This window comes from Pseudomonas sp. SMV71 (genome assembly GCF_052042015.1).
Taxonomy (GTDB): domain Bacteria; phylum Pseudomonadota; class Gammaproteobacteria; order Pseudomonadales; family Pseudomonadaceae; genus Aquipseudomonas.
Genome location: NZ_JBKGGU010000002.1, coordinates 228,899 through 344,241 on the forward strand (window position 1 = coordinate 228,899; position 115,343 = coordinate 344,241).

General features: G+C 62.3%; 67 protein-coding genes (2 of these 67 running past the window's edge). 21 read left to right on the plus strand and 46 right to left on the minus strand.

Annotation, left to right across the window (positions count from 1 at the left end; genetic code table 11):
* The 3 genes in view from ACLEJQ_RS02895 to cydB are tightly spaced (at most 25 nt apart) and all read left to right on the plus strand, a layout consistent with a single transcriptional unit that may run on beyond the window.
* A protein-coding gene (locus ACLEJQ_RS02895) for an FdhF/YdeP family oxidoreductase (protein WP_440791995.1) crosses the window boundary here: on the plus strand, positions 1-21 show its final stretch. 2,334 nt of this gene lie to the left of the window's left edge; only the last 21 of its 2,355 coding nucleotides appear in the window; its start codon lies off the left edge, out of view; the stop codon is at positions 19-21.
* 25 nt (positions 22-46) lie between these two features.
* Positions 47-1,423: a cytochrome ubiquinol oxidase subunit I gene (locus ACLEJQ_RS02900; protein WP_440791997.1), complete on the plus strand. Its 1,377-nt coding sequence runs from the start codon at positions 47-49 to the stop codon at positions 1,421-1,423.
* A gap of 9 nt (positions 1,424-1,432) precedes the next feature.
* Positions 1,433-2,446 (plus strand): cytochrome d ubiquinol oxidase subunit II, encoded by a 1,014-nt coding sequence (gene cydB, locus ACLEJQ_RS02905; RefSeq protein ID WP_440791999.1) that lies wholly within the window; start codon positions 1,433-1,435, stop codon positions 2,444-2,446.
* Between the two features lie 216 nt (positions 2,447-2,662).
* Here the strand turns inward: cydB and ACLEJQ_RS02910 are convergent, their stop codons facing one another.
* From ACLEJQ_RS02910 to ACLEJQ_RS02940, 7 genes are all read right to left on the minus strand, one after another.
* The gene (locus ACLEJQ_RS02910) at positions 2,663-5,860 is read right to left on the minus strand and encodes a M10 family metallopeptidase C-terminal domain-containing protein (RefSeq protein ID WP_440792001.1); all 3,198 of its coding nucleotides are present in this window, start codon (positions 5,858-5,860) and stop codon (positions 2,663-2,665) included.
* A 122-nt stretch (positions 5,861-5,982) separates the two neighbouring features.
* Positions 5,983-7,290, minus strand: coding sequence for a TolC family protein (locus tag ACLEJQ_RS02915; protein WP_440792003.1), 1,308 nt, complete (start codon positions 7,288-7,290; stop codon positions 5,983-5,985).
* A 1-nt stretch (position 7,291) separates the two neighbouring features.
* A complete protein-coding gene (locus ACLEJQ_RS02920) occupies positions 7,292-8,611 on the minus strand; it encodes an HlyD family type I secretion periplasmic adaptor subunit (RefSeq protein ID WP_440792005.1) in 1,320 nt (439 codons plus the stop codon).
* Between the two features lie 19 nt (positions 8,612-8,630).
* On the minus strand, positions 8,631-10,346 hold the full coding sequence (locus tag ACLEJQ_RS02925; protein ID WP_440792007.1) for a type I secretion system permease/ATPase: 1,716 nt from the start codon (positions 10,344-10,346) through the stop codon (positions 8,631-8,633).
* Positions 10,347-10,630: 284 nt separating this feature from the next.
* Positions 10,631-11,917, minus strand: a complete 1,287-nt coding sequence (gene fabF / locus ACLEJQ_RS02930) for a beta-ketoacyl-ACP synthase II (RefSeq protein WP_440792009.1) — start codon at positions 11,915-11,917, stop codon at positions 10,631-10,633.
* A gap of 53 nt (positions 11,918-11,970) precedes the next feature.
* Positions 11,971-15,051, minus strand: coding sequence for an efflux RND transporter permease subunit (locus ACLEJQ_RS02935; protein ID WP_440792011.1), 3,081 nt, complete (start codon positions 15,049-15,051; stop codon positions 11,971-11,973).
* Positions 15,048-16,157 (minus strand): efflux RND transporter periplasmic adaptor subunit, encoded by a 1,110-nt coding sequence (locus tag ACLEJQ_RS02940; protein WP_440792013.1) that lies wholly within the window; start codon positions 16,155-16,157, stop codon positions 15,048-15,050. Before ACLEJQ_RS02940 ends, ACLEJQ_RS02935 begins: the two co-directional genes overlap by 4 nt.
* A 216-nt stretch (positions 16,158-16,373) precedes the next feature.
* Here ACLEJQ_RS02940 and ACLEJQ_RS02945 point away from each other — a divergent pair, with 216 nt between their 5' ends.
* A complete protein-coding gene (locus ACLEJQ_RS02945) occupies positions 16,374-17,831 on the plus strand; it encodes an efflux transporter outer membrane subunit (protein ID WP_440792015.1) in 1,458 nt (485 codons plus the stop codon).
* A 196-nt stretch (positions 17,832-18,027) separates the two neighbouring features.
* Here ACLEJQ_RS02945 and ACLEJQ_RS02950 read toward each other — a convergent pair whose 3' ends face one another.
* Positions 18,028-18,648 (minus strand): TetR/AcrR family transcriptional regulator, encoded by a 621-nt coding sequence (locus tag ACLEJQ_RS02950; RefSeq protein WP_440792017.1) that lies wholly within the window; start codon positions 18,646-18,648, stop codon positions 18,028-18,030.
* A 538-nt stretch (positions 18,649-19,186) separates the two neighbouring features.
* On the opposite strand from ACLEJQ_RS02950, the gene ACLEJQ_RS02955 reads away from it, so the two are divergent.
* From ACLEJQ_RS02955 to ACLEJQ_RS02965, 3 genes are all read left to right on the plus strand, one after another.
* Entirely contained in the window at positions 19,187-28,741 is a 9,555-nt protein-coding gene (locus ACLEJQ_RS02955; RefSeq protein WP_440792019.1) for an amino acid adenylation domain-containing protein, read from the plus strand.
* A complete protein-coding gene (locus tag ACLEJQ_RS02960; protein ID WP_440792021.1) occupies positions 28,738-46,536 on the plus strand; it encodes a non-ribosomal peptide synthase/polyketide synthase in 17,799 nt (5,932 codons plus the stop codon). The genes ACLEJQ_RS02955 and ACLEJQ_RS02960 overlap by 4 nt, the downstream gene beginning before the upstream one ends.
* Before the next feature lie 142 nt (positions 46,537-46,678).
* Positions 46,679-47,974 carry an MFS transporter gene (locus tag ACLEJQ_RS02965; protein ID WP_440792023.1) on the plus strand — a complete coding sequence of 432 codons (1,296 nt, stop codon included), beginning with the start codon at positions 46,679-46,681 and terminating at the stop codon, positions 47,972-47,974.
* A gap of 170 nt (positions 47,975-48,144) precedes the next feature.
* On the opposite strand, the gene ACLEJQ_RS02970 is transcribed toward ACLEJQ_RS02965, so the two are convergent.
* From ACLEJQ_RS02970 to ACLEJQ_RS02985, 4 genes are all read right to left on the minus strand, one after another.
* Positions 48,145-49,767 (minus strand): acyl-CoA synthetase, encoded by a 1,623-nt coding sequence (locus ACLEJQ_RS02970; RefSeq protein ID WP_440792025.1) that lies wholly within the window; start codon positions 49,765-49,767, stop codon positions 48,145-48,147.
* Positions 49,768-49,899: 132 nt separating this feature from the next.
* Positions 49,900-51,456: an aminomethyl-transferring glycine dehydrogenase subunit GcvPB gene (gene gcvPB / locus ACLEJQ_RS02975; protein ID WP_440792026.1), complete on the minus strand. Its 1,557-nt coding sequence runs from the start codon at positions 51,454-51,456 to the stop codon at positions 49,900-49,902.
* Positions 51,453-52,856 (minus strand): aminomethyl-transferring glycine dehydrogenase subunit GcvPA, encoded by a 1,404-nt coding sequence (gene gcvPA / locus ACLEJQ_RS02980; protein WP_440792028.1) that lies wholly within the window; start codon positions 52,854-52,856, stop codon positions 51,453-51,455. Before gcvPA ends, gcvPB begins: the two co-directional genes overlap by 4 nt.
* 33 nt (positions 52,857-52,889) lie before the next feature.
* A complete protein-coding gene (locus tag ACLEJQ_RS02985; protein WP_440792030.1) occupies positions 52,890-54,053 on the minus strand; it encodes an ATP-NAD kinase family protein in 1,164 nt (387 codons plus the stop codon).
* Positions 54,054-54,209: 156 nt separating this feature from the next.
* Here ACLEJQ_RS02985 and ACLEJQ_RS02990 point away from each other — a divergent pair, with 156 nt between their 5' ends.
* Positions 54,210-54,806: a TetR/AcrR family transcriptional regulator gene (locus ACLEJQ_RS02990; RefSeq protein WP_440792032.1), complete on the plus strand. Its 597-nt coding sequence runs from the start codon at positions 54,210-54,212 to the stop codon at positions 54,804-54,806.
* A gap of 1 nt (position 54,807) precedes the next feature.
* On the opposite strand, the gene ACLEJQ_RS02995 is transcribed toward ACLEJQ_RS02990, so the two are convergent.
* From ACLEJQ_RS02995 to ACLEJQ_RS03020, 6 genes are all read right to left on the minus strand, one after another.
* Positions 54,808-55,233, minus strand: coding sequence for a DUF1810 domain-containing protein (locus ACLEJQ_RS02995; protein WP_440792034.1), 426 nt, complete (start codon positions 55,231-55,233; stop codon positions 54,808-54,810).
* 70 nt (positions 55,234-55,303) lie between these two features.
* Positions 55,304-55,996, minus strand: a complete 693-nt coding sequence (locus ACLEJQ_RS03000; RefSeq protein WP_440792036.1) for a type 1 glutamine amidotransferase domain-containing protein — start codon at positions 55,994-55,996, stop codon at positions 55,304-55,306.
* A 100-nt stretch (positions 55,997-56,096) separates the two neighbouring features.
* Positions 56,097-57,350, minus strand: coding sequence for an OprD family porin (locus ACLEJQ_RS03005; protein ID WP_440792037.1), 1,254 nt, complete (start codon positions 57,348-57,350; stop codon positions 56,097-56,099).
* Between the two features lie 90 nt (positions 57,351-57,440).
* The gene (locus ACLEJQ_RS03010; RefSeq protein WP_440792039.1) at positions 57,441-58,745 is read right to left on the minus strand and encodes a CitMHS family transporter; all 1,305 of its coding nucleotides are present in this window, start codon (positions 58,743-58,745) and stop codon (positions 57,441-57,443) included.
* Between the two features lie 139 nt (positions 58,746-58,884).
* On the minus strand, positions 58,885-60,210 hold the full coding sequence (gene dctA, locus ACLEJQ_RS03015) for a C4-dicarboxylate transporter DctA (protein WP_440792041.1): 1,326 nt from the start codon (positions 60,208-60,210) through the stop codon (positions 58,885-58,887).
* A gap of 40 nt (positions 60,211-60,250) precedes the next feature.
* Positions 60,251-61,333 carry a 4-oxalomesaconate tautomerase gene (locus ACLEJQ_RS03020; RefSeq protein ID WP_440792043.1) on the minus strand — a complete coding sequence of 361 codons (1,083 nt, stop codon included), beginning with the start codon at positions 61,331-61,333 and terminating at the stop codon, positions 60,251-60,253.
* Positions 61,334-61,501: 168 nt separating this feature from the next.
* Between ACLEJQ_RS03020 and ACLEJQ_RS03025 the strand changes: the two genes are divergently transcribed.
* Positions 61,502-62,392, plus strand: coding sequence for a LysR family transcriptional regulator (locus ACLEJQ_RS03025; protein ID WP_024777250.1), 891 nt, complete (start codon positions 61,502-61,504; stop codon positions 62,390-62,392).
* Between the two features lie 188 nt (positions 62,393-62,580).
* Here ACLEJQ_RS03025 and ACLEJQ_RS03030 read toward each other — a convergent pair whose 3' ends face one another.
* The 4 genes from ACLEJQ_RS03030 to cynR all read right to left on the minus strand — a co-directional run bounded on the left by ACLEJQ_RS03030 (position 62,581) and on the right by cynR (position 66,349).
* Positions 62,581-63,123, minus strand: a complete 543-nt coding sequence (locus tag ACLEJQ_RS03030) for an adenylate kinase (RefSeq protein ID WP_440792127.1) — start codon at positions 63,121-63,123, stop codon at positions 62,581-62,583.
* Between the two features lie 214 nt (positions 63,124-63,337).
* Positions 63,338-64,570, minus strand: coding sequence for an NADH:flavin oxidoreductase/NADH oxidase family protein (locus ACLEJQ_RS03035; protein WP_440792045.1), 1,233 nt, complete (start codon positions 64,568-64,570; stop codon positions 63,338-63,340).
* Between the two features lie 126 nt (positions 64,571-64,696).
* Positions 64,697-65,185 carry a MerR family transcriptional regulator gene (locus ACLEJQ_RS03040; RefSeq protein ID WP_440792047.1) on the minus strand — a complete coding sequence of 163 codons (489 nt, stop codon included), beginning with the start codon at positions 65,183-65,185 and terminating at the stop codon, positions 64,697-64,699.
* 276 nt (positions 65,186-65,461) lie between these two features.
* On the minus strand, positions 65,462-66,349 hold the full coding sequence (gene cynR / locus ACLEJQ_RS03045; RefSeq protein ID WP_440792049.1) for a transcriptional regulator CynR: 888 nt from the start codon (positions 66,347-66,349) through the stop codon (positions 65,462-65,464).
* Positions 66,350-66,457: 108 nt separating this feature from the next.
* Here cynR and ACLEJQ_RS03050 point away from each other — a divergent pair, with 108 nt between their 5' ends.
* The 3 genes from ACLEJQ_RS03050 to ACLEJQ_RS03060 all read left to right on the plus strand — a co-directional run bounded on the left by ACLEJQ_RS03050 (position 66,458) and on the right by ACLEJQ_RS03060 (position 67,995).
* Entirely contained in the window at positions 66,458-67,117 is a 660-nt protein-coding gene (locus ACLEJQ_RS03050) for a carbonic anhydrase (RefSeq protein WP_440792051.1), read from the plus strand.
* Positions 67,118-67,157: 40 nt separating this feature from the next.
* The gene (gene cynS / locus ACLEJQ_RS03055) at positions 67,158-67,628 is read left to right on the plus strand and encodes a cyanase (RefSeq protein WP_440792052.1); all 471 of its coding nucleotides are present in this window, start codon (positions 67,158-67,160) and stop codon (positions 67,626-67,628) included.
* A gap of 112 nt (positions 67,629-67,740) precedes the next feature.
* Positions 67,741-67,995, plus strand: a complete 255-nt coding sequence (locus ACLEJQ_RS03060; protein WP_440792054.1) for a DUF2790 domain-containing protein — start codon at positions 67,741-67,743, stop codon at positions 67,993-67,995.
* A gap of 706 nt (positions 67,996-68,701) precedes the next feature.
* Here the strand turns inward: ACLEJQ_RS03060 and ACLEJQ_RS03065 are convergent.
* The gene (locus tag ACLEJQ_RS03065; RefSeq protein ID WP_024777265.1) at positions 68,702-69,178 is read right to left on the minus strand and encodes a nuclear transport factor 2 family protein; all 477 of its coding nucleotides are present in this window, start codon (positions 69,176-69,178) and stop codon (positions 68,702-68,704) included.
* A gap of 636 nt (positions 69,179-69,814) precedes the next feature.
* On the opposite strand from ACLEJQ_RS03065, the gene ACLEJQ_RS03070 reads away from it, so the two are divergent.
* A complete protein-coding gene (locus ACLEJQ_RS03070) occupies positions 69,815-71,758 on the plus strand; it encodes a sigma-54-dependent Fis family transcriptional regulator (protein WP_440792056.1) in 1,944 nt (647 codons plus the stop codon).
* Positions 71,759-71,833: 75 nt separating this feature from the next.
* On the opposite strand, the gene aldA is transcribed toward ACLEJQ_RS03070, so the two are convergent.
* The 8 genes from aldA to pssA form a co-directional block, all read right to left on the minus strand.
* The gene (aldA, locus tag ACLEJQ_RS03075; RefSeq protein ID WP_440792058.1) at positions 71,834-73,270 is read right to left on the minus strand and encodes an aldehyde dehydrogenase; all 1,437 of its coding nucleotides are present in this window, start codon (positions 73,268-73,270) and stop codon (positions 71,834-71,836) included.
* Positions 73,271-73,336: 66 nt separating this feature from the next.
* Positions 73,337-75,514, minus strand: a complete 2,178-nt coding sequence (locus tag ACLEJQ_RS03080) for a PQQ-dependent dehydrogenase, methanol/ethanol family (protein WP_440792060.1) — start codon at positions 75,512-75,514, stop codon at positions 73,337-73,339.
* A 796-nt stretch (positions 75,515-76,310) separates the two neighbouring features.
* Positions 76,311-77,876 carry an ArnT family glycosyltransferase gene (locus ACLEJQ_RS03085; protein WP_440792062.1) on the minus strand — a complete coding sequence of 522 codons (1,566 nt, stop codon included), beginning with the start codon at positions 77,874-77,876 and terminating at the stop codon, positions 76,311-76,313.
* Positions 77,839-78,132: a lipid-A-disaccharide synthase N-terminal domain-containing protein gene (locus tag ACLEJQ_RS03090; RefSeq protein WP_440792063.1), complete on the minus strand. Its 294-nt coding sequence runs from the start codon at positions 78,130-78,132 to the stop codon at positions 77,839-77,841. Before ACLEJQ_RS03090 ends, ACLEJQ_RS03085 begins: the two co-directional genes overlap by 38 nt.
* A 1-nt stretch (position 78,133) precedes the next feature.
* Positions 78,134-78,877, minus strand: a complete 744-nt coding sequence (locus tag ACLEJQ_RS03095) for a glycosyltransferase family 2 protein (protein WP_440792065.1) — start codon at positions 78,875-78,877, stop codon at positions 78,134-78,136.
* 34 nt (positions 78,878-78,911) lie between these two features.
* Positions 78,912-79,883: an NAD-dependent epimerase gene (locus tag ACLEJQ_RS03100; protein WP_440792067.1), complete on the minus strand. Its 972-nt coding sequence runs from the start codon at positions 79,881-79,883 to the stop codon at positions 78,912-78,914.
* Positions 79,884-80,095: 212 nt separating this feature from the next.
* Positions 80,096-81,112 carry an AraC family transcriptional regulator gene (locus tag ACLEJQ_RS03105; RefSeq protein WP_440792129.1) on the minus strand — a complete coding sequence of 339 codons (1,017 nt, stop codon included), beginning with the start codon at positions 81,110-81,112 and terminating at the stop codon, positions 80,096-80,098.
* A gap of 11 nt (positions 81,113-81,123) precedes the next feature.
* Positions 81,124-82,467, minus strand: coding sequence for a CDP-diacylglycerol--serine O-phosphatidyltransferase (gene pssA / locus ACLEJQ_RS03110; RefSeq protein ID WP_440792069.1), 1,344 nt, complete (start codon positions 82,465-82,467; stop codon positions 81,124-81,126).
* A gap of 220 nt (positions 82,468-82,687) precedes the next feature.
* Here pssA and ACLEJQ_RS03115 point away from each other — a divergent pair, with 220 nt between their 5' ends.
* A complete protein-coding gene (locus ACLEJQ_RS03115; RefSeq protein ID WP_440792070.1) occupies positions 82,688-83,257 on the plus strand; it encodes a TetR/AcrR family transcriptional regulator in 570 nt (189 codons plus the stop codon).
* A 169-nt stretch (positions 83,258-83,426) separates the two neighbouring features.
* Here ACLEJQ_RS03115 and ACLEJQ_RS03120 read toward each other — a convergent pair whose 3' ends face one another.
* The gene (locus ACLEJQ_RS03120; protein ID WP_440792072.1) at positions 83,427-84,497 is read right to left on the minus strand and encodes a M42 family peptidase; all 1,071 of its coding nucleotides are present in this window, start codon (positions 84,495-84,497) and stop codon (positions 83,427-83,429) included.
* Between the two features lie 223 nt (positions 84,498-84,720).
* Here ACLEJQ_RS03120 and ACLEJQ_RS03125 point away from each other — a divergent pair, with 223 nt between their 5' ends.
* A complete protein-coding gene (locus ACLEJQ_RS03125) occupies positions 84,721-85,122 on the plus strand; it encodes a hypothetical protein (protein ID WP_440792074.1) in 402 nt (133 codons plus the stop codon).
* Between the two features lie 35 nt (positions 85,123-85,157).
* Here the strand turns inward: ACLEJQ_RS03125 and ACLEJQ_RS03130 are convergent, their stop codons facing one another.
* The 7 genes from ACLEJQ_RS03130 to ACLEJQ_RS03160 all read right to left on the minus strand — a co-directional run bounded on the left by ACLEJQ_RS03130 (position 85,158) and on the right by ACLEJQ_RS03160 (position 94,960).
* On the minus strand, positions 85,158-87,581 hold the full coding sequence (locus ACLEJQ_RS03130) for a TonB-dependent siderophore receptor (RefSeq protein WP_440792075.1): 2,424 nt from the start codon (positions 87,579-87,581) through the stop codon (positions 85,158-85,160).
* 67 nt (positions 87,582-87,648) lie between these two features.
* Positions 87,649-88,596, minus strand: coding sequence for a FecR family protein (locus tag ACLEJQ_RS03135; protein ID WP_440792077.1), 948 nt, complete (start codon positions 88,594-88,596; stop codon positions 87,649-87,651).
* Positions 88,593-89,102, minus strand: a complete 510-nt coding sequence (locus ACLEJQ_RS03140) for a sigma-70 family RNA polymerase sigma factor (protein WP_440792079.1) — start codon at positions 89,100-89,102, stop codon at positions 88,593-88,595. The genes ACLEJQ_RS03135 and ACLEJQ_RS03140 overlap by 4 nt, the downstream gene beginning before the upstream one ends.
* A 193-nt stretch (positions 89,103-89,295) precedes the next feature.
* Positions 89,296-89,736: a CBS domain-containing protein gene (locus ACLEJQ_RS03145; RefSeq protein ID WP_440792081.1), complete on the minus strand. Its 441-nt coding sequence runs from the start codon at positions 89,734-89,736 to the stop codon at positions 89,296-89,298.
* A gap of 177 nt (positions 89,737-89,913) precedes the next feature.
* Positions 89,914-90,300, minus strand: a complete 387-nt coding sequence (gene nirD, locus ACLEJQ_RS03150; protein WP_440792083.1) for a nitrite reductase small subunit NirD — start codon at positions 90,298-90,300, stop codon at positions 89,914-89,916.
* Entirely contained in the window at positions 90,300-92,861 is a 2,562-nt protein-coding gene (nirB, locus tag ACLEJQ_RS03155) for a nitrite reductase large subunit NirB (protein WP_440792084.1), read from the minus strand. Before nirB ends, nirD begins: the two co-directional genes overlap by 1 nt.
* A gap of 536 nt (positions 92,862-93,397) precedes the next feature.
* The gene (locus ACLEJQ_RS03160) at positions 93,398-94,960 is read right to left on the minus strand and encodes a L,D-transpeptidase family protein (protein WP_440792085.1); all 1,563 of its coding nucleotides are present in this window, start codon (positions 94,958-94,960) and stop codon (positions 93,398-93,400) included.
* A 162-nt stretch (positions 94,961-95,122) separates the two neighbouring features.
* Here ACLEJQ_RS03160 and ACLEJQ_RS03165 point away from each other — a divergent pair, with 162 nt between their 5' ends.
* Together ACLEJQ_RS03165 and ACLEJQ_RS03170 are read left to right on the plus strand one after the other, a co-directional pair.
* The gene (locus ACLEJQ_RS03165; RefSeq protein ID WP_440792131.1) at positions 95,123-95,800 is read left to right on the plus strand and encodes a murein L,D-transpeptidase catalytic domain family protein; all 678 of its coding nucleotides are present in this window, start codon (positions 95,123-95,125) and stop codon (positions 95,798-95,800) included.
* A gap of 161 nt (positions 95,801-95,961) precedes the next feature.
* Entirely contained in the window at positions 95,962-96,918 is a 957-nt protein-coding gene (locus ACLEJQ_RS03170) for a class I SAM-dependent methyltransferase (RefSeq protein WP_440792087.1), read from the plus strand.
* Here the strand turns inward: ACLEJQ_RS03170 and ACLEJQ_RS03175 are convergent.
* The 5 genes from ACLEJQ_RS03175 to ACLEJQ_RS03195 all read right to left on the minus strand — a co-directional run bounded on the left by ACLEJQ_RS03175 (position 96,887) and on the right by ACLEJQ_RS03195 (position 105,470).
* A complete protein-coding gene (locus tag ACLEJQ_RS03175; protein ID WP_440792089.1) occupies positions 96,887-102,004 on the minus strand; it encodes a dermonecrotic toxin domain-containing protein in 5,118 nt (1,705 codons plus the stop codon). The two genes, ACLEJQ_RS03170 and ACLEJQ_RS03175, sit on opposite strands and share 32 nt — an antisense overlap.
* A 138-nt stretch (positions 102,005-102,142) precedes the next feature.
* A complete protein-coding gene (locus ACLEJQ_RS03180) occupies positions 102,143-102,745 on the minus strand; it encodes a LysE family translocator (protein ID WP_440792091.1) in 603 nt (200 codons plus the stop codon).
* A 54-nt stretch (positions 102,746-102,799) separates the two neighbouring features.
* Positions 102,800-103,636 carry an AraC family ligand binding domain-containing protein gene (locus ACLEJQ_RS03185; RefSeq protein WP_440792093.1) on the minus strand — a complete coding sequence of 279 codons (837 nt, stop codon included), beginning with the start codon at positions 103,634-103,636 and terminating at the stop codon, positions 102,800-102,802.
* Positions 103,637-103,845: 209 nt separating this feature from the next.
* Positions 103,846-104,271: a GlcG/HbpS family heme-binding protein gene (locus ACLEJQ_RS03190; RefSeq protein ID WP_440792095.1), complete on the minus strand. Its 426-nt coding sequence runs from the start codon at positions 104,269-104,271 to the stop codon at positions 103,846-103,848.
* 167 nt (positions 104,272-104,438) lie between these two features.
* Entirely contained in the window at positions 104,439-105,470 is a 1,032-nt protein-coding gene (locus ACLEJQ_RS03195) for an Ldh family oxidoreductase (protein ID WP_440792097.1), read from the minus strand.
* A gap of 196 nt (positions 105,471-105,666) precedes the next feature.
* Here ACLEJQ_RS03195 and ACLEJQ_RS03200 point away from each other — a divergent pair, with 196 nt between their 5' ends.
* A complete protein-coding gene (locus tag ACLEJQ_RS03200; RefSeq protein WP_440792099.1) occupies positions 105,667-110,517 on the plus strand; it encodes a dermonecrotic toxin domain-containing protein in 4,851 nt (1,616 codons plus the stop codon).
* Between the two features lie 211 nt (positions 110,518-110,728).
* A complete protein-coding gene (locus ACLEJQ_RS03205; protein WP_440792101.1) occupies positions 110,729-111,733 on the plus strand; it encodes a FecR family protein in 1,005 nt (334 codons plus the stop codon).
* 52 nt (positions 111,734-111,785) lie between these two features.
* Here the strand turns inward: ACLEJQ_RS03205 and pvdQ are convergent, their stop codons facing one another.
* On the minus strand, positions 111,786-114,140 hold the full coding sequence (gene pvdQ, locus ACLEJQ_RS03210; RefSeq protein WP_440792102.1) for a bifunctional acylase PvdQ: 2,355 nt from the start codon (positions 114,138-114,140) through the stop codon (positions 111,786-111,788).
* Positions 114,141-114,381: 241 nt separating this feature from the next.
* Here pvdQ and ACLEJQ_RS03215 point away from each other — a divergent pair, with 241 nt between their 5' ends.
* Positions 114,382-114,762, plus strand: coding sequence for a fe2+ zn2+ uptake regulation protein (locus ACLEJQ_RS03215; RefSeq protein ID WP_440792104.1), 381 nt, complete (start codon positions 114,382-114,384; stop codon positions 114,760-114,762).
* Positions 114,763-114,771: 9 nt separating this feature from the next.
* On the opposite strand, the gene ACLEJQ_RS03220 is transcribed toward ACLEJQ_RS03215, so the two are convergent.
* A complete protein-coding gene (locus tag ACLEJQ_RS03220; protein ID WP_245145494.1) occupies positions 114,772-114,960 on the minus strand; it encodes a hypothetical protein in 189 nt (62 codons plus the stop codon).
* Between the two features lie 276 nt (positions 114,961-115,236).
* Between ACLEJQ_RS03220 and ACLEJQ_RS03225 the strand changes: the two genes are divergently transcribed.
* A protein-coding gene (locus ACLEJQ_RS03225) for a methyl-accepting chemotaxis protein (RefSeq protein WP_440792107.1) crosses the window boundary here: on the plus strand, positions 115,237-115,343 show its beginning. 1,888 nt of this gene lie beyond the right edge of the window; 107 of the gene's 1,995 nt are visible here — the first part of the coding sequence; it begins with the start codon at positions 115,237-115,239; the stop codon falls past the right edge of the window.

Below are 115,343 nucleotides of genomic sequence, written 5' to 3' on the forward strand. Positions count from 1 at the left end.
GAAAAGGACCAGGTCGTGTAGAGGGTTACCGAGCAGAGGAACCGATATGGACAGTGTCGAGTGGGGACTGATGGCGGCGCGAATCCAGTTCGCGGTGACCATCAGCTTCCATATTGTGCTGGCGGCATTCAGCATCGGTCTGGCGAATTTTCTTCTGGTCCTGGAAGCCCTCTGGCTTTGGCGCCGAGAGCAGATGTACCTGGATATCTACCAGTACTGGCTGAAGATATTCGCACTCAATGTAGCCATCGGTACGGCCTCAGGGCTCATGCTTGAATATCAGTTCGGCCTCAACTGGTCGCGCCTCTCCACCCAGGCGGGAGAAATCCTCGGCCCCCTGATGTTTTACGAAGTGATGGCCGCGTTTTTTCTTGAGGCGGGTTTTCTCGGCATTATGGTGTTCGGCATGAAGAAGGTGGGACCAGGCCTGCACTTCTTCGCCACCTGCGCGGTGGCCGTCGGCTCCATCATCAGCGCATTCTGGATCCTGTCGGCCAACTCCTGGATGCACACACCCCGTGGCTTCGGCATCGGGGCCGATGGCCGATTTGTCGCGCAGGACTGGTGGGCAATCATATTCAACCCCTCTTTTCCCTATCGTTTCACTCATATGATGCTGGCGACCTTCCTGGCCACCGCCTTGATGATCGCGGGGGCGAGTGCGTGGCAACTGCTACGTGACTCGACCAATCTGCGTGCCCGCGTGCAGTTTTCGATGGCGCTGTGGGCAGTCGCAGTGTTGGCGCCGGTGCAAATTGTCGTAGGCGACTTGCACGGCGAAAACACCTTGAAATTCCAGCCGCAAAAAGTCGCCGCGATGGAAGGTGCGTGGACGCGTCCTGCTCCCGGCACCGGCGAGCCCCTACGTCTGTTTGCATTTCCAGACATGGCCCTGCAACGAAATCATTTCGAATTGGCGATACCACGCATCGCCTCGCTGTATCTGCGTCACGACCTGAACAGCACGATCAAGCCGCTGACTGAATTTGCGTCTCAGGACATCCCCCCTGTTGCGACCGTGTTCTGGGCCTTTCGGGTAATGGTGGGCCTGGCGTTGCTGATGCTGGTGCTGGGAATCACCAGCCTGGTGTTGCGCTATCGCAAACGCTTATACAGCTCGCGCTGGATGCAGCGTTGCTGCTTGCTGATGGCCCCGTCCGGGTTCGTGGCCATGATCAGTGGCTGGGTGGTCACCGAAGTCGGCCGACAGCCCTTCACGGTCTACGGCTCGCTGCGCACGGCGGACAGCGCGTCAGCCGTCTCCAGTGACCAGGTCATAGCTTCCACCGTTACGATTCTGTTCTTTTATCTGGTGGTGTTCGGCATCGGGTTGTGGGTATTGCTGCGCATTTTGCATCACCCTGCCAAGGCAGGAGAGCAAGGACCGCAACCGACGCTTGCTGACGAAATCGGCAAGTCATGAGGGACGCCTATGCTGGACGGTGACGTGATCATTGTGCTTTCAGCTGCGGCGCTCGCATTCTCGGTGCTCAGCTACGTCTTGCTCGACGGTACCGACTTGGGAGTGGGTATCCTGTTGGGACTGACGCCGTGCGCAAAACGACGGCGTGCCATGGCAGTGTCCATCTTGCCCATCTGGGATGCGAACGAAACGTGGCTAGTTCTGGGCGGCGGAGGACTGCTGGCATTGTTCCCGCTGGCGTATGCGGTTTTATTACCTGCTTTGTACGTGCCGTTTATTGCGATGTTCCTGGCACTGATCGTCCGCGCGATGGCATTGGAATTTCGCGACTACACCGATAACCCTGTCATCAAGCGGGGCATCGACGCGCTGCACCTATGCGGATCGTTGATCGCTGGGGGATGCCAAGGCGCGGCTTTGGGAACGCTGGTGCAAGGCATCCCCAACCAGGACGGGCAATTCAGCGGAACAGGCTGGGAGTGGGTCAGCCCTTTCGCCATGTACTGCGCGGGCGTGCTGGTCGTCGGTTATGCGTGGCTGGGCGCGTGTTGGCTGTATTGGAGAACCGAATCAGCGTTGCAACAAACGTCGCGCAGGCAGGCACAACGGCTGTCTGTCGCCACGCTCGTGCTGATGACGATATTGCTCATCTGGACGTCCACGCTGAACCCAGACTACGCACAGCGACTTTCCAACCCTGTCGTGATGTACTCAACAGCCGGGGCGGGGCTCACGGTGTTTCTTGCTTTTTGGGCCAGCTTTCGAAGCCGCTACGACTTATTGCCGCTGATCTGCGCGCTCAGCTTGTTTGTACTCGGGTTCGCACTGATGGTAATTACGATCTTCCCACTGATCGTCCCGCCCAACCTTACTCTCCAGGCTGCTGCCGCCAGCGCGACCAGCCAGACCTTTATGCTGATCGGTTTTGCCCTGCTGATGCCGGTGACTTTCTTCTATAACACCTTTGGCTTTCGTGTTTTTAGCGGGAAGATTCATTCGGCTAAGGTTCAATTGCCTGAATAGGACGCATCGGATGGGCGAGAGCGCGACACGCTCGTGGAGAACATGATGGCGGGTGCCATCGATCGATTACTGGGTCCCAAGACGCACCATTAGGGTCGCTGTCTTTTGCAGCCGAACGTCAAGGCTTTGCCGGCAGCGCCAGCACTGCTAAACGCCTAAAGACCAAAACGCCGCTCAATGAGCGGCGCCTGGTTTACCCGTCTCAAGGTCGCCTTATCAGACAATCAGATCGCCGGCATTCAGGCTATTGACACCCACCAATTGGATTTCGAAATCCGCTCCCAGGTCGTCGTTGACGTTGCCGTAGAGTACGTGATCGACAAAACGCAGTTGGCCTGCCCCGGTGAATTCATTCGAATCGATGAAACTGAATCTGTCGATCAATGGCGTCTGGGCATCGGCGTCCAGTATCAGATGGATTTTATCGCCCTGAAGGCTGCTGAAATCGGAAATGGTATCGCTGGCGCTGCCCTTGCCCAACTCGTTCAACGCAGTGAACAGGAACCGGTCGGCGCCTAAGCCCCCTATGAGCAAGTCAGTGCCGATGCCGCCCAGCAGGACATCATTGCCTGCACCGCCGTCGAGCCTGTCGTTTCCTGCTCCGGCATCCAGCACGTTATTGCCGATGTTACCGGTCAGCACGTTATTCAATGTATTACCAACGCCGTTGATAGCATCACCATCGGTCAGGATGAGATTTTCCAGATTGGCGCCCAGCACCCACGTCACCGACGAGCGCACCGTATCGATTTCAGTGGCCAGAGTGCTGGTTTCGCTGACCCTGTCCGTCAAGTCGTTCACCACGTAGACATCGTTGCCGGTGCCGCCAATCAGGATATCGCTACCCCCGACACCGTTCAGTACGTCGCTCCCCACCCCACCGCTCAGCACGTTATTGCCGGCGTTGCCGATCAACACGTTGTTCAAATCGTTGCCGGTGCCGTTGATGTTTCCTGTGCCGGCCAGCGTGAGGTTTTCCAAGTTGGCGCCCAGGCTCCAGCTGACAGAGGAAAGCACGCTATCGATCTCACTGGACTGAGCAGTGGTCTCGGTGATGATGTCCGAGACATTGTCGACCACGTAGGTGTCATTGCCGGTGCCGCCGACCAACGTATCGATGCCGCTACCGCCGTCGAGCACGTTGTTGCCAGCGTTACCAACCAAGACGTTGTTCAAAGCGTTGCCGGTGCCGTTGATGAGGCCTGTTCCCAGGAGCGTCAGATTCTCCAGATTGGCGCCCAGGCTCCAGCTCACCGAAGCCTGGACCGTATCGATTTCACTGGCCACAGTGGTGGTTTCGCTGATGATGTCGGCGAGATTGTCGACCACATAGATGTCGTTGCCAACCCCACCGATCAAGGTGTCGGCGCCGCCGACGCCGTTCAGTATGTCGTTGCCTGCGCCACCGATCAGCACGTTGTTGGCAGCGTTACCGATCAGGACGTTGTTCAGGTCATTGCCGATACCGTTGACAAGCGCAGCGCCGGTCAGCGTCAGATTTTCCAGGTTCGCCCCGAGACTCCAGTTCACCGACGAGCGCACGGTATCGATTTCACTGACCAGGGTACTGGTCTCGCGGACGGCATCCAGCGCGTCATCGACTACATAAGTGTCATTGCCAGTGCCTCCAACCAGAGTGTCGTTGCCACCGACGCCGTTGAGAATGTCATTGCCAGCCCCGCCTTCAAGCACATTATTGGCGGAGTTGCCGATCAGCACATTGTTCAGGGCGTTGCCAATCCCGTTGATCAGACCCGCACCGGTCAACGTGAGATTTTCCAGATTGGCACCCAGGCTCCAGTTCACCGAGGAAAGCACCGTATCGACTTCACTGCCCAACGTGCTGGTCTCGATGACCGCATCCGCAAGACTGTCGACCACGTAGGTGTCGTTGCCGGTGCCACCGACCAGCCTGTCATTACCCGCCCCCCCGTTCAGGACGTTGTCGCCGGTATTGCCAGTCAGTTGGTTGTTCAAATCGTTGCCAATGGCGTTGATGGCGTTGGCCCCTGTCAACGTCAGGTTTTCCAGGTTCGCGCCCAGGCTCCAGCTCACCGAAGCGTGAACCGTATCGATTTCCCCGGCCAGGGTGCTGGTCTCACTGATGATATCGGCGAGGTTGTCAACCACGTAGGTGTCGTTGCCGGTGCCACCGATCAGCGTGTCGATACCCCCGACGCCATTGAGAATGTCGTTGCCTGCGCCACCGCTGAGCACGTTATTGGCTGCGTTGCCGATCAGGATATTGTTCAGGTCGTTGCCGCTGCCATCGACGGGCGCTGCGCCGGTCAGCGTCAGGTTCTCCAGATTCGCGCCAAGGTTCCAGCTCACAGAGGAAATGACAGTGTCGATCTCGCTGGCCAGGGTACTGGTTTCGCTGACGGTGTCGCCCAGGTTGTCGACGACGTAAGTGTCGTTACCCGCCCCGCCGGTCATGGCGTCCGCGCCGCCAAGGCCGTTGAGCACGTTGGCCAGCCCATTGCCGATCAGCGTATCGTCGTTGTTCGAGCCGATCGCGTTTTCGATCTTGGCGCCGAAAGCTATCGCCAGCCCTTCGTTGAATGCCGTCTGTGTGGAGAAATCGGTGAACGCCTGACCGATCTTGCTGAACTGGCCTTCATTGAGGTTGATGCGCACCACGCCGCTTTGGTTGCTCGCGTCGATCGTGTCAATGCCGCCTGCGTCCCAGATCGTCTCGAAAACCGATTGATTCGCCGACCAGCTATAGTTGTTATCGCCGGTCTGCCATTGAGTGTTGGCCCCGTAGAGACTCTGTATGGCCGCGATATCCAGGAGCATGGGCGTCGTCGGCTCGTAGGAATACGGCGTGTTGTAACTCATGATGGTGTTGCGCACGTCATCCAACTGTTCAGCGAGCACCGTGGAATTCGACAGGCTTGGGGAAAACGGGTGCTTGAGACCCAGGGCATGGCCGATCTCATGCATGAAAACCAGGTAGTCGTAAGTGCCCTTGACCGGATTCGGGTTGTCAGTCACGGGACCGAGCCAGACATCGCCGCCGCTTGGGGCGTTATCGGGAAAATAGCCCCAGGCGGCGGTATCGCTGTCCATGTCCAGGTAACCACCGAATCGAAGATCACCGACATTGGTCGAGGTCTCGCTGACCTGGGTGAACTTGATATTGGCAACCGATCCCCATTTTTCCACTGCGCTGATAATGCCGGTCTGCTGTGCCGGCGTCAGGATGTAGGCGGCGTCAGGTTCATCCGTATCGCTGTAGTTGATGTAGAAACGCGAGTTTTCGTTGATGAAGCTGTACGTCAAGGGCGTTGTGTACGTGCCGGTGGTCCAGGTATTGCCCAACCAGTAGGTGCCAAACAGCAAGCTGTCGATTTGCGCGTTGCCGGTCAGCGTGGCGGGCGAGGAGAATGAATAACCAATGGGGCTGGGCATGAAAAGCTTCCTGTTAACGAACTGTGGCCTTCCTGAATGCGGCCACTACAAAAGGGTTATTTTGCCTGAGAAACAACAACAGTGGCATCATTTAGCCATTATTTTATAGCCATGGACATGATCTAAGGCGCAACAAGCCATTCGTTGGTCCTTTGAATATCTCCCTCTCCCAATCTTCCGCACCAGCGATGCAGCATGAGCAAACTGGTCACGAAACTGTACTGCGATTGATAGAAATCACGCCGCGCGCGAAATTCGTCCTTGATGCTGTCCAGCACATCGACAGCATTCTTCAGGCCATACCCGAACGCCTTCTCCGTGGCCAGCCGCGACTTCTCGGCGGACTCCAGCGCTCGACGGGTTGCCTTGATTCGACTGAGCTCGGCGGACATACCGAGATAGGCCGTGCGAGTTTCCTTGATCACCTGACGCCGCAAGGCTTCCAGCTCCTGCTGGGCAGCATCCTTATCGCTTTGCGAAGCCGATACCCGGGCGCTGGTGGAGCCACCGCTGTAGAGCGGCACCTGAAAATCAAGGGACGCGATGAGGTTTTCCGAGCGCGGCGTCAACGTGCCTTCATAGCCGATATCGCTACGTTGTGCTGTAAGATTCAGGCCCAGCCGGGGCAGATGACCCGCCTGGGCTTCGCCGATAGCCGCTTCTGCGGCACGGACCCCATGCTCGCGGGCATGCAGGACCGGGTTGCTGTCGAGCGCCGCCTGCACCCAGTAATCCTGCGCTTGCGCCGGCAGGCTGAACGCCGGGTTTTCGCCGATGCGCTTCAAAGGCTCCCGGACGTCACGCCCGACCAACTCGGAGATGGCTTCGCGACTGACCTGAACCTTATTGCTGGCCTCAATCTCGTCGGCCTTGAGCGCATCCACTCGAGCCTCCAGGTCAAGTGCATCGGTCACCGTTGCCATCTGGCGCGCATACAAGGCGTTGATGCGCTTGAGGTTACGCTCGGTCGCTTGCAGCTCACTGCGCACCAAGGCCAGTTCGTCTTCCGCTGCTAGAACGGCAAAATAGCGCTCTGACAGATCAATGCTTGCCTGCACCACGGTGTCAGCGGATTGATCGGCGCTTTGTCGGGCAAGCTCGACGTATCTCTGATAGCTGCGCCAGACCTGCGGGTTGTAAATCACCTGATTGAGGGCCATCGCCACGCGCTTGCCGTTGTACTCGGTACGACTCAGGTTATCGTCACGTTGGCTACGGTTAACGCTGCCGCTGGCGTTAAGCTGCGGCAGTAACTGACCAAAAGCGGCTCGTTCATTACTCTCACCGCTGCGGGTCAGGGCCTGGGCCCGCAGGATACGTGGGTCGGCTCCTTGGGCCTCCTGGTGCAACTGCCACAGGTCGATATAGGTAGCGTCAGCCAAGGCCCCCAGCGGTACGGCGAGTAGACACATCGCGATCAGGAACTTCATGTCAGTCCTCGATCAGCGAACGGGCGAATGCGTTGCTCGCTGGCTGCATCAAGTACTGTAACAATGTGCGCTCTCCAGTATTGATCAGCACTTCGGCTGGCATTCCCGGCACCAGGGTCAGATTTCCCAGTGTCTTGCGCCCCTTCTCGGTCAGGGCTACGCGCGCCAGATAATAGGCAGTACCGGTGTTGTTGTTGATCAGGCGATCGGCCGAGATCTGCACCAGTTGCCCCTCGATGACCGGCGTAGTGCTGCTCTTGAACGCACTGAAACGAATGCCCGCCAGCTTGCCCGGCGCAATACGGTCGATGTCCAACGGCGAAACCTGCGCCTCGATGAGCAGCTCTTCGTTGGCCGGGACGATGTCCAGCAGCGCTGTGCCCGGACTCACCACCGCCCCCTGGGTGTGCACGGTCATGCCCATGATCATCCCCGATTCCGGAGCGAGGATATCCGTGCGCTGGTCGCGATCCTCCAAGGTGGCCAGGCGCTCGCGCAATTCATAGACCCTGGTCTGTGCATCGCCCAGCAGACCTGCGACTTCGCTGGCGAAATCTTTCCTCAGCTGCAGTATCTTCAACCGGGCCTCGTCGATATTCACCCGCGCTCGTGCACTTTCGGACTGGTTTGCGGCGATTTCCGCCTGCAAGCGAGCGAGATTGCGCTCCTGTTCACGCAGACGCTGTTTATCCACGTAGCCTTCGGCCAACAGCGTACGCAGGTCAACGATCTCCTCCTGATATGAGGCCGCCAGCAACTGTTTGCTGGCGATAATAGCCTTGAGCCCGCGAAGCTGCTCCTCGATTTGCCCGATGGACTTTTCCAGCAGGCCAACCTCCCCCAGCAGCGAGGTCCGGCGGGCCTGGAAGATTCGCGCCTCGCTGTCACGAGCTTCGCGCACTCGCGGGTCGGCAGGATCCAGGGAAGCAACGACAGAGGGCTCGGGCAGTGCGTCACGCTCAGCCACTAGCCGGGCCTGCAACTCGAGCGCAGCGATCAGTTGGCTTCGCATGGCCTCCATTTCCGAACGGGCCTGGGTATTATCGAGAACCAGCAAGACGTCGCCGGCTTTCACCCTATCCCCATCGCGCACGCGCAGTTCGCGCACGATGCCACCTTCAAAGTGTTGAACTGTCTTGCGATAGCTCTTGACCGTGACCACACCCGGCGCCAACGCCGCACTATCAAGCGGAGCCAGGGTCGCCCAGCCGCCGAACAAACCAAAGGTCACAAGCAGCATGAGGTAACCGATGCGTCTTACAGGCACATCATTGATCGGCAATCCGGATATTTCGGCGGACGAGTAGTTGCTGTATTGCATAAAGTTGTAAACCCGCTTCCTACGGTTGGATCGCAGCAGTCTGGGATGCCGCCGACGTGACGCCCTGCAACCGTGCCAGGACCTTGTCGCGTGGCCCGAAGAGACTCAATTCGCCGTTATTGAAGACCAACAGTTTGTCGACCTGTGCCAGCACCCCGGATCGATGCGTAATGACAAACACCGTGGCCCGACTCTGCCTGAGTTTTTGCAATGCCAGGGCAAGCATCTTTTCCCCGGCGTCATCCAGATTGGAATTGGGCTCGTCAAGCACCACCAGGCGCGGCTCGCCGTACAGGGCCCGAGCCAGCCCGACGCGTTGACGCTGTCCACCGGACAACCCGCCGCCATTAGCGCCGATCAGCGTGTCGTAGCCGTCGGGCAGTTGCAGGATCAACTCATGCACTCCGGCCATACGCGCAGCAGCAACCACCGCAGGCGCGTTTACTGGGCCGAAACGTGAAATATTCTGGCCGATGGTGCCCTCGAAGAGTTCGATATCCTGGGGCAGGTAGCCGATGTATTGGCCTAGTTCCTCGCGACGCCATTGGCTGATGTCCGCACCGTCCAGACGCACGCTACCGGCAAGGCTTGGCCAGATACCGAGCAACGCCCTGGCCATCGTCGATTTGCCGGAGCCGCTGGTCCCGATGATGCCTACCACTTCGCCTGGCGACACTTGGAAATCAACGCCGCGAATGATCGGCTTGCGACTGTTTGGAGCTCCCACCGAAAGCCCTTGGACGCGTACTGCCCCTTGCGGCGCGGGCAGCGGCATACGTGCAGGCTCTGCGGCAATCCGGACCAGCAATTCCTGCAGTCTGGCATATTGCGACCGCGCCCCTAGAAAGCCCTTCCAGACGCCGATCAACTGATCGATGGGCGCCAGTGCGCGCCCTAGCAAAATGGAGCCGGCAATCATCAGTCCGGACGAAATCTCATGCTGGATCGTCAGGTAAGCGCCCAAGCCCAGCACCAGGGACTGAAGGATTTGACGGAACGACTTGGACACTGCAGTGATGGTGCCGGCGCGGTCACTGGCCAAGCTTTGCAGGAACAGGACGTTATGGATCTGACCGTTCCAATGCCGACGCAGACTTGCAAGCATGCCCATGGACTCGACCACTTCGGCATTGCGCAGGCTTTTGTTGATAAACGTGGTGGCCGCCATTTGCTCACGGTTGGCAGCCTGCAGAGGTGCGTGGGTCAGTTTCTCGGTGGCAAAAGCCAGTGCTCCCAGCAACACGGCGCTGGCCACCCCCATCCAGCCGTACCAGGGATGGAAAACGAACATCACCGCCAGGTAGATGGGAATCCAGGGCGTATCAAAAAACGCAAACAGACCGTTGCCGGTCAGGAATTGGCGCAAAGCACTCAGATCACTCAACGGCTGGGCCGTGGCGTTCAGGCCACAGGAATGGAGTGCGTGTTTGAAACTGGCGTCAAACAGGCGTTGGCCCAATAACGTATCGAGGCGAGTGCTGACACGTACCATTATCCGCGAACGAACCCACTCCAGCCCGCCCATCGTAATCATCAACAGCAACATGATCAGCGTGAGCATCAACAACGTGGACGGGTTGGCGCTTCCTACCGCTCGGTCATAAACCTGCAGCATGTAAAACGATGGAACCAACATCAGCAGATTGATAAAGAAACTGAAAAAACCGACGGAGAAGAAACTGCCCTTGCATGCGACGAGGGCAGTTTCCAGTTCGGTCCTGGCGTGGGCTGACATGGATTCAATACCTAAGGTCCGACTGTTCAAACCTGATAAAACGTGAAAAATACAGGCGCACGGTCGCCTTTGGTAACCTGAACGGGTACCTCATCCGGTCGCCCGCGTAATTAGGGATACCGCGCTGTATCGGCACGCTCGTTCGATTCTTGAGCGGTTTGGATTCGCTGCGGCACAGGCTCAATGACGAGGACGCAAGCTACGTCCTCCTCGTGCCGGTTGTAGCGAGACTGGCCGTGCCACCTATGGTCCTGAAATCCAAGTAATCGGATCAATTGCTCAAGTCATTGCTCCCAACGCCGAAACAGCACGCTGGCATTGACCCCACCAAACCCGAACCCATTCGACAGCGCATGGGTGATCGGCATCTTCCGAGCGTTCAATCCGACCAGATCGAGCCCGTCGGCGGCCTCATCGGGGTTAAGCAGATTCAAGGTAGGCGGCACGACCTGGTCTCGCAGGGCCAGCACGGTGAAGATGGCTTCTATCCCCCCCGCCGCGCCCAGCAGGTGCCCGGTGGCGGATTTGGTCGACGTGATGGCAACGCCCGCGTCGCGTCCGAACACAGCACGAATCGCCGCCAGCTCGCCACTGTCGCCGACCTGGGTCGAGGTTGCATGGGCATTGATGTGCTGCACATCGGCCGGACTGACCGCGGCCTGGCGCAACGCCTGCTCCATGGCCCGCCGGGCGCCGTTGCCGTCTTCGGGGCCGGCCGTCAGGTGATACGCGTCGGCGCTGGTGCCGTAGCCGACCAGTTCCGCCAGAGGCTGGGCTCCTCGCGCCAGGGCGTGCTCCAGCGACTCGATCACCAACAACCCCGCGCCTTCGGCCATGACGAAACCGTCGCGCTCACGATCAAAGGGACGCGAGGCTTGCTGCGGGCGGTCGGCGAAACCGGTGGAAAGCGCCCGGGCTGCCGCGAAGCAACCCAGGGTCACGCGGTCGATGGCCGCCTCGGTGCCGCCGCAGACGGCGATGTCCGCCTCCCCGCTCCTGATCATCCGGGCCGCGTCGCCGATGGCCTGGACCCCGGCAGCGCAAGCGGTGACCGGCGCACCCAGCGGCCCTTTGAGGCCGTGGCGGATGGACACGTGCCCGGCCGCCATGTTGGCAAGGAATGCCGGGGCCGAGAACGGTGACAGTCGACGCGGGCCCCGCGTGTCAGTAATGCGAATGGCGTCGGCAATCGCGCCAAAGCCCCCCACACCCGATGAAATGATCGTCGCGGTCCGCTCCTGCTCGGCGGTTTCAGTCGGATGCCAACCGGCCTGGTCCAGGGCCTCTTGTGCCGCCACCAGGGCGAACTCGATGAAGCGGTCCATTTTCTTGCGGTCCTTGGGCGCGATGAAGCGCTCCGGGTCGTAACCGGCCACGGCGTCCTCTTCCAGGGTCGGCACCTGGCCGCCGACCGCGACACCGGTACCCTCCGTGAACATTTCGGGCAGGCTGCGGATACCGGAACGGCCGGCCAGCAGCCGTTTCCAGACTTCCTCTACGCCACAACCCAGGGGGCCGACGATGCCGACGCCCGTGACTACGATGCGTGTGTGACCTGCTGAAATACTCATGGAAACCTCTTCATTTGCGTGGGCGCTCATTGGGGCGGCAAGCGATCGATCGCTTATGCCGGCTTGACTGTTTCAGTGTGCACCGTCTTGACCGCACGGATCTTGAACCAGATGGAATACATGGCCGGCAGGAACACCAGTGTCATGATGGTCCCGACAAACGTGCCACCGATCAGGGTGTAGGCCAGCGTTCCCCAGAAGACCGAATGGGTCAGCGGAATAAACGCCAGGATTGCCGCCAGAGCCGTCAGCAGCACCGGACGCGCCCGCTGCACCGTGGCTTCGATGACGGCATGGAACGGGTCCAGTCCTTCCTGCGCGTTCTGGTGGATCTGCCCGATCAGGATCAACGTGTTGCGCATCAAGATGCCTGACAGCGCGATCAGCCCCACCAGGGCGTTGATGCCAAACGGTTGATTGAAGATCAACAGCGTCGGCACCACGCCGATCAATCCCAGTGGCGCGGTGAAGAACACCATGAGCATGGCCGAAATCGAGCGCACCTGGACGATGATGATCAGCAGCGTCAGGGCAATCATGATCGGCACCAGCGGCACGATGGCTTTGCCCGCTTTGCCGGATTCCTCGATGGCCCCCGCCTGCTCGATCCGGTAACCGTCGGGCAGCGTGTCGATGATCGGTTGCAGTTGTTTGATGATAGCGGTCGAGACATCCGGCGGTTGCAGGCCTTCGGCAATGTCGCCGCGCACGGTGATGGTCGGGGTCCGGTCACGGCGGCGCAGGATCGGATCCTCCATGCGCACGTCCACCTCACCGACCTGAGACAGCGGAATACGCTGGCCCGCCGCACCCACCAGGGTGAAGCCTTCGATCCGGGCCGGATCGAGGCGGATATCGCCAGCGGCGCGTCCCACCACCTGCACCGAACGGATGTCCTCGCGCACCGCCGTGATCGGCACCCCGGCCAGCAGGAATTGCAGCTGCTGGGCGACCGCGCTGGAGGTCAGCCCGACCGCCTGCAAGCGATCCTGGTCGAGGTTGAAATGCAGCGTCGGCGTCAGCGGGCCCCAGTCGGAGTTGACGGTTCTCATCATCGGGCTGGCTTGCATGACGTCCTGGACGCGAGCGGCGATTTCCCGCAGTTTCGACGGGTCAGGCCCCATCACGCGGTAGGCCACCGGGAAGGGTGAGTACGGTCCGAAGACAATTTGCGTCGCCCTGACCCGGGCCTCTGGAGCAAGGCCTTCAGCCACTGCTTCGCGCAGACGGAACTTGAGGGCTTCGCGGGCCTCCTGGCTGTCGGTGAGCACCACGACCTTGGCGAACGATGGGTCCGGCAGTTCCGGCGCAATCGCCAGGAAAAAGCGCGGCGCGCCCTGCCCGATGTAGGCCGTGATGATTTTGGCTTCCGGCTGTTTTTGCAGCCACGCCTCGACCCTGGCGGTGGCGGCGCTGGTCTGCTCGATGGAAGTGCCATAGGGCATCTGTACTTCGATCATCACCTCGGGGCGGTCCGAGGTCGGGAAGAACTGTTTCTTTACCAGGCCCATGCCCAGGATGGCTACGACAAACAAGGTGATGACCGTGCCGGCCACCAGCCATTTGCGCGCGATCACCCGCGTCAGGATCCGCCGGAAACGGTTGTAGCGCGGAGTGTCGTAGATAGCTGCATGCCCGCCTTCGACCTCCTTGATCTGCGGCAGCATCTTCACCCCCAGGTATGGGGTGAATGCCACCGCGACCACCCAGGAGGCGATCAGGGCGATGCCGACGATCCAGAACATGTTGCTGGTGTACTCACCGGCGGTGGATTGCGCGAAACCGTTGGGCATGAAGCCGATGGCCGTCACCAGCGTGCCGGACAGCATCGGGGCGGCCGTGTGGCTCCAGGCATATGCCGAGGCCTTGATCCGGTCGTAGCCCTCCTCCATTTTCACCACCATCATTTCGATGGCGATGATCGCATCGTCCACCAGCAGCCCGAGCGCCAGGATCAGCGAGCCCAGGGTGATCCGGTCAAAGTTCTTGCCGGTGGCCGCCATCACCACGAATACGATGGCCAGAGTCAGGGGTACAGCCGCCGCGACCACGATCCCGACGTGCCAGCCCATGCTGATGAAACACACGACCATCACCACCAGCAAGGCGACGAAGAACTTGACCATGAACTCGTCGACCGCCGAGTTGATGTTCACCGCCTGGTCAGTGACTTTGGTCAGCGTCATGCCCAGTGGCATGCCTTCATTGATTTTGCTGGTCTCTGCGTCCAGCGCCTTGCCCAGGTCCAGGCCGTTCCAACCCTCGCGCATGATCACGCCGAGCAACAGCGCCTCTTCACCGTTATTGCGCACCAGGAAGGTTGCCGGATCTTCATAACCGCGCTCAACCGTTGCCACGTCCGACAGCTTCAAGGTCCGGCCCTGGATCGCCAGCGGCGTGTCGCGGATTTTTTCCAACTTATCGAAAGCGCCATCCACCCGCAGGAAAACCTGCGGTCCGTTGGTCTCGATGGAACCGGCGGGCGTCAGCATGTTCTGGCCGTTCAGGGCGGCGAAGATGTCTTGAGGGGACACGCCCAACGTCGCCAACCGGTCGTGAGAAAAGGAAATGAAAATGCGCTCGGCCTGCTCGCCGATAATGTTGACCTTCTTTACCCCAGCCACGTGCAACAAGCGCTGGCGCAATGCCTCGGCGTCGCGCACCAGCAGGCGCTGCGGCTCGCCCTTGGCCTTGAGGGCGAAAAGCGCGAACGTGACGTCCGCGTATTCGTCGTTGACCAGGGGCCCGATCACACCCGCCGGCAGCTTGGTGGCTTCGTCGTCAAGCTTCTTGCGCGCTTGATAAAACTCTTCCTGCACCTGTGAAGGCGGCGTTCGGTCCAGCAACGAGACCATGGTGAACGCCAGGCCAGGTCGGGTATAGGTTTCCGAGCGGTCGTACCATTTCAATTCTTGCAGGCGTTTTTCCAAGGGCTCGGCGACCTGGTCCTGCATCTCCTGCGCCGTCGCGCCCGGCCAGGCAGTGATGACGGTCAGTTGCTTGACCGTGAACGGCGGGTCCTCGGCGCGGCCCAACTTGAAGAAAGCCAGCGTCCCGGCGACAGCGATCAGAAAAATCAGAAACACCGTGATGGAGCGCTCACGCACCGCGAGGGCCGAAAGATTGAGGCTCATTGACGGCTCCCGGCGACCTTCACATCACTCTGGGAAAGCAACCTGACGGGCGCGCCTTCACGCAGCAGATGTGCGCCCAGACCAATGATCTGTTCGCCAACGTCGAGACGGCCTGTGACGCGCGCAGCGTCGTCGCTCAAGCCCAGCACCTGCACTGGACGCCAGGTGACTTTTGCCGGTTCGCCGTCGATGGCCCACACGCCGGTGCCGTTACCGGGGTCGTACAACGCAGCGATCGGCACCTGTACTACCTGGCCCTGGGTCGCGCCTTCGGCGATGCGCAGGGTGACGGTCGAACCCAATGGTGCGTTGGCGAGTGCGCCTTCGAGCACATAGCGCGCTTCAAAGGTGCGGGTCACCCGGTCAGCCGAATCAGACAGCAACCTCAGTTTCGCGGTGACGGCGCCGTTGGGGCTGCCGTACAGCGTCGCTTGCGCACCGGACCCGACGGCGGGCCGCAGGGTCTCGGGCAACTGCACGACGGCTTCGCGCTGCCCGGCTCGTGCCAGTCGAACCACCGGTTGGCCGGGGCTGACGACCTGACCCGGCTCGGCCAGCGTTTCCATCACCACACCGTCAGCGTCGGCGACAAGCAACGCGTAGCCCGACGCATTTCGGGCCACGTCGGCCTGCGCCTCGGCGGCGCTGAGTTGGGCCTTGGCGGTATCGGCGGCGGCTTTGATCTGGTCGTAGCCCGACGCCGAAATCGCCCCGGCAGCCACCAACTCGCGATAGCGCGCTTCATCATCGGCAGTCTGCTTGGCCCGGGCGCGGGCGGCCGTGACCGCTTCTTGCTGGGCTCGCGCCTGCAAGCCCAGGTCGATTGGGTCCAGACGCATCAAAGGCTGGCCTTTTTTTACGGTCTGGCCGGCATCGACCAATCGCTCCAACACTTTGCCGGAAACGCGAAAGCCCAGGTCACTCTGCACTCGCGCCGCCACGACGCCGGTAAAAGAGCGAGCGCTGGCGGACACCCCCTGCACTTGCGCGACCCTGACCAGAGGGGCGAGCGTACGGGGGTCGAGAGCGGTGGATGACTCCCCACACGCCGTCAGGACGAGAGGCAATACGCAAGCGGCAAGGGTGACAGGTCGGAGCCGGAGCATAGGTTCCCTTTGATGGTTAGAAGATTGGGATATCATTTTTACGCTCGTGACCAATACTGTCAATGGTCACTGCTCGCAGCTATATTTTCTTTCAGCGCAATCAGTCGGAGGTGCCGGTGAAGCAAGGTGAAATGGTTCTCAGGGTAACATTCACAGAGATTGACACCTTGTGACCAGACTATAATATGGTCACAAAATCGACCCCGAGGCCCCTCAATGCCATCGTTCCATCCCCTTGCCTTATTGGTAGGCGCCAGCTTGATGGCTGGCTGCACGGTCGGTCCGGAGTACCAGCGTCCAGACGCTGAGCTTTCGGATCGGTTCCTGGGCCAATCATCTGTCGAACAAAGGCGCGGCACGACGCAGGCCAGCCTCACCACCTGGTGGGAAGGTTTTGGCGATCCGGCGCTAAACGATTTCATTGCCAAGGCCCTGGAACAGAACCTCGACCTTGTCCAGGCATCGGCTCGCGTGGCCCAGGCCCGGGCTGGCCTTGGCGCAGCCAATGCCGCCCTGCTGCCCTCGGGAAATATCAGTGGCCAGGCCGCACGCGCCTATCAATCGGTCGAGACGCCACTCGGCCAGGTGCTCGATTCAAACCCCGGCTTTGATCGATATGGAAACGCCTACGAGCTTGACCTGGGCGCGAGCTGGGAACTGGATGTCTTTGGCGGCCTGCGACGTGGGCAGGAAGCCGCGTTGGCCGAGTACCAGGCCTCCGAGGCCGGCGCCGCCGCCACTCGGCTGGCCGTCGCTGCGCAGACCGCGGACATTTACATTGCCCTGCGCGGCTTGCAGACGCGGATCGACATTGCGAACCGCCAGATCAAGACCCAGCAGGACCTGCTGGAGAAAGTCCAGCTGCTCTACACCAAAGGCCTCGCTGCCAGCTATCAGGTGCGCCAGACCGAGGGCGCGCTGGCTCAGGTCCAGGCTACGGTGCCCGTTTTGCAGACCGGCCTGGACGCGGCCATGAATGCCTTGGATGTCATGCTCGGCACGCCGCCAGGAACCCATCGCCGGCAACTGGCCGAAACCCACAGCATTCCCCTGCCCCCACAGATCAGCGGGATGGGAACTCCGGCCGATCTGCTGCGCCGCCGCCCGGATCTGATCGTCGCCGAACGCCGTCTCGCCGCCTCCAACGCTCGCATCGGCGAGGCCATCGCCGAGTACTACCCGAAATTTTCCCTCGGCGCGTTGCTTGGCAGTGCCACCTCCGTATCGGCCGGGCATCTGTTTTCCGGTGGTGCCAGCCAAGCCTCAGGCGCGCTGGGACTGCGTTGGAGACTGTTCGACTTTGGCCGGATCAACGCGCAGATCGACCAGGCCAAGGGGCAGGAAGCCGAAGCGCTGGCTGCCTACCGCCAGTCCGCGCTGCGCGCCACCGAGGACGTCGAGAACGCGCTCTCCGCCCTGGTGAACCGAGAGTCCCAGGCCACCACGCTGACCGCAGGCGAAGCGTCACTAAGCGAAGCACGTCAGTCGTCGTTCATCGCCTATCAGAAAGGCGCCGCCAGCCTGATCGACGTGCTCAATGCCGACGAAACGCTGCTCCAGGCATCCGACGCCCGAGCACAAGCGCGGACCGAATCGGCTCGAGCGGCGGTCGCAGCGTTCAGAGCCCTGGGTGGCGGCTGGCAAGCGCCACAGCAGCCCGTGGCGAATCGATGATCTGACATGAACACCAAGCCCTCACCGTGAGCATGCTCGCTCCACAGGGTTAGCGCTCATTCCGGTATATCGCTTCTTATTCATTCACGTGACCAGATATGCGAATGGTCACCAATCAAAAAAATCGAGACCAGATAGGTAAATCGAATTCAAGGAAGTCGTGGGGATCGGGCGGCCGTCGTTAGCAGCCATCCCCTCAGGGCATCAGGCTGCGCAGGATGAGATTTGCGGTCAGCGTCGGGGCGACCTCGACGTGATCGAGGCTGTACTGCAGCAACAGGGGATTGACGAAAGGTCGAAGGGTCAGGTGGATCGATTCGACGGTTTCATCCAGCGGCGTCTTGCGCTCGAACTCGCCGCTTTCACGGCCTTCGCGCACCACCTGCACCACGAACTGCTTGATCCGTGCGTCATACGCCTGGGAGCTGGGCCAGCGCTCCGAAGCGGAGAATGCGGCAATGTCATAAAGCTTGCGATCATTGAAGAACAGGTCGATTCCCGTGGTGATCAGGGTCTTGACCAGACGACGAAAGCGCTCTGTCGAAGAAAGCCCTTCCTCGCTGATGGCCTCCTCCACGGCCTCGACGATCCGCGCAAGACAGCCAGTACAAATGGCCTCGCCAATCGCTTGCTTGGAATCGAAGAATTTGTAGATGTACGCCTTGGAAAAGCCGATGGCCTTGGCCAGGTCGGACACCGTGGTCTTGGCATAACCGTACTGACTGAAATGCTCTTTGGCCGCCGCGACAATCTGGTCGCGAATGTCATGGTCGGCTGGGCCGCGAGTGCTGGGTGTAGCTGCTGGTGTTTGGTTCATGGGGGCCAGCTTACGCATCCTGGCGGGGGATGACAACGTGTGACTACTTATGAATAACGTCACAAAACGCCCGTTCATCAGTTTCGTAAAAAAAGGGTGAGTGAGTTGCCCGGCGCTCGATCGAGCACCGGCTGTTAATAGCGATCGTCCGCTTCTGGCCGGAAAGCTGCCCGCACACTTGCCGGTTTCCCGGTACGCCAGCTCGCGATAGCGCCGGCCGATAATTCAGATGATAGACACTGACAATATGCGACAGGTCCGGCCGCTCTAGGCTGCGGACCCGCAGCCATTTGATTGCGTTATGACATCGTACAACCTTTAAAAATTAACTTCCCATCCTCGAAAGCGCTGCTATGTTACGCGCTCGGATTGAACGTCCGAGCGCCGCCAGCGGCTTGCCTCGCTCCCCTTTCCAGATGAGGGCACAGGCTCGTCCCCTGGGACCGTGCGCCGTTCGTTCCAAAGGACAATCGGTTTGCGAAAGTCGCCGCCGTTGCTGCGTGTCGACCGGGATCGCAACCATTTACAGGGAAGTGTCATGGTCGAAGCGCAATGCTATTTGTTGAGTTCTACCCAACAGTCCGTCTGGCTCGATCAACAGCTATCGCCCGATACCCCCTCCTACAACATCGGTGTCACCGTGGAAATCCACGGTGCGGTGGACCTTGCCCTGTTCACCACCGCATTGCGGGCCGTGGTGGCCCAGCATGACGCGTTGCGGTTGATCTTCAGCGAGCACGGCGGGCGCGTGACACAACGGGTTGACGACACCGTGCAGGGAGCCCTGAGCTGCCACGACTGGCGCGGCGATCCCCAGGCCCACAGCGCTGCCCTGGCCCGTATCACGCAGCTCAATCGTACCCCTTTCACCCTTTACAACCAGCCGTTGTGGGGCATGGAGTGGTTCCAGTTGTCGGACACCCATGCGTTGTGGAACAGCCGCTATCACCACCTGATCTGCGACGGCACTTCGGTGGGTCTGATCGGCCAGGCGGTGAGCGCGGCCTATAACGAATTGTTGCAGGGCCGGTCGCCCGTCATTGACCCGGAGTTGGCACGGGGCTATCGCGATTTCATGGCGCGAGACCAGGCGTTCCTCGACTCGACGCGCTACGCCAAGGCCCGTGATTACTGGCTCGAACAGTTTCCGGAACTGCCGGCGCCATTGTTCCAGCAGGCGCCGCAAGCCAACGTCGGCGAGCCGGTACCCAGCGCCCAGGCAATCTGGACCCTGGGCGGTGAGCACCTTGAGCGGTTGAGCCAATGGGCGAAAACCCAGGGAGCCACGCTGAGCCACAGCCTCAGCGCCCTGTTGGCCTACTACTTCAGCCGGATGACCGATCAACGCGAACGGCTGGTCATTGGCCTGCCCGTGCACAACCGCAGCAACCCGCTGCAAAAACGCACGGCCGGGATGTTTTCCTCGGTCCTGCCATTGACGGTGCCAGTCGACCCGGCGCTGAGTTTTTCCCGCGCCGTGCAGCACGTGGCCAGCCAGACGCTGCGCAGCTACCGGCACCAACGCTATCCGCTGCAAGCCCTGCATCGCGAGTTGCGCGCCCGCGCCGGTCACCCCGGCCATCTGTTCGAGGTGATGCTTTCAGTCGAACAATACCCGGGAGACGTTCACCTGGGGCCGGCACGATGTGCGCTGCGCACGTGGCACAACGGCCATGAGCGTTATCCGCTGGCCATTTACCTGCGTCATTACGAGGAGAAAACCGAGCCGTTCCTGGAGTTCAACTACGACCCACGATTGTTCAGCGCCGAAGACATGGCCGCACACCTGCGGCGTCTTCGACATTTGACCGAGCAGCTGCTGGCCGCCCCCGACCAGCCGCTGGCTGAGGCCTCGCTGCTGGACGCCGCCGAGCTGCAGCAAGTGCTTCATGGGTTCAATGCCAGCGTCCGTGACTATCCGGCCGATGAACCCCTGCACAGCCTGTTCGAAGCGCAGGTGCGGCGGCGTCCCGATGCTACGGCACTGCTCGATGGCGCACAGTCATTGAGTTACCGTCAGCTCGACCGCCACGCCGAGCGCCTGTCCGGGCATCTGGCAGCGCGTGGCATCCGAGCCGGTGACCATGTAGCGCTGGCTTTGCGACGCGGCAGCGCATTGATCGTATCGGTGCTGGCCATCCTCAAGCGCGGCGCCGCCTATGTGCCCATCGACCGAGATGCCCCGCCGGCCCATCAGGCGCGGGTTCTGGCCGATTGTGGCAGTGACTGGCTGCTGGTCGAAGGCGACGACAGGCCGGCGGTGCAAGGCGTGCAACTGATCGATGTCGCCGGATCATTCGAGGACGCGCCGAACCCGCCGCCGCAGCGCGCCGGCGCTGTCGCCTACATCATGTACACCTCCGGCTCCACCGGTGTGCCCAAGGGCGTGCAAGTGCCGCACCGGGCGGTCACCCGGCTGGTGCGCAACAACGGCTTTGCCGACTTCAGCGCCCAGGATCGCATCGCCCTCGCCGCCAACCCGGCCTTCGACGCCAGCACCCTGGAAATCTGGGGTGCCCTGCTCAACGGCGGCTGCCTGGTGGTCTGCCCGCGCCAGACCGTGCTCGACGCCGAGCGCTTGAATGAGCATCTGCTGCGCCATGAAGTCAGCGTGCTGTGGCTCACCGCCGGGTTGTTCCATCAGTTCGCCGACGCCCTGGCCCCGTCCTTCGCCGCCCTGCGCTTGTTGATGGTGGGCGGTGATGTGCTCGACCCGCGCTGCATCGAACGGGTGCTGCGCCAGTCGCCTCCGGGACAGTTGCTCAACGGCTACGGCCCCACCGAAAGCACCACCTTCGCCACCACCCACTGCATCACGCTAGAGGATGCGCTGGCAGGCGACATTCCCATCGGCCGGCCTATCGGCAATACCCAGGTCTACGTCCTCGACGAGCAGCGCCATCCGTTGCCCATCGGCGTCGCGGGCGAGCTGTACATCGGCGGCGACGGGCTGGCCCTCGGTTACCAGAACCAGGCGCAATTGAGCGAAGAGCGCTTCGTCGCCAACCCTTTCATTCCAGGGGCACGGCTGTACCGCACCGGTGACTTGGTGCGCTGGCGTGCTGACGGCGTGTTGATGTTCCTCGGACGCAACGACTTGCAGGTCAAGGTCCGCGGTTTTCGCATCGAACTGGGGGAAATCGAAGCTCAGCTCAAGGCTCTACCCGGCATCACTGAAGCGGTAGTGCGGGTCGATGCCCAGCAGCGCCTGTTGGCCTATTTAAGCGCGACTCAGGCTCAACAGCCCAATGAGCTGCGAGGCCGCTTGGCCACGGTGTTGCCCGACTACATGCTGCCGGCGGCCTTTGTGCAGGTGGGGGCTTTCAGCCTGACCGCCAATGGCAAGCTGGACCGCCGCGCCCTGCCCGAGCCGAGTGAAGAACACTTCGCCATGCAGCGCTACGAAGCGCCACAGGGGCCGGTGGAAAATCGCCTCGCCGAGCTGTGGGCGCAAACCCTCGGCGTGCCCCGGGTGGGACGCCAGGACAACTTCTTTGCCCTCGGCGGTCACTCGCTGATGGCCGTGCAACTGGTCGAGCAATTGCGGGCCGAGGGTTGGCACCTCGACATCGGGACCTTGTTCACCGCGGCGAACCTCCACCATCTGGCCCTGCTGCTCGAACACCCGGTGAGTCCAGCCGAACCCCACACGCCCACACTCACCTCGGGCATCGACCCGGACTGCCTGCGCATCATCCCGGACATGCTGCCCCTGCTAAACCTGCCGCAAACGCAGATCGACTCGGTCGTCGCGGCTGTCGAGGGCGGCACGGCCAACATCCTGGACATCTATCCACTGGCACCTCTGCAGGAAGGCTTGCTGTTCCAGCACCTGTTGCAGCCGGATGATGACGCCTACCTGCTGCGCGCCACGCTGGCCTTCGACAGCCACGAGCGATTGCAAGGCTTCGTCGCCGCATTCGACCAAGTGATCGCCCGCCACGACGTTCTGCGCAGCGCGGTCCTCTGGGAAGGCCTGGACGAGCCGGTGCAAGTGGTCTGGCGTAGCGCGAGTCTGCCGGTGCAACGACTCGCCGACGGTGAACGGTTCAGCGACCAACCGCTGGACATCCGTCACGCGCCCCTGGCGCGGGCCTTCGTGCGCTTCGACAGCGCGGCACAGCAATGGCAATTGCAACTGGTCCATCATCACCTGGCTATCGACCACGCTACCCTGGGATTGCTGTTCGCCGAGGTTCGTGCGCTGATGCTCGACCCGCATCGGCATCTGCCCCCGAGCGTGCCGTTTCGCCAGTTCGTCGCGCAGGCGCGCCAGCCCCATCGCCAGGCTAGCGCCGAGGCTTATTTCCAGCGCTTGCTCGGCGACCTCACCGAGCCGACCCTGCCCTACGGGCTGCACGACGTACAAGGCTCGGGCCGCGATAATCGTGAGGCCCAGCGCAGACTGGAGCCTGCTTTGGACCTGCGTTTGCGACGGTTGGCCAAGACTTGGGAGGTGGGTGTCGCGAGCCTGTTCCACCTGGCCTGGGCCCTGTTGATCGGCAAGACCAGCGGCCGTGACGAGGTGGTGTTCGGCACCGTGCTGTTCGGCCGTTTCAGCGCCGGCGAACAAGCCGAGCGCGCTCTGGGCATGTTCATCAATACCTTGCCGCTGCGCATCGACCTCGACGCGCCGCTACACACGGCCCTGCGGCAGACCCACGGCCGGCTGGTCGAACTACTTTCCCACGAACACGCCCCCCTGGCGCTGGCGCAACGGTGTAGCGCCCTGCCCGCCCAGACGCCGCTGTTTTCGGCGCTGCTGAATTTTCGTCACAGTCAGGCTCAACACAGTGCACAACCGGCGTTCGCGTTGCCGGGTGCGCATTGGCTGGGCAGCGAAGAGCGCAGCAACTACCCGTTCAGCCTGTCCGTGGACGACCTGGGCGACGGCTTCGTCCTGACCGGGCAGATCCATCATTCGGTTGACGCCAAGGCCGTGCTGGCCCACATGGTTCAGGCCCTCGAAACACTGGCACAGAACCTGGAATCGACGCCGACAATACGCGCTTGCACTTTGGACACATTGCCCGCCGCCGAGCGCGAACAGGTACTGGACGGGTTCAACTCCACCCACCGGGCGCACCCTCGCGACACCCTGCTGCATGAACCCTTCGAGCAGCAGGCGGCCCTGTATCCCGACCGAGTGGCGGCGCAGATCGATAGTGCCCAGGAGACGTCGCTCACCTACGCGCAACTCAATGGCCGCGCCAACCAACTGGCCCATGCCCTGCTGGCCGCTGGCGTGTGCCCGGATGACCGGGTTGCGATCTGCCTCGAACGCGGCCCCCAACTGCTGGTAGCCCTGCTCGCCACCCTGAAGGCCGGCGCGGCCTACGTGCCGCTGGACCCAGCCTATCCGGCGGCGCGCCTGCTACACATGCTCGAAGACAGTGCGCCGCGCCTGGTGCTCACCAGCCAAGCCGCGCACGGGCGTTTGCCGGCGTCGCCAGGCGCCGTTCATTGGCAGTTGGACTCGCCGCCGCTGGCGGAACGCCTGGGCGCCCTGTCCCTGGACAACCCAAAAGTCCCGCAACTGACCCCGGCGCACCTGGCCTACGTGATCTACACCTCCGGTTCCACGGGCCTGCCCAAGGGCGTGATGATCGAACACCGCAACGCCTGCAATTTACTGCATTGGGCGCTGGATAATTTCCAGGTCTTGGAGATGCAACTGAGCCTGTTCGCCACCTCGATCAACTTCGACTTGGCGGTGTTCGAATGCTTCGTGCCATTGGCTGCCGGCGCGACTCTGCAGCTGGTGGACAACGCTCTCTCCCTGGTGGCGCAGCCACGGCCCGTGACGCTGGTCAACAGCGTGCCCTCGGCAGTGGAGCAACTCGCCAGGATCGATGCCATCCCCGACACAGTCCGCGTCATCAACCTGGCCGGCGAACCGCTCAAGGCGCCGCTGGTGGAACAATTGTTCAGCCGCAGCGCAGCGCGTCGGGTATGCAACCTCTACGGCCCGACCGAAACCACCACCTACTCCACCTGGCTGTCGATGCGTCGCGAAGACGGCTATCTGGCCGGTATTGGTCGCCCCCTGGATAACACCCGGATTTACTTGTTGGACCCGCATCGCCAGCCAGTGCCGCTGGGCGTGGCAGGGGAAATCTACATCGGTGGTGCCGGTGTCGCGCGAGGCTATTTGAACCGCAGCGAGCTGACCAGCGAACGTTTCCTGCCCGATCCGTTCGTCGACGATCCCGCGGCGCGCATGTACCGCACCGGCGATCTGGGACGCTGGCGGGCCGACGGCCATCTGGAATACCTCGGGCGTAACGACTTCCAGGTCAAGGTGCGCGGCTTCCGCATTGAACTGGGGGAAATCGAGACCCAACTGCTCGGTCTGCCGGGTGTGCGTGAAGCGGTGGTGGTAGCGCAACCCGCGCCGTCCGGCGACCCGCGGCTGGTCGCCTACCTGGTGGCCGAGGATGCTCACGGGCCAATTCCCGACACGGCGGCTGTACGCGCTCATCTGGAACAACGCTTGCCGGACTACATGTTGCCTGGCACCTGCATTGTCCTGGAACACCTGCCCCTGACGCCTAACGGGAAACTCGACCGCCAGGCCCTGCCGATGCCCGGCATCAGCCTAGCAGACGGCAACAGGCAGCCACCCCGTGGCGACACTGAGCAACGTCTGGCGGCGATCTGGGCGCAGGTGCTCGGCCAGCCGGACATCGATCGCGAGGATGATTTCTTCAGCCTTGGCGGGCACTCGCTGCTCGCGGTGCAACTGCTCGAACAACTGCGCCGCAACGGTTGGAACCTGGACGTCCGCAGCGTCTTCGAGCGCTCGACCCTCGCCGCCCAGGCCCGGCGCCTGGAAGCATTCGAGCGCAGCGCCGCGCCCCGAGCCAGCGTCAGCGCCATCGTGCCCGCCTGCTCGCGCATCACTCCCGAGATGCTGGACCTGGTGGCGCTGTCCCAAGCGCGTATCGACCAGATCGCCGCGCAGGTGCCCGGCGGTGCGGCCAACATCCAGGACATCTATCCGCTGGGCCCGTTGCAAGAAGGCATGCTTTATCACCACCGAGCCCAGCGTGACGGCGATCGCTACGTGCTACGCAGCTTGCTGGCGTTTACCGACGAGGCCTGCCTGCAACGGTTCTGCGCCGCGCTGGAACAGGTCATTGCCCGGCATGACGCGCTGCGCACCCTGGTGCTCTGGGAGGATCTGGACGAGCCATTGCAGGTGGTGCTGCGGCACGTCTCCTTCACGCCCCGTCGCCTGGTGCTCGACGGTGATGATATCGCCGCCCGCTTGCACGCCAGCGCCGACCCGCGCCATTTCCGTCTCGACCTGCGCCAGGCGCCGTTGATGGAAGCACGCGTGGCCTTTGATGCCCCCCATGATCGTTGGCTGCTGTTGTTGCTGCATCACCATGTGGTGGTGGATCACACCTCTCTGGAGTTGATGGTCGAGGAAATCGCCCTGATCGAAGGCGGTCGTCAGGCCGAGTTGCCCGTACCCACCAGCCCCCGCGATCTGGTGGCCCAGGCACGGCGCCCGGAGGTGGTGGACGCCGCAGGCAAGTTCTTCAGCGAGCAGTTGGGCGACCTGGACGAACCGACCCTGCCCTTCGACGTCGACTTGCATGCCGATCCGCGCTGGCAAGCCTTGGAACACCGGCAAGCGTTGACCCCGGACCTGGCTCGCCGGCTGCGCCAACAGGCCCATGCCCATGGCGTGAGCGTGGCCGGTATCTGCCACCTGGCGTGGGCATTGGTGTTGGGGCGGCTCAGCGGCCGCGACGATGTGGTGTTCGGCACGGTGCTGTTCGGACGCCTGCAATCCGGTGCTCATGCGGATCGGACCCTGGGGCTGTTTATCAACACGCTGCCGTTGCGCGTGCGCCTGCAAGACAGCACCAGCGCCGTGCTGCAAACGGTCCAGGATGCCTTGAACGGTCTGCTCTGCCACGAACAGACCCCGCTGGCGCTGGCCCAGCGATGCAGCGCGGTGCCGCCCGGCACAACTCTGTTCAGTGCGCTGTTCAACTACCGCTACAGTCATGCCGGGCAGGCGAACATTGCCCAGGCGATGCCGGGAATGACCCTGCTGCACAGCGAAGAACGCACCCATTATCCTTTCAATCTGGCAATGGACGACCTGGGCGAAGGCTTCGAGCTGACAGCCCAGACCCACCCCGAACACGCGCCTGAACGGATCGTGGGATTCATGCTGCAAGCCCTGGAGTCGCTGGTAGAGACCCTGGCCCATGCAGACGGCACATCGGTGCAGCAATTGCGCGTGCTACCGTCCCAGGAAGAGACGCTTCTGGACCGCTTCAACCCGCCACCCACGGTTGCACCCGAAGGTACGTTGGCGCAGCGGTTCGCCGAACAGGCTGCGGCGACCCCGGACGCCTTGGCGGTGATCGACGAGCACCAGTCCCTGACGTTTCGTGAGCTCGACCGGCAAGCCAGTCGCCTGGCCCATCAATTGTTGGGCCACGGGCTGCGGCGCGGTCGGTTTGTCGCCGTCTGCCTGGAGCGCCAGGCGCATGCGGCGGTCGCCCTGCTGGCGGTGTGGAAAGCCGGTTGTGCCTATGTGCCGATGGATCCCGACTATCCGGCCAGCCGCCTGGCCTATCTGCTGGACGACAGTGCCCCCGCGGCGCTGATCACCCAGGAGCAGGTGCGCGACAGGCTGCCCGCCTTCACGGGCGGACCGTTGATCAGCCTCGACGCCCCTGGACAACATGACTGGCTGCAAACCCCGGCAGCGGCGGAAGCTGCGCCAGGCCCGCAGCCGACTGACCTGGCGTACATGATCTACACCTCCGGCTCCACCGGACAGCCCAAAGGGGTCATGGTCGAGCACCGCGCGGTGCTCAATCTGTGGGCCGGCCTGCGCGAGCGCTTGGACGACCTGCCCGCCAACAGCCGCTGCTCACTCAATGCATCGATGGCCTTCGATGCCTCGGTGCAGCAGCTTTGCCAATGGCTCAGCGGCCACTGCCTGGTGATGATCCCTAAACGCATACGCCTGGATGCCGGGGCGCTGCTGGATTACCTGCACCACCAGCAGGTCACCCTGTTCGATTGCACGCCGAGCCAGTTGCAAGCCCTGCTCACACACCGGCAGGCGCAAGGCATGCCACAGCCATTACCGTCGCGCATCCTGCTGGGTGGCGAGGCGGTGCCCGCCGAGCTGTGGACACAACTGGCCAATGAATCCGGCGTGCGAATACTGAATGTCTACGGGCCCACCGAGTGCACCGTCGACACCACCAGCGGCCGGCTCGATCAGCACGCACTGCCAAGCCTCGGCCAGCCGCTGCCCAATACCCGGGTGCAGGTGCTCGACGCACACGGTCGGCGCGTCCCGCAGGGGGTGGTTGGCGAGATTCATATCGGTGGCCTGGGCGTGGCGCGCGGCTACTGGAAGCGGGAGGCGCTCACCGGTGAGCGTTTCCTTGTCGACCCGTTTACCCGCGAACCCGGTGCACGCCTGTATCGCACCGGCGACCTGGGGCGCTGGGAGTCGGATGGCAGCCTCAGTTACCTGGGACGCACCGACTTCCAGGTAAAAATCCACGGGCATCGCATCGAACTGGGTGAAATCGAAAGCCACCTGCTGGCGCTGCCCGGGGTGCATCAGGCCGTGGTAGTGGGCCGTCCCGATCGCCACGGCGTGAACCGGCTGATCGCTTACTTGCAGGGCGACACACCGCCGACTCCAGGCCAGGCCCGCGCCGCCCTGAGCGAACATTTGCCCGACTACATGCTGCCCAGCGCCTATGTGCGTCTGGACCGGCTGCCGTTGACCGCCAACGGCAAGCTCGATCGCAACGCGCTGCCCGAGCCGGACGCCCAAGCGTTCGTGCAGACGCCCTACGAAGCGCCCCAGGGCGAAATCGAGGGTGTCATGGCCGCCCTCTGGTGCGAGCTGCTGAACGTCGAGCGGGTCAGCCGTCACGACAATTTCTTCGCCTTGGGCGGCCACTCGCTGATCGCCATGGGGCTGGTCGAGCGCCTGCGGCAGCACAACCTGCGGGTCGACATCAGCCAACTGTTCACCGCGCCGACCCTTGCCGGTCTGGCGGCGGTCACCACTTCATTGAAGGAACTGCTCCTGTGACTGCGGATCAATTGCTGGCCTTGCTCAAACACCGTGGCGTCACCCTGTCCCTGCGCGGCGATCAACTGTCGGTGGTGGCCGACGACGAAGTCCTGGCCGACCAGGCATTGATCGCACTGCTGCGCAGCCACAAACCAGCGCTGATCGAAGCGCTACGCCAACCCGTTACCCCGGCGGCCCGGACCAGCGGACTGCCTGTGGGGACTACCCATATCAGCCCGGCGATGCTCGACCTGTGCCAGCTCGATCAAGCGCAGATCGAAAGCATCGTCGCCAGCGTGCCCGGTGGCGCGGCGAATATCCAGGATATCTATCCCCTGGTACCGTTGCAGGCCGGCATTCTGTTCCACCATTTGCTGCAAGCACATGGCGATACGTATTTGCTCCACGTGATGCTGGCCTTCGATGACGAGGCCTGCTTGTTGCGCTTCATGGAGGCCCTGAACCAGGCCATCGCCCGTCACGACATCCTGCGCACCGCGCTGGCCTGGGAAGGCCTTGATGAACCGATGCAGGTGGTCTGGCGCCAGGCTGCGCTGACCTTGGAGCGGTTCACTACGGGCCAGGCCGATGTGCAGGCCGCGCTGCGGGCCTATACCGATCCGCGTCGGCAACGCCTGGACATGCGCCAGGCACCTTTGATGCGCGCAGTCGCCGCCGAGGACCCCGCCGGCGGGCGGTGGCTGTTGCAACTGCTGCACCATCACGCGGTCATGGACCACACCTCCCTGGAGCGACTGGTGGCAGAAGTCGCGGCGATCCAGCAAGGTCGCGTGGACCAATTGCAGCCGCCACAGCCGTTTCGCGATTTCGTCGTGCGCGCCCGCCAAGGCTTGAGCGAGGCGCAACACACGGCGTTTTTCAGCGAATTGCTGGGTGATATCGACGAGCCTACCGCACCATGCGGCCTGCTCGATGTACGCGGGGACGGTAGTCAGGTGCAGACGTTGGAGGCGCCGCTGCCGGTGGCGTTGAGTCGACGCATCCGCGAGCTGTCGCGGCGCCTGCAAGTCAGCAGCGCGAGTCTCTTTCACCTCGCCTGGGCGATGGTACTGGGCAAGACCAGCGGTCGCGACGACGTGGTGTTCGGCACGGTGATGTTCGGGCGCTTGTCGGGTGCTGCCGAGGCCGCCACGGCCATGGGCCTGTTCATCAATACCCTGCCGCTGCGGGTGCGTCTGGCAGTCCCTGTGGAACAGGCCCTGCAGCAAACCCACACCCTGCTCAGTCGACTGATCGCCCACGAACACGCGCCTCTGGCCCTGGCCCAACGCTGTAGCGCCCTGCCCAACGGCACCGCGTTGTTCTCGGCGCTGCTCAATTTCCGCCACAGCGCGAGCAGCGGCCAGACGCCTGCACTCGCTGGCATGCACGTGCTCGGCGGCGAGGAACGCACCAACTACCCGTTCAACCTCTCGGTGGACGACCTCGGCGAAGGTTTCTCACTGAGCCTGCAAATCGACCCTCAGGTCGGCGCCGCGCCGGTGCTCGGCTGGCTGAGCAGCGCTCTGGAAAACTTGCTGGACGCCCTCGAAAGGCAGCCCGACACACTGGCTTGCCACCTTTCAATATTGCCCGAGGCGGAACGCGAGCGACTGCTGCAGACCTTCAACGACACGGCCCGCGAACGGCCCGCCGAAGCCTTGCTGCATCGAGCCCTGGAACAGCAGGCCGCGCGTCAACCCGAAGCCATCGCCGCGCGTTTCGACGCCGCTGACGGTGCCGCGCCGTTGACCTACGGGCAACTCAATAGCCAGGCCAATCGCTTGGCCCGTCTGTTGCTGCAAACCGGAGTTCGCCCCGACAGCCGCGTGGCGATTTGTCTTGAACGTGGTCCGCACCTGCTGGTGGCCCTGCTCGGTATCCTCAAGGCTGGGGCGGCCTACGTTCCGCTGGATCCGGCCTACCCCCGCGAGCGTTTGGCGCATATGCTCGACGACAGCGCCCCGCGGGCGTTGCTGACGGTCGCCGCACTGCAATCGAAGGTGACGGCCAGCGATGGCTGCACACTGCTGTGCCTGGACGATCCGCAGACCCAGGCGCGCCTCGCTGAACAACCAGCCGACAACCCGGACCCGGTCCAACTGGGCCTGGGCGGGCATCACCTGGCTTACGTGATCTATACCTCCGGCTCCACCGGCACGCCCAAGGGCGTGATGATCGAGCACCGCAACGCCTGCAACTTGCTGCACTGGGCACTGCATGCCTTCGATGCCCACAGCCTGCGCGACAGCCTGTTCGCCACGTCGATCAACTTCGACCTGGCGGTCTTCGAATACTTCGTGCCGCTGGCCGCCGGCGCGACCCTGCACGTAGCCACCAATGCCCTGGCGCTGCTGGACCGCCCCGTGCCGGTGACACTGATCAACAGCGTGCCTTCGGCGCTCGATGCGCTGGTCGGCGCCCAGGCGATTCCCGCGTCGACGCAGGTGGTCAACCTGGCGGGCGAACCCCTCAAGCAGGGACTGGTGGAGCAAATTTTTGCCGACAGTGCCGTACAGCGGCTGTGCAACCTGTATGGCCCTTCGGAAACCACCACCTATTCCACGTGGGTGTCCATGGACCGGGATCAGGGCTTCGTGCCGGGCATCGGTCGACCGCTGGACAATACCCATGTGTACCTGCTCGACGCCCATCGCCAGTTGGTACCTTTGGGGGTCACCGGGGAAATCTACATCGGTGGCGCCGGTGTGGCACGCGGCTACTTGAATCGGCCAGCGCTGACCGAGGAGCGTTTCGTCCAGGACCCGTTTGCCGGCGTAACCGGCGCGCGAATGTACCGCACCGGCGACCTCGGTCGATGGACGCCCGACGGGCAATTGTTGTACCTGGGCCGCAACGATTTTCAGGTCAAGGTGCGTGGCTATCGCATTGAATTGGGCGAAATCGAAAGTACCCTCAGTAGGGTGCCGGGCGTGCAGCACGCGGTGGTCGTCGCCCGTCAGGACGTGCCAGGCGACCCACGCCTGGTGGCGTACTGGGTGATGCAGCCCGGGGCTCCGGTGAGCGAGGCGCAATTGCGCGATGCCCTGGCTGCGGCGCTGCCCGAATACATGCAGCCCAGTGCCTATGTGGCGTTGCCGGCGCTGCCCCTGACCCCCAACGGCAAACTCGATCGCAGTGCCTTGCCGGCCCCGGATCAGGCGGTCGACGGGCACTTCGAGGCTCCCCAGGGCCCGCTGGAAACCCAACTGGCGGCGATCTGGGGCCGCCTGCTGGGCCTCGTGCAGGTCAGCCGACAGGCGCATTTTTTCCAGTCCGGTGGTCATTCGCTGCTGGCCGTGCAACTGGTTTCCCAACTGCGCCAACAACTGCGGATCGAGCTGCCCCTGGCCAGCGTTTTCGAGCACCCGACCTTGCAACAGCAGGTGCGAGCCATCGAAGCCTTGGCCGCGTCCGGCCGCCTTGGCGCTGCGCCGATCCCGGCCCTTGCACGGCGGGAGCCGCTGCCGCTGTCGTTCGCCCAGCAACGCCTGTGGTTCATCGCGCACCTGGACGCCCAGGCCAGTGCGGCTTATCACATGGCCGGCGGTTTACGCCTGCGCGGTGAATTGCACGAGCCTGCATTGCGCGCCGCGCTGTCGCGCATCGTCGAGCGGCATGAAGCCCTGCGTACTCGGTTCGTCACCGAAGGCGGCGAGCCCTGCCAAGTCATCGATCCGCCAGCGGATTTCTTCCTGCACAGCGTCGATCTACGGGGCCAGCCCGTCACGGCGTTCCAGGACCATTGCCTCGAAGCCGCCGAGGCACCTTTCGACCTGGCGCGCGGCCCGCTGATCCGCGGCTGTCTGCTGCGCCTGGCCGACCAGGAGCATGTGCTGCTGGTGACCTTGCATCATATTGTCGGCGACGCCTGGTCACTGGCCGTGCTCACCCGTGAGCTGAGCGAACTCTATCAAGCGTTTATTCAGGACCGCACCGATCCGCTGCCGCCACTAGCGATCCAGTACGCCGATTACGCGCTGTGGCAGCGCTCTCCTCGTCAGGTCCAACGGGTCACCGAACAACTGGACTACTGGCGCGGGCAGCTCGCAGACGCGCCGGCGTTGTTGCAGTTGACGCTGGACCGGCCGCGCCCGGCGCAACAGGACTTCACCGGTGCCAGTCTCGACGTGAGCATGGAGGCGGCATTGGTGCAGGCCCTCAGGCAGCTGAACGAGCGCCATGGCAACACCCTGTTCATGACCGTAATGGCCGCCTGGTCGGTGGTCCTGGCACGCCTGTCCGGGCAGGACGACGTGGTGATCGGCACGGTGCTGGCCAACCGCACCCGCGCCGAGATCGAACCGTTGATCGGCTTCTTCGTCAACACCCAGGCCCTGCGGGTGCGCTTTGGCGAAGTCGAGCGGGTGGACCAACTGCTGGCCCAGGTACGGCGTACTGCCCTGGACGCCCAGGCGCACCAGGACGTTGCCTTCGAGCAAGTGGTGGAGGCCTTGAACCCGCCGCGCTCATTGGCCCACAGCCCGATCTTCCAAGTCATGTTCGCCTGGCAGAACGCGCCGCAGCCTAGCCTTGAACTGGGCACTCTGGAGCTGACGCCGCTGACCACCGCCGAAGACAGCGCCAAGTTCGACCTGACCCTGAACCTGCATGAGCGCGACGGCATGATCGCCGGACGCCTGACCTACGCCACCGCTCTGTTTGACGCTGCCACCGTGCAACGTCATTGGCAGGCGTTGTGCACCACCTTGCAGGCAATGGTCAACGATGACCGGCAGACCCTCGACGGGCTGTCGATCCTTGGTGAGGACGAACGTCACCAGGTGTTGCGCGGCTTCAACGACACGGCCCGCGACTACCCCGCCGACGAGCCGTTGCACAGTCTCTTCGAGGCCCAAGCCCGCCGTCGTCCCGAAGCCACGGCGATTCAGGACGACGCCGGTTCCATAAGCTACCGCCAGCTCGATCAGCGCGCCGAGCAACTGGCTCACTGGCTGGCCGCCCAAGGCATTGGCGAAGGCGCCCGGGTAGCGCTGTGCCTGGAGCGTGGCCCGCGCCTGATCACGGCAATCCTGGCAATCCTGAAGAACGGTGCGACCTATGTGCCCATCGACACCGCCACCCCGGCGCAGCGCCAGCGCGCCCTGCTCGAGGATTGCGCCAGCGCCTGGTTGCTCGCTGACGAATGGCCGGACGCGCCACTGGACACTGCCATGGCATGCCGGGTGCTGGTCCCGTGGGACTCAGACCTGTCCCTGGACGATGATGCGCCCCCGCGCCAGGTCAACGCAGCGCTGGCGAATACGCCTGCCTACATCATGTACACCTCCGGATCTACCGGCGTGCCCAAGGGTGTGCAAGTGCCGCACCGGGCGGTCACCCGGCTGGTGCGCAACAACGGCTTTGCCGACTTCAGCGCCCAGGATCGCATCGCCCTCGCCGCCAACCCGGCCTTCGATGCCAGCACCCTGGAAATCTGGGGTGCCCTGCTCAACGGTGGCTGCCTGGTGGTCTGCCCGCGCCAGACCGTGCTCGACGCCGAGCGCTTGAATGAGCATTTGCTGCGCCATGAAGTCAGCGTGCTGTGGCTCACCGCCGGGTTGTTCCATCAGTTCGCCGACGCCCTGGCCCCGTCCTTCGCCGCCCTGCGCTTGTTGATGGTGGGCGGTGATGTGCTCGACCCGCGCTGCATCGAACGGGTGCTGCGCCAGTCGCCTCCGGGACAGTTGCTCAACGGCTACGGCCCCACCGAAAGCACCACCTTCGCCACCACCCACTGCATCACCCTTGAGGATGCGCTGGCGGGCGACATTCCCATCGGCCGGCCCATCGGCAATACCCAGGTCTACGTCCTCGACGAGCAGCGCCATCCGTTGCCCATCGGCGTCGCTGGGGAGCTGTACATCGGTGGCGACGGGCTGGCCCTCGGCTACCTGAACCAGGCGCAATTGAGCGAAGAGCGCTTCGTCGCCAACCCCTTCGCCCCCGGAACGCGGCTGTACCGCACCGGCGACCTGGTGCGTTGGCGCGCCGACGGCGTGCTGATGTTTCTCGGACGCAACGACTTGCAGGTCAAGGTCCGCGGTTTCCGCATCGAGCTGGGGGAAATCGAAGCGCAGCTCAAGGCCCTGCCCGGCATTACCGAAGCGGTGGTGCGGGTCGACGCCCAACAGCGCCTGTTGGCCTATTTCAGCGCTACCCAGGCTCAAGAACCCAATGAACTACGGGCCCGCTTGGCCGCGGTATTGCCCGACTACATGCTGCCGGCGGCCTTTGTGCACGTGGAGGCTTTCAGCCTGACCGCCAACGGCAAACTCGACCGCCGCGCCCTGCCCGAGCCCAGTGAAGACCACTTCGCCTTGCAGCGCTACGAAGCCCCCCAAGGACCGGTGGAAAGTCGCCTCGCCGAGCTGTGGGCGCAAACCCTCGGCGTGCCGAGGGTGGGACGCCAGGACAATTTCTTTGCCTTGGGCGGGCATTCGCTGCTGGCGGTGCAGCTGGTCGAGCAGATGCGAGTGGACGGTTGGGCCATCGATGTGCGCACCCTGTTCGGCGCCCCCACGGTCGGCGCACTCGCGACGCTCCTGACTGAACATGGCGAGGCCCCGGCCGATGCCCTTGACGTACCAGGCGGCCCCTTGCCGGCGGGCTGCACTCGGATCACCCCGGACCTGCTGCCCTTGGTTGACCTGACTCAGGCACAGATCGACCGGATCGTTGCCAATGTGGAAGGGGGCGCGGCCAACGTACAGGACATCTACCCTTTGGCCCCCTTACAGGAAGGCCTGTTTTTTCATTATCTCTTGCAGGACCAGGACGACACCTACCTGCTGCACACCACCCTGGCGTTTGACCAGGAGACCGGCCTGGACGCGTTCTGCGAAGCCTTGCAACAGGTCATCGAGCGTCACGACATCCTGCGCACCGCCCTGGCCTGGGAAGACCTGGACCAACCGGTGCAGGTGGTCTGGCGCACCGCACCGCTGCCGGTCGAAGTCCTGCGTATCACTCAAGGCGATGCGCTGGCGCAGTTGCAAGCCCACACCGATTCCCGCCAGCGACGCCTGGACATCCGCCAGGCACCGTTGCTGCGGGTGATCAAGGCATTCGACGCCGCGCAGCAGCGCTGGCTGTTGCAGGTCTTGCACCATCATCTGGTACTGGACCACACGACGCTGGAACGCATGGTCGAAGAAATCGTCCTGATTCAACAGGGCCGACACGGTGCACTAGGAGAGCCAGTGCCGTTCCGCCGCTTCGTCGCGCACGCACGGCGTGGCCAGGACAGCGTCCGGCAGCAAGCGTTTTTCCAATCGATGCTGGCCGACGTCAGCGAGCCCACGGCGCCGTTCGGGCTGCTCGATGTGCAAAATACCGGCGCGCTCGACGAAGTACGCGCGCCCCTCGAACCGGCGCTGGCGACAGCCCTGCGCCAGGCGGCACGACAGCATCGGGTGGGCGTTGCCAGCGTCTTCCACCTGGCCATGGCACTGGTGTTGGGCAAGGCTACCGGCCGCGCCGACGTGGTGTTCGGTACGGTGTTGCTGGGGCGACTACAAGGGGTTCAAGGTGCCGACCAGGCATTGGGCGTGTTCATCAATACCCTGCCGCTGCGCATCGGTTTTGCACAGCGTTCGGTGGTCGACAGTCTGCAGGACACCCACCAGGCGTTGTCGGCGCTGCTCGAACATGAGCATACGCCATTGACCCTGGCCCAGCGCTGCAGCGGCGTACCGTCCGGTACACCACTGTTTTGCGCCTTGCTCAATTTCCGCTACAGCCTGGAAGACACCCCGCACCAGCAGGTGGAGGGCATGCGTGTGCTCAGCACCGCCGAGCGCACCAACTATCCCTTCACCTTTTCGGTGGACGACCTGGGCCAGGGCTTCAACCTGACTGCCCAGATTGCCGGCACGGTAGGGGCACAACGGGCGTGGGACTTCATGCACTGCGCCCTGGCCAGCCTTGTCGAAGCCTTGGACACCGACCCGCAGCGGCTTGCCCGCAGCCTCGACGTACTGCCGGCGCAAGAACGCCAACAACTGGCGCGGTTCAACGCCACCCAGCGCGCCCAACCCGAGCGCGCCCTGCTGCACGAGCGCATCGAAACCCAGGCGCGCCTTACGCCAGGGGCGGTGGCGGTACGTTGCAAGGGCCATGAACTGACCTATGCCCAGCTGGAGTGCCAAGCCAATCTACTGGCCCGGCATCTGCAGGCACTCGGCGTCGGCCCCGACCAGCGGGTCGGTATCCATCTGCGCCGCAGCCCGGAACTGATCGTCGCGCTGTTCGCCGTGCTCAAGGCCGGCGGCGCCTATGTTCCGCTGGACCCGGCGTACCCGGCCCAGCGCCTGGCCTACATGCTCGAAGACAGTGCCCCGGTGGCAGTGCTGGCAATGGGCGATGCGCCGCTGACGCTGACCCTCGCCAACGATTGCCAGCGCCTGAACGTCGACGAGGTGCTGCGCGACGGCGCCGCACCGCAGGGTGACGCGCCGTTGGGCATGGGGCTTGAGCCCCATCACCTGGCCTACATGATCTACACGTCCGGTTCCACCGGGCAGCCCAAAGGCGTGATGATCGAGCACCGCAACGCGCGCAACTTCCTTGACTGGGCGCTGCGCAGCTTCGGTGCGCAAACTCTTGGACGCAGCCTGTTCAGCACCTCGGTCAACTTCGACCTGTCGGTGTTCGAGTGCTTCGCGCCGCTGTCCTGTGGCGGAACCCTGGAACTGGTGGACGACGCCCTCGCCTTGCTCGACCAACGCCCGGACCTGAGCCTGCTCAACACCGTGCCGTCAGCGCTCGACGCGCTGCTGCGCGCCGATGCCCTGGCGGCTTCGCTGGAGTGCGTCAACCTGGCCGGCGAGGCGCTGCCCCGGGGATTGGTGGAGCGGTTGTTCGCCAACAGCGCGGTGCGCCAGGTCAACAATCTCTATGGTCCGACCGAAACCACGGTCTATTCGACCTGGGTGTCGATGGACCGTGATCGGGGGTTCCAACCGCACATCGGTCGGCCCATCGACAACACCCAGGTGCACGTCCTCGACGAGGCCCTGCAACCGTTGCCGATGGGCGTGCCGGGCGAGCTGTACATCGGCGGTGCCGGTGTCGGGCGCGGTTACCATCGCCGCCCGGAACTGACCCGAGAGCGCTTCCTGGCCGACCCCTTCAGCAGCGACCCGACGGCACGGCTGTACCGCACGGGTGACCTTGGCTTCTGGGATGCCGAGGGGCAGCTCCACTATCTGGGGCGCAACGACTTCCAGGTCAAGATTCGCGGTTTCCGCATTGAACTGGGGGAAATCGAAGCAGCATTGCTGGCGTTGCCCCAGATCAGCGCAGCGGCGGTGCTGGCCCTGGCGCGCGAAGGCCGAGAACCGGCGTTGGTGGGCTACGCGGTAGCGGCCGCCGGTCATGGGCCGCTGGTCGCGACGGCCCTGCGCGATGCCCTGGCCGAGGTTTTGCCAAGGCACATGGTGCCGGCCCTGATCATGCCGCTGGACAGCCTGCCGCTGACGCCCAACGGCAAACTCGACCGCGCGGCCTTGCCGCGCCCCGATGACGACGCCTGGAGCGCCCAGGCCTATGAAGCACCGCGTGGCGAGCTGGAATGCCTCATGGCCGAAATCTGGTGCGACCTCCTGGGCGTGGCCCGGGTGGGCCGGCACGATGACTTCTTCGAACTGGGCGGACATTCGTTGCTGGCCGTGCAATGGGTCTCGCGGGTGCGCCAACGCCTGGGCCTGGAACTGCCCCTGGCGACCCTGTATGCGCACCCGAGCGTGGCCGGACTGGCACCGCTGCTGGCCAACGCCACACGCAGCGTCCTGACCGGCATTTCCGTATTGCCGCAAGCAGCGGCGCGCCCCTTGTCATTCGCCCAGCAGCGTCTCTGGTTCATCGCCCGCCTGGACGCCCAGGCCAGCGCCGCCTACCACATCAGCGGCGCCCTGCAATTGGACGGCGAGCTGGACGAGAATGCCCTGTGCCGTGCCCTGTCGCGTATCGTCGAGCGCCACGCGGTGCTGCGCACCCGGTTCGTCGAGCAGGATGGCGAGGTCCGGCAAGTCATCGACCCCACGCCACGCTGGGATTACGAACGGGTGGAGCTGGCCGAAGCCGCCGACTTGCATCCCGCCATGGCCCACGAAGCCGCCCGCCCCTTCGATCTGAGCGAAGGCCCGCTGCTGCGGGTGTGGTTGGCGCGCCTGGGTGCTCATCGTCATGTGCTGCACGTGACCTTGCACCACATCATCGCCGACGGCTGGTCCATCGGCGTGCTGATCGACGAACTCTCGGTGCTGTACAAGGCTTTCCACGGCAATGCACCCGACTCGCTTGCGCCCCTGGCCATTCAATATGCCGATTACGCCGCCTGGCAACGTGAGTGGTTGGCCGGCGAGCGTGGCGCCAGGCAGTTGGCCTATTGGCTCGAGCACCTGCGCGAGGCCCCGGAACGGGTCGACCTGCCCACCGACCGCCCGCGGCCGCCGCGCCAGGATTTCGCCGGCGCGCGCCTGGGGGTGGCCCTGGATGAGTCCACCGCTTCGGCGCTCAAGGCACTGGGCCAGCGCCACGGCACGTCGTTGTACATGACGCTGTTGGCCGGCTGGGCCGTGGTGGTGGCCCGCCTGTCCGGCCAGGCACGGGTGGTCATCGGCACCCCGGTCGCCAACCGCACCCGCAGCGAAGTGGAGCCGCTGATCGGCTTTTTCGTCAACACCCAGGCGCTGTGTGTGGACCTGAGCGGCGCGCCGCAAGTCGGCCAGTTGCTGGCCCAGGTTCGCGAGCATGCCTTGCAGGCCCAAGCCCATCAGGACGTTCCGTTCGAACACGTGGTCGAGGCGCTCAACCCGCCACGCTCGCTGGCCCACACGCCGGTGTTCCAACTGATGTTCGCATGGCAGAACGCGCCCCGCAGCAGCCTGGACCTCGACGGCTTAAGCCTCACGCCCCTGGCCGGCGAGCAGACCACCGCGCCGTTCGATCTGTCCCTGGAGCTCTACGAAGCCGAGGGACGGATCGTCGGCGGGCTCAACTACGCCACCGCCCTGTACGACCGCGCCAGCGTCAGCCGCCATTGGTCTTACCTGGTCCAGGTACTGAAGCAGTTCATTGCCGACGATCGACAGGCGATCACGCACTTGGTATTGGTCGACGCCGACGAACGCCAGCGTCTGCTGCACCAGCTCAACCCGGCGCCGACCCCATTCCCCGAGGCGGGCTGGGTACACCGCCCCTTCGAGCGCCAAGCGCTGCTGCAGCCTGACGCGATTGCCGTCGAACTGCATGGGCGCGGTTTGAGCTATGGGGAACTGGACCGCCAGGCCAATCACTTGGCCTGGGCAATGATCGACCGGGGCGCAGGGCCCGGCCAGCGCGTGGCCATCCACCTGCCCCGTAGCCTGGAAATGGTGCTGGCCCTGGTTGCCACGCTCAAGACCGGGGCGGCCTATGTGCCGCTCGATCCGAATCAGCCGATTGCCCGTCGGCAAGGCATCCTCGACGATTGCCAGCCCTGCCTGCTGCTGTGGGATGCCGAACGCGTCGAGGCCCTGCAGACTGGCGAGGGCTGCCGCACATTGTCCGTCCGCCTTTCGGCCACCGCGACAGCGGCCCCCGCCGCGCCACCGCTGGCGCAGCCGAGCCCGGACGATCTGGCGTACGTCATGTACACCTCCGGCTCTACCGGCCTGCCCAAGGGCGTCGCCATGGGGCATCTGGCCCTGAGCAACCTGTTGACCTGGCAGGCCGCTCACGCGCTGCCCGGTGCCGTGCGCACCCTGCAATTCGCCGCGCTGGGCTTCGACGTGGCCTTCCAGGAAATGTTCTCCACCCTGGGCAGCGGCGGTACGTTGGTACTGCTGGACGAGGCCCGGCGCCTGGATCTCGCCGCCCTGCCCCAGTGGCTCTGCGATACTCGCATCGAACGCCTATTCCTGCCGTACATTGCCCTGGCGGCCCTGGCCGAGCGCTGGAGCGAAGCACCGCTGCCATTGCCGGCGCTGCGCGATGTGATCGTCGCCGGCGAGGCCTTGCGCATCACCACTGCGCTGCGCGCGTTTTTCCGCCAGCATCCCCAGGCACGCCTGCACAACCACTACGGTCCGACCGAAACCCATGTGGTCTGTGCCCATACCCTGGGCGATGACCCCGAGCAATGGGCCGACGTACCGGTGATCGGTCGGCCGATTGCCAATACCCAGGTGTGCCTGTTGGACGCTCATGGCCAATGGGTGCCCCAGGGCGCCGTGGGTGAGTTGCACGTGGCGGGCCCGGCCCTGGCCCAGGGTTACCTGAATCGACCGGACCTGACCGCCGAACGTTTCATCAACCATCCCTTCGACCAAAGCGGCGAAGCACGCCTCTACAAAACCGGCGACCTGGCACGCTGGACCCCCGAAGGCACCTTGCAATACCTGGGACGCAACGACTCGCAGGTCAAGATCCGCGGTTATCGGGTCGAGCTGGCCGAGGTGGAAAGTCGCCTCGATCAAATGCCCGGCATTCGCGAATCAGCGGTCGTCGTGCAACCCGGCGAGCATGGGGAACCCCGCCTGGTGGCCTACTTCAGCGCCGCACAAGCGCTGTCACCCCTGGCGCTGCGCAGCCAATTGAGCGAACGCCTGCCGGAGTACATGTTGCCAGGCGCCTTCGTGCAACTGCAGAGCCTGCCGCTGACCGGTAATGGCAAGGTCGATCGCCTGCGCCTGCCGGCCCCAGCGCCTGAATCATTTGCCCAGACGCCCTACAGTGCGCCGCAGGGCGAGCTGGAAATCAGTCTGGCGGCGATCTGGAGTGAACTGCTTGGCGTCGAGCCGATTGGCCGGGAGGATGACTTTTTCGCCCTCGGCGGGCATTCGCTGCTGGCATTGCGCTTGCTCGCCCAGGTCCGCCATCGCTTGGGCCTGGAAGTGCCGCTCTCGGCAGTCTTCGCCCAGCCGCGCCTGCACGCCCTGGCCACGCTGCTTGACGGTTCCGTCCAAAATCGCCTGGCGCCGTTGCCGGAGACTGATCGCAGTCAGCCGCTGCCGCTGTCGTTCGCCCAGCAAAACCTCTGGTTGATCCAGCAGCTCAATCCGAATTCGACGGCGGCCTTCAACATGCCGGCCGGTTTGCGCTTGCGCGGCCAGTTGGATGAAAGCGCCTTGCGCCGAGCCCTTGACCGCATCGTGGCGCGCCATGAAAGCTTGCGCACGCGCTTCGTCAGCCTGGCCGGACACGCGCGGCAACTCATCGACCCGCCAGCCGCCTTGCCGCTGGCCAGCCTGGACCTGAGCACAGCCGATGCGACAGCCTGGCAAGCCCATTGCGCCGAAGAGGCCGGCCGGCCATTCGATCTCACTTGTCAATGGCCGGTCCGTGCCCGCCTGCTGCGCCTGGATGCCGACGACCACATCCTGCTGGTGACCGTGCACCACCTGGTCTCGGACGGCTGGTCCATGGGAGTGCTCACCGACGAGTTCTCCCGCCTCTACCAGGCCTTCAGCCAAGGCCGGGACGATCCATTGCCGGCGCTGACGCGCCAGTATGGCGACTACACCCTGTGGCAACGCCAATGGCTGCAAGGCGATGAACTGCAGCGCCAGCGTGCCTACTGGACCGCACACCTGGGCGCGGCACCGACCTGCGTCACCCTGCCCACCGACCGGCCACGCCCGCCACGGCTGGATTACGCGGGTGCCAGCTTGCCGGTGCAGATCGACGCGGAACTGACCCAGGGTCTCAAAACCTTGAGCCGGCGCCATGGCGTCACCTTGTACATGACCTTGCTGGCCGCCTGGTCCGTGGTGGTCAGTCGCTTTTCGGGCCAGGCGCAGGTAGTCATCGGCTCCCCTGTCGCCAACCGTGCACGGGTCGAGCTGGAACCGCTGATCGGCTTCTTCGTCAATTTCCAGGCCCTGTGCATCGACCTGGACGAAGGACCGCGGGTCGACGCACTGCTGGCCCAGGTCAGGGCCCACGCCCTCGCCGCCCAGGACCATCAGGACTTGCCCTTCGAGCAAGTCATCGAAGCGCTCAACCCACCGCGGTCGCAGGCCCATAACGCGGTTTTCCAATTGATGCTGGCCTGGCAGAACGCGCCCCGTGGGGAGCTTGACCTGGGCAACGGCTTGCAGTTGGAAAGCGTTGGCGCGCCCGTGACCACGGCCAAGTTCGACCTGGCGCTGGACGTCCATGAAGCCGATGGCGTGATCCAGGGTGGTTTCAATTACGCCACCGCGTTATACGATGCGGGCACCGTGGCGCGCCATTGGCACGCTCTGTTGGCAGTGCTGCGAGCCATGGTCGCCGACGATCGGCAAATCGTGACCACCATCGACTTGCTCAGTCGGGCCGAACGCCAGCAGTTGGTAGACGGGTTCAACCCTGTCGTCACCCTGGCGCCGACGACGGGCGAACGCCTGCACCAACGCTTCGAGGCCCAAGCGGCGCGCCGAGGCGATGCCATCGCACTCCAGTACGGCGCGCAGACTCTGAGTTATCGGGTGCTCAACCAGCGCGCCAACCGCCTGGCCCATCGCCTGCGAGAGCTGGGTGTCGGCCCAGACAGCCGTGTGGCAATTCACGCCGAACGTGGCCTGGACATGCTCGTGGGGATCCTGGCCAGTCTCAAGGCCGGCGGCGCCTATGTGCCGCTGGACCCGGTCTATCCCGCACAACGCTTGAACTTCATCCTTGGCGACAGCAGCCCTCGGGTGGTACTGGCCCTAGAGGCACTACCGCCAGCGCTGCAGGTGCCCGCTGCCTGTACGGTGCTATCCCTGGACCCGCACCGCGGCAACTGGAGCGAACAGCCCGGGACAGACCTGCCGGCCGATCCCCAGGCCAGCGATGCCGACCTGGCGTACATCATCTACACCTCCGGTTCGACCGGGGTGCCCAAGGGTGTGATGATCGAACACCGCTCGGTGCTACGACTGTTCAGCGCTACCGAAGGCTGGTTCGGGTTCAACGAGCGGGATGTCTGGACGCTGTTCCATTCCTTCGCATTCGACTTCTCGGTCTGGGAAATCTGGGGCGCGCTGCTGCATGGCGGTCGGCTGGTAATAGTGCCGTATCTGACCTCACGCAGCCCGCAGGACTTCTATGACCTGCTGGTGGACGCCGGCGTCACGGTCCTCAACCAAACCCCCAGCGCCTTCTATGCCTGGATGAAGCAAACCCGCGCCGAGCCCCATTGCCTGCGCTGCATCGTGTTCGGTGGGGAAGCCCTCGACGCCGCCGCGCTGCGGCCCTGGTTCGCACGGCCGGACTGCCACCCTACGCAATTGGTCAACATGTACGGCATCACCGAGACCACGGTGCACGTCACCTATCAACCGATCGAAGCTGCCGACTGCAACACCGACGCCGGACTGGTGCCCATCGGTCGGCCGATTCCGGACCTGCGGATCTACTTGCTCGATGAACACGGCGAGTTGGTGCCCCAGGGCGTGGTCGGCGAGATCCATGTCTCCGGGCCCGGCCTGGCCCGAGGCTACCTGAACCGGCCGGCCCTGGATGCCGAACGCTTTCAGCCGGCGCGGTTCGCCGGAAGTCGCGGCGAGCGGCTCTACAAGACCGGCGACCTGGCCCGCTGGACCGTCGACGGCCGGTTGCAGTACCTGGGCCGTAACGACCAGCAGGTCAAGGTGCGCGGCTTTCGCATCGAGCTGGGGGAAATCGAAGCGCGCCTCGCGGCGCTGGACGGCGTGCGCTCGGCCGTGGTGCTGGCGCGCCAGGACGAGCCGGGGGATCCACGCCTGGTCGCATACCTGCTGGCCGAGTCGGGTGGTGACCTGGCGCCGGGGGCGCTGCGCGCTGCGCTGGCTGAACAACTGCCAGCACACATGCTGCCCGGCGCCTATGTACAACTGCAAGAATGGCCGCTGACTGCCAATGGCAAACTGGATCGGCGCGCCTTGCCGGCGCCGGACCGCCAGGCTCTGCAACAACGCCCCTACACACCGCCGCGCGGTGCTACGGAAACCTGTCTGGCACAGCTGTGGTCGCAGCTGCTGGGTGTCGAACAGGTCGGCCGCGACGACAACTTCTTCGCCCTCGGCGGACATTCATTGCTGTTGGTGCAACTGCTCGAGGGTCTGCGCGCACGCGGCCTGGACGTCACGGTAGGTGCGCTGTTCAGCGCCGAGGACCTGGCGGCACTGGCCCGTCAGGTGGTGACGCGGGATGCCGCCGACACCCAGGGACTGCTGTGTATTCGTCCGGGCAGCGGACGCCAGCCGCCCCTGTTCTTCATCCATGAAGGCACTGGCGAGGCGCTACCGTATGAACGGTTGGCCCGCCACCTGGACCCGGATCTCGGTCTCTACGCCGTGCAAGCCGCGGCGGAGCTGGAAGACGCTATCGACAACCCGACCCTCGCCAAGCGGTACATCACGCTGTTGCGCACCGTTCAGCCCGACGGTCCTTATCGACTGGCGGGCTGGTCGGCTGGCGGTGTGTTGGCCTACGAAATGGCGCGCCAACTGCTGGGCGAGGACGAGCAGGTGGCGTTCATCGGGCTGATCGACAGCAGCCAGCCGGGGGCGCTGCGGGCAGCGGTGCTGCCCCTCAGTCTCGATGAAAGCGACCTACGCGAGCAATTGCTTGGCTATCTGGCCACCCGACAGGTCAATGAAGATAGGCAAGTGCCATGGCACAACGGCCTGGACCTTGATGGCGTGCTCGCTACGGCGCGCAGCCGAGGTTGGTTACCGCCCAGCTTCGATCGCCCGGCGCTGATCAGCCGGGCGCGCCTGAACCTGACCTTGCGCAACGCCATGGTCCGCTATCGACCGGCTCCCCTGGGCCGGCCCGTGCATCTGTTCAGTGCGGCTTTGGCGCGTCCCGAATTGTTCGGCACCCGCGACCTGGGGGCCGACTGGCGAGCGCTGCTCGGCGCGGACTTGGTGGAGCAGCGGATCGCAGGCGATCACTGGTCGATCATGCGCGATCCGACACATCTGCAAGGTCTGGCGGCGGTCCTGGAGCGGTCGCTGGCCCAGAGCGAGGCGCATCGGCTCGAACCTGCCGCCAGCCGTGCCAGCCTGACGTTGCAAACCGGTTCGCCCAACGCGCCCTGCCTGTTCATGGTGCCGGGCGCAGGCGCCAACGTGAGCAGTTTCGTACCGTTGGTGCGCCAGCTGGACGCGCGGTTGACGGTGATCGGGCTGCAAGCCCGTGGCCTCGATGGCCGCAGCGAACCCCACGGGTCGGTGCAGGCGGCGGCTCGCGCCTACGTGCGGGAAATCCGTGCCCAGGTGCCGCACGGCCCCTACTATCTGCTGGGACATTCGTTCGGCGGCTGGCTGGCTTTTGAGATCGCCCGTCAGTTGCAGGCAAGTGGCGCGCAGGTGGCGCCAGTGTTGCTGATCGACAGCCGTGTACCGGGCAAGCGCATGGCCCGCGATACCCGCGAGGCCCTGGGGCGCTACGTGGCGTTACTGGAACTCGACGCCGGATGCAGTCTGGAGCTTGACCTGGATACCCTGGCGAATCAGGAACCGGATGAACAATGCGCCACGCTGCTGGGGCGCATGCAGGCCGTGGGCCTGATGCCGGCACAGGCCAGGGCAACGTCACTGTTCGGCCCGCTGCGGGTGTTCCTGGCCAACCTGGCGACCGACTACCAGCCGACACCGGCCTACCCGGGCGCTGTGATACTGCTGGAGGCCGAGCATGGCCGCCAACCACCAACGCCGGTCGAGCAGCGGTGGGAGGCCGTTGCCTTGAACTTCGACCAGCGCGTGATCGCTGACTGTGATCACCTGTCGATCCTCAAAGCGCGAACGGCACCTGCCCTGGCCGCTCACCTACGCCACCACTGGCCCGCGCTGGAGGCGCCGTTGTCCCATGAAGATTGATGCGAGCTCAGAGATGTCATCTCCCCGCAGTGGCCGTAAGCCTGCTCCTGGAGCGAGCACTCAGTCGCCATTGATGTCGGCTGACCCACCGCCATCGCGAGCAGGCTCGCTCCCGCAAGGGGCGCGGGAGGTCCGGCCCTGGTTGTGGGTCTGGCTCGGCCAGGTCGCGTCGACCCTGGGATCGGCCCTGGCGGCTTTCAGCCTGGGCATCTGGTTGTTGCAGCAACATGCCAGTGTCACCGACTACGCCTGGATCATCGCTTTGTCGGCGTTGCCCGGTCTACTCCTCGCACCGCTGGCCGGCTGGCTGGCGGACCGTTGCGAGGCGCGGGCGATTTTGCTCGGTGTCGAATGCTGCAGTGGCCTCGCCGCGCTGGCGCTGTGGTGGTTGTTCGACCAAGGTGCGTTGGAACGCGGCCCGGTGTATGCCTTCGCCGCGGTCAACTCCAGTGCGCTGGTGGTGCGCATGCTGGTCTGCCAGGCGGCGATCCCGCGCTTGCTGCACAGCCCACGCGCCATCGGACGGGCCAACGGCTTGATGCAACTGATGGTCGGCTTGCCGCAACTCCTCGCGCCAACCCTGGCGGCATTGCTGCTGGGCGCTGTCGGCGTTCCCGGAGTGCTGCTGCTGGACGTCGGCGCAGTGCTGTTTTCCGCGGGCATCCTGACCTGGTTGGCGCTGGTCGCTTCGGCGCTGCGCATCAGTGGCACCGGCCACACCGCGCCCATCGTTGGCATCCCGGCTGTGCTGGCCGTGCTGCGCGCCCGTCCGGCATTGTGGGCACTGTTGGCCTACCTGGCGTTGGAACACCTGATGCTCGGCCTGGCCTCGGCGCTGATATCGCCTTTAGTGATGGAGCGCCATTCGGTACTGGTACTGGGCACCGTGATGACCTGTGGCGGCCTGGGCATGCTCGCCGGCTCGTTGTGGGTAGTGGCCAGACCACCAGCCCGGCTGATCCGCACCGTACTGCTCGCGGATCTGCTGCTGGGGGCCAGCGTGCTGGGCATCGGCATCAGCGACTCGCCGATGCTGCTGTACGCAGCAGCTTTCGTTGCGTTTGGCTGCTTCTCGCTAAGCACCAGCAGCGACCAGAGCTTCTGGCAACGCAGCCTGCCCGCCGAAGTGCTGGGACGCGTCTTGTCGACGCGGCAGATGATTTGCCTGCTGGCGATGCCGATCGGTGCACTGGGCGCCGGCACCCTGGCTGACGCGTGGGCGATCCCGCTGTTGAGCGCCCCCGGCGATTGGCAGGACGCACTCGCACCGGTACTGGGCAGCGGCAAAATCGGCGGGTTGAGTTTGCTGTTTGCCATTGCCGGCTTTCTGTACGTGCTGTTGGCCTGTCTCGGTCTGCTAATCACACCGCTTCGGCGGCTGGCGCCGGGATGGACAGGGGCACCTGTGCCGTTTGCGCCAGACGCCGGCGCTTGCTGAACCAGGCGTTTACCGAGCGCTCATCTCTTTGCAGGAAGCTGTTACAGGCGCCCCGGAATACTTTCAAGATACCCGGCCACGCAGAAGCGGCTGCCGGGCATGAAATAGCCATTCGGCGCCGCCTCCTGCCACCGGACCACGAACGCGCCGGCATCCATGCTCCGCGACGCTCAGAGGGCCTTGGCCCAATCGCGCAACAAGTACTTCTGGATCTTGCCTGTAGAAGTTTTCGGCAACTCGACGAACACGACAGTCCTGGGCAATTTGAAACCTGCCAGATGCTCACGACAGAACAGAATGATGTCGGCTTCGCCGATGGCCTGATAGTCAGCTTTAAGCGTGACGAAAGCGCAGGGTGTCTCACCCCACTTTTCGTCCGGGCGGGCGACCACAGCGGCCTCGAGTACGGCCGGGTGACGGTAGAGAACATCTTCGATTTCGATGGTGGAAATGTTTTCCCCGCCCGAGATGATGATGTCCTTGAGACGGTCCTTGATTTCGACATAGCCGTCAGGGTGACGAACCGCCAGGTCGCCTGTATGGAACCAGCCACCGTCGAATGCCTCATCCGTCGCCCTGGGGTTTTTCAGGTATCCCTTCATGACCGTGTTGCCGCGCATGAAGATTTCTCCGACGCAGGTGCCGTCGAAGGGCACCGGCTCAAGGGTTTGCGGGTCGGCGACCATCAGCCCTTCCAGCGTCGGGTAGCGTACGCCCTGGCGCGACTTGATCCTTGCACGCTCCTCCAACGGCTGCTCGTCCCACTGCGTATGCCAGGCGCATACAGTCACCGGGCCGTAGACTTCGGTCAGACCATAGACGTGGGTGACCTTGATGCCCATCCGCTCGACCGCGTCGATGACTTTAGCCGGCGGTGCCGCGCCCGCCAGCATCGCATCCACCGGATGATCGAGGGTGATTCTGTTCGCCTCGGGCAGGTTGACCAACCCGTTGAAAACCACGGGCGCTCCACAGAGGTGACTGACCCGATGCTCGTTGATCAACGCTAGAATCCGCTGCGGGTCGATCCGACGCAGGAAAACATGCGTTCCGGCCAGGGCGGTGACCGTCCATGGATAGCACCAGCCGTTGCAATGGAACATCGGCAATGTCCACAGATAAACCGGGTGGTGCCCCATGGCCCAGGTCATCTGATTGCCCAATGCATTGAGATAGGCACCGCGATGATGATAGATGACGCCCTTGGGGTCACCGGTAGTGCCGGATGTGTAGTTGAGCGAAATGGCTTGCCATTCATCAGCGGGCCATTGCCAGGCGAACCGGGGATCGCCGTCAGCGAGAAACGCTTCATAATCCAACGGGCTCACGGCCTCGCCATCACTGTATGCCGGATCGTTCACATCAATGACCAGCGGAGGCTGGGCAAGCGATCCCAGGGCCTTGCGAATAACAGCATGAAATTCCCGATCGGTGATCAACACCTTGGCCTCGCCATGTTCCAGCATGAAGGCAATGGCCTGCGCATCGAGGCGCACGTTCAACGTGTTGAGGACCGCGCCGATCATCGGTACACCGAAGTGAACTTCGAGCATCTCAGGAATATTGGGTAGCATCACCGCCACCGTATCGCCCTTGCCGATACCGTGCCTGACGAGTGCGCTGGCCAGGCGTCGGCAGCGCTCGTAGGTCTGTCGCCAGTTGCGTCGAATGGGGCCATATATCACTGAGGGGTAGTCACCGTAGACAGAGGCCGTGCGCTCGATGAAGCTCAGCGGAGAAAGGGCGACATGATTGACCGCCGAGGGTCCGAGACCCGTTTCGAAAATCGACATGAGATGATCCTGTAGGGTGATCGCCAGCCGGCTTATCGTGCTGGAAACCACCGATGGCTGATTGTTAGCTCTGTTCAGGTTTCTGAAGCGACCCCGCTTGATCGAGGGGCCGCTGTCACGCTACGCGTCGGTTCAAGCCGTCTGACGCTTGTTTTTGCGCCGGTACGCGCGCCAGGTCATGGCCCAGCGCGCCGGGTCCTCCAGCGAGGCGCCCTTGAGCCGGTGGATCGCCTGGTTGTGCGGCGACGTCTTGACGATCTCCGGATTCGAGTACGCCTCGTCGCAAACGTGCGCAAGCACCGCAATCCAGGTGTCCAGCGCCTCCTTGCCGTACATCTCGCCCGGTTCGGGCGTGAAAGGCTCTGGTACCAGCCAGGGATGATGGCTACTCCACATGGGGTCGATACCGAAATCGCTCATGCGATTCTGTACATCATGGACATCGACCCCGGTTTCTTCCTTGAGTTGCTCGAGGCTGTAGCGGGTCATCTCCATCCGCGGGCTCGTCATCCCCGGGTGCGAACGGGAGACCCCCCGTATCGCCAGCAGGCCCTTTTCCATGTAGTTGTTGGCCAGGACCGAGATGTCCGAAGCCTCTGCCATCCCTGCCGCGCCCATGGCGCGAGACCAGGCATAAGCCTTGAGGATGACCGGTACGTTGCCCCAGAATTCGCGAATCTTGCCGCAGCTTTGCGCACGGTCATAATCGAGGCGATAGCGTTCACCGTCATACGCCACCACAGGTGCCGGCAGGAATGGCGCGAGCTCCGCCGAGCAGCCATAAGCTCCCACCGCAGGTCCCCCTACTCCACTCTTAGGCGCTCCGAATGTCTTGTGCAGCATGAACATGCATGCATCGAAACCCAGTTCTCGCGCACGGATCTTGGTCATTGCGCCGTTGAAGTTGGCGTGGTCGTAGAAGCACAGGCCGCCTGCCTCATGTACCACTTTTACCCACTCCCGAATCTGCGGGTTGTACACGCCCATGTCGTCGGGATTGTTCACCATCAGCGCTGCCGTGCGATTGGACACGGCGGCCTTGAGCGATTCGAGCGAGGGATAACCGTTCTCCTCGATCATCAGGGTAATGACCTTGAATCCGGCGGCGGCGGCCGTCGCGGCGCTGCTGGGGTGAGTCTGGATCGTGGTGATGATTTCGTCGCGCTGCTCCAGTTCGCCTCGCGACGCGTGATAGGCACGGGTCACTGCGCAACTGGTGTAGGCAGCGTCTGCACCGCCGCCGGCCTGGAAGACAAACTGATCCATCCCGGACAACTCCCGCAGGATCATGTCCATGCCATGCACAACTTGCAGCGCACCTTGCAGAGTGTCCTCGTCCTGATGGGGGTGGACGTGGGTGATTTCCGGGCGCCAGGCCATTGCCTCGTTGATCTGGGCGTTGTACTTCATGGTGCAGGTCCCGAACAGGCTGATGTTCATCATGCCGAGCGTCTGTTGCGACAGCCGCAGGTAGTGATACAACACTTCGGGTTCGGACATTTCCGGCAATGCCGGTTTCCGCGAGCGTCGCATGTTGGCGGGGATCAAATCCTCGGCCTCGCCGACCACCGCTTGTATGTCGGCCTCGGCATCGGAAAAAATCACACCGCGACGACCGGGGTAACCCATTTCAAGGATGACAGGCTCGTTCCAGACGGGGGCATGGTATTGCTTGAGGGATGTGTTCATTGTGCAATGACCTCCTTGAGTGCAGCGCTCAAGCGCTGAATATCGGCCTGCGTGTGGATCTCGGTGACGCAGTACAAGGCACTGGCGCCAAGTTCTGGAAAATCCTGGGTCAGGTCTTTGCCGCCAAAGATCCCGAGCGCAAGCAAGCGTTTATTGATTGCCTTCACGCTCAGCCCGGTAGCATCGAAATTCACCACGAACTCCTTGAAGAAGCCGCGAGGGAATTTCACTTCCACGCCGGGAATCTTCGCCAGCAGCATGGCCGCGTAGCGAGCCCGTTGGAGGATGAGCCTGCCCACATCCTCGAAGCCTTGCGGCCCCATCATCGCCATGTACACGGCGTTGGCGATGGCCCACATGTAAACCGAGTGCCCAGTCCAATCGTTACCCTTGTCACGCAAGCCGTAGGAGGATTGTTCGAACAGACTCAGGCCGAAACCGTATTCACCAGGCTGCGTGGTTTCAGCAATGCTGATGAACAGCGTCGGGTACTGATGGGCATACATTTCTTCGTCGCGGGTGGCGATGAAACCACTGACCCCGCCGCCGCAATTCATGTGCACACCCAGCGGCTGGGTGGTTCCGACCACAATGTCCGCGCCGAAATCGATGGGCGCGGCAAGCACTCCCAACGAGATGGGGTCGACGCCAACGATCACTTCTGCACCCACGGCATGGGCAATGGCGGCAATCTCAGCACCTTGCTGCTCTATCACGCCGAAATATGACGGTGTTTCGAAGTAGACGGCAGCCGTTTGCGCACCGATGCAGGCCCGAAGATGATCGAGATCCAGCAAGCCGGTCTGCGCATCGTAGTCCACGAGGCGCACGGCGATATGTCCTGGCATCTCCACGGGCTCGCAGTAGTTGCGGATGATCGACAGTCGCTCCGGGTCAATGGCGCGTACCACGGCCACTTCGTTACGCCCGGTGATCCGTGTCGCCATGCGAATGGCATGGCCCGCGGCGCACCCCCAGCTGCGTACCGGCAGGCCGACCAAGTCCATGTTCAGCAATTCGCCGAGCTGGCTGCAGAACTCGAACCAGGCCTGGTTGCGGCCGTGATCGGAACTGGGCTCGCCAAAAACCGAGGTCAACCATTCGTTGCGCCGTACGACCTCGTCGCACGCCGCCGGAACGTGGTGCTGCCAACAGCCGGCACCGAGAAAGTTCAGGTTTTGCTCACAGGTCCTGTTCCTCGACAACGTACTGACGAGGTGCCGGCGCAGCTCGCTTTCATTGAGAGCCGGCGGCAGATCGATCGGCCGCTGCAGCCGGTGATCGGAAGGTATCTGTTGGAACAGTTGTTCGATACTGTTGACGCCGATCGCGTCAAGCATCTCCTGCTTCAACGTGGGAACGGAGTTCGCCATATAGGGGTGGGCGACATGATGATGCATGAGGTTGTCCTCGTTTTTCGGATGAACAGATGATCAGGTTCGAACCCTGAAGAAGACGGACCGGTCAGGTCCCGTGTGAACGCGTATATGGCCGCTGAGCAGGGCGTCGACTTGGGCGTCGCCCGTATCAACGCGCAGGCAGCCGGCATCCAGGGAAAGGAGCTTGTTCATCGAAGCGATCACCGTGATGTGTTCGCGCCCTACCCGGCGGATGATTTCGGCGCTGATCTGCTGATTGCCACGGCCGAACAAACTGCCATGACCGCCCAGGACGCCGACAATGATGCGGGTCTCATGCCCCTCCATGAGTCGGATCAGCTCATGCTCACTGAGGTCGGCTCCCACCCGCGCACCGTCCATGACAGCATCTACGCCCAGAAGCGTCGAAGGCAGGCCGAGCTCGGTCATCACGCGCCGCGTCGTGGTACCTGGACCCAACAAGTACAAGCAGCCGGGTTGCATTTCCCTGGCAACCCGCCGGCACGTCGCGTCGAGCGCCAGGTCGTCTGGAACTGAACCCGCCTTGGCGTTTTGCGTCAGATGGCGCGCATAGGGGCTGCGCGCATAGCCATATAAGCGCGTCGACACCTGGTCGCTGCGCATGGCGGCCTCATCGATGTCCATGACTTCCGCCTCACGAAAGCGCACCGAGGGCTGTGCGGCGATGAACTGTGCGGCCAGCTCTCCGGCATTCCGCGGATTGGTACCGAACACCGCGGAATACATTTTCACGCCCGTCGGGATCCCCAGGATGGGCACGCGATCACTGACCATGCCCAGTACGTCACGCGCCGTGCCATCGCCGCCCGCGAAAAGAAGCAGATCAACCGATGCGTAAGCCATGACCAACGCCGCATGTCGCGTGTCATCTGCGCGGGTCGGTCCGGGGTGTGCCGAGTACACGACGATCGGGTCGAGGCCGGCGGCCCGCGCAACGTCTTCGCCCAGCTCTCCTGAGCCGGTGAGCAGCCGAAACGGCGTCGGCGACGCCGCCAGGCGCTGGAGGGCGAGTAAAGCCCTTTCGCCTGAAACCGGATTGGCCCCCCGACGCCTCGCCTCTTCCAGGATCCCGACCCCATCGGTGCCCTTCAGGCCTACGGGTCCACCCATGCCGGCGACCGGATTGACGATAAGGCCAAGGGTTTTTTCCGAACCCGCATGATCGAGTGAAACATCTGAATCGCGCTGTGCACGCATTGATCGGTATCCTGTGCTGAGTGGCAGAGCCTTGGAGCCGGCGAGTAGGCTGCCAGTCGTTTGCATACGCCGTGTATGTGAGACACAATACTGCATACGCGCCGTATGTCAATTCACATACGTAGCGAATGTTATTTTTCAAAAGGAACACGATTGATGGCGCAAAAGCGTGCGGACATGATTGCGGAAACCCGCGGCAAGCTGATCAAGGCTGCGCGAGAAGCATTTGCCGCGAAGGGATACGCGGACAGTTCAATGGACGATCTCACTGCCCAGGCGGGTCTGACCCGTGGCGCGTTGTATCACCACTTTGGTGACAAGAAGGGTTTGCTCCAGGCCGTCATCGCCCAGATCGACAGCGAGATGATGGAGCGCCTTTCGGTGATCACCGACGAAGCGAGTACCACCTGGGACGGTTTTGTCGATGAATCCATCGCCTACATCAAAATGTCACTGGAGCCGGAAATCCAACGCATCGTCTTCCTCGACGGGCCGGCGGTACTGGGCGACCCCTCGCAATGGCGGAGCCAGAATGCTTGCATCCACAGCACTCAGCGCAGCATCCAAAAGCTGATTGATGAAGGGACGATCCACAAAGTCGCCCCCGAAGCGACAGCGCGCCTGATCATGGGTGCTCTCCTCGGCGCGTCCCTGTGGATCGCTCACGCTGATGATCCGCACATGGCTTGCGAACAGGCCGTCGCGAGTTTCCGGGCACTGGCCTCTGGATTGTTGCTCACCGGTCAGCCGTGACTCAGTCCCCAAGCAGAAGCAGCGTCTTGGGATCGGGTTCACCCGAATAGAACTGGTCCAGCGCCCGGGAATACAAGGTCGACTTCGGCTGCGCTGTCATGAACAGCGTGAGACAGGAGCGAAACTTCAGATCGTCGGGCGCACCAAAGATCTGCCCGGCGCTCCGGTCGCGGTGTTGCAAGACAGTCGTCACGCACGCCTCCAGCCGAGGACCGAGCACCTCGTGCTGCAGGTACGCGCAGGCTTCGGCCACGCCAGAGAGGGCGAACCGAGCTGCCATCTCGGTGCGACCGAGGCCCTGCAACTGCGGAAAGACGAACCACATCCAGTGCGTTGTTTTCCGACCTGCGCGCAGTTCGTCCATGACGCCACTGAACACCGGGGCCTGGGCTTCGACAAAACGGGAAAGATTGTAAACGTCGCTCATGATTCACTTGCTCCTTCCACCGGCCGCATCGTTCGCAGCCGGCAGTCCGTTTCAGCGAACAACCCATGACTCAATCCGACTGCTCTTGCTTCAAACGCTTGAGCAACGCATGGGCGGCGGCTTCGGAAGATGCCGGATTCTGGCCGGTGATCAGGTGTCCATCCTCCACCACATAGCTGGCCCAGTCCGCCCCCTTGGAATACTCGCCGCCCTTGGCCTTGAGCATGTCTTCCACCAGGAACGGCACCACCTGCGTCAGCCCTACCGCCTCCTCTTCGGAGTTGGTAAACCCAGTCACCTTTTTTCCTTTCACAATCGGCTGTCCGTCCGGGGCGTTGGCGTTCCTGAACACCCCAGGCGCGTGGCAGACGGCGGCAATGGGTTTATTCGACTCGTAGAAGGCTTCGATGAGGACCTTGGAGTCAGTGTCCTCGGCCAGGTCCCAAAGGGGGCCATGGCCTCCTGGATAAAACACCGCATCGAAGTCATACGGGTCTATCTCACCCAGTGGCAAGGTGTCGGCCAATGCCATCTGGGCCTGGGTGTCCGAGCCAAAGCGTCGGGTCGCATCGGTCTGCGCGTCCGCTTCGTTGCTCTTGGGGTCCAGCGGTGGTTGCCCGCCCTTCGGAGAGGCAAGCGTGACCGTCGCATTGGCGTCGAAGAACACATAGTAAGGCGCGGCGAATTCTTCCAGCCAGAAGCCGGTCTTTTTGCCGGTGTCACCCAATTGATCGTGCGAGGTAAGAACCATCAGAATGTTCATGTACATCAGCCTCCGGGGGTAAACGGGCGAAGTGAGCTCGCCCTGCATTACTCTCAGAGGCCGCGTTGAGGCAGACGTTCAAGCGGGTTGGACCAAGCTCCTACCAAAGCGCAACGTCGTAGGTAAAGTAGATTCGGTTGCTGTCACGGCCCCGTGAGAAATCCGAACGATAGACGTAGTTGCGCAGCTTCACCCCCAGCCCCTTGAACGTGCCTTGCTGCACGACATAGGCGACTTCGGCATCACGCTCCCATTCCTTCACGGTGCTGTTGGATTTGCCATCGTTGCCGCTCAGGTAGCGACTGGAAAACGTGAGGCCAGGTACACCGAGGCGGGCAAAATCGTAGCCATAGCCGAGCATCCAGGTCTTCTCGTCCTCCTCGATGAACTTGCCAATCCCGACATTGCTGAAGGAATAGACCGTGGCACCGCTGATATACGGCAAGCCGGCCTCGCCGCTGAGCGCCTGGTAGCCGGCACTGAACGTGTGGCCGACAACAGCGTAGGACAGCAGGCCGCTGAGCATGTCGTTGTCGATCTTGCCGCCGTAGGCTGAACCTGAATCGACACTGTTGAAGTAGCGCAGGTCGCTGGTCAGCACCCCGCTGCCCAGCGGCAGGTCGTGTTGGATGCCCGCAAAGTTCTGTCGATAGAAGTTGTCAAGCTCACCGTAGAAGTAGCTCAAGCGGGTATTTTTCCCCAGTTTGTAATCGGCACCGGCGTAGTTGAAGTCGCCCGACTGATCGCCAGCGTAGCCGTCAGGCACGATCGGCATGCTGTCGCTGGAATCCCGCAGCTTGAAACGCTCCAGATGACCGGCGGTCAGGGCGAGATTATCGATGTCAGTGCTACTGACCTGCAGCCCCTGGAAGGTCTGGGGCAACAGTCGCGCGTCGTTGTAGATCAGCACCGGGGTCTTGGGCAACAAAGTGCCGTACTTGAGCGTGGTCTTGGCCACCCTCGCCTTGGCGGTCATCCCCGCGCTGGCAAATTTATCGGCGGCGCGACCATCGTCATGGACAGGTAACAGACCGGTGCCACTGCGGCCACGCCCGGAGTCGAGCTTGACCCCGAGCAGCCCCAGGGCATCGACGCCAAAGCCAACGGTGCCGGGGGTAAAACCCGACTGGTAATCCAACAGAAAGCCTTGGGCCCATTCGGTGCGTTCGCTCTTTGCGGTTCTGGCAGCCCGTGCGCTCATCCCGTGCTCATCGCGAAAGTTTTCATTGAAGTAGACGTTGCGCAGTTGCAGCTTGAGTTTGCTGTCGTCAACGAAACCTTCAGCGTTGGCAACGGCCAGCGGCAACAGGCCAAGCATTGGCAATACAGCCCTAGGCGGCAAAAAAGTATGCATATCGGTTCTCTTTGTTGTTATTTGGCGTGCACGTCAGCGCACCCCTCGATGGCGAGGCGTGTCGGGCGCAAAGCGAAGGTGTCGGGTGGTTCAGGAAAACAGGGTCAACGCACCTGTCAGCAAGGCCAGTGCGGTAATCACCAGGGACGTGAGCACGGCCCACTTGACGGTCGCTTTCTGGAAGTCGCCCAGGTCACGATCGACCATGCCCACCAGCAGCAAGGTCGAAGCCACCAGCGGGCTCATCAGGTGCACCGGTTGACCGAGAATCGACGCCCGGGCGATTTCCACCGGATCGATCCCATACGCAGCAGCGGCATTCGCCAGGATGGGTACGACGCCGAAGTAATAGGCATCGTTGGACAGGACGAAGGTCAGCGGCATGCTGGTGATCGCCACCACCAGCGGGAACAGATGCCCCCACGAGGGCGGAATCCAGTCGACCAGGGTCTGCGCCAGGGCATCGACCATTTTTGTCCCGGAGAAAATTCCGGCGAAGATGCCAGCCGCGAAGACCAGCAGGACCACAGTCATGGCGTTGCCCGAATGGGCAAGAATGCGCTCCTTCTGAATGTCCAGTTGCGGATAGTTGATCATCAGCGCCAGGACGAAGCCAATCAGGAACAGGATCGCCGAGTGCATGAGCCCCATCACCAGGGCCGCCATGACCGCGATCACCAGGAGTAGATTAACGTAGGCCAGTTTCGGGCGCTTGTGTGGGGTGTCTTCGATGATCGCCTTGATATAGCAGTCCCCGCCGCCGCTTTGCAGCTGGACGTTGCCAATGCGCTTGCGTTCGGTACGGCCCAGCAGGAAAGCGGTGAACACCACCCACAATGCGCCGCCGATCATGGTCGGCAGCAAGGGCACGAAGTAATCGCCGGCGTCCAGGCCCAGTGCGGCGATTGCACGGGTCGCCGGGCCGCCCCAGGGGGTCATGCCACTCATGATGCTCAAGGACAGCATCGCCACCGTCGCGAGGATCATCGGGTTCATGCCGATACGCTTGTACAACGGCAGCATGGCGGCGCAGGTGATCATGTAGGTCGTGGTGCCATCGCCGTCCAGCGCTACCACCAGCGACAACAAGGCCGTGCCGACGGCGATTTTCATCGGGTCGCCATTGACCCGCTTGAGGATCTTGCGGATCAGTGGATCGAACAGGCCGGCGTCGATCATCAGGCCGAAAAACAGGATCGCGAACAGCAGCAAGGCAGCGGAAGGCGCGACCATTTTCAAGCCGTCCAGCATCATCTTGCCGGTGGTGCCGCCAAACCCGCCGATCACCGCAAAGACAATGGGCACGACCGTCAGGGCGACGATCGGCGACAGGCGTTTGGTCATTATCAGGAAGGTGAAGACCACCACCATGGCAAAGCCAAGTAAAGCGAGCATAGGTCAGTTCTCTTGTTGTTATTCGTAGCTTTACCAACACCCAGGCGCACGCCTTCCAACCTGCCAGGCGACACGTTCAGTGTGCCTGGCAGAGGTCAAAATTGGTGTAGCGCCGTGATATCGAGTTTGCCGTGACCGGCTAGAGATGTTTCGCGGCCTTGGCGTCGTCCCAGGCGTCATCTGTCGCCTGGGACACTGACGGGGAAGGCTTGCCGTCCAGGGTCTGCAACAGCACCTGGCGGTCGCAGGCGTTCTCCGAGATGGCGATCACCACGGTCGCCACCGCGTTGCTCGCCAGGCTCGTCAGCGCCCGGGCTTCCGACATGAAACGGTCAATGCCGATCAACAGGGCCAGGCCGGCCAGGGGAATGTCGTGGATGACCGTCAGGGTCGAGGCCAGCGCGACGAACCCGCTGCCGGTCACCCCTGCCGCGCCTTTTGACGACAACAACATGATCGCCAGCATGGTGACGGTCTGGGTCAGCGTCAGCTCGATGTTGCAAGCCTGCGCGATGAAGATAGCCGCCAGCGACAGGTAGATCGCGGTGCCATCCAGGTTGAATGAGTAGCCGGTCGGCAGCACCAGCCCCACTACTCCTTTCTTGCAACCCAGGGCCTGGAGTTTTTCCAGCATTCGCGGCATCACCGGTTCGGTCGAAGACGTGCCCAGCACCACCAGGAACTCCTCGCGCAGGTAGCACAGCAGTTTCCATAAGCTGAAGCCATGGGCCCGGCAGATACCGCCCAGAACCGCGAAGACGAAGAAAGCACAAGCGATGTACAAGGTCATGATCAGCTTGGCCAGGCTCCCCAGCGACGTGATGCCGTACTGCCCGACGGTGAACGCCAGGGCGCCGAATGCGCCAATCGGGGCAAAACGCATCAGGTAGGAGAAGATCTTGAACACCATGTGCGACGCCGATTCCAGTACGTCCAGTACCGGTTTGCCCCGCTCACCCAACGAAGACAGGGCGAAGCCGCAAAGCACCGCGATAAACAGGACCGGCAGTACCTCGCCTTTATTGAAGGCGCCGATAAAGGTGTCGGGAATGATGTGCATGAAGAAGTCGACCACCCCCAGCTTCGCCGCCGAGTCGGTGTACTGCGCCAGGCCCTGGGTGCTCAGATGGGTCGGGTCGATGTTCATCCCGGCCCCGGGCTTGAACACATAGACCGCCACGAGGCCGATGACCAGGCTGACCACGGTCAAGCCCAGGAACAGCAGCATCGTCTTGCTCAACAAGCGCCCCAGCGAGCGCTTGTCGCTCATGCCGGCGATGCCGGTGACGATGGTGCAGAACACCACCGGCGCGATCATCATCTTGATCAGCTTGATGAAGGCGTCGCCCAGCGGCTTCAAGGCAATCGCCTGTTGCGACCAGAAGTGCCCGACCACCACGCCCAGCAGCACGGCGCAGATGATCTGGAAGTAGAGCGATTTAACAACTTTCATGGCATCACCCATTTTTAGAATTGTTCTGATGCTAACGACAACGACAGCCTGACTAACCGGCCAGTCGTTGGGAACCCTTGGCGTAGACGAAACCCGAGAACAGTCGGCGCGCGGTACGCACCACCGAGGCGCGGATGGTCTCACCCTTTTCCCCGGCGTAGGACAAAACAACGTCGATACCGCCGCTCGGATGCTCGATACGGACCCGCTGCAAGCGGGGCTCGCTGACGCCGCCGATCAATCCGGCGGCGACACTGCCTGCGGTCACACACGCGGTGGCAAGCCCGATCGAGCCGGTAATCGCCAGCGCCCGATGGCAGTTGTGCGGCATGAAGTAGCGCACCTGGAGCGTTCCGCCAGATTTTGCCGGCGACACCAGCACCGGCTTGGGAATCACCTTGTCGCTGACATCGCCCAGGCCCATGGCCAGCCCGGCTTTGAGCCGCAGGGACTCCAGGCGTTGCAGAAAGGCTTTATCGGCATCCAGCTCGGCGGGGCTTTCGTCGCCGCGCTTGCCGAGCTGACTCGCTTCGACGATGACCATGGGCATGGCCATGTCGATGCAGGTCACCACAATGCCGTCGATGACGTCCTGCGATTGACCGGTGGGAAACAGTTTGCCCGTCTTGCTGCCTGCCGCATCCAGGAACGTCAGTTCCACCGGCGCGGCAGTGCCCGGTACGCCATCGATGGCAGTGTCACCCTCATAGCTGACCTTGCCCCCCGGAGTTTGCACCTCGGACACGACAAATGTACCGGTATTGAGGTTGCGAATGCGTACCTGGGTACGGTCACCGGTCGCCTTGACCAGCCCCTGCTCGATGGCGAACGGGCCGACGGCGCAGAGCATATTGCCGCAGTTGGGCGCGGTGTCGACCCGACGTTGGGAGACCATGACCTGGACGAACAGGTAATCGACATCCGCCTCGGGGTGCAACGATGGGCTGACGATTGCCACTTTGCTGGTTTGCGGGCTGCCGCCGCCGATACCGTCGATCTCCAGCTCGTGGCCAGATCCCATCAGATCGAGCAACAGCTCGTCACGTTCCACGATGGCGGTCGGCAGGTCCCAAGCGAGAAACACCGGGCCTTTGGAGGTACCGCCGCGCATGAGCACACAAGGAATTCGTTGCATGAACACTAACTCTTGTTAATCAATCTGGATAATTGATGTTCTGGAGGCAAGAGTGGCAGGCTTTGAAAAGTGTTTCCAATGCAAAGATCGGAGACTTTATTGCGTTTCACGAATCAATCCCCGTAGGATGATCACCACGATGTATCGCATTGCTTATGGGGATCCGGCATGGAATATGAGCTTCAGGACATACGATCTTTCGTCAAAATCGCCGAACTTGGCAGTTTCCATGAGGCTGCCGATGCGCTCCACCTGTCTCAGCCGGCGCTAAGCCGACGCATGAAGAAGCTGGAGGAAGGTCTGGGGACTGCCTTGCTCGATCGCACGACGCGCAAGGTCAGCCTGACCAGCGTCGGACGCGACTTTCTGCCCAAGGCACGACGCCTGCTGGACGACTTCGATGATTCGATCCTCAACATTCGCGAGCTGGCGGAACGGCAGATCGGCCGGGTGACCCTGGCGTGCATCCCCACCGCAGCGTTCTATTTCCTGCCGTCGGTAATCCGCTTGTACAACGAGCGCTATCCGAAAATCCGCATCCGCCTGCTCGACCTCAGCGCCAACGAAGGACTTGAGGCGGTGCTGCGCGGCGAAGCCGACTTTGGCATCAACATGATGAGCGGCCAGCACCCGGACATCGAATTCGTGCCCCTGGTCAACGAACCCTTTGTCCTGGCTTGCCGCCGCGATCACGAATTGGCTGGGCGCAGCGCCGTCACCTGGTCGGAACTCAGCGACTATCGCCTGATCGGGGTGGGTCGCCTGAGTGGCAATCGCATGCTGCTCGATCATGCTTTGTCGGGCCTGAGCTGGCGTCCGCAATGGTTTTACGAGGTCCAGCACCTGTCTACGTCACTGGGACTGGTGGAGGCAGGCCTCGGGGTATCGGCAATGCCCAGCTTGGCGATGCCCGCCGGGGACCATCCGACGCTGGTCAGCGTGCCGCTGATCGAACCGGTGGTCAACCGATCGCTGGGACTGGTCTATCGACGAGGCGCGTCCCTGTCACCCGCCGCCGAGAAGTTTGTCTCGATCCTGCTTGAGCAGTGGCCGCAGTAGGACCGTTCGCGGAAGGTACAACTGGGCCGACACGTAAGCCGTAACACGCGAAACGGCACGCTACGAAATTAAGTAATGATGAACGGCTGCTTTCGGCCAGAAGCAGACATTCACCAGGGGCAGTTATCGACCCGAAGCGGACATTACTATAGCGCGTTGAGAGTCGGCCTTAGTCGTTCGGTTTCTAGCTATTGGGCTTCTTGCGATAAAGCATGAATGACATCCGCAGCCATCTTTTCAGCACTGTTCATCCCGTCAATCCGTAAGACCGGAGGGGCCTGCTCTGATAGCCATGCCTCGTGCCACGCTCGGTTGTTTCCTGAAAAGTGCGGATCGTCATACCGCGAAGCCCATTCTCGAAAGGCCACATGTATCTCATGCATGTCGCCACCCGGTGCTATCCGATCTCCAAAGCGCTCCTTTTCACGTTCGGCCAGCCGTTCAAGGCGAACGGGCGTTGGTGTTACAACGAACACAATCAGATCGACATGGGTAATCAGCGCTTCTCCCCAGCCCATACAAGAACCGGTCAGCACCCAATCGTAGTCACCGAACTTTTGCTGGATCAATGACACGCGCTCACTGGGAGGTCGCTTGGTCGTAAAAGGAGGGTTCGTGGGCATCCAGAAATAATCATCGACATCGACCTGTCGTACACCGAGCAGAGTTGCGATGTTTTGACCCAAAGTAGTCACGCCCGCACACGAAGCACCTGTAACGTAAATCCGCAATTTTTCCTCCATGAATACCAGTCGGTTTCGAGGCCGGCAAGATATCCCATATCCGGTTGGGACTCACTTTTTCTGGACTGCAAAGACCGCTTGTGGCCGATAGCTGCCGTTGGTGAAAGGCAGTTATCGGCCAGAAGCGGACATTCCGCCAACGGTAGAAAGTTGAAAAAAGTGGGTTACCCTCCATCGCTCTCCGAGTTGAACAGGTACCGACTCACATCGAACCCTTCTCTACCCAACGCCGGTATTGTCGCGTGCGAAACGCCATGGCGATCTGCTGCACAATCAGCGCACGCAATGGCGAGACACGTGGATCAGGCTGTTTCGCCCGACTGAGCTTACCCAACTGATACTTCACCACCGCCATGTTCGCCAAGGCGGCGATGGCCTTGTTCTTCCAAGTGATCGGCGGCAATTGCGGGGCATTGTCCTTGCCCAGCAGCCAGTCACGCGGCAGGTATGGATCGATGGCCAATGCCGTGCCGATACCGACCATGTCCACACCGCTCTGCACGACACCTTCAGCCACCGGGCGACGACGAATACCGCCGGTGACCATCACCGGCATCTTCGCGACGGTCCGGATGTCTCGGGCGAACTCGACAAAATAAGCTTCGCGGGCCAAGGTGCGACCATCGCGCGCCTCCCCTTGCATGGCGGGCACTTCGTAACTGCCGCCGGACAATTCCACCAGGTCCACATCCAGCTCGTTGAGCAGTTCAACGACCTTTTTCGCGTCATCGGCGGTGAATCCTCCGCGCTGGAAATCGGCGGAATTGAGTTTGACCGCCACCGTAAATCGCGCAGAAACCACCGCCCTGACTGCCTTGACGATTTCGAGCAACAGGCGCGCACGGTTTTCCAGGGAGCCGCCCCACTCGTCCGTTCGTTGATTGGTCAAGGGCGAAAGGAACTGGCTCAACAGATAGCCATGGGCAGCGTGGATTTCCACGCCGGTAAACCCGGCTTGTTCGCCCAAGCGTGCGGTGTTCGCAAAGCGCTGGATAACGTCCTCGATCACGCTGGCAGTCATGGCATGGGGCGTGGCGAAGCGCTTCGAGAGTTTGCCCAGATCCAGCGCCACGGCTGAGGGAGCCCAGGTCTTCTGCCCAAGATTGGACTGCATCTGCCGACCCGGGTGATTGATCTGCAACCAGAACTGCGCGCCGCCGGATCGGCCAATCCGCGCCCAGCGCTGGAACTTGTCCAGTTGCCGATCATCCTGCAAGACCACACCCCCCGGCCCCGTCATCGCACGGCCGTCGACCATCACGTTACCGGTAATGATCAACCCTGCACCGCCGTCAGCCCACGCTTGATAGAGACGCATCAGTGCGTCGGAGGGCGCCTGCTCGGCATCCGCCATGTTCTCTTCCATGGCGGCCTTGGCGATTCGGTTCTTGATGGTCGAACCGTTGGGAAGCGTCAGGGTGTCGAATAGATTCATGGAGCGGTCCTCAGCTGGAAATGAGGCCACCTTAAGATTGAAGTCAGCTTGAAGGTCAATAGCTTTTTCGACGCACTAGACGCTGGACGGCAGCTCGCCGAACGGCGGTGAACACTGAAAAAACGGTTATGCCCGTCGGGCCCCGGAAGCCCGACGGGCAGCTTCTTTCCCGCCCCCCCCTACCGCACGCTTGCCTGACGTTGCAACCATGCCTTCCTTGCGCAGACGATTGATCAGCATTTGCGCGTTGTCTGCACAGGCCATGCCCTCGGGCTTACCCTCGATGCCCTTGATGACCGACAGAAGTTGCTCCTTGTTCCGCGCCAACCTTTGCTGCAAGGCTTCAATTTCCCCGACCTTTTGCTTGAGTCCACTGAGTAAGTCATCCTGATGCCAGCCGCTGTCGTCCATCGGCATCAATTGGCGTATTTCTTCCAACGAGAAACCTGCCGCCTGCGCGCCGGTGATGATTTCCAGCATCCATGCGGTGTCGGGGGCATAATCGCGATAACCGTTGGCTTTGCGCTCAACCGGTTTGATCAGGCCGCTCGCCTCGTAGAAGCGGATGCGTGACGGCGCCAAACCGCTGATTTTTGCCAGCTCACCAATTCTCATATCCCCTCCCAGAGAGTCTGTTGACCTTGACGTTGAATTTTGCAGGTTTATCGCTGGATCAAACAGGCCTCCAGCCCGACTGGCTCGGATAGAACGCCAGCTGATTATCATGCTGACCGATGCATGCGAAGCAGCAAAGGGGGAAAATCCAAGGCTTCACTTGGTTCACCCACACCGCTGACGCGAACACGTTGGCTAAACGCTGAAGGTGACCTGAGTGTTCGAAACCCTCGCTGACGTACAGGTGGCACAAGTTGAGACCGACGGGCGCAGGTATTACACGTTTAGTTCAAGGGATACTTCTTTAGCCACCTCGATGAAAACTCGCATCGCTGCGCTCTGAAAGGCATCTTTGCGCCGCATCAGGACGGCGGTGCGCTGCAAACGCTCGGGTTCCAGTGCGATGGCTACCAGATCATCATGGGCCAACGCGACTTTGGCCGGCAATAAAGTCGATAGATTGGTCCTACGAACAATTTCGATCACCGCACCGAGGGCATTGGCCTCCATCCGCACCTGAGGACGAATCGCGTGTTTGCGGCAGTAGCGGTCGATCTGTTCGCGGGTGGCAAACTCCGGGCTGAGCAGAATCAGGGATTCGGCATTCAGACCCTGCAATCCAATGGACCGCTCCTCGGCCAAGTGGTGTCTGCGACTCACCACTAAAGCGAGGGTTTCGTTCAGCAACGGGATGGCCTCAATATTCGGTGTGCTTATTTCATCGAACGCGATCCCCGCGTCCAATTCTCCTGCCAAAAGCAGCTCCTCAATGCGCTCTTGGGAAATCTCCTTCAGGTTGAGCGTGATCTTGGGATACCGAGAGTGAAATGCTTCGATCACCGGCCCTACCAGATAAGTCGTGAACGTTGGCGTCACGGCCAGGCGCAATGAGCCGCGGGTGAGGTCGCTCACATCGTGGATGGCGCTTCTAGCATCTCGCAATTGCTGATAAGCACGGCGTGCATACAAAAGATAGACGTCTCCCGCGTCAGTCAAACGAGTTGTGCGCCCTGAACGGTCGAACAGCTGGGCTCCAAGACTTTCTTCCAACTGTTTCACCTGCTGCGAAAGGGCTGGCTGAGACACGTGCAGCGCCGCTGCGGCCTTCGTGAAGCTGAGATGTTCCGCAACCGCGAGGAAGTACTGGATGTGGCGAGCAAGCATGATTTAACCCATAAGATAATCTGATCAATAGCATAATAAATCAGACTTTTACCTTATGTAATGCGTTGCTTAATCTTTGTCTCACACCCAGACATCGAGACAGCAACCATGAAAGCGATCATCGACGGTTTTCTGAAATTCCAGAAAGACGCCTTCCCTGAGCGGATCAAACTGTTCAAGAACCTGGCTAATCAGCAGAGCCCAAGGGCGTTGTTCATCTCTTGCTCAGATAGCCGATTGGTGCCTGAACTGGTCACCCAGCGCGAGCCAGGGGATCTGTTTGTAATCCGCAACGCCGGCAACATCGTGCCGTCGTATGGCCCGGAACCCGGGGGCGTTTCGGCCTCTGTTGAATACGCAGTCGCCGCACTCCAGGTCGCAGACATCGTCATCTGCGGTCACTCCGACTGCGGCGCGATGACCGCCATAGCAACGTGCAAGTGCCTGGATCACATGCCTGCCGTTGCCGGATGGCTCCGTTACGCCGACTCGGCCAAGGTCGTCAACGAAGCCCGCAAACACCCGGATCTGCCGAGCAAAGTTACGTCCATGGTGCGCGAAAACGTCATCGCGCAACTGGCCAATCTCCAGACACACCCATCCGTTCGCCTGGCTCTCGAAGAAGGCCGCGTCACCCTGCACGGTTGGATTTATGACATCGAGAGCGGGCGTATCGACGCCTTCGATGGCAGTACCGGGACCTTCGTGTCCCTCGCAGAGAACCCCGAAGTCCACGCCGTTTCCCAGCAAGCCAGGCACGTTGCCTGAAACCTGTACCTGCAACCCTTACCAACCCAGGAGATTCGCCATGATCCAGACTCAAGCCACCCGCACCGCTCGCCAGGAACTGACCGAAACCATCATCTTGACCAAGGCTCGCAAGGACCTGTCCTTCGCCGAGATCGTTGATGGCACCGGCCTGTCCGAAGCCTTCGTCACTGCTGCCCTGCTCGGCCAGCATCCACTGCCTTCCAGCGCCGCCCAGGTCGTGGGTAAGAAACTCGACCTTGATGCTGATCAAGTCGCTTTGCTGCAATCGATGCCAGTTCGCGGCAGTTTTTTTGACGGCGTACCGTCCGACCCGACCATCTACCGTTTCTACGAGATGATGTCGGTATACGGCACCACCCTCAAAGCTCTGGTTCACGAGAAGTTCGGCGACGGCATCATCAGTGCCATCAACTTCAAGCTGGACATCAAGAAAGTCGAAGATCCGGAGGGTGGCCATCGCGCTGTGATCACCCTGGACGGCAAGTATCTGCCTACCAAGCCTTTCTGATTTAAGTCAGCCCGGCGTCTGGCGGCGACCGGGCTACACCCCAACCCTTTATTACGACTGAGCACCGCTTAAGTGCTTTGGCCTTCTCACGCCCTCATTACAGGTGATCACTATGAAACTGTTACTCGTTTTATTCCTAGGCAGCCTTGGCGCTGTCGCTATGGCTGATGAGCTGGATACACAGACTGCGCACATTACGGTCGAGCCCTATCGTTACTCTCAACACCTGGACATCGCCCACGTTGTGTCGATTACTCAGATACCAGATGTCTGCGATGTAGTGCCGGTGCAGATGACTTACGACGACTCCAAGGGCGACCGGCACACCATGGAATACCACGTCATAGGTACCGGCTGTACCAATTGACTCCTCTCCCGTCCGCACATCTGGCGCTCGATCGCTCTGCGCCAGGGACGGGGGCTCAAACACCCGCCGTCCCCTGACCCTTTTTGAAAAATCACCCTTCTCTATTTGCGCCCCTACAGCGCGCTTCCCGCCACTACTGCGGCACTAATTGCACGGAAGTGCATTTACTCAGGCCGTATCCAAAACCAGGAATTGCCAGCGGCTGACTGCCAAAAATCTTCATCGCGAGTTCCCGCCTGCGACACGGAGCAACGAGAGCACATCATCCAACGTTGCACTTCTGTCACTCTCACCTTGGCTTAAACGCAAAGTCAGAAGCCAGACCCTTACCTTGAATCCTCTATTCAGGCCACCGTGCCCTGCTGTCATGCCTGCTTGAGTCGGCAGCCCTCAGACCCTTCATGAATCCTTTGCAGCCTCATGCGTGGATCTGGTGAAGCAAATATCAAATATTGTCAGAGAACTTCAGTAATAGACTCATGGCTGGAAAAGCTGTGACCGCCAGACCTTTCGCGAAGCAGACAGTGAGGATCGTTGGCAGGTGGAAGAGCCGGATAAGACCGGCCAAGAGTTGGAGGATAAAACTTTGGAGGGATTGCGTGCGGTTACGGGTCAGGAGGACTTTTGATAAAGGAACTATTTATAGCGCCAGGCTCAAAAAAAAGACCTGAGCCTTTCAACGAAAGGCTCAGGTCGGTAGAGATATTTACAGACCGAGGTCAGACAGGCTTGGATGATCATCCGGGCGACGTCCCAGCGGCCAATGGAACTTGCGTTCGCTCTCCTTGATGGGCATGTCGTTCACGCAGGCGAAGCGACGGTGCATCAGGCCATCCGCTTCGAATTCCCAGTTTTCGTTACCGTAAGAGCGGAACCAGTTACCTGAATCATCATGCCACTCGTATGCGTAACGAACAGCGATGCGGTTGTCGGTAAAGGCCCAGAGCTCTTTGATCAGGCGATAATCAAGCTCTTTTTTCCATTTGCGAGTCAGGAAACCTTTGGCTTCTTCGCGATTGGTAGCAAATTCCGCTCGGTTACGCCATTTGGTGTCCAGCGTATAGGCAAGCGATACTTTTTCGGGATCGCGGCTGTTCCAGCCATCTTCAGCGAGTCGGACTTTCTCGATCGCCGTTTCACGAGTGAAAGGAGGAAGTGGCGGACGAGTTTGTGCATTGGACATGGTGATGCCTCCAGGACTATTGGATGTGACGGTTAATTTAACGCTTTCGGAACCCAGCAAACCAGTACGACTTTCTTTTAGCAATCAGCTGGCAATTGCGCGACTTATTTTGCGTCGCACTATAGTTACCCATCGCGCGCGCCATGATTATTGTGCTTTTGATTAGTATCAGCAGTGAATTACCAAGACAACTGGACATTCCCGCTCGATCCATGGAGCCAATGTAGAACGATCGTTCTCCTCGGTCAAGCCTCGCTTGGAATTTTTTTGATCGACTCAGGCGGTCAGTTCTATCACGCGGGGTACCGACTTCTTGGGGCAACGGCAAGCTCAGCGCTATCAGGGTACTTATAAAGGAGCTTTGTCCAGCCCCTAACCGGCGGAGAACGGAAGGATCGGATGGACACGCAAAGCAGCTCAAACGAGAACGAGCGGCTACAGTTATCAATCGACAATGATCTTGAAAATCGATGCGCGCCCTATCGTGCTCTGCTGAGCACAAGATTGAGACTTGTTGTGTCAAGGCTGAAAAATCCTGCACCAACGACTATGGTAGACAGTTGCAGATGCGCCCTGCGCCCAACAACAAGTCGCAGCGATGGCACTTGCGGACTTCACGCCTGATTGGAGCATTTCATGACCTCGCATAGCATGCAGGCAACTCCCAGCGAACTCGCAGCGTTCGTCAACGATCACTTTTCCGGGCGCGGGATCAGGCCGGACGGGGTGATTGCTCAGTCCTGGTATCGTAGCGTCGTTGAGCACCGGCTCGATCCTGGCGCGGCCAGCCGCAAGAACATCCTCAGCGCCCCGGACATTCGGCGCCATCAGCAACAACATCAGCAATACCTTTCTATCGCTAGTCAGGGCGTCAGTGGCCTGGCGCGGCGCGTGGTGCCGGCTGGCTTCGCTGTCCTGTTGAGCGACGAATACGGCATTACCCTGGATGCCCAATTGCCTAGCCGGCACGAAGCGTACACCCAGTCAGGTCTGGTGGTAGGCGCGAGATGGGATGAGTCGGTGGTGGGCACCAACGGCATCGGCACCACGCTTGCGGCAACGCAGCCACTGATCATCCATCGTGACGAGCATTTCCTGGCCGTCAACTCCCGCCTGAGCTGCTCGGTAGCGCCCATCTTTGATGCCCAAGGCCTGTTGCGCGGTTGCCTGAATGCGACCTGCATGAACAGCGACGGTCCTCGGGAAAGCCAATACCTCACTCTGCAACTGGTAATCATGTACGCGCGCATGATCGAGAATGCACATTTTCGCCAGAGCTACCGCGACCGTTTGACCCTGTCTCTCGTACCCATCGATGAAATTGCCGACCTGGGCAACGAACAATTGCTCGCCCTGGATGAAAGCGGGCGCGTCATCGGGGCCAACCGGGCCGCGTTTGTCGCCCTGGACGTGGCCGACGAGCCAACGTTGATCGGCGTCGCCATCGAACGCCTGCTTTCGACCACAGTGGACGAACTGCTCCAGCTCACCGACGGTGGCGCTCGGGGCGTGCGGCTGCGCAGCCCTCGGCACGAATCTGTGCTGGATGTCGGCCTGCGCATTCCTTCTGAACGGCACCGCCCGTTCCCCGTCGCCCGTCCCGCGCTTCAAGCTCATCCGGATTTGCACCAACTCGCCGGCCTGGATGCCCGGCTGCAGCAAAACACCCAGCGTGTGCGCAAGGTGATCGACAAGGGTATCCCGATCCTGATCACCGGTGAGACCGGCACCGGCAAGGAGGCGTTTGCCCGTGCGATCCACCATGCAAGCCAACGCCGCGCAGGGCCTTTCGTGGCGCTGAACTGCGCGGCGATCCCGGAGACGTTGATCGAGAGCGAACTGTTCGGCTATCGCGCCGGCAGCTTCACGGGAGCCAACCGAAAAGGCATGAAAGGCAAACTGGAACAGGCGAACGGCGGGACGTTGTTTCTCGATGAGATCGGCGACATGCCCGCCCACCTGCAAACCCGCTTGCTGCGAGTGCTGGCGGAGCGAGAAATTTCGCCGCTGGGGGCCGAGGCGCCGGTGACACTGGATGTTCAAGTGATCTCGGCCACTCACCAGGATCTGCATAGCATGATCCGCGACAAGCACTTTCGCGAAGACTTGTTCTACCGCCTGGCCGGCATGAACCTGACGTTGCCGGCCTTACGCGAGCGCACTGATCGAGCCGAGCTGATCGACGCGCTGCTCGCGGCGCAGCCCGGCGCCGCAGGGTTACGGCTTGACGCCGATGCCCGCCGATGCCTGCTTGACTACCCTTGGCCCGGCAACATTCGTCAATTGCTCAATAGCCTGCGTTACGCGGTGGCGCTGGCCGAAGATGGCGTGATTGGTATGGGTTGCTTGCCCAACGAATTGCTGGCACCGCAAAGGGCATCACGGTCGATCTGCGTCACGGCGCAGACCGGCCATCTGGAAGCACACCTGGACGGTGAGGAGTCCCGCCGCCTGCTGGACACGCTGCGCCGCCACCGCTGGAACATCAGCGCCGCCGCGACGGACCTGGGTATCTCGCGCTCGACGTTGTACCGCAAGATGAAAAAACACGGTGTCGTCGCGCCCAACCACCAGTCCTGATAGCGGGGCGCACGGCAAATGAAAATGCCGGTACCCATCGTGGGCACCGGCATTTTTCAAGGCTCAGGCTTTGAATCAGATTTGAATGTAAACCACGTGGGTATGAGTGTATTCATACAAGCCGTGCTTGCCGTCCGCGCCGCCAATGCCGGATTTGCGCGCCCCCGCATGGAAGCCCTGCATCGCTTCAAAGTTCTCCCGATTGATGTAGGTTTCGCCGAAATCCAGTTCATTACTGGCGCGCATGGCCGCGCTCAGGCTGCGGGTATACACCGAAGAGGTCAGGCCGTACTCGCTGTCATTGGCCAGGACGATGGCTTCGTCAAGGTCGTCCACAATCTGGATCGGCAGCACCGGGCCGAAGATTTCCTGGCGCATGATCGCCATGTCGCTGCCGCAACCGGCCAATACAGTCGGCTGGTAGTGAAAGCCTGCGCCCTTGTCCGCTACCGCCCCGCCCGTGACCACTTCAGCACCCTGCCCTGTGGCGGTCCTGACCATCTGCGCGACTTTGTCCAACGCGGCCTGGTTGATCAGCGGCCCCATTTCCAGGTCATCTTCGGCCAGCGGGTCGCCGTACCGGGTCGCGGCCATCGACGCAGCAATCTGCTCGATGAACTGATCGGCGACCTTGCGTTCGACGTACACCCGTTCGGCGCAATTGCATACTTGCCCGGTGTTGATCACCCGTGATGCAGTAACAGCCTTGACCGCCAGTTCAAGGTCGGCGTCTGCGAGTACGATCGCCGGCGCCTTGCCGCCCAGCTCCAGGTTCAGTTTGGTGATGTTCGGCGCTGCCGCGGCCATGATTCGCGAGCCGGTACCGACGCTGCCGGTGAAGCTGATCAAATCCACGCCTGCATGACTCGTCAACTGGTGCCCTACCGTCGCCCCCGTGCCGCTGACCACGTTGAACACCCCGGCTGGGAGGTCTGTCTCGGCCACCAGGCGAGCGAATTCAAAGCAGTTGATGGGGGTCTCTTCGCTGGGCTTGATCACAATGGTGTTACCGGTCACCAGCGCGGGCGCCATCTTGCGGGCGATCAGGAAGAACGGGAAATTCCACGGCAAAATGCCCGCCACTACGCCCAAGGGCTTGCGTAGCAGGAAGATGTTTTCGCCGGCACGGTCGCTGGTCAGCACCTCCCCTTCAAGACGCCGTGCCCACTCGGCCATGTAATCCAGGTAATCCGCAGTGAAGTTGACCTCCACCCGCGCCAGTCCCAGCACTTTGCCTTGTTCGGCGGTGATGACGTGGGCGAGTCGCTCGGCGTTGTCGCGCACTTTGCTGGCGATCTTGCGCAGGTAACCTGCGCGTTCGATGGCCGGACGGGCCGCCCAGCTTTTCTGCGCCTTGCGCGCCGCGACAATGGCCTCTTCCACCTGTTCGCCGCTGGCTTCGGGCACGCGGGCCAGCAGTTGATTGTTGGCCGGGTTGCGCACTTCGATGCTCGGCTCGCTGGGAACGAAGGCGTTGGCGATGAAGTTCTGGTAATGAATGATTTCGGTCATGTGTTTGCTCTCGCGGACAGTGTCGAAAACGATGCAGTGGCGCCTCTGCTCCTTGCATCGCGGCGTTCATTTGGCGCTGAAGGTTTTCCAGACGCCGCCTTCCTGCTGCAGGTCATGGGCGCGCTTGATCAGGTATTGATGGATTTGCTCCACCTGATCCGGCGTAAAGGCATCGGCAAAGGACGGCATGCCGTCGGGCACCCGGCCGCCGTAGAGAATGCCGAGGAACATCTGGTGTTTTTCGGTCGTCAACTTACGCAGGTCCGGCAACACGCCACCGCTCACTGCATGGATGCCGTGGCACTGGGAGCAGTAGCCGTCATAGAGTTTGCCACCGGCCTCCACCGCGACGGCGTCACCGGTCAAAGGCGGCGGCTTGGGGGTCTCGGCAAGCGGTGCCGGTTCGTTGAGTTTCTCGGTGCCGCCCAGCTTGTAGGTCAGTACCTGAGAAAACGGACGAACCCCGGCGCGCAGGGACAACGCACCGGCAAAAGTCGAGAAGGCCCCGCCCCAGCCGGCCATGAACGTCACGTATTGTTCGCCGTCGACGCTGTAGGTAACCGGCGCGGCCATGACGCCGCTGGCCGCCGGTTGCTCCCAGAGCTTCTTGCCGGTATCAGCGGCATAGGCAATCACCCGGCCATCGGCACTGCCCTCGAACACCAGGTTGCCGGCAGTGCTCAAGGTGCCGCCATTGAAGATCGTCACATAGGGCACTTCCCAGGCCGGCTGCTGCTTGACCGGGTCCCAGGCGATAAGCTTGCCCGACCAACCCTTGGCCATTTCCAGCAGCCCATCAGCGTTCTCCGGCATCATCCCGGTGCGCAGACCCAGTTGATACATGCTCTTGAACGGGTTGCGCTTCGGCGCCTCGGGGATGTGCTCGTAGTAGGCGGACATGATGTGCGCCGGGATATACACCAGCCCCGTGTTCGGATTGAATGACATCGGCTGCCAGTCATGTGCGCCCCAGAACGCAGGCGTCACCAGTTTGCGCTTACCATCCTTCCAGTAGGCGGCGTTCTCGTCGTCCACGATAGGCCGGCCCGTCTTCATGTCCATGCCCTTGGTCCAGCTCTGCGGCACGATGCCCTTGGCCGATAACAGCTCCCCCGTGGCACGGTCGATCACATAGAAGAAACCGTTCTTCGGCGCCTGCATCAGCACCTTGCGCGGTTTCCCGTCGATCGGCAGTTCGGCCAGGATCATGTGCTGGGTCGCAGTGTAGTCCCAGGCATCTCCCGGCGTGGTCTGGTAATGCCAGACGTATTCGCCGGTGTCGGCGTTGACCGCGACGATCGAGGACAGGAACAGGTTGTCACCCTTGGCCTGGCTGCGCCATTTGGGGTCCCACAACGAACCGTTACCCACGCCGATGTACAACAGGTTCAGATCAGGATCGAAGGCAAAGGAGTCCCAGGCGGTACCACCGCCACCCTGCTCGACAAATGCGTCGCCGTGCCAAGTCTTGGCGGCGATGGCCATGGCCTTGTCTTCCGGCGGCAGCTTCGGATCGCCCGGTACGGTATAGAAGCGCCAGGCCTGCTTGCCGGTTTCTGCATCGTAGGCGGTGACATAGCCGCGCACGCCGAATTCCGCCCCGCCGTTGCCGATCACCACCTTGCCGTTGACCACACGAGGAGCGCCGGTGATGGTGTAGCTGCGCTTATGGTTGTCCCGGGTGTCCACCGACCAGGCACGCTGACCGGTCTTGGCGTCGATGGCTTCCAGCCGGCCGTCGAGCACACCCACATAGACTTTGCCTTTCCACACTGCGACGCCCCGGTTGACCGCATCACAGCAAGCTTCACCGGCGCGGTTGCGGTCGGACTGTGGGTCATACTTCCAGATCAGCCGGCCATTGCGTGCATCCAGGGCGTAGACCACCGAAAACGGCCCGGTGGTGTACATCACGCCGTCAACCACGATGGGCGTGGCTTCGACACCGCGGTCAAGATCGAGTTTATAGCTCCACGCCAGGCCGAGCTGGTTGACGTTCTGGTCGCTGATGCTGCTGAGCGGGCTGTAGCGTTGCTCATCGTAGGTACGACCGGTGCTCATCCAGTTACCGGGCTCCTGGTCGGCGGCAATAATCCGCTTGCCATCGACGTTGGCGGGCACGTCCTGCGCCCAGGCCGGCACGGTGCTCAAAGTCATGGCTAACGCGACGAACAGGCTCTTGAGCGGAGCGCCGAAAGGCGCGGTTCGGGGGGCGGGAGGCACGGCGAGACCAAACTGTGTCATGAGGGACTCCTGATTCTTATTAGTAGCGAAGCCATTGCGCTGCGCAGAGGGACAAGAGCAACCCCTGTGCCAGTCGTCGCCAAGGACCTGTAAGCCGCGCCATATAAGGCTTACAGGAAGAATCGATTACTGCATCAACCTGCGACAGGTGTCGCACCCATGGAGCATCTGTGCCGCGCATGGCACATCTGTTTCCCCGAGGCGTGCGCTCGCGACACTCGCGTGAGAAATATAAGCGCCAGGAGACCACTCCAGCCCCTGCGCTCTACGTCCATCAAAGCTCAACTGCGCAGCCAACGAGCAGCCAACTACCTCATGGCTCTCTCGGGAGCCTCGGTCACGCAAGAGGCGCTCTCCCCTGTCGCCAGCCACACTTCAGGCACGCTGAGCAAGCGAGCCAATTGCTTCATACGCGTTTCGGGGATGCCGCGAGCGAACCAATTCGCCAGGCACTGCGGGCTGATGCGAAGCAGCTCCGAGAAGCCTGCGTGAGATATGGCATATTCCTTCAGCGTGGCCTTCAAACGTTGCCCGCTGGCCCGTCGGGATCGTGAAGACAAATGCCTTCGCTGCTTTTCCGTAGGGTTATTCATCCTAATGCTCTGTCTCCTGAAACTACGATTGGGCGGACCCAATGTAGGTGACAAGAAGCAGGATGGGATAGAGCTTAAAACGCACGGTTTTGGAGAAAAGGAACAATCCCACGGCCGGCGACCGAAAGACCTACAGCCCTTGCCTAGGCCAATTGTCGCCGGCCCGAGTTCGCTGACGTGGGCCTCAAGAGCGCTACTGCAAGCTACGGCAACGGTTGTTTCCAGGCAAACGAATAAACCTTCTGCGGCGTCGAAGGCTGGCAGGCCAGGTTGTCGGCATCGGCCCCGACCAGGAACCATTCGGCCCGTGAGGTATGCCCGACACGGCGCGCCTTCTGCGGGTCATAACATCTCGCCATGTCCCTGCCCGGCACCAGGGCATAGGCCTGCGGATGGCTGCGCAGCCAGCGGGCCGATTGTTCCAGGGATTGGCGGTTGTAAAAGCCGAAATGGACCAGGGGCTGCCGGGCGAACAACCAATGCCCCTCCCGCCAGCCCACCAGCACCAGTTGCGAATGCGTCGTCAGCCGGGCCACTTCACCCATCAGCGTTTCGTGGGGGTTGGTGCCCTCCTTGTGCGGCTCGGCGAAACCACGGGCAAACCAGGCGCCCAACCACAGCACGGTCAGTATCGAGAATATCGCCCGGCCTCGCGCTCGCTGGCGGAACCAGCGGCGCAGCAACCAGGGCACCAGAGGCGCCACGGCCAGCACCAGGGCGGGTAATGCCGGGAAGATGTACAACTTGCGCTTGCCGCTGCTCAGGCTGAAAAACAGCAGCACCAATACCACCCAACCGAGCAGGACCAGTACGCGACCGTCGTGCTTGACCAGTTGTTTGCGCCAGGCCGGTACCAGCCACGGCAGCATGAACAGAATCGGCAACCAGTACTTGGGGATCACTTGGACGAAGAAATACCAGAAAGGCTCGCGGTGTTCCCAGGCATTGGCATAACGTCCGGCGGTCTGCTTGAACAGGATTTCCTGGATGTACGCCAGGCTGTCAGGACTGCCCTGCCCGACGATCACCAGCAACGGCCCGAGCCAGAGCGCGATGGCGAGCAGCGCCACCCCCAGCCCCGACCACCAGGCACCGCCCTTGCCCGGCATGGCCACCACGCCCGTCCAGCCTTTGCGCACGGCATAGGCGTAGGGAATCAGCATCAGCACCGGTAAGAAACCCACGCCCTTACTGATGACGCCCAACCCCATCGCACCACAGGCCAGGTAATACCAGCGCCAGTGCGGCCCCAGCAAAAGGTGTCGGCACAGGCCGTAGATTGCCAGGATGGTCCAGAGCGCGAGAAAGCCATCGATCTGTCCAGTCCGCAGGATGCTGTAGGTCTGGTAGGTCGCCAGGAACAACAGCGCCGCGATCATCCCGACGCGCCGGCCCCACAAGCGGCGCCCCAGGTCATACAGGCAACCAGTCGTCACTGCGCCGGCGATAAGGGCGGGCAAGTACAAGGCAATTTTTGGCAGCTGGGTCACTTGTACGAACAGCGCCACGGTCCACATGAACAGCGGTGGTTTGTCCGCATAGATTTCCCCGGCGCGATGGGGAATGAACCATGAGCCGTCTTGCAGCATTTCCAGGGCGACGCCAAGAAAACGCTCCTCATCGACATTCATCGGCTGCCGCCAGCCAAGACCGGCTCCCACCAGGGCCAGCGCCAACAGCACCAGCGCCAGCAGTTCCAGACGCGAGCTGGACAGTCGTATCCGCACCGAATCAGTCCTTGCTATCCAGTTCACCGCCCGCGCGCTCATGCTGCTTGGCGATCAATTGCAGGTTGCGCAGGTAGACGATGAACCCGAAGGATTGACCGAGAATGAACACCGGGTCTTGACGGTAGATGGCATAGGCCAACAGCAAAGCGCTGCCGACGATACTCAGGTACCAGAAGCCGACCGGGATCAAGCTGCGCTTCTTGTATTCGCTGTACAGCCATTGCAAGGCGAAACGTCCGGTAAAGGCCAACTGGCCGCCGAACCCAACTACCAGCCATAAGGATTCTCTGCCCATGTCAGACCTCGATTTCCTGTACGTTGACGTCCAGACGGGTGCGCTTGATCAACCACCACACCCCGAACAGATCGAGAATCCCAACCAGGGCCCGGTCGAGGTTGCCGTAGTTGGAAACCCCGGCGCCTCGCTCACGGTGATTCACCGGTTGCACCAGCATCCGCCCGTTGTGTCGACGGATCAACGCGGGGATAAAGCGATGCATATGGTCGAAGTACGGCAGACGCAGGAACGCTTCGCGCTCGATCAGCTTGATGCCGCAGCCGGTGTCAGGTGTCTGGTCTTTGAGTAGGCTGGACCGCAGTCTGTTGGCGAATCGCGAGGCCCAACGCTTGCTCGCCGTGTCCCGCCGGTTGACACGATGCCCCGCCACCAGCTTGACGCCGTCAGGCTGGCCTTCGGAACCGCGGACCAATTCCAGCATTTTCGGTAAGTCGGCCGGATCGTTCTGACCGTCGCCGTCGAGCGTCGCCAGCCAGTGCCCCCGCGCCACCTTGGCGGCGTGGTAAATGGAAGTGCTTTGCCCCAGTGATCGAGCATGACTGAGCACGCGCAATTGTCCATAACCGCTGTCTTGCAAGGCGCGCAGCTCAGCGGCGGTGGCGTCGGTGCTGCCATCATTGACCACGATGACTTCAAAGGCCTCGCCGGCTAGCGCGGCACGGACTTCTTCCAGTAAAGGGACGAGATTGCCGGCTTCGTTTTTTGCCGGAATCAGCACCGACACATAGAGGTTTTCGTGCATGAGGTTCCAATCAGGATCTGAACGATAAGGGAGGCTAGACGCCATAGTAGTTGCGGTACCAATCGACAAACGACTGCACGCCGACCGGCACCGAGACCTGCGGACGAAACCCCACCCGTTCTTCCAGCTCACGGGTGTCCGCCCAGGTATCGATCACGTCGCCCGATTGCAGCGGCAAGAAGTTTTTGACGGCGCGCCTGCCCAGTGCTTCTTCGAGGCATCCGACAAACTGCAGCAGCGTCACCGGCGCGCCGAAACCAATGTTGTAGAGCTTGTTTCGCACACCGCTTTCATCGGTGGGTGGCAGCGGTATCAAGCGCACCAGGCCTTCGACAATGTCATCGATGTAGGTGAAGTCACGAGACATCGCACCGTCGTTATAGACGTCGATGGCTCGACCATTGAGGATGGCCTCGGTGAATTTGAACGGGGCCATATCCGGCCGTCCCCAGGGACCATAGACGGTAAAGAAACGCAGGCCGGTCGTGGGGATGCCGTAGAGGTGCGAGTAAGCGTGGGCCATCAGCTCGTTGGCGCGCTTGGTAGCGGCGTAGAGTGACACCGGCTGGTCGACCGGATCGGTGGTGGCATAGGGCATGCGCTCATTCAACCCATACACCGAACTGCTCGAGGCGAAAATCAGGTGCGCCGACCGATGGGCGCGACACGCTTCCAACAGATTGAGGAAGCCCACCAGATTACTCCGCGCATAGATATCAGGGTTGTCGATCGAATAACGCACGCCGGCCTGGGCGGCCAGGTGAACGACCTGGTCGAAAGGGTTATCGGCGAACACATCCATCAGCGCCTGCTTGTCGGCCATGTCCAGCAGCTTGAATTGGAAGTTCGGGCAAGGCGTCAATTGCGCGAGACGAGCCTTTTTCAACTCGACGCTGTAGTAGCTGTTGAGGTTGTCGATGCCGATAACGTCATGGCCGTCGCTGCACAGGCGTTTGGCCGTATGGAACCCGATGAAGCCGGCAGCGCCGGTGACCAGGACTCTCATACGCTCCGTCCATCCGTATCATGCCCGATAGCGCCGGGGGACAAACCTTTGAAACAGAAACAGCCGCTGACCCAAACGACCCCATGCATAAATCACCCTGACCGACCATCCGGCTTTCGCCAGTTCTCCCAGACTTTTATCAAGGAAAAATGACGGTTTTATGAGCGTCTGGTGAGGCTCGCCGAGATTGACCCAGCGAACCGCTCACGGGGTCAGTTCAGGTCGTTGAGAATCAGGCTGCGATAATGGCCCGGGTTGGACCCGGACCACTTGCGAAACGCCTTGTAGAACGAACTGGCATCGGCAAAGCCCAGGCGCGCGGCAATCTCGACGAAGCTGATGGTCGGTTCGGCCAGCCAGGCAATTGCCAGCTCCTTGCGCACGCTGTCCTTGAGGCCCTGGTAGGTCTGGCCCTCCTCCGCCAGGCGCCGGCGCAGAGTCGACGCGGAGACGCACAGCTGCTGCGCCAATGCTTCGGTTTCCGGCCATTGTTCGGCGGGCAGTTGTCGCAAATCGTGGCGGATACGGCTGGCAAGGCTCTGCGGATTGCGGTATTTGACCAGGATATTGGCCGGAGCCTGGGCCAGGAAGCGCTTGAGTTCGTCCGCATTGCGCCGGATGGGCAGATCCAGGAAGTCGGCTGCCAGGATCATCCGCGTCCGGGAGCGTCCAAAACGCAGATTCTGCGAAAACATCACCCGGTAGTCATCGCAGAAATCCGGCTCGGCACAGCGCAGTTCAACGGACAGGATCGGAATGCGCCGCCCGGCCAGCCAGCACGCCACGCCGTGCACGATCATCCAGTAGGTGAAATAGGTGAAGGCCCGACGCGGCGCTTGGTCATCTTCCAGCAAGACGATTTCCGCCAGGCTCTGCTGGCGAGTGCACTGGGCCGGCAGGTGTTCAAGCATCAGCGACAGGAAGCCCAGCCCGGCCTTCAATCCTGCCGCCAGTGTCGGCTGGGCCATGGCGCACTGGCAGAAAAACGCCAGGCTGCCGGACTTGAGCTTGCGCGGGTCCATGCCGAAGAACTCGTCATCGTTACGCCGGGCCAGCAAGCGCCACAGCCGCGCATAGGCATGGGCCGGAACCCGGGCCTGGGGATCGGCGAGCAATGCCGGGTCGATGCCGACCTTGCTCAGCACCTCATCGGTGGCCGCCCCGGCGGTGCAGCTTTGCAGCAGCGCCTCGCGCACCAACTGCACAGAGATGGTGTCTTTTTTCGCCATCGCCTGAGTGTTCACAGGATCCGGTAAAGCAACCGCTCGATCCGGACCCGGCTGACCCGTTTGAGAAACTTGGCCACGGCCGCGGGATAGTCCGGCAGGGTTTCCAGGTCCAGGTAACGCTCGATCCGGCGCGTATGACGATAGATCTGCTCAAGCTCGGTCCGACGCGGTTCCAGCAGCTCGCCCTTGGGATCGTCCAGCAACAGGGCGTTTTCCAGGTCGAGCCGGAAAGCTCGCGGATTGAGGTTGTTGCCGGTCAGCAAGGTGTAGCGCTCGTCGACCCACATGCCCTTGAGGTGATAGCTGTTGTCGCCGTCACGCCACAGGTGCAGGTTCAATTGGCCGTTGTCGATGTAGCGCTGATGCCGCTTGGCGAAGCGTCGCAGGCTGATCTCATACAGGTAGGGTAGCGCGGCGATGATCTTGAACGGCTCGCTCGGTGGAATGAAGAAATCGTTGGCGGTCTTGTCGCCGACAATGATGTCGATCTTCACCCCCCGCGCCAGGGCGCGGTTGAGCTCGCGGGTCACTGCCAACGGCAGGTTGAAATACGGCGTGCAGATGGTCAGTTGCTGGCGACTGCTGGCGATCAATTCGCCGATCACCCGGCTCAACGGGTTGTTCTTGCCCACGCCCAGCAACGGGCTTACCGACAGGCCGCTCTTGTCGAGGCTACCGGCCGTGGTGTCGTAGGCCGCGTACTTGAGGCGACTGCGCAGGTCGCCGATGTCCTTGCGCAGGCTGCGGGTGGTCGGCAGGTTCGGCAGGTCCAGGCGATGCACGGCCTTGGACGCGACCAGGCCATGTTGCACCAGGTGCTGCATGGAATCGGCCAGCGCGGCATTTTGCAGCAGGTGGTAGCGGTCGTAGCGGTATTTCTCGAACTTGTGCAGGTAGACGTTATTCAGGCTGGCGCCGCTGTACAGCACGCAATCGTCGATCACGAAGCCTTTCAAATGCAGCACGCCAAACAGCTCGCGGGTCTGCACCGGCACACCGTAGATCGGCACTTCGCTGGCGTGCAGGCGCGTCTGCTCCTGGTACCAGGCCGAGTTGCCCGGCTGCTTCTTGGCACCAATCAGCCCGCGCTGGGCGCGCAGCCAGTCCACCACCACGACCACGTCGAGCTCCGGACGCGCGGCTTTGGCAGCGTGCAGCGCGTCTAGAATTTCCTGGCCCGCTTCATCCTGTTGCAGGTACAGGGCGACGATGTAGATGCGTTGGGTGGCCTGGGCGATCTTCTCCAGCAGGCAACGACGAAATTCCGCAGCGCCATCGAGGATGGTCACCGCCTCGGGGGTCAGTGCAAAGCTGCGCAGCTTGGGCAGCAGGGAGCGTTTGAAAAGCGACGGCATAGGGCTCGCAGTAGGTCGATTCCGAAGAGCGAATGAGCTTACACCATGGCGGGCGGGTTTTGGACAACTTGCACTTTTCTATTCTGTGAGCGCATGGCTTGCCCGCGATGGCGCCCCGAAGAGTCGGATCGCGGGCGAGCCATGCGCCCACAGGAACGCAACCGGGAATCAAGAGAAAATTGACTTGACCAAGAAGAATGATCGTTCTACTGTCCGCCCCATGAACGAGATCATTGGTAATGAAACCCGAGACATCATCCTCGATGTCGCCGAGAAACTGATCTATCGGAGTGGCATCGCCGCCACGGGCATGGATCTTCTGGTGAAGACCGCCGGCGTCTCCAGGAAAAGTGTCTATCGCTACTTCGCCAACAAGGACGAGTTGATCGTGGCCGCTCTCCAGCGGCGGGACGAACGCTGGATGCACTGGTTCAGCACCGAAGTCGACAAGGCGCCAACGCCCAGGGCTCGCTTGTTCAACCTGTTCACCGTGCTCAAGGGCTGGTTCGAGAGTGAAGGTTTTCGCGGCTGTGCGTTTATCAATACCAGCGGCGAGACGGGAGATCCCCAGGATCCGGTGCGCCAGCTGGCGAAGCTGCATAAACAGAAGCTGCTCGACTATGTGACCCGGCTGTGCCTCGAACAAAGTGTCCAGAACCCGCAGGCACTGGCCCGGCAACTGTTGGTCCTGATCGATGGCGCGATTACCGTTGCCTTGGTCATGGGTGACCACGGCGCAGCCGACGACGCCCGGGATGTACTTGAAAGACTGTTGCCGCCGGATAGGTAAGACACAAGACCGCCGAATCGCTGTGCCATGCCGGTCAAGCGAAGGGAACGCAAGTTCCACTGGCCCAGGGCCGCCGACCGGATAATCATCCTGGGATTCCGAGTTGGGCTTGTAAGCCCTTGTGGCCAGGGAACTTGCTCGCGATGACGGCGGGGAGCGATCCGCTCCCTCAGCCCCCTTCCCGATTGATCAGAAACTCCAGCAGCGTCTGGGCGCAGGCCTCGATGCTGCCTTCCAGGATCAGCTCATACCCATGGGTGTTCTCGGTCGGGATCGCAATGCATCCGCCTTGAGCCGATATCCCGCTGCCCATGACGGCGCTGGCGTCGCTGGCGAAGTCCACCAGCAGGGCGAATTGCGGTGACAGCCCGCAACGCTGGCCGGCGCGGTACAACTGGTCGACGATTTGGCGGCTGTAGCAACCGTCCTGGTCGCCGGTGTTGATGATCGGGTCGACGCACAGCCGGGTGCCGTATTCCTGGACGACCGGCCCGACCTCGACGGCGACGGTCACCTCGCCCGGCAGATGTCCCGCTGCGTACAGGGCGCCGGCATTGGACTCTTCTTCCTGGGTGGTAAAGACGAAATACACGTCACCCTCCAGTTCGGCCCGCCGTTCGGCCAACAATGCGGCGGCCTGCAAGGTGGCGACCATCGGTGCGCGATCATCCAGGAAGTGTGCGGCAATGGCATCATTGACCCGAAACGGCCGGCGCCAGTGCTGGCTCAACACCACCCGCGTTCCAGGCCGCACGCCATGCTGGTGCAGTTGTTCGGCTGAACAGCGGGTGATCACATGGACATCTTCCCAGTGCACATTCCCGGACAGCACGTCCGCGCCCTGGTGGGTTTCATCCGTGCTGTGCATGGAGCCGAACGACAGCACACCGGGGATGAAATCCCGATCTCCCAGGATGTCCACCGGGCACATGCCGAAATTCACCGGGTTGGCCCCGCCCAGCGCGACGACCCGCAATGTACCGTCAGGCTCGACGCGCTTGACCAGCATGGCGATTTCATCAAGGTGGGCCATGACCCTGACGGGGCCAGTGGATTTTCCGGCGCTGCCTGAGCCCTTGATCAGGCCAATGACGTTGCCGGCCGGATCGATCCAGGTCTGGTCACAGAGGGGTTCGAGTTCACGCAGGCAAAGCGTGCGCACTTCATCTTCCTGCCCGCCCGGCCCGCGGGCCATCAGCAGCTCTTCCAACAGTGGCAAGGTCGAGGGATTGACTGGCATTGAGGCTCCTCTTGTTTGTCGGGCACACGTCCCGCTTGCCTTATTGAACCGGTCTGCCAGCATAAATTTGATCGAATCGTCGGATCAGCGGACGAGCGGACCGCACCGGCGGCAGACCGCTGGCCGTCGGACGGGGTTGACCGACGTGCGGCCAGGCATCACATTGCCTGGGCCGGCGATCCGCTCAGCGCCGGTTTCGTTGTGTTGCAGACTTGTGGAGCCTATGACCGCATCGATCCCGATCCGCCCCCCCTGCCCGCCCGGTGTCTGCGACTGCCGGCGTGACGAGTTGCTGCAGACCCCGGGCAGCGACCTGCGCATCCTTTGCCTGAATCGTCAGGAAGAAAAACGCTTGCTCGAACGGCTGGAGAACATCCAGAGCCTGGATGAACTCCAACGGTTGCAGCAGCGCCTGTACGAAAACCTGGGTGTTCGCCTGAGCATCGAGCCCGGCTACAACGAAGTACGAACCATGCGCGGCATCGCCATCGAGTTCCAGGAGCAACCCGGCCTGTGCCGCAAAATCCGTCAGTCGATCCCCGGCGCTATCCGGCGCGGGCTGGAAAAACGTCCGCAAATCGCCTGGCGCCTGCTGGACGCCCACGACCTGTTCCGCGACATCTGAATTCAAGCAGCTCCGTCCTTGGAGCAGCCTCGCGACTAGAAGTCGACGGTGGCTGAAAGCAGGTAGGTGCGCGGAGTCGACAATGTCAGGCCCGGCTCGCTGTCATCCGATGCGCCAGCTGAACTCCAGTAGCGCTTGTCCGCAACGTTCTCGACATTGGCCCGCAGGGTGACGGTCTTTTCGTCGACCTTGAAGGCGTAGCGTGCCCCCACATCCAGGCGCACCCAGGAATCGATTTCCTTGTCGTTGGATTGATCCAGGTATTGCGAGCTGGAATAAATGCCTCGGCTGGTCAGGGTTACACCTTGCAAGTTGGGTACGTCCCATTCGGCGCCGAGGTTGACGTTGTATTTCGGCGTGGCCGGCGCCCGGTTGCCATCGAAGGCGCCGCCGGTGGTGTCGGTCAGCTCACTGTCAATGAACATCACGCCGCCCAGCAGGCGCGTGCCCTTGAGCGGCTCGCCGAACATGCTCAGTTCCACGCCGGTGTTCTCGCGCTTGCCGTTCGGGCCGAAGACCCGGGTGGTCGCGTCGGTCGCATAGGCCGGCTGCTTGATCCGGAACACTGCGCCAGTCACTGCGAACGCACCGGCATCATACTTGGCCCCCACCTCCACCTGACGGCTGATGAACGGCGGGAAGATTTCGTCTTCGTTCACCGAGGTCGATGGCGCGATCTTGCCCTGGCTCAGGCCTTCCATGTAGTTGGCGTACAGCGACAGCTTGTCGGTGGCCTTGAACAGGATGCCGCCCGACGGCGAAACCTTTTCTTCATCGTAGGCCGTGTCGCCTTTGACATTGTTGGTCCAGTCATCGACCTTCACCCGCTGCCAGCGCGCGCCGAGGGTCAGCAACAGCCGGTCCTCGAACAGCCCCAGGGTGTCAGACAGCGCCACGCCGCTGAAGCGGTTCTCGGTGTAGACCTTGTCGTCCTGTCGCGTCGGGTTGCTTGGCGTCGGCGTCTGCACCGGGTCATACAGGTTGCTGCGACCGTTGGCATAACGGGCCCCGCCGTTCTCGAAATCCATGTAGAAATAACTGGCCGCCAGGTTCACCTCATGGCTCACCGGGCCGGTATGGAACCAGTTGCGCACGCCGGCCGTGGCCGTGCGGACATTTTCCTCGCGGGTGAAGTCACGGGGCTGCACGGTAAAATCACCGGCATTGTTGGTGACCGAAACGTTATGCCGCAGGAAATCGTGGTCGCTTTTGCGTGCCCCCACGCCACCGTAGAGCATGACCGAGTCACTGACGTCGAACTCCGCATCGAACGTGCCGAAGGTATCCTTGGTCCGGGCCTTGCTCCAGGCCTGGGCGTAGTTGCGGCGCACGTCGCTGGCGTGGGGCACTTGCGCGTTGGCCCCTACCTGCACCCGCTCCTGGGGCGCGTCGGTGTCGCGCTCGGTGTGGCCGATGTCGGTCGAAAGCCGCAGCCGTTCACCGCGAAAATCCAGGCCCAGCACCGCCATGTCACGGTCCACGCTCTGATGATCCCACTCGGTGTCTCCGGATTGCTTCACGCCGTTGAAACGGATACCAAATTGATCCCCTTCGCCAAAGCGCCGGCCCACATCCACCGCGCCACCCAGCTGGTTGTTCGAGGCATAGCTACCGGTGAACGACGTGATGGGCTTGTCGGTGGCGCGCTTGGGCACCACGTTGATCCCGCCGCCAACGCTGCCCCGTGGCGAGATGCCGTTGATGAGCTGGGTCGGTCCCTTGAGGATGTCGACGCGCTCGGCCATCTCCATGTCGATCGTATAGGTCGGCAGGATGCCGTAGAGACCGTTGTAGGCGACATCACTGTTGAACAGGCTGAAACCACGGATGGTGAACTGCTCATAACGCCCGCCCGCCGGGTTGGTGGCGCGCACCGAAGGATCGCTGGCAATCAGATCACCCAGGGTCCGCGCCTGTTGATTCTTGACCGTTTCACGGGTGTAGGTGGTCATGCTGAACGGCGTTTCCATGAAATCCCGTGAGCCGAGCAGGCCTTGCGAACCACGACGGGCAACCTGGCCGCCGGCGTACGCTTCAGTGTCCGCCGAGTCGGTGGCGCCGACAATCGAGGTGGGTGCCAATTGCAGGCTGCCGCGCTCCGGTACCGGGGTCAGGATGTACGCCTGCTCCCCCACGGCTTGCAATTGCAGGCCGGAACCCTGCAACAACTGGGCAAAGCCCTCCTCTACGCCATACTCCCCCGACAATCCGGCGCTGTTGCGACCGCTCACCAGCGCCGGGTCCACCGACAGGTTGACGCCCGCCAGCCCGGCAAATCGGGTCAACGCCGCGCCAAGGTTCCCGGCCGGCACCTGATAGCTGCGCCGGGCGGACTCTTCGGCCTGGCTGGTGGGAATGAACAACAGGCTGGCACTCAGCCCCATTGCAAGACTCAGGTTCAACAGCGGACGCCAGCCGGCCAGGGCTGGGCGAAAACGCAAAGGTATTGCTGCGGACATTGAAAGGCGCTCTCGTTTTAGTGCAGTTGCCTTGAATGACCGGCGAGACGAAAAAAAGGGACAACACTCAGGCGACATTTTTGCGAAGAGTCAGGGTGACCCAGTACGGGGTGCGCATGTGCACCTCCACCGGCAGACTGGCCGACAGCAGCGCGAGGATGCGATCGGTGTTTGCCAGTCGAAAACTGCCTGTGACGCGCAAGGGCTCCAAGGCATCATCCCAGCGCAGCACGCCCCTGCGATAACGACCCAATTCCCGCAGGAAAGTCCCCAGCGGTTGGTCGTGCGCCACAAGCACGCCGTCCCGCCAGCCCAACTGCGCGACATCGAAGCGGGCAAGCGCACCCGCGCCCGTGGTCTGTACACTGACCTGTTGGCCCACCTCGAGTCCCAGCAAGGGCCCGCGCAAGGGTTGCAGTTGCGCCGAGCCGCTGATCACCGATATTCGGCAACTCCGGTCACCCAGGCGCAGACAGACCTCGCCACGGCTGACCGTGACCAGCCCGTAAGGCATTTGAATGGACAGCGGCGCGGCGCCGTCGACGTTGAGGGCCATCTCTCCTTGCACCAGCACCAGACGCCGGGCCTTGAGGTCCAGGTTCAATGCACTGTCGGTGTTGAGTTGCACCGCACTGCCGTCGGGCAACGTCCACCGCCGTTGTTCACCGGTGGCGGTGTGCAGGTCGGCGCGCCAGACTTGCAACGGCAACTCTCGGCCCAGGAACCAGGCGGTCGGCACCAACGCGGCGGCGCCCAGGGCACGCTTGAGCACCGTACGCCGCGCCAGCGCCGGGCGATCCAGCGTCGCCATGCCCAACGAGGCGGGAATGCCGACGAATCGTTGGCGCAGCTGCTGGGCCTTTTGCCAGGCAGCCTCGTGGTGCGCATGACTGTCGCGCCAATGCTGTAAGGCCGCCGGGTCGAACTCATCGCCGCCGGACTCCATCAGGATCAACCAACGCGCCGCGGCCCTGGCCGTGTCGCGGGCTTCCGGGGTGGGTGCCGGGCGGCTCATAGGTCCACCAAGAGACAATGCTCGTAGGCCTGAGCCATGTAGCGCTTGATGGTGCGTTCGCTGAGCTGCATGCGCTCACCGATCTCGCGATACCCCAGGCCCTCGAGCTGACTCCACAAAAAGGCCCGCCGCACCAAGGGTGGCAGGCCGTCGAGAAGTTCGTCCAGTGCGTGCAGGGTTTCCAGCAACAACCAACGCTGCTCGGGCGACGGCATGCACGCCTCGGGCAGGCTCGCCAGGGCATCGAGATAGGCCTGCTCCAGGTTGCGCCGGGTGTAGAAGTTGCTCAGCAGGCGCTTGCCGATGGTCAGTAGGTAGGCCCGCGGTTCCTGCAAGTCGGCCAGGGTCTGGGAACTGGCGAGCACGCGCAGGAACGTATCCTGGCGCAGATCCGCGGCATCCCAGGCGTTACCCATGCGTCGACGCAACCAACCTTCCAGCCAACCACCGTGGTCACGGTACAACGCATCGAGGGAGTGCTCCGTTGGCGTCACTGCATCACTCATGTCTGGAAGCCTGCGCAAGGTCTTTAATGAGAGTGATTCTAATTAATACATGAGAGCAGTTCCAGGGTATTGGTGTGATGCGGTTCTTTTAAGGGTTGAACGATGATTGCGAGGGGGTCTGCTTCGCAGCCCAGCGGGAGCAAGCTCCCTCGCCACAGGGGAAGCGCACTCAGTATTGGGTGATATGCACAGATCAATGTCCGCGAATGTAATGCTCAAGCTGACGAATCAGGTCGGCCTGTTCGACGATGGCCTGTTTCACCAGGTCGCCGATGGACAACAGTCCGATCAGTTGCCCGTTATCCAGCACCGGCAGATGCCGCAGGTGACTGTCGGTCATGACTTCCATGCAGCGCTCGATACTCTGCTGGCTGTCGGCGGTGATCACCGGCGTGTTCATGATCGTGCGTACTGGCGTACCTATCGAAGAGCGTCCGTGCAAGACCATTTTGCGTGCGTAATCGCGCTCGCTGAACACCCCTACCACTTGGCCATCTTCGATCACCGGCAGCGCGCCGACATTTTTCTCGGCCATGATCTGCAAGGCTTCCAGCACCGTCTGCTGCGGACCGATGCTGTGGACCTGCTGGTTCTGCACACTTTTGAGTTTCACCAGTTGCGCGGCGGTTTTCATTGCTAATCCCCAGCTTCAGTTAACAGAACAACAGCACACACGTGATTCCTGTGGCGAGGGAGCTTGTCCCGCTCGGCCGAGTTGGCGCACCAGTGCGCAGCGCCCGCAGGGTTTTGGGGCCGCTTCGCAGCCCAGCGGGAGCAAGCTCCCTCGCCACAAAAGCCGGTCGCGCAAGCATCAGTCTTCGCCGATTTCAACCACATCCCCATTCAACCGCACCGGCCAGGTCCGCAGGCTCTGCTCCGGATATTCCAGGCAATGGCCGTCTTCGAGGCGAAAATGCTGCTTGTACATCGGCGAGGCAATTACCAGCTCACCCTTGATACTGCCCAACAGGCCACGCCCGATCACGTTCGCGCCGGACTTGGGGTCGCGGTTGTCGATGGCGTACAGCGGCTTGTCCTCTTGCTCGGGCAGATACAGCAGCGCGACCTGGCTGCCGTCGTGCCAGGCGACCACACCGGAGTTGGGAACCAGGTCCTCCCGACTGCACAGGGCACGCCACTGGATCGGCTGCCGGGCAGCATCGCGGATGGGCATGCGAACGACGTTTGACTGGCTCATCAGAGCACCTCCTCGGTAACGGGAATCAGGTGGAGTTCGCCGGCGTGTACCGGCCGACGCTGGCCGCGCTCACGGACGAAATAAACATCGGGATCGCCACGCCCGTCGTTGACGAAGGTACGGAAACGCTTGAGCTTTTCCGGATCCTTGAGGGCGTTGGCCCACTCACATTCGTAGCGATCGACCACCAGCTGCATCTGGGCTTCGAGTTCGGCTGCCAGGCCCAGGCTGTCGTCGATGATCACTTGCTTGAGGTAATCCAGGCCGCCTTCCAGGCTTTCGCGCCAGACCGAGGTACGCTGCAACTTGTCGGCGGTGCGGATGTAGAACATCAGGAAGCGGTCGATGTAGCGGATCAGGGTTTGGTCATCCAGGTCGGTGGCGAACAGCTCGGCGTGACGCGGACGCATGCCGCCGTTGCCGGCGATATAGAGGTTCCAACCCTTCTCGGTCGCGATCACGCCGACGTCCTTGCTCTGGGCCTCGGCGCATTCACGGGTGCAACCGGACACCGCGAACTTGAGCTTGTGCGGAGAACGCAGGCCCTTGTAGCGATCCTCGAGGGTCAGCGCCATTTGCACACTGTCCTGCACGCCATAACGGCACCAGGTGCTGCCCACGCAGGACTTCACGGTACGGGTGGACTTGCCATAGGCGTGCCCCGTTTCGAACCCGGCCTCGATCAGCTCGGACCAGATATCCGGCAACTGATGCAACTGGGCGCCGAACAGGTCGATGCGTTGGCCGCCGGTGATCTTGGTGTACAGGTCGTATTTCTTCGCGACCACGCCGATGGCGATCAGCTTTTCGGCAGTGATTTCCCCGCCAGCGATACGCGGCACCACCGAATAGGTGCCGTTTTTCTGCATGTTCGCCATGAACGTATCGTTGGTGTCCTGCAACGGCACCAGGGACGGGTCCATGATCGGCTGGTTCCAGCACGACGCCAGGATCGAGCCCACCGCCGGTTTGCACAAATCGCAGCCGGTGTGTCCGCGGCCGTGCTTGGCCAGCAGTTCCTCAAAACTGATGATGCCTTCCACTCGGACCAGGGCGTACAACTCCTGGCGGGTGTAAGCGAAGTGTTCGCACAGGCTTTTATCGACGGTGACGCCACGGGCACTCAATTCGTGCTCGAACACCTGCTTGACCAGCGCCGCACACCCGCCGCAACCGGTGCCGGCCTTGGTATCGCACTTGAGCTGGCCCAGATCGGTGCAGCCGCTATCGATGGCCGAGCAGATCGAGCCCTTGGTGACGTTGTGGCAGGAGCAGATGGTAGCGGCGGCCGGCAGCGCTGCCGGGCCCAGGGTCGGCGCACCTTCGGAGGACGGCAGGATCAGGCTGGCGGCGTCCTTGGGCAGGGCAATCGCATTCTGCATGTACTGCAACAAGGTGTCGTAGTAGCTGTTGTCGCCTACCAGCACGGCGCCGATCACACGTTTGCCGTCGGCGTCCACCACCAGGCGCCGGTAACTGGCGCTGGTTTCATCGATGAACTGGAAGCTGCGCGAGCCCGGCGTATTGCCGTGGGCGTCGCCGATGGAGCCGACGTCCACACCCAGCAACTTGAGCTTGGTGGACATGTCTGCGCCGGTAAACGCCTGGCCAGGCTCGCCACACAGGCGCGCCGCGACGTCGCGGGCCATCTGGTAACCCGGTGCAACCAGCCCGAAGACACTGCCGTTCCAGGCAGCACACTCGCCGATGGCGTAGATGTCCGGATCGCTGGTCTGGCAATGGTCATCGATGACCACGCCACCACGCGGGCCGATCTGAAGATGACACTGGCGAGCCAGCGCATCCTGCGGGCGGATACCGGCGGAGAACACGATGAGGTCGGTTTCAAGAAAGTCGTCGTTACCGAAATTCATCCGGTAGCGGTACTCCTCGCCGGCGGTGATGGACTGGGTGCCCTTGGACAGGTGCACGCCGACGCCGAGCTGCTCGATGCGTGCCTTGAGCGCCAGGCCGCCCTGGACGTCCAATTGTACCGGCATCAGCCGCGGGGCAAATTCCACCACATGGGCTTCCAGGCCGAGGGACTTGAGGGCGTTGGCCGCCTCCAGGCCCAACAGGCCGCCGCCGACCACCACGCCACGGCTCGCATGGCAGGCGGCAGCACGGATAGCATCGAGGTCTTCAAGGGTGCGGTAGACCAGGCACGAATCACCCTCGGCGCCTTCGATCGGCGGCACGAAGGGATAGGATCCCGTGGCGAGCACCAATTTGTCGTAGCCGATGCGATCACCTTCGATGACCACCTGGCGGGCCTGCCGGTCAATTTCCAGCACTGGTACGCTCAGGTGCAAGGTGACGCCTGGGGTCTGGTACAACGACGCATCGCCCAGGGCCAGGGATTCGGCATCGCGTCCGGAGAAATACTCGGACAAATGCACGCGGTCATAGGCACGCATCGGCTCTTCGCTGAACACGTGCAAGCGGTAGTGATCAAGGGCGCCGCGCTCGATCAATTGTTCGACACAGTGATGGCCGACCATGCCATTGCCGATCACGATCAGCGTTTGCAGCTTGTTCAGAGAAGCAACGTTGGATTTCATAAAAGCACCCGACAAAAGCCCATCACGATTTTTGAAAGCAAAAAAAAGACGCCTGAAACCTTGCGGTTCCAGGCGTCTTTGCCTGTTCTGTGCGGTAACGATCCGGCGACTGCGCCCTGACCTACCGTTGTTCCCCGGCCTTCTGGCGCTCGATCTTCGTTGACCGACGGGGTGCCCACTCGACTGCGTTCACGGCGGGCCTGCACAGGCTCTTGCAGTGAGCGTGCCAAACCGGCACAACCCTCTTGTCGCCCGCCTCTTCAGTACCATCGAAACCCTGTGGGAGCGGGCCCGCTCGCGAAAACGTCGATCACAACAACGCCCGTGCCTGCGATCCCCAGGCACCGACAATTGCCTTCCTCTGGTGCGATCCCCTGCCCCTGGCTTCATAAAAGTGCAGCCGTGCGGGCCAGCGCAGAACCCGCTTCAACCAGAACCCATGTGGGAGCGAGCCTGCTCGCGATTGCGGTGGCCCAATTTGCAGGAGTGTCGAATGTACGAATGCTTTCGCGAGCAGGCGCGCTCCCACCCATCCCTCAAAGCGCCCGCCCGCGGGCAGCGGACAGTGCGCCATCGCGCCCATAGATGTCAGGGATATACACCGCCTGGCCCTGGTCATCCGCCTGCACGGTCCAGTAGCCGAGCAGGATCGGCACCGGCTTGGCCAGCCTGAATTCATGAGTCGATTCAGAGGCCAGCAAGGTGTCGGTGCGCGCACGCTCGGCCGGGCTCACCAGCAGGTCGCGCAAGTGCATGACCTGTTCGATCCGTACGCAGCCTGAGCTGAACGCCCGCGGGCCTTTGCTGAACAACGCCTGGCTCGGCGTATCGTGCAGGTACACCGAAAACGGGTTGGGGAAGCGGATCGCCATTTTGCCCAACGGGTTCTTCGGCCCTGGATCCTGGCGCAACATCAGGTCACCCGGATGCTCCCAATCGACATCCGCAGCGGTCAGCGGCAGGCCGTCACGGTCGAGGATCCTCAGGTTCTGCCGGGCGAGAAACTCCGGATCACGGCGGATCTCCGGCAGTTTGTCTTCACGCATGATGGTCGGAGGAATGGTCCACGTCGGGTTGAGAGTCAGCCGCGTGACCTGGGATTTGAGCAAGGGCGTCTGCCGCTGCGCGCGTCCCACCTGGGTTCGGGTTTGCCAGACCGGCGCACCGCCCTGGTAGACCGTGAGTTGGGCCGCAGCCACGTTGACCAGGACGCTGTCGGCTTCCAGGTCCTGGGCCAGCCAGCGCATGCGCTCCAGGTTGATGCGCAACTGCTCGCGGCGCGTGGCGGGGCTGACATTCAACTCTGTCACCGTCCACGGCCCCACCACACCATCGGCCTGTAGCGAATGCTGGAGCTGGAAGCTCTTCATCGCCTCCACCAGCACCGGGCTGTAATGTTCGTCGGTGTCCGTCGGCGCTGCGCTCAAGTAACCTTCGTCGAACAGGCGCCGGGCCAGGGCCGGCACGCGAGCGTCCTGTTTGTCCGGTTGTAGCAGCGGCCCGCCCGGCACCGGCTGCCAGTCGGATAGCGGTTGCTGCCGCAAGCTGGCATAGAGGCTGCGTAAGTTGCGATACAACGCCAGTTGCGGTCTGGCCTGCTCGAAGGCGGCCGCCAGGTCTTGCACACCCGGCCCGGCAATCGCCAGGACCTCGGCCTGACGGTCCCGAGGTTGTGGGTTGGCCTTCCATACCGGCTCCAGGCGGTCCTGGGGCAGGTACCCGAAACGCAGCTCGTACAACGCTTGCAGGTAGCGCTGGCTGATGGCGATGTCGATGCAGTGAGCGGATTGGCCGCCACCTCCGACCGGCAAGCGGTAGCGCCTCGGATCCAACCCGTCATCGGCCAGTTGCTGCAACTGGGCTGTTAATGCGGCGAGTCGTTCGTCGTCGGACCAGATGTCCTGGCCTGCGTTTTGCTCATAGAACGCCTGCAAGTTGATCATCGTCGGAAAGTCGACGCCCGCCGCGACTTCCGGGCATGCGACCGACAATTGCCCCAGCGTGGTTTGCACCAGCGCCGGGTCGCCATCCTCGGCTGTGGCGACCAATGGCGCAGTGAGCAATAAAAGGCTCAGGTAACATGCGGACTTTTTGAACAACTGCTTTACTCCAATCCATGGCCGTCTCGTTGACGGGCAATTTTGCGACAGGTACGACCCGCCATCATGCAAACGAACTACACCGGACGGGATGCCGCTAACCAACACCACCGTGGGAATTTTTCATCCGTACTGAGGGCTTTGCGCCAACTCTGCCTGGTCATGACCGGGCTGGGCGCGGTGTGCAGCCCGGCGTTGGCTGACAAGGCAAATTCTCAGCTCTACAACAGCCTCGCCCACGCGGCGCCGGAACTCAATCCCCAGGCGCTCAAAAGTGCCCTGAGCGCGATGCAATGCGCAGTCGCCAACGGCGCGGCCCAGGCCCGTCACCTCGCGGTCATCGACTACTCGCAACCGTCCACGGCCCGCCGGCTATGGATCTTCGACCTGCGCCAGAAGAAGCTGGTGTTGCGTGACCTGGTGGCCCACGGGCAGAAGTCCGGGGAAAATTTCGCCACCCAGTTCTCCAATCGCCTGGGCAGCTACCAGTCCAGCCTGGGCCTGTTCCGCACCCAGGAAAGCTATCAGGGCACCCACGGCTATTCGTTGCGCATGGACGGTCTGGAGCCGGGTTTCAATGACCAGGCCCGGGACCGCGCCATCGTGATCCATGCCGCTGACTACGTGAATCCGTTGTGGAGCGCGCGCCAGGGCCGGATCGGGCGCAGCCAGGGTTGCCCGGCCGTGCGTCCTCAGGTGGCACGCCAGGTCATCGACAGACTGAAGGGTGGCCAGTTCATGTTTTCCTGGTATCCAGACCCGGGCTGGCTCAAGCGCTCGGCCTATCTGAACTGCCGGCCGCAGCAGGTGGCGAGCATTTTGGCTAGCAGTGGTGGCTAGAGTTGGGGGGCAGAGTCGGTGCGTGGCTGCACTTCTCGGGGCCGCTATGCGGCCCAACGGGGATAAATCCCCTCGCCACAGGGATCGCGTCTGATCATCAGGATTGCACCTGATCGGGCAGTGGTTAAAATGCCGGCCTTTCGAATCGCCGGCCTTACCTGATGAACCCTCAAGCGCTCCAGACCCTGCAGACTCATTTGCTCACAGCCCTGGCGTCCCCGCCGCAGGAGACTCGCCGCTTGTTTCACGGGCGTGGCCGCTGCTGGCCGGGGCTGGAGCAAATCACCGTCGACTGGCTGCAAGGCATCGTGCTGGTGTCGCTGTTCAAGGAACCGGAGCAGGCGCAATTGGATGATTTGCTCGCGACACTGCTCGCGCTCGGCGCTTCATCCGCCTGGAAAAACAGCGGCGCCCATGCCCTCGCCGTGCAACACCGCTACCTGCCCCAGAGCCTCACCCAATGGCTGGTGGGCGAGCCCATCGACGAATGGACCCTGACCGAAGGTGGCCTGCGCTACCGGATTGACCTGGGCAAGAAGCAGAACAACGGCCTGTTCCTGGATATGCGCTATGGCCGCGACTGGGTGCGCGCCAACGCCGAAGGCAAACGCGTGCTGAATCTGTTTGCCTACACCTGCGGTTTCTCGGTGGCTGCCATCGCCGGCGGTGCACGGCACGTGGTCAACCTGGACATGTCCCGCGCCGCCCTGAGCCGAGGCCGGGACAATCATCGGCTCAACGGCCACGACCTGAGCCAGGTGAGTTTCCTTGGGCACGATCTGTTCAAGTCCTGGGGCAAAGTGATCAACAGCGGTCCCTACGACCTGGTGATCATCGATCCGCCGACCTTCCAGAAAGGCAGTTTCCTGCTGACCAAGGATTACCAGCGGGTGCTGCGTCGGCTGCCGGAATTGCTGACGGCCCAGGGCATTCTCCTGGCCTGCAGCAATGACCCGGCGACCGGCCCGGACTTTCTCATCGATGGCGTGACCCGTGAGGCCCCGGGGCTGGCCTTCGTGGAACGCTTGGCCAACCCACCGGAATTCCCGGACATCGACAGTCAATGCGGTTTGAAAGCGCTGGTATTCAAAGCGGCAGCACCGGCCACCAGGCATTGACCAGGCCAGTGGTGACCCGACGCACCAGCGCCTCGACTTCCCGGCTCTTGACCGAACGATAGATGGCCATGGTCCGGCGCAGTTGGTCTTCGGTGAGGGTCACTGGCTGGCCCGAGGTCCAGTCCACATCCGCCACGGCTTCGAGCCTGACCCGACGCCAGACAGTTTGCCCGTCCTCCATGATCGATTCCCAGGCACTGGGCAAGTCGGCGTCCGGATGCGCCAGATTGTCCAGCATGACCTGGGGCCATCGCGACGGATTCACAGGACCACTGAAGGCATCCACCAGATCGTCATCGACCGTTTCCCAGCGCGCCAGTCCTTCGGACCAATCCCTGGACATCAATCCCAGGTAGGGTCGCCAGGTCATTTCGCCGATGCGCGGGTCCTGGTCGTTGCTATTGAAGCTGTCCTGGGCATCGCTGAGCCAGTCGGTGAACGCGTCGCGGGTCATGTACCCCTGACGTTGCACGACGTCGGGGTAGCGTCCCGTCAGCGCCTGGTCCCAAAGGGTGTGGTGAGCGCTCAGAAAAGTCGCGAACGGCGCGCCATGTCGGGCCAGGCGAGCGTGCATCACCGACTCGAACATCAGGAAATGCATTTCCAGCTCGACCAGGTCGGGCGGCTGCCTGTCGAGACTGCGAACATGCAGACGTGCGCGCAGTTGCTGCAGTTGCTGGTCGAAGTCGCCCAACTGCGTCGGCAGCTGGGCGTAAACGTCGCGATAGTTGACGTACTGCCGCATCACGATCGCCGCTCTCTCACGGTCAGCGTACGTCAGCCCGGTCGGAGAACGGCCGTCCGCGGCCTGGATACCGGAGGAGAACCAGTCGATGAACCTGCGCATCGCGGGATCATCGCGGGCCACCTCAAGCGCCCTTTGCAAGGGAGGAGAAATGTACAGCCAGTCATCGACGCTGTAGCGGAAAGCGTCGGCCATCAAATCGCGAAGCGACATGATCTGCGCGCTGGGCAATGGATTGTCGTCGAGCCAGATCCCCAGCATGTCATCGGTCAAGCGACCCAGAGCAGGAAGCAGGTCGTCCTCGATCCGGGTGATCCGGTTTTCCCGCAGATCGACCACGAACATGTCGGAGAAGCTCTGCTCGGAATGCCTGGCCAGCACCGACAGGACCAGCGGCGGCACCCGATCCAGCCTGGACCTCGCCAGTTCCAACTCCAGCAGGTTCGCAAGCTCGGGCAACGCTGGCAAATCCCTGCAATTGTTTTCGCTCAGGCGCAGCTCCCGTAACTCCGTTGCCGTGCGCAGGAAGGCACTGCCCTCCTCATCCAGGCGCAGGCCACAACGCATCAGATTCAAGGTTCGCAAGCCCGGTACCGCAGTGGTCAGGGCTTGTAGCTGCTCGGCCGTGAAACTCAGGTTGTCGGTCCATACGACCTCACGCAGGGTCGGTAGCAAGGACAGACTGTTGATGGCCGCAAGCACCTCGGCTCTGGTCCCCGCCTCCGCGCCGCTGCTGATGCCTGACAGGTTCAGGGTCCATAAAGGAACGGGCGTTTCGCTGCCCGACAATGGCGCGAACACATTCGCGTTCAAATGCAGCGGATTGCGTCCCAATGACAGATCCACCAGTGCGGACAACTCAGCCACCGCTGCCGGGATGGCGGTGAGCTGATTGCCGTGCAGATTCAGTGCGTCGATCAGGGGAAACATTCGCAGGAAGTCCGAAGGATCTTCCATCAGGCCCGCGTTGCTCAGAATCACCGCTTCGATATGCTCGAAACGAACACTGATCGGCGGCAACCGGCCTATGGTGACGTTTTCTATTCGCAGCACCAGCTCGCTGCCTTCCCGACCCGGATCCGGTGCGCGCTGCCACGCACGACGAATTCTCCTGGCAATCAGTCGACGTTGTGCAACCAGCGTCTCGCGGTCCAGGGCCTGCTCGACCGGGTGATGGAAGCCTTCATCATCCGCCCACTGGCGCAGCTCTTCGTCCAGGGTGGCCCAGTCGCTTTCCAGGCGACCGACCAGTTCGCTGGCGCTGATGCCCAGGACTTCAGCCTGGTCGGCCAGACCTGACCTTAGTCGTTCGAGGCCATCCGCCGCGTGCGCGGGATAAAGCCGCTCAAGACGCTGATTCAAGCTGCCGATCCATTCCTGCAGCCCGAGCCGACCGCGGCCGCTGAGGGGATAGACCAGGCGTCCGTTTAACCACTGCGGTTCGGAACCAGCGCTGCCCAGGCGGCGCATCAACAGATAGGGGCGAAGGGCCTGGCGGTCGTCCAGTGCCTGAGCCAACAGCTGACTGCGGAGTCTGGCCGCCTCCCAGATGTTCAAGCCCAATGCGCGGCGGGCATCGTCCGGCATGGCTCTCAACAGGGCCTCCTCCAGGCTCAAGGCACTCGCCAGCTCTTCGCCGGTTTCGTCGAAGGGACGATACAGGTCGCCTTCCTGACGGATCACTTTCAACGGCCCGGAGTCCCCCAACTCGAGCGGGCCCGGCAGCTCGCGCAACCACAGGCGCAGATGCACGCGGCCCTTCAACCCAGGCGCCTTGGCGAGCAGGCTGATGACGATGCGATCCCGATCAAGCGTACTGTCGCCGCGCTCCAGCGCTCGCAAGGCCCGACTCAGGCGCAGCTCACGCAAGGCTTCGGCGCACTGGATGCCGAGGTTTTCAGGGACACGACCCTCCAGCAGGCGCAGTCGATCATTGCCGGCCACGTCGTGGACCAGCTCGTTGGCGATGGACTCCGGCAGGCCCGGGAACGCTCGGGCCAGGGGCACCGCCAAGGGATCGAGCTCGACAGACCTGACCATCGCCAGCGTCACCCGTTGGGCACTTTGCTCCAGACGCGCCGCCCAGCGCCCGGCCAACAGGCGACTGCGCTCCAGCGGCGGTAACCCGAGACTGTTCTGTCCCAGCAGCGCGCTTTGTTCACTGACACTCAAGCCATCCAGGATCCGCGCGGCCCACGCGTCGCTGGCAAGGTCCATTTTGCTCAGCAGGATAAATCGTGTGTCGCTGATGCTGCCCACGGGGTAAAGCGTGACACCATCGTGATAACGCAGCGTCGTGTTACGCGGCCAGCCCGGCAGCTCCGCCAGCGTCTGGACGATGCGAAAATGCTTGCCCTGGGGTGCTTCACCCCGACGCAGGCGCTCGATAGTGTGGCGTACCCATTGCCAATTCCGCGCCTCATCCAGGGCGTCGGCCAATATCGCCGGCATCGGTCGCGCCTCGACTTGCAGGTAGCGCAGATGCGACTCGCTGACGCCGACCCGACGTTGCACCGCGAGGATTGTCGTATTGTCCAGATCGGCCGGCGTCTGGGTAAAGTTGCGCAGCAGCGTCAGGTTGTCGCGCTGCATCGGGTTGCGATGGGCCCACTGCCAGCCACGGCCGCGGCTCCACTCCAGCGGCGGTGTCACGCCCCGATGCGCGGACGGCAGGCGCAGGCTGAGGTTATCCTGGGTACCCTGCACCTCGAAGTAGCGATCGTCGATGCGCACCCAGGCCTCGTCCGGGGTGCGCCAGACGCCCCAGGCATCCTGCTCGGCCTCCAGCGGTGGCAAGCGCTGCGCTTCGAAGGGGCGCACGTCGCCATTCCACAGGCGGGTGGTGCCGTCAGCCACCCGCATCGGCTCGACGGCCCCGCCGATGAAGCCCAGGTAGGCACCCTGTGCGATCCCGAACAGCACGTTGAAAATATGCTCGATGCCTTCCTGCGCGTGGCCCTCGTTGAAGGCCTGGACGCCTTCGAAGATTTCGTACACCAGCCGCACGCCACCCACCGCCGCTGCGACCATTCCGATAGGTGCGCAGAATGGAAAAAAGGTTGCGGCGAGCATCAGCGACCGCTCAACGAGCCCCTCCCAGTATTCGAGACGAGCCAACAGCGCCCGCCAGTCCTGGTCCCGGGTCGGGACCATCAACGCCGAAGCGTTGCCCAGGGTGTGCCCGCGCCACTCGTGATAGGCGGCGTGCCAGTGGTTCTCGCGAACTTCATTCAGGCCCCAGGCCACTTTCGGCGTGGGGATCCGGATGCGCCGATGATTGTCGTCCTCGCCCCGCTCGCCTTCGCGCCACCCCGTGATGCGGGCATGAATCTCCTGAAACAGATTGAGGTTGTCGACGACCTTCCACTCCACTTGATCGTGCAGGGCCGGCCCGAGGCTCGCCTGCAAACGCAGTGGCAGGTAACGCATCAGGCTCTGGCGGTAACTGCGCTTGCGGACCCGCTCGGTCAACTCCGCCGACAGCGCTTGCAAACTCGGGAACTGTTTGAGCGGGGTAACGGCATCGTGGGGCATGTGCAGGACAATCGGACGAACGCCGTTGGCGTCCCCCGCCAGCCCCCAGTACACCCGAGCGCCAAACAATGGCGCACCCAGCAGCTCCAGAGCCTTGACCTCGCAGGCCAAGGGCGCCACCGGCTGCTCTTCGAGATGGACACCGGCGTAGGCCAGCAACCGTTCGCCCGTAGTGTCCAGGCGTCCTTCCAGCTTGGCCTCGTAGGCATCGTGGAGCAGTTGGCTGCGTGCGTAGGCGATGTAGGCCTTCGCCACCCCTGGCACTTCGCCGGTGATGCGCGGCAGCTTGCGTTCAAGTATCTGCCGGTAGGCGCCGCCGATGTCCAGCTGCCGGCAAAGGCTGGCGAAACTGGCCGGGGTCATGCCCAGTGGCGCGGTGTTCGATGGCGTATCCCCTTGCTGGAACTCGCCCCGCCGCCCCTGGATGAACAGCTCGCCCCGGCTGTCGAAATCCCCGCCGGCGACGGCATCGGCCGGAGGGTAATTGCGCATGGCCGCTTCGATCACCGACAGCGAAGGATCGGTGACGTACGGGCCGCGCCGGACCCTGGCGCGCTTTATCGCGTCCGCCACACTGCCGCCGCCGTTCACCTGGCTCCAGCCCTGCAACTGCGGTTGCCCCTTGAGCCGGTCGAGGGTGAAGGCATAAGGCGCCGGCAGATCGCCTAGCAAAGCATTGAGGGCGTCGCTGTCGCGCTGCAATTGCCGGGTCAGCACCTTGAAGCGTTCCTGGCGGGGCCGTGTGGCCCTTTTCAGCCAGGCTGGCAGCCTGGCCTGGATAAAATCGATATGGGTAACGGTTGACATGATGGACCTCCTTCCTTGGGGTCTATAGAGCATCTACAACGTGAAATACGCTGAGTTCTGGCGTGGGCGATGCTCCCCAAATCACTCGTTCTTTGAAACCCTGCGACTGTTGCAAGCGGTTGCCGCAGGGCATTACAGTCACACCACCAGCGTCAGCCACGCCGACACCAGCAACATCACCGCCATGACCCGATTGAAGCGTCCCATCGCCACGGCGGAGCGGCAGAATCGGGCCGCGCCACGGCCCAGATAAGCCCAGACGGTCATGCACGGGATGGAGATCGCAAAGAATGCCAGCGACAGCCACAGCACCCGCACGGTGCGGTCGGCCTCGGCTCCGGCGAAGACACTGACCACCGCCAGGGCCATCATCCAGGTCTTGGGGTTCACCAGTTGCAAACCGGCAGCCCCGACCAGGCCAAGGGTCGGGCCTTCTACAGGCTGGTCGGGGTCGATGGCCTGGGCCGGGGCGCTGAAAATCTGCCAGGCCATCCAGCTCAGCCAGGCGATACCGGCCCAGGACAGTGCCGTTTGGAGGGCGGTGTGACGGGCCAGCAGGTCGCCGAGCCCGGTGCCCACCAACAACACCAGCAAGGCCGCTGCCGCGCAGGCGCCGAGGATGATCGGTACGGTGGTCGGCAGGCCGAAGCGCGAGCTGTGGCTCAGCACCAGGATGTTGGTCGGGCCGGGCGTGATGGAGGCGACAAAGGCGAACAAGGCAAACGGCAGTAACTGGTCCATGGAGCGACTTCTCGGTAAAGGATCGTTGGCCGATCCTCCCCCGTGCAGCGGTGCTCAGTCTGGAACAATTGAGCAGCGTTTGCGGTAGTCCGCCGGGCTCAGACGATAAGCACGCTGGAACCAGCGGCCGAGGTGACTCTGGTCGGCAAAGCCGAGCAAGGCGGCCACTGCTACAGCGCTTTCACCGCTGGCAAGCAGGCGTCGCGCCCGGGCCAGTCGCAACTGGATCAGGTATGCGTGGGGCGCCAGGCCGAACGCGGCCTTGAACGCCCGGGTCAGGCGAAAGCGATCGACCCCGGTAGCCCGCGCCAGATCGTCCAGGCCGACGTCTTCGCTCAGATGGCTGTGCAGGTAATCCCGGGCCTGCTGCGCGACCAATGGCAACCTGGGGTCCGGGTTGATCCGTGCACGCCAGTGCAGGTGTTGCGTGAGGTTGGCGAGCAAGTTGTCGAGGGCCGTCTGGCGCACGATGCGGATCTCCTGCTGATGCAAGCTCTGGAATGCAGCGGCGGTGGCACCGGCCAGCCGCGCATCATCGGTCAGGGTCGCGGCGAAGCCCAATTGGGCGTTGTCCGGCGCCACGTCGAACAAGGACCGCAGCTCACGTTCGAGCCAATGCGGCTCCAGGTACAACGTGCGATAGGTAAAGCCCTTTTCGTGGGGTGCATTGCCGTCATGCAGCTCACCGGGTTCAAGCAGGAATACCTTGCCCGGCGTGCTGTTGTGCTGCTGGCGACGACAATGAAATTGCTGCACCCCCTGCTCGGTCACGCCCACCAGATAAGTGTCGTGCCAGTGGGGATCGTAGGCATGCCCTTCGAAATGCGCGCGCACGGTCTCGATGCCGGACGTGGCGTCCTGCTTGAGATCGATCCAGTTGCGCGAGGTCATGGGCGGCCCTGTTCGGTGGATTGGCCTGGGCAGATTAACGGCTGTGGCCGGTGGTGTCTGGAAGATTTGTGCAAATCTGCCAAGGGAGTGGTCGCCCGGCCCGGCGCCATCGCGAGCAAGCTCGCTGCCACAGCTTATTTTGCCGTTCACAAACAGTCGGCCCGCCGCAGTTCCACTGTGGGAGCGAGCCTGCTCGCGATAGCGGTTTATCAAGCATCCGGTGTAAGGATCGGCAGCACCGTTTCCACCGCCAGCCGAGCCAGTTCGGCATCCTGCTCCGACTTGACGCCCGAAACGCCGATCGCGCCGATGCACTGCCCGTCATGGCGGATGGCAACCCCGCCTTCAAGCATGCCATGCAGGTGCGGTGCGCTGAGAAAGGCGTGGCGGCCGTCATTGATCATGTCTTCGAAGAACTTGCTGTCGCGCCGTCCCATGGCGGCAGTACGGGCTTTTTCAGTGGCGATGTAGGCCGACAGTGGCGTGGCATCGTCCAGGCGCAACAGCCCAAGCGGATGGCCGCCATCGTCGACCACGCAAACCGATACCGCCCACTGGCGTTGATGGGCCAGTTCCTTGGCTGCCACCAGCAATTGTGCGACGTCTTGTTCCGTGAGTACCGCTTTGGTTTTCATGAATGACTCCGGGCAGAGCGACAGGTAGGCTGTGGCGACTATTGTCCTTTGAGGAAGGTCGAGCCAATTAATTCCGATGCGTTTGCCTTGGGATCCTGAGGGCCGAGCCGACATCACAGGATGTGTACCCCGTCATCGCGAGCAGGCGTACTGGCACGACGCGGCTTTCAGATCCCCGCCAGTTCACGCAGTTGCGCCAGCGTCTGTTCATCCAAAGCAATGCCTTGCTCATTGGATTTGCCGCGTTCTCGGTGCCGACGGTCCCCCGGCAAGCGTCGCAGGCCCACGCCGTGCATCTGCCGGACCAGTTCCTGGCTGCGTTCGGCGAAGCTCTGCCCGGCAGCCTTGCTCGGGTCGATCACGATCAGCAACTGGCCGGTCCAGGGGGTCTTGGCCCCAGGGTGATTATGCCAGTCGAACTCGAACGAGAAGTTGCCCCCCGTCAGCGCGGCTGCCAGCAACTCGACCATCATCGACAACGCCGAGCCTTTGTGCCCGCCAAACGGCAACAGTGCCCCGCCTTCGAGAATCGCCTTCGGGTCGCGGGTCGGCTGGCCTAGGCTGTCCACGCCCATGCCGGGAGGCAACAATTCGCCCTTGCGCGCGGCAATCTGCACGTCGCCATGGGCGATAGCGCTGGTGGCAAGGTCGAAGACAATCGGCTCACCGTCGGCCCGAGGCGCAGCGAAGGCAATCGGATTGGTACCGAACAACGGACGGTCCGCGCCGTGCGGCACCACGCACGTCATGCTATTGACCACGCTCAAGGCCACCAGACCCTCGTAGGCAAACGGCTCGACATCCGGCCAGAGCGCGGCAAAGTGATGAGAGTTACGGATAGCCAGCACGGCTATTCCGGCGCTGCGCGCCTTTTCGACCAGCAACGCACGGGCCGCCGCCAGCGCCGGCTGGGCGAAACCGTTAGCGGCGTCCACCCGCACGAAACCGGAGGCGACGTCTTCGACCACCGGCACCGCCTGCCCATCGACCCAGCCGCTCTTGAGCGTCGAGACATAGCCGGGGATGCGAAACACCCCGTGGCTGTGGGCGCCGTCGCGTTGGGCGCAGGCGCAGTTCTGCGCCAGGGTCCGGGCGACCTCGGCGGACGTGCCATGGCGCAGGAAAATCCGCTCCAGCAGGCCCACCAGTTCATCAAGGGACAGGGTGCAAGAATCAGCGTGATCGGATAGCGCAGACATCTGAAGCTCCAGAATGATTGTTGGAGGTAGCGACAGCGTTGGGACAACCAGTGCGCCGATTAACACTGCTTCGCCTGCACCGTGTCAATCCTTGTCCGGCGCGGTAACTATGTACCGCCCTTGCCCGCTGCCGGGTCACTAGTGTGGCGGCTTCATCCACGGGCTCGCCGTCTCGCGGCGCCCTGATAGAGAAGCCATGATGACCATTGAGAGCACGCCCCTGTTATTTCCCCAAGTGCTGGGCACCCAGCATTTGGACCCCTTGACCCGCGCCCACGACCTGACGCAGGCCGATCTCGATTGGCTGCACCATGTCGCCCTGCCCAGCCACGCCCAGCGCCGTGCACAGACGCGACCGATGTGGGTCGAAACGATCACACTGCAAGCCGGCGACAACCCGCCGATCCCACTGGCCGGCTGTTTTACCCTGAGCGCCTTGCCCTACACCGGCCAGGCAGACACTGACGAGGCGGACCTGCGGCCCGCCTTCCTCTATACGCCGTATGGTGGCCTGAAAAAGTTCGCCAACCTGCAAGCGCTGGACAATCGACTGGACGAGCTGTTGGACGACTCGACAGCGCGTGCCGACCTGTTCCGGTTCCTGGCGATTTCCCAGCGTGCCGAACTGAACGCCGCCAGCTCGCTCGAAAAAAGCCGCCGGACCATCACCAACGATGTCTTCAGGTGCGCGATCGACTCCATTGAGCACGCGCAGAACCTCAATGCCCTGGTCATGGTGGATGAACTGCTCAAGTTGCCTTCGCTGCGCGTCATGCTCGAAGAGATGTTGAGCGAGGCCGTGGTGAATTTCGATCATCAGCAGACCCGCGTAGCCTTGAGCACCGGAGCCAACCCGGCGGATCCGCAATCGGGCCAGGTGACCCGCCACCTGTCGCTGGCCGAAGCGGTGCTTGTCTATTTCCACCATCAGGGGCGGCCTGTCGGGCATGACGTGGATTTCATCCATCCCCAGATCACCGCTTCATCCGAGAACACCCGGCAGTGGGAAAGCGTCTTGAAGGGTACCGCCAGGAACCTGATCCCCAGCCTCATACGCTGCATCGACCGCTACTGGGACGCCAGCGGACCTTTCCACGCCTCACGTCGACTGTTGCTGTCGCAGGTGATCGAAAGCGCATTACAGGCGAGCATCCTGCACCAAAGGGACAGCAAGCAACTGACCGACGAACAGAATCAGGAACTGCTGCGATTGTTCAGGCCGTCCCGACGGGAAGAGCCACTGTTGTTCATCGAATCCGTGCGCCTTTGGGAGTACGAACCGCTTTACGTTGAACTCGCCGGCGCCTTGATGATCAGCGGCAAGGGTCACTACCTCTACACGCCCAACCGCGGCGTGCAGAAAGTCGACAATTACCTGGGGTTCAAGGATGTGCTCCTGAACAAACCAACCCCCGCCGCTGGCAAAGAAGCGCTGTACAGCCTGCTGAGCCTGGATGAACGTAACCGTTTCCTGCGCTTCGACACACCGCAAGTGTCAGGCAAGGCCGTGGATCTGCCGGTTTCCGAGTCGCTGGCCGGCGCCATCATCGGCAAGCAACTGAACAACCTCAGCTACGCATTGCAGATGTCCCGTCAGAATGAGATGGACATTCACGCGCTTATCGACAAGGCACTCGACATACGCTCGTTGATCGGCCCCAGCCTGATGCGCATGGAAACCGACGGACACTGGGGTACGCAGCCGGCTTTTTACGGCGACTTGCGCCCCTCCAACTACTTGGCCGACACCCTGGAACGAAAGATCAAGAGCTATGCCACGGTCGAGGACGCCCTCAATAGCCAACTGACACGCCTGCCAGCCACCCACTCGGCTTCGCTGCGCACCCAACTGCGCGGATTGCTACCCAACCTGGCCCACGTGTTTTCCCTGGGCTTACGCGCAGAGGCCGAACTGCGCGAGCTCAACGAGACATTGCCCGCGGCTGCGCACGATCTCATCAGCAGCGTTTTCGCCGCCGATTCCCAATACCCGGACCGCAAGCAACGGATCGGGGTCAAAGGTTTCCGGCCCGATGTCTACTCGCTGAGAGTGGCGTACCATGCAGAGGGCGAAATGGCTTCCATGCCCCTGGCCAGCTGTTTTTTCCTGACCGAGCGCGGGGGGCTTGATACCCCGCTTTCAGGCATGGGCATCCTCTGGACGCCCGCCGACGGATTACAAGCGTTCAGCTGCGTGGAATTTGCAACGAAGCACCTGAATCGGCAATTGCTTGATCCACAACGGCGCTTCGCCCTGCTCGCCAACCTCACCCCTTCCCAGCGCAAGCCTCACGGCCGCTACCAGTTCGAAACCTTTGAACTGATTGAAGACAATGCGCCGCTCAACCGGATGCAGTCATTCATCGAACACTTCGAGGCCGAGCACAGTTACTTGAACGCCTTGAAAGCCGGTGACTGGCGGCTGACCGGCACGGCGTTGCGAAATAGCCTGCAAGCCCGGCTCAACGCAGGCGCCCCGACCAACCTGCCCCGGGCGGTACGTATCGCCGAGGCCATCCGCTGGCAACAGAAACTGCCCGCCTGGCTCGGCACCGCCTCGGTTGAAGACCAGCGCCTGCACATCGACCTGCTTGAGCAATACAAGAACAGCGCGAGCGACGGCAAGGATTACCTCGACGGTATCGAACCGCTGCACAGCTACGTCAATCGGACGTTGAAGCGGCTGCTGAACACACGCTTCGCCGCCAGCAACCTCGACCCTGCCACGCTCCTGATCACCCCGAACCTTGCCGTGGCGGGGCCGGCCAGCCTGTTGACCGATTTCGCGCTGAACCATAACGACGTCATCCAGATGACCGGCTTCAAGGTGTCATCGACCACCCGGCAAAAGTTGCCGGACGGCCTGAACGAGGCGGCGATCAGGCAGTTGCTGCTGTCCCTGGACATTCCCACGGTGTATCAACGAACCGTCGTGGACACGCTTTCCGGCTCCGGCGTCGAAGCCCGGCAGAGCAAACAGCGCTTTGGCCGACAGTTGCCCTGGCAACTGTTGCAATACGCCCACGCGCTGCATTTGCAGCAGCATCTTTCACCGACGGCCTTCGACCTGATTCGCCAGGTGTTGGACATGCCGGATGCCATTGCGCGCCAGGCCGTGGCGGGCGCCAGCGCATTGATTCGACCTTTGGAGCTGATCAAGACCGAAGGCACTCGCGCAATCAAGACACTTGGGTTGTACCTGATCGGCTCCAGCAGCGATGCAACGGCGCCTCAGGTGCTGTATTCGCCCTACCATACGGGCCATCAGTTTTCCGAATTCAAGGATGAAGCCAGCGTGTTGGCGGCATTCAATGTGCCGGGTGCGCTCCAGGACCTGTTGATCCGCCGGCTTCCAGAAAGCCAGCAGGCCACCTTCGCGAATCTGTTCGCCTCGACGGTGGGGGCCTCGTCGGAGATCGCCCTGGCCTCGAACCCCATCACGACGAACCTGCTCGACACGCTGTTCAACGACAACGTCAGGTTGCTGGCCGACATGCTGACGACGCAAAGCGACACAAGGCGTCATTTCGATTGGGACACCGTCAAACACTTGTTCAAGGCCGGGGTCAAGCTGGCGGGCAAACAGTTGCAGGGCAAGCTGACGTTCATCGAGACGCTTTGGGAAAGCTACCAGGACTTCAAGGCCTCTGCCGAGTCACTGCAACAGCACGATTGGAAAGCCGGCCTGCACGATTTCATCGCCGGGGCGGCGGAGATGGTCTCCCTGGGCGCCCTTAACCCGGATGATACCTTCGGCCTGCTCGCCCCGATCGGTCCAGGCGCGCCCGGCACTCCTGGCCCGTCAGCACCCTCGTGGAAGGACATTGCGTCCACCGTTGCGACGCGCACCAACCTGCACCCCTTCGAAGCCAACGGAGTCAGCCTCGACACGCTACACAAACACGCCACACACGGCACCTACAAAGACATGGCGACCGGCAAGCTCTACGTGCCCGTCGCCGGTAAGGTGTTCCAGGTGGCGAAGGTGGAACAGGCCTGGCGCGTGATCCATGCGAATGCCGAGGGGCCGATCCTTCACAGCTCGCCTGACGGTCAGCATTGGACCATCGACCCACGACGCCAGACGATTCGCTACGGCAAAGTGATGTCGACGCTGTCCAACGCCTACAGCGACCACACCGCTGCCGGCTCCATGAACATCGAGGCCCGGGGCATGGCGCAGATACGCCGCAAGTATCCCCACTACGCGACCGCGATTGTGCAGGCCTTGGAAACGGCGCGGCATTATTGCGGCAATGCCCTGCACAACCTTGATCAAATCAAGCGTCAAGTGCCGCCAGGGTCAAGGCTGGAGGTATTCCTGAAGGCGTTTTTCGGTGTCCATGAGGTCGATGCCAGCCTGGTCAAAAAAATCCACACGGCCGTTGCACCGATCTGCCAGGCCCTGGCGGACCCGTCCTGGGAATTGCAGAACGGCAAACGCATCGTCATTGGCAATCTCAAGGACGCCAACGATGCGGCGACCGCCTTCGTGCTCGAACCCAATGCCGTCGGCAGAATTTATCTGACCCAGTTTTTCTTCCACGTAGGGCTGGATGAATACAAGGAACTGGTGCCGCCATTCTTCAATATCGACGCCCACGCCCAAGCGGCGACGCTGATCCACGAAATTTCCCATCAGCTCTTCAATACCTACGATATCGCTTACCTGGATGCGGCACTGCCTTTCCTCGACCTGATCTCCAGAGCGACGCCACTGGGCAAGGAAAAATACAACTCGCAGAAAAAACAGCAGTCCAGCGCGCTTTCGTTGAGTACCCCGAGACACAAGCTGTTCATGGCCTGGGATGGCACAGCTGGTGCACTCAGGAGCCTGGAACGGGTGCCTGAACTTCAGGACGTGGCCAGGGAAATCCTCAAGGTTACCGGTGCCGAGTCCATGGACGAGGCTCGTGATGTGTTCTTGTATCCGCATCTGCCGGATAAACGCATTGATCTCATACTGCGCAACGCCGATTCGCTGACACGGCTGATCTGTGAACTGGGCCGCCAACTCGACGCGCCCTCTTCGTTGCCGATGCGCTAGCCCTGCGAGCCGGGCATTTGGCTTGAAGCGCACGAGCCTTGATCTTTTTTCACGATGTTTATGAGAGGCTACACCCGCCAGATGCCGGTGCTTGAGCCGATGCTTGGGCCTTTGCGACGGAAAAACCGGGAAATTTGATAGTTAAACGCCATGACGGCAGTTCTCGGCGGCGGACGCCGAAGGTTAGAATGCGGCAAACCAGGAAGAGTCCATGACCGAACGTACCCTCTCGGAAGCCGAATACGACGCCATCACCGATGCGGCCGCCCATTGGTGCATGCGCCTGCATGCGGCCGATTGCACCGATGCCGAGCGGCAGGCATTCAAGCAGTGGCACGATGCGGACCCGCTGCACGCGTTCGAATATGAGGCCATGCTGGAGATCTGGGAGGTCGCCGATCAATTGCCCCGGGTCGAGCCGACGGCTCGGGCGGCTCAAACATACCGTCCACGCTCGCGCTGGAACCGCTTGGCGGTCGCTGCTGCCATGCTTGCGCTGGGCTTGCCCCTGGCGGCATTCTCCGGCTGGAACCTGGGCTGGCTGCCTGACAGCTACCAACGCTATGAAGCCGGCGCAACCGTGCGCCATGTCACCCTGAGTGACGGCAGCCAGGTGGAGCTGAACCTGAACAGCGAGCTGGTGTTTGCCAACTATAAGAACGAGCGTCGCGTCACACTGGAAAAAGGCGAGGCGTTCTTCGACGTCAGCCATGACCGCCAGCACCCGTTCATCGTTCGGGCGGACCAGGGCCAGGTGCGCGTGACCGGCACCCGCTTCAATGTCTGGATGTACCAGGATCAAGTGCGGGTCACGCTGGTGGAAGGCTCCGTGCAGGTGACCAGCAACCCGGCGCCCAACGGCGGTAGCTCACAGCTTTCCCCTGGCATGCAGGCGAGCTACAAGGCCGGCGACTACCTGCCGCAGGTGCGTGAAATCGATGGCAATGACAACTCACTGGCCTGGCGCAACGGTAAGCTGGTGCTGGACAACCTGGCCCTCAGCGAGGCGCTGCCGCTGATCAACCGCTACCTGGATCGCCCGGTCATGCTGGCCGATAACAGCACCGGCGCCCTGCGTATCGGTGGCGTCTACGACCTCGATGAAGTGAAGAATCTGGTGCCTTCGCTGCCCAAAGTCCTGCCGGTCTACCTGACCCGGAACCAGGACGGAAACCCGGTGCTCAATCCCATCGGGCCACGCCCCACCCATAACTGAAAAAAGCCGCGACCCTTTCGGGACGCGGCTTTTTTCGCGCAGGACAGCGGCGCTATTGCGTAGCCACTCTGGCCGTCTCATCTCCCTCACGGATAATCAGCGCCTGATAGTGCGGATCGGCCTTGATCTGCTGTTCGGTGAAGGGCAACACGCTCCACTGCTTCCGGGAAAACGCCTGGGTCTGGTCTGCCGAGTACGGCGACGCCGGATCGCTGGAAATGGAGAACGCCAGCAAACCCTCGGCTTTGGGGCCATGGCCGTCGAACGTCACCACTTGCAGATAACTGGTGCCACTGACCACCTCGCGCTTGCCATTTGCCCCCGGCACACTCTGGATCGCGTTGTAGATGCCCAGCTCTCCGGGCCCACCGTGAATCGGCGTCTGCCGGCCTCCGCTACTGGCAACCTGAATGTCCTGCCACTGGAGGTCCTTCGACACACCGGTGGCCCTGGCCTCTTCTACCGAGGCCGCCATGGCTTCGCGCACGGCCTTGAGCACTGGCGCTCGCTCGATTGCCAAGCCCCTAGGCGTGTGTTGCGGGTCTTTCGGATCGAACACGACGCGCCACGAATCGGGCATCGCTTGCAACCGCGCCATGATCTGCTGGAAGTGCACCAAGCCCGGTCCACTGCTCAGGCTGGCGGTGCGATCCCAGGCCTTGAGCGCCACGCAGGCCTGTGCCACTGCCTCGGCGTCCGGCCCCGATTCAGCGGCACAGGCCTCCAAAAGGTCCGGCATCACCTGGTCGGCCAGGTAGACCCGATCGTCCATGACCATACGTTGAAGATCCTTCACCTCCACCGGACCGTCCTTCGCCAACCGGCCGAGCTGGTCCAGGGCAAACCGTGCCCGCAGCCCCAGCGGCAGGCCTTGCTGGCTGATCAGAGGTGAGTAGCCGGACAGGGGCTGCGCCGGGTTGATCATCCAGGCCGAGTCGTTGGAGTTCTGCACAAAGTCACGGCGCAGCAATTGCGGGAGCTGGTCAGCGGCATAGATGCCTTTTTGCGCGGCCTTGGGGTCTACGTCCCAGGTGCATTCACTGCGCGAGCCATCCAGAACGATCAATTGCAGGCCGGCCCGAGGATCGCTGCAACGCGCCAGTTTATCGACCCCGACGTTCGGCACCACCGACAGGTTCATGTAGAGGCTCTGCCCCTGGTCGTCCACCGCCAGGGTATTGACCCAGGGAATGCCCTGGATCCGATGCACCGCATCCTGGAAGTCCTTGAGGCTGACGGCCCGGTTCATTGCGTACCACTGGGCCAGGACGCGGTCGTTTTCCAGGTTCGCATCCCGCAGGCTATAGGCGAACCGGTTATCCCAGTCCAGCCGTCCCGGCCACTGCACGATCGGTCCGAACTGCGAGCCATAGACCACGCGGGAAACCGTACCAACCCGCCCATCGGCTTGCTTGACCTCGACCGAGACCGTCTGCCGGCTCATCGGCACGGACTTGCCATCGAGCAGATAGCGGGTCGGGTCTTTCGGGTCGAGTTGCAGGCGGTACAACGTGAAATGCTTGGAGGTGTCGACGGTGTGGGTCCAGGCCAGGTGCTGGCTGAAACCGATGTTGATCAGCGGCAGGCCTGGCAGGGCCGCGCCCATGACATCCAACTGGCCTGGGATGGTCAGGTGCATCTGGTAGAAACGCATGCCGCCGACCCATGGAAAATGCGGGTTCGCCAGCAACATCCCACGGCCGTTGAATGAACGCTCGCTGCCGATGGCCAGGGCATTGCTGCCGCGTTCCAGGGCGAAGCGCTGTTGCCGGTCCGCCGCGCCGGCAAAGGTCGACGCCGGGCCGGCGTTCTGTGCGGTGGCCCGAGGCGGCTGGGCGCCGGCCAGGGCTTCGGCGAACTGGCCAACGCCGCCTTCCACCAACAGACGGCGAGTCAGCTTGACCAGGTCGAACGCGGTGAGCGGCCGCACCCATTCGCCCGTGCATTGCTCGGGCAGGCCCTTGGCCTGGCGCTCGGCCAGGGCGCGGTTGTAGCCCGCTACGTAGCCTTCGACCAACTGTTGCACTGGCGGCATCTGAGCCTGCCAGAATCCGGAGACCGCCTGCGGCGTGTTGAGCCAGCTGAAAAACAGGTCGCTGGCGCGGTTCTCGCGCTGTTCCACCGTGCGCTGCTCCGGGCCGAAATAACGCGAGCGCTGGGCGTTGACCGTGACCACTTCGTTGGCCAGCAGACAGAGGTTGTCCTGAGCGTAGGCGTAGCCGATGCCATAACCCAGCCCACGCTCGTTCTCGGCACGGATATGCGGCACGCCGAACTGGGTGCGACGGATCTCGGCACTGGCCTGGTTCACATTGCCTTGCGCGTGGACCGTCGCGCTGAGCCCCAGCGCTGCCCCCAACAGTGCGCCTGCGAGGCCAATCCTCGATAACTGCCCGGATATCGTCACGTTCACTCCTGGTGCAAATTTTTAGGAAGTTCACATGCCGCATGCTCACGGAATGTGCCTTGCCATGAAAACGAACCGGATGAAAAAAAATTAATCGCCCGAGGACCGTTTGGCTACAAGGGTTTGACGGAGCCTGGGCATTTTTTTCACATCCGCGCCTTCATGATTGCCCGCCCTCGTTCGTCCTATTGCAGGAGAGTATTCGTGATCTTTTCTGAACAGGCTGTTAAGGAGTTCTTGCATGCGTAACGCGCTACTGCCCACGGACGGCAAGCCACGACTGACCGGCGTATCGCTGGCAGCTACCCACTCGGCGTTCGGCAATCCGCTGGAACGAGGCGGCAATGAGCAGATCCGGCGTCTGCTCAAGAGCTTTGGCTTGCGGACCAGCCTGATCCGCCTGAAGGTCATCGATGCGTTGCTCAAGGCCGGCGACGACAACCGCCGCCTGGGCGTGCGGGGCGTCCACAGTGAGCTGCTGGAGCTGGACATTCCCTTGTCCTTCCTGAGCGTGCGCGAGGTGTTGAAGCGCCTGTACGCCGAGGGGGTCGTCAGCCTCCACCCGGACAAAAGCTACAGCCTGCATCCCAACGCCCTGGCGGCGCTCCAGTGCGCAGAATGAAACAGGCGCTCAGGGCTTGACCTTGCGCCGCATCACGCCGTTGATCACGACAACGGCGACCGCCACGGCAATGGCGATGTACTGAAACAGCTGCTCGCTGATCATGCCCCTGCCCTGCATCCAGGACAGCCCCAGCATGATCGCCAGGACGACGAGCACGATCAGAATCGAATATTTCAAACGTTGCGAATGAGTCATTGCCAATTTCCTGAATGTTTCAGTTCAATACCCGCACGCGGCGCTTTTTTGAATCCCCGCCAGCGAGCGAAGTCCCATGTTACAGCGCTAGCTGCTTTTTGGCGCGAGGGAGCAAAGCCTGCCCCCACACATTGGCGATGATCCATTTGCTGAAGCCGGTGCTATCACCGCCGATGTACGGCATTAAAGCTCTACAGGGAAAGGTCGATACAAATTGGTACGCCCATGCCAACTTTATCTGCCTTCGAACGTCGCCTTCGTGCAAGGACCTGCCATATGCCCGCATTTCGCACCATTCAGGCTCGCTACACACTGTTCCTGATTCTCTTCATCCTGGTGCTCTCGATCCTGACGGTCGTGGGCATCAGTTACCTGGTCGCGCC

Bases quoted from the DNA above. Each gene is read 5' to 3' on its own strand.
- ACLEJQ_RS02900 (WP_440791997.1), top strand. From the start codon at position 47: ATGGACAGTGTCGAGTGGGGACTGATGGCGGCGCGAATCCAGTTCGCG.
- cydB (WP_440791999.1), top strand. From the start codon at position 1,433: ATGCTGGACGGTGACGTGATCATTGTGCTTTCAGCTGCGGCGCTCGCA.
- ACLEJQ_RS02910 (WP_440792001.1), bottom strand. From the start codon at position 5,860: ATGCCCAGCCCCATTGGTTATTCATTCTCCTCGCCCGCCACGCTGACC.
- ACLEJQ_RS02915 (WP_440792003.1), bottom strand. From the start codon at position 7,290: ATGAAGTTCCTGATCGCGATGTGTCTACTCGCCGTACCGCTGGGGGCC.
- ACLEJQ_RS02920 (WP_440792005.1), bottom strand. From the start codon at position 8,611: ATGCAATACAGCAACTACTCGTCCGCCGAAATATCCGGATTGCCGATC.
- ACLEJQ_RS02925 (WP_440792007.1), bottom strand. From the start codon at position 10,346: ATGTCAGCCCACGCCAGGACCGAACTGGAAACTGCCCTCGTCGCATGC.
- fabF (WP_440792009.1), bottom strand. From the start codon at position 11,917: ATGAGTATTTCAGCAGGTCACACACGCATCGTAGTCACGGGCGTCGGC.
- ACLEJQ_RS02935 (WP_440792011.1), bottom strand. From the start codon at position 15,051: ATGAGCCTCAATCTTTCGGCCCTCGCGGTGCGTGAGCGCTCCATCACG.
- ACLEJQ_RS02940 (WP_440792013.1), bottom strand. From the start codon at position 16,157: ATGCTCCGGCTCCGACCTGTCACCCTTGCCGCTTGCGTATTGCCTCTC.
- ACLEJQ_RS02945 (WP_440792015.1), top strand. From the start codon at position 16,374: ATGCCATCGTTCCATCCCCTTGCCTTATTGGTAGGCGCCAGCTTGATG.
- ACLEJQ_RS02950 (WP_440792017.1), bottom strand. From the start codon at position 18,648: ATGAACCAAACACCAGCAGCTACACCCAGCACTCGCGGCCCAGCCGAC.
- ACLEJQ_RS02955 (WP_440792019.1), top strand. From the start codon at position 19,187: ATGGTCGAAGCGCAATGCTATTTGTTGAGTTCTACCCAACAGTCCGTC.
- ACLEJQ_RS02970 (WP_440792025.1), bottom strand. From the start codon at position 49,767: ATGTCGATTTTCGAAACGGGTCTCGGACCCTCGGCGGTCAATCATGTC.
- gcvPB (WP_440792026.1), bottom strand. From the start codon at position 51,456: ATGAACACATCCCTCAAGCAATACCATGCCCCCGTCTGGAACGAGCCT.
- gcvPA (WP_440792028.1), bottom strand. From the start codon at position 52,856: ATGCATCATCATGTCGCCCACCCCTATATGGCGAACTCCGTTCCCACG.
- ACLEJQ_RS02985 (WP_440792030.1), bottom strand. From the start codon at position 54,053: ATGCGTGCACAGCGCGATTCAGATGTTTCACTCGATCATGCGGGTTCG.
- ACLEJQ_RS02990 (WP_440792032.1), top strand. From the start codon at position 54,210: ATGGCGCAAAAGCGTGCGGACATGATTGCGGAAACCCGCGGCAAGCTG.
- ACLEJQ_RS02995 (WP_440792034.1), bottom strand. From the start codon at position 55,233: ATGAGCGACGTTTACAATCTTTCCCGTTTTGTCGAAGCCCAGGCCCCG.
- ACLEJQ_RS03000 (WP_440792036.1), bottom strand. From the start codon at position 55,996: ATGAACATTCTGATGGTTCTTACCTCGCACGATCAATTGGGTGACACC.
- ACLEJQ_RS03005 (WP_440792037.1), bottom strand. From the start codon at position 57,350: ATGCATACTTTTTTGCCGCCTAGGGCTGTATTGCCAATGCTTGGCCTG.
- ACLEJQ_RS03010 (WP_440792039.1), bottom strand. From the start codon at position 58,745: ATGCTCGCTTTACTTGGCTTTGCCATGGTGGTGGTCTTCACCTTCCTG.
- dctA (WP_440792041.1), bottom strand. From the start codon at position 60,210: ATGGGTGATGCCATGAAAGTTGTTAAATCGCTCTACTTCCAGATCATC.
- ACLEJQ_RS03020 (WP_440792043.1), bottom strand. From the start codon at position 61,333: ATGCAACGAATTCCTTGTGTGCTCATGCGCGGCGGTACCTCCAAAGGC.
- ACLEJQ_RS03025 (WP_024777250.1), top strand. From the start codon at position 61,502: ATGGAATATGAGCTTCAGGACATACGATCTTTCGTCAAAATCGCCGAA.
- ACLEJQ_RS03035 (WP_440792045.1), bottom strand. From the start codon at position 64,570: ATGAATCTATTCGACACCCTGACGCTTCCCAACGGTTCGACCATCAAG.
- ACLEJQ_RS03040 (WP_440792047.1), bottom strand. From the start codon at position 65,185: ATGAGAATTGGTGAGCTGGCAAAAATCAGCGGTTTGGCGCCGTCACGC.
- cynR (WP_440792049.1), bottom strand. From the start codon at position 66,349: ATGCTTGCTCGCCACATCCAGTACTTCCTCGCGGTTGCGGAACATCTC.
- ACLEJQ_RS03050 (WP_440792051.1), top strand. From the start codon at position 66,458: ATGAAAGCGATCATCGACGGTTTTCTGAAATTCCAGAAAGACGCCTTC.
- cynS (WP_440792052.1), top strand. From the start codon at position 67,158: ATGATCCAGACTCAAGCCACCCGCACCGCTCGCCAGGAACTGACCGAA.
- ACLEJQ_RS03060 (WP_440792054.1), top strand. From the start codon at position 67,741: ATGAAACTGTTACTCGTTTTATTCCTAGGCAGCCTTGGCGCTGTCGCT.
- ACLEJQ_RS03065 (WP_024777265.1), bottom strand. From the start codon at position 69,178: ATGTCCAATGCACAAACTCGTCCGCCACTTCCTCCTTTCACTCGTGAA.
- ACLEJQ_RS03070 (WP_440792056.1), top strand. From the start codon at position 69,815: ATGACCTCGCATAGCATGCAGGCAACTCCCAGCGAACTCGCAGCGTTC.
- aldA (WP_440792058.1), bottom strand. From the start codon at position 73,270: ATGACCGAAATCATTCATTACCAGAACTTCATCGCCAACGCCTTCGTT.
- ACLEJQ_RS03080 (WP_440792060.1), bottom strand. From the start codon at position 75,514: ATGACACAGTTTGGTCTCGCCGTGCCTCCCGCCCCCCGAACCGCGCCT.
- ACLEJQ_RS03085 (WP_440792062.1), bottom strand. From the start codon at position 77,876: ATGAGCGCGCGGGCGGTGAACTGGATAGCAAGGACTGATTCGGTGCGG.
- ACLEJQ_RS03090 (WP_440792063.1), bottom strand. From the start codon at position 78,132: ATGGGCAGAGAATCCTTATGGCTGGTAGTTGGGTTCGGCGGCCAGTTG.
- ACLEJQ_RS03095 (WP_440792065.1), bottom strand. From the start codon at position 78,877: ATGCACGAAAACCTCTATGTGTCGGTGCTGATTCCGGCAAAAAACGAA.
- ACLEJQ_RS03100 (WP_440792067.1), bottom strand. From the start codon at position 79,883: ATGAGAGTCCTGGTCACCGGCGCTGCCGGCTTCATCGGGTTCCATACG.
- ACLEJQ_RS03105 (WP_440792129.1), bottom strand. From the start codon at position 81,112: ATGGCGAAAAAAGACACCATCTCTGTGCAGTTGGTGCGCGAGGCGCTG.
- pssA (WP_440792069.1), bottom strand. From the start codon at position 82,467: ATGCCGTCGCTTTTCAAACGCTCCCTGCTGCCCAAGCTGCGCAGCTTT.
- ACLEJQ_RS03115 (WP_440792070.1), top strand. From the start codon at position 82,688: ATGAACGAGATCATTGGTAATGAAACCCGAGACATCATCCTCGATGTC.
- ACLEJQ_RS03120 (WP_440792072.1), bottom strand. From the start codon at position 84,497: ATGCCAGTCAATCCCTCGACCTTGCCACTGTTGGAAGAGCTGCTGATG.
- ACLEJQ_RS03125 (WP_440792074.1), top strand. From the start codon at position 84,721: ATGACCGCATCGATCCCGATCCGCCCCCCCTGCCCGCCCGGTGTCTGC.
- ACLEJQ_RS03130 (WP_440792075.1), bottom strand. From the start codon at position 87,581: ATGTCCGCAGCAATACCTTTGCGTTTTCGCCCAGCCCTGGCCGGCTGG.
- ACLEJQ_RS03135 (WP_440792077.1), bottom strand. From the start codon at position 88,596: ATGAGCCGCCCGGCACCCACCCCGGAAGCCCGCGACACGGCCAGGGCC.
- ACLEJQ_RS03140 (WP_440792079.1), bottom strand. From the start codon at position 89,102: ATGAGTGATGCAGTGACGCCAACGGAGCACTCCCTCGATGCGTTGTAC.
- ACLEJQ_RS03145 (WP_440792081.1), bottom strand. From the start codon at position 89,736: ATGAAAACCGCCGCGCAACTGGTGAAACTCAAAAGTGTGCAGAACCAG.
- nirD (WP_440792083.1), bottom strand. From the start codon at position 90,300: ATGAGCCAGTCAAACGTCGTTCGCATGCCCATCCGCGATGCTGCCCGG.
- nirB (WP_440792084.1), bottom strand. From the start codon at position 92,861: ATGAAATCCAACGTTGCTTCTCTGAACAAGCTGCAAACGCTGATCGTG.
- ACLEJQ_RS03165 (WP_440792131.1), top strand. From the start codon at position 95,123: ATGACCGGGCTGGGCGCGGTGTGCAGCCCGGCGTTGGCTGACAAGGCA.
- ACLEJQ_RS03170 (WP_440792087.1), top strand. From the start codon at position 95,962: ATGAACCCTCAAGCGCTCCAGACCCTGCAGACTCATTTGCTCACAGCC.
- ACLEJQ_RS03175 (WP_440792089.1), bottom strand. From the start codon at position 102,004: ATGTCAACCGTTACCCATATCGATTTTATCCAGGCCAGGCTGCCAGCC.
- ACLEJQ_RS03180 (WP_440792091.1), bottom strand. From the start codon at position 102,745: ATGGACCAGTTACTGCCGTTTGCCTTGTTCGCCTTTGTCGCCTCCATC.
- ACLEJQ_RS03185 (WP_440792093.1), bottom strand. From the start codon at position 103,636: ATGACCTCGCGCAACTGGATCGATCTCAAGCAGGACGCCACGTCCGGC.
- ACLEJQ_RS03190 (WP_440792095.1), bottom strand. From the start codon at position 104,271: ATGAAAACCAAAGCGGTACTCACGGAACAAGACGTCGCACAATTGCTG.
- ACLEJQ_RS03195 (WP_440792097.1), bottom strand. From the start codon at position 105,470: ATGTCTGCGCTATCCGATCACGCTGATTCTTGCACCCTGTCCCTTGAT.
- ACLEJQ_RS03200 (WP_440792099.1), top strand. From the start codon at position 105,667: ATGATGACCATTGAGAGCACGCCCCTGTTATTTCCCCAAGTGCTGGGC.
- ACLEJQ_RS03205 (WP_440792101.1), top strand. From the start codon at position 110,729: ATGACCGAACGTACCCTCTCGGAAGCCGAATACGACGCCATCACCGAT.
- ACLEJQ_RS03215 (WP_440792104.1), top strand. From the start codon at position 114,382: ATGCGTAACGCGCTACTGCCCACGGACGGCAAGCCACGACTGACCGGC.
- ACLEJQ_RS03220 (WP_245145494.1), bottom strand. From the start codon at position 114,960: ATGACTCATTCGCAACGTTTGAAATATTCGATTCTGATCGTGCTCGTC.